We start from the raw sequence: 115,343 nt of genomic DNA, 5'->3' as shown, positions 1-115,343 counted from the left end.
GATGCTGGCCAGTTATGATACGGCAATTACCGATTACGTACTATCTTTTCGAAATCCTATGCTCACCAAGTACTTTGTTTTTGTCACCGATATTGGTGATGTCAATGGCTATCTTATAGTTTTGACACTTTTTGCCATTATTTCTTGGTTTGTTTTAAAACGATGGAAATATGTCCTGCAAGCCACTATTGTTTTAGCCTTGGCTACCGTTTCCAATATGGCCTTAAAGCGATTTATAGACCGTGCGAGACCGGGTATAGAACACTTGGTTTCGGTAAAGACCTTAAGCTACCCGAGCGGGCATGCTATGAGTGCCATGGCGTTCTTTGGCTTTTTAATTTATTTGATTTCCAAACTCGATATTCACAGGGCATTAAAATACTTTTTGATTTTAATTTTCGGCCTTTTAATTCTAAGTATTGGAATTAGTAGAATTTATTTAGGCGTACACTTTCCTTCCGATATTGCCGGTGGATTTATAGCAGGTTTTATCTGGGTGGTATTTTGCGTACTCGTTTTTGATTTGATCGAATTGTTTAGGAAGGATCCTAATGTGAGCTAAGGCTTTCTTGAATTATAATTCAACCTTTAATAAAGTTAAACATTATCAACTCATGATTGCAAAGGTCAAGGAATTGAGAAAGGAACTTCATCAACACCCAGAATGTTCCGGTGCGGAAATTGAAACTGCAAGTCGCATAAAATCCTTTATTTCCAAATATCACCCTACCAAAATTTTGGACAACCTTGGAGGTAATGGACTGGCTGCTATTTATGAGTATTCCGATCAAGGACCTACCATTGCAATTCGTTGTGAATTGGACGCGTTGCCCATTGTAGAGAAGAATCGGTTTGCACATCGATCTAGAAATAATGGAGTGTCCCACAAATGTGGACATGACGGACATATGGCCATTGTTGCGGGTCTTATATTTTGGATCAAAGAACAGAATTTCATATCCGGAAAAATTGTGTTACTGTTTCAACCCGCGGAAGAAACGGGCAAGGGAGCTGCAAAAGTACTTGCAGATAGTAGATTCAGTGAATTAAAAATTGACTATATATTCGCCTTGCACAATATTCCAGGTGTTCCATTGCATACCATAATCTACACAAAACAGGGGTTTTCTGCCGAAGTGCAAAGCCTAGCCGTATATTTAAAAGGGAAGGAGTCACATGCTTCGGAACCTGAAAATGGTATAAATCCTTCCACCGCAATTGCAGAAATCACTACCAAGTTGAAAGAATTAGGCTTGGACGACCCCAACGAAGATAATTTTGCTATTCTCACACCGATTCATATTCTTATGGGACAAAAATCCTATGGGATTTCACCAGCCAATGGGGAAATACATTATACGATTAGAACATGGAGTCCGGAACGGATGCAGAAATTAAAATTGGAAATAGAGAATGTTTGTAAGCAGATATGCCATTCCAATTCCCTAGAATATAAAATTGATTGGTTTGAATATTTCCCTGCTTCTATTAATAATGATCACTGCAATACTCTTGTTCAAAGTGCCATTAAAAATAATAAACTAAAGGCCATAGCACGAACATATCCCTTTAGATTTGGTGAGGACTTTGGATGGTATTCCCGATCCTATAAAGTTGCCATGTTTGGTTTAGGGGCGGGAATGCATACACCCGCTTTGCATCATTCAGATTATGATTTCCCGGATGAGCTTTTAACCACCGGAATGGATATGTTCAAGGCGATTATTGCTGAGACACTAAATTCTTCAAACTAGTTACTCGGTTTTTTGTTCTTCTCTTCAATCCATTTGGACATAAACTTGGTACTTTGTAGGGTGTGGTGTTCCAAAAGTCGCCCCATAAAATTTTGGGTGCGATGTGGTTCCAAATCCTCTATAAGTTCTATTATTCGAGCCATTAGAAGCTTTTCCAATTGAGGTTTGTGGTACAGCTTATTGACAATATTCAAGCCGTTGTTTTGGGCCTTTTGCCATACCGTTTTATCGGTATAGAGTTGTATGGCCTTTTCTACAAAAACATGCTCATCATCGGTAACAAAACCATTCCATTCCATAGTCCCGTGCATTCCTTCCGCACCTATTTGTGTAGTGACACTGGGAGTTCCGTATCGCATGGCATCCACAAGTTTACCTTTTATTCCTGCTCCAAACCTCAATGGAGCCAAACATACCCGGGCAATACTAAGAACCTCGGACACTTTTCTGGCCTTACCTCGCACATAGAAACCATTTTTTGGCTGGTGCAGTTGTAATATGGATTCTGGAAGATAGGCTCCATAGATGTAGCATTTTGCATTAGATAAGCGTTCATGAATCTTTGGCCAAATATCCCGTTTTAGGTACTTTATGGCATCCACATTGGGATGGTGTTTCCCTCCGCCTATGAAAATAAAATCGCTTCTTGTGTCAAAGTCCGGCCAATCAACATCCTTGGGAATTTCATCGAACATAAAGGGAAGGTACCACAGTAATGAGGAATCTATTTTTAGTACTTGCTGTAACAACTCCATCTCATGAGTTGAAATAATCAGGGATACATCTGATCGAAGAATACTGGCGACCTCCCTCTTCGTTTTATCGCTTTGCATCCATAGTTCATTGGAAAATAAGACTTTATTCTTCTGGCACTGTTCTCGCATGTCTCGCAGGGAGTGCAAGTCTTCGGTATCCAGAATCCTTAAAGCCTTGGGACAGTGTTCCGCTACCCGCCAACCGAATTGTTCTTCCGTCAAAAAACGGTCGAACAGCACTACATTCGGGTCCAAATCTTTTATGAATTCATCAAATGACGAACTGTTCAATGAAACATGTTGACATGTAATTCCCAACGCTTCCAAATCTTCCGAAGCATCTGTTTTTGATGCCGAGGAAACGAAAATAGTCTCAAAATCATACTCTTGAAACATTTCAAGTAATTGCATCATGCGTACCCCCGCAGCCGTGGCGGTGGGTTCCGGCCACGTAAGTCCAATAACCAAAAGTTTTTTGGATTGCATGTTTACTTCAATTTAAGGGAAGACAAAGATTCATTCTGTTGGAACATATCCAATATCATCCATAACCACTACTCCTTTTGGGGTTTGGTCAAACACAAAGCGTATTTTAGAAACCGATTTTGGGTCAAATTCAGTTTGCTTCTGTTTGAACAAGGATATGGGAAAATGGAAGGTCTGCAGCTGTACTTCCCACTCGTCCCCTATCATTTCCTTGTCAAGGGACTTTAACTTGGTGAACCTGGTCTTTAAGGGCTTCATGATGCGTTTGGCATCGGATACCTTTAAATCGGCTACATGTCCCACACTATCTATCAATTCGATTCTGAAATCGGCAAAAAATTCATCCTCACTTTCTGTTTTATTTGTCTTTTCCGTTTCGGTTTTATCCTCTCCCCCACTTTCAAGCCATTTCATATCCCCACTGGCAATGGACATTTGAACACTACTGGCTCCTTGTGCCCATAAAGTGGAGTAAGCATTGATTTCGTACGTAGGGTCTTGGTCCACCGTAGTACTATCACCATTGTTCCATCCCAATACCACGGCATTATTATCCTGCTTGCCGTTATCCCGGGTCTTCAATACAATTTCCTTCCAAAGCGAGAGGTTTTTTCCCTTGACCTGAAGACTGTCGCCAGCCGTGGTTATATCGATATCCTCTTCAAAATCGACCAAGCCACTAAAGTTCGAGGTTTCAAAGTGGGTCAATAGGTATTCATCCGGCAACCATTCCTCTCCCAGAGCCACATTTTTAAATAGTGGGAGATAATCCGTATTCCCTTTGAGCGAGGCTTCGGCAAAAGCGCTAATAAAAACCTTGGCAATTTCTTGTTGTTCCTCTTCTGCTAGAAGCGGCTTTAGGTTCAATAACCATTTCATAGGAGCTCCAAAATCAGAATTGCCCCAAGTGGTGTTGAACTGACCATGGTTGGCATGGTGCACATAAACACCGGCCTTAAAGTGGCTAAGGGAGTCCGTAAATTGCAATCTGCGGTAAGGTCTTAATCCCCAGAAACTCACTTCATCGGAATCATAGGAGCCCTGAATACTGAGATAATCCAAATTTCTTAAAACGATTTTCCTATCATACCTGTAATCTGTAGGTGCTATGGACACAATCCCCTTAATATTGAAATTGAAATCGAAGGGCACTTTGGCATTATCCGGGAAATAGGGCAATCTATTATACCCCCCTGCAATGGTTACCGCCTCTCCCCCACGGGAATGACCCATGAGCATAATATTTTCCATATCTATCTTTCCTGAAAGCTCATGTTCTGGATTCTTGTTCCAATCCTGCCAAAGCTCAAGATGTTTCAAAAGTAGCCAAGCCCTAACGGGCATTTCCTTACCCCTAAAATCGCCTGACCAATGGGCGTTGACAAAATTTTCATCGACCGAAACCGTAATGATGCCCCTGCTCGCCAGAAGATTACCAAGATAGCCATAGCCATCATCCGAATAATCTATCATACTATGATTGCCATGTACGATAAGTGCCAAAGGAAAAGGTCCATCGCCTTCGGGCATATACACACGTCCGTTGAGCGGAAATTCAGAAACTCCGAACCCCCAGAATTTTTCTCTCCATTTTTTCTTTTTACCCTTCCACTCCGGTAACAAGAGGCTAGCATCTACCGTTGCCGTTTTAAAGCGTATGTCCTCTCTATATTCCTTTCTATTTTTATCCGTCCCACTTCCATAAGTAAATGTCAGGACCTGATATTTCCCTAATTGCGAAGGGTTATCCATACCCAATTCGTTCAATGGGACCTGTCCGGTGCCTAAAGTAAATCTAGGAACATCCGCCTTATATGGATCCGAACCCGGATCAAACAAAATATAAATACCGTATCCCAGGCCGATGAACCCAAATACCAGGACCAAAAATGAAAGCAAAGACCTTGTCTTAAAAAACCAAATAAGGAACAAAATACAGCAAAGCGCACCCAAAGCAATTGGATAGTAGACGTTTACCGGCCATCCAAAACCAAATAATTTTAATGAAACCAAGGTAGAAACACCGCTTACTGCGGCCAAAATATATATGGAATCAATCCCCTTAAAAAGGAACTGAATCAATTTAAAAAGCAATAAGAACAAGGTTTGGACCACTACACCTATGACCATGGCCAAAAGCATCATGAGTATGGGAGAAAGTCCCGTTAAAAAATGATAGCCATAAATCCCTGTGAGTAGTAGTGTGGGTATATAGGTTAGGGCCAGTGAGCGGTTTTTCATTTTCAGCAAGTTGGAGTTATTACAGCCCTTAAATTAACCATCTCTGACCAATTTTTACAGGATTGTCCTTATTTTTCGGAATACCATAAAATTCGGAGTGCTAAAGCTTAAAATGGTAAGTAAAGAATCGTAAAAAAGTGGGATTTGCAATAGCAGGAACCAATTCCGTGATATATTTACATTTTAGCGGCGAACATTTTGGATATCTTGGAACGAAGCTTTCGCTCATAATCCTCTTCCAGCCATTCCTTGTAATTTTTTGTATTGTTCATAATACAATAGGAATACTGTCGGACCCGATACTGTATTTCCTCCTTTAATTTTTTGGCCAAAATTCTGGCATCAAAAACATCCTCGGCATTTTCCACACAGATTTTGGCATGTTGTTCAATACTTTTTTCCAACACCAGTTTGGACTTTTCACCATTGGCAAAACTTTTCTTGTATTCAGCCTTGATATCAAACTCTATATTATCGGATTTTGAGAACTCGTCCCTCAATTCTTGAGGCATTTCATATACGAACTCCCTTTCAATATCTTCATCGTTCTTGATGTTTTCCAAAAAGAAATCTGGAAAATGAAATATTTCCTGCCAGTCTACCTTGGCATCCCACATCCCAAAACGCGCGATATTATTACCCATATCGATGACGTTGAATTCCTCCTTATGCGGCAAGTATCTTGATCCACGGCCTATCATTTGGAAATAAAGCGTCAACGAACGTGTGGCCCTATTCAAAATTATGGTTTCTACCGAAGGCTCATCAAAACCGGTCGTAAGAATACTTACCGAGGTCAATATAGCATCAGGGGTCTCTTTGAACCACTTTAGGATTTCCCTTCTTTCCGAAGCGTTGTTTTTATTATCCAAATGGCGAATGTTGTAGCCGGCCTTTTTAAAAATGTCGTAGACATAACGGGAGGTGTTTATCCCATTATTGAAAATGAGCGTTTTTGTCCCTTTTGCAATCTCGTTATATGCATTCATCAACTTGCCCAACATGCTGTGGTTGCCATAAAGTTCGTCCGAGGATTTTACGGTGTAATCCCCGTTGATTCCAAGCTTTAGACTTTGTAGACTTACATCGTAGTTGTACATATTGGCTCTTGCCAAAAACTTCTTCTCGATTAAGGACCCAATGGATTCCCCTATGATCAACTTTTTATAGTTGTCCTTCATGGGAAGCTTAATGTTAGAACTTAAAGGAGTTGCGGTGACCCCAAGAATTACAGCCTTTTCAAAATACTTAAAGAGTTTTCTAAAGGAATTGTAATGGGCCTCATCTATAATGACCAGGCCAATATTATTGATTTCTACCTTGTCCTCCTGAAGTCGATTGTTAAGGGTTTCCACCATGGCCACGAAACATTTGAACTCGTTCTGGTCCCTCAGTTCCTTGACATCACTATTTATAATTTTATTGTTTACCCCAAAACCGTCCAGCATTTTGGAGGTCTGTACACTAAGTTCAATACGATGGGTAAGTACTACTACCTTTTTCCCGGTTTTTTCTATATACCTTCTTGCTATTTCTGAAAAAACAACGGTCTTCCCCCCACCTGTTGGCAACTGGTACAGAAGATTGGAATTGTCCTTATTGTCCTCGAGATATTCAAAAATCTTCTTAAGGTCTTCTTCCTGATAACCGTACAATGTTTTTTCCGTAGTGTCTTTTGTGGATTCCAAAAAGGCAAGAAAATTTTAGTTAGGTAAAAATTTTGAAACCTTAAAATTAGCGGATTTTTATCGGTAATTAAAATATAAACACCACCACCCCTTAATTTAAGGGGAATAGTTATGAACCGACATTGTTAATAGCCCTTGGTTCGGTTTACCTTATTAAGGAGTTCTCTGTTATTTCCCAGTCTTTCGTAATTTTCTAAAATTTGGGGCACCACGGAATGGGTATCCGATACACTTGCGTAGTGCGGGGTCATAAATATTTTGGGGTGTTGCCAAAAGGGATGGTCCCCGGGCAATGGTTCCTCATGGTACACATCCAAACTGGCACCGGACAAATGACCACTGTCCAAAGCGTGTAACAAATCTTCGTCCACCATATGGCCTCCTCGGGCCACATTAATGATATAGGCATTCTTTGGAAGCTTTAAAAACAAGGACCTATTCAGAATACCTTCGGTCTGCGGTGTTAAGGGTAAAAGGCATACCAAAAATTCAGTGGAATTGAGAAATGGGTCCAGCTGTTCCTGGCCGGCGAATGCCTGTACACCTTCAATTTCCTTCTTACTTCGGGACCAACCTTGGACTTGAAAACCGTATTTGACAAGATTCTTAGCAGTTAGTGCTCCTAACTCACCCAGGCCCATTATACCGATTGTTACATCCTGGATACGCCGATACTCTTTGGGATTCCAATTATGGTCCACCTGCTGAAGTTTATACGTATTGAAATTTTTTAATTCAGCTAAAATAACAGCCAGAACATGTTCTGACATATCACTGGCCAAATACGGGTCAACGACCCGGGTAATGGGTGTATTTGTAGGTGCGGTGGAATCATCAAAAATATAATCCACACCCGCGCCGGCCGAGGCTATGCACTTTAAATTGGGATATTGGGCCAAGGTACCCTTTGGATGCTTCCATATCAAAGCCATGGTAATCGACTCTTTGGGATGCTCCTCTAAATAACTATACACTTCAATGGAAGGGTTCCTTTCCTTTAAAGCCTTTTTCCATGCATCGATTTTACCATCCTGTCTTATAATTACTATAGCCATTTTCCCTTTTTTATTCTAAAATATCCAATGATCTTGAGAATTCTTCCTTATAAAGCCAATCCTCATTTTGAACGTGTTCGTAAATCTTTACGATACGGTACTTAAATTCTTCCAAAATACCATGTTGAGAAATAAAAGTCGTCATTTCTGTGAAGGAATTCAACATACTCTTGTAAAAAGCATCGGGCACATTGCGTTCCAGTGCAAAGGTCTGGGCAATTTCCAAATTAAAACACATGACATCGGCTACCATGGTGCTTTCCACACCGAGCTTTATAAAGTGCTTGATATATTTTTGGGCTACGGACCTTCTCGCCTTGGGCCGTTTTCTTTTTAAAGGAAAGTATTCATTTGATATTTTGCTCTTTGCCTCTTGCACTAATTTGTCCTCTTTGGGATTAAAGGCAAAGTTGTAATAGGTCTTTACATCCGGGAACTTTTCATATAGTTCCATCACCTGTGCTTCCAGGGCTTTTTTATTTAATTCTGCCAAGTATGTTTTTAGGGCTCTTTTGCTCATGGAGATATGCTTGGCACAAAAATAAGCTTTGGTGGGGCAATCACCTAAATCCTTAATAATTTATGAAATAGCTTATAAATTTTGGAAAACATTATAGGTTTCCCTTTGGAAAAGACGTAATAAAAATGTATAATGAGAACTTGTAGTAACTTAACATAAAAAAATATATATGAGGCAACTAAAGATTATCAAGCAGGTAACCAATCGTGAATCAAAATCATTGGACAAATATCTGCAAGATATCAGTAAAATAGATTTAATCACAGCAAACGAGGAAGTAGAACTGGCGCAAAGGATAAGAGAGGGCGATCAAGTGGCCCTTGAAAAATTGACCACGGCCAATCTTAGGTTCGTGGTATCCGTAGCAAAACAGTACCAAAATCAAGGTTTGAAATTACCCGATTTAATCAACGAAGGTAATTTAGGTTTGGTAAAAGCTGCGAAACGGTTTGACGAGACCAGAGGATTTAAATTTATTTCCTACGCCGTTTGGTGGATCAGACAATCTATTTTACAGGCCTTGGCAGAACAATCCAGGGTAGTAAGATTGCCATTGAACAAAATAGGTTCTATCAATAAAATCAAAAAAACCTTTTCCTATTTGGAGCAGACTCATGAACGTCCGCCATCCGCAGAAGAAATTGCCAAGGAATTGGAAATGACGGTTACGGAGGTAAAGCAATCCTTAAAGAATTCCGGCAGGCATGTTTCCATGGATGCTCCCTTAAGGGAAGGCGAGGACTCCAATCTTTACGATGTACTAAGATCGGGAGAGTCCCCAAAACCGGACAACCATTTATTACAACAATCCTTGAATACGGAAATCAATCGCGCTTTGGAAACCCTTTCCCCTAGGGAAGCCGACGTAGTGAAATTATATTATGGTATAGGAGACCAACAGTCCATGACCTTGGCCGAAATAGGTCATACCTTTGATTTGACAAGGGAACGCGTAAGGCAAATAAGGGAAAAAGCAATTAGAAAGCTACGCCATAATTCCAGAAGTAAGTTGTTAAAGACATACTTGGGATAAAGATTGAACAGCCTCAAATAAAAAAGCGCCTTTAGATTCTAAAGGCGCTTTTTTGGTAGTACACACTAGACACTAAGAATAGGTTAGTTTGTTGATATTAATGTCAACAAGTATGTTGTTCAAGTCCTCAATAAAATTATGATAGGACGCATTGTCATTACTTTGATTTGCCATACTACTTTATTTTAGGTTAAGATGATTTCAATTACATATAGTCCAATTCCGCTAATTCGTTAAGGCTAAGAATTTCATTTAGTTCTTGAAGAAAAACCAAGTATTCTTCACCGTAGGTATCGTAAAGCATGTATTAGGGGTTTTAGGTTTATAATTCGATTTGGTTACTTATAAAGTATGCCCTAAAAGTATATTCTCATTATGCTTTTGACAACAAATTGTGGTAAACTCGTTCATTTATGTTGTAAAAAATACAGTTATTATAGGTATTGAATTCCAGGTTGAGGTATTCCTTTGTTTTATAAACGATTAGGTTTATACCTTTCATCGATTATTTATAATCTTTCAACGGAATTTCACTTGGTATGCAAGTCCCGCCGTAACCGAAAAAAAGAAATTACCAGTACTGAAAGCCAATTCCTGACGGTTTGCACCTATATTGACCTTATATTGATTATTCCCCTTTTTATTAGTAAACTGATATTCCAATCGAAGTCTTTGTGATTCTAGGTACAGGAGCGTTTCTGCCAATAGTTGTCCGTTTATGATGAATTGATTCAATTCGGTATCAAAGCCATACACTAGATTAACGCCCCAGAAATTGTTTCCGTCCCTTAAATACTTTCGTAGCAACATATTTCCGGAAAGACCTAGCCCTTTTTTTGCCGAGGGTATCACATAGGGCCTAAGAACGGCATAATAATTTCCGCGGTATAACCCAAAAGTCCCTGTAAGGATCGTGGCATCGTCCTGATCAAATATCAAATGTCTAAAACCCAATGAGGCTTCCATAGCCTTTGGCAGTTCCTTTACCAGCTCCCCTCCTATTCTGTGTTTTGGGAAAATTGGGGCTCCGGAATAACCATAATTAAAATAACCGCTTAGGGTTTTGGAAAATCTTGGATAAGCATCCACTTCTCCTTGTATACCATTGATATTAAAACGACGCTGATAGTTTAATCTGGATAGGAGCCCCCCCCATTTAGTCTTCTTTTGGTATTCCATCGCACCGTAATACATGGCATCCAATTCCTTGTCAAAGACCTCAGCTTGGGTATAAACGGTCATGGATTGATTCCGTTCTTCCTCAATTTTAGTTTTCTTTAGAACATTCTGTAAAAGTTGTTGGTCGGCAATCTGTTGAAGAATCTCTTCCTTAAGGTTGGATAATGACTCGTTTTCCGGTAGATAGCTTAGGGCCTTGTTGGTAAGTCCCAAGGCGATGAGGTAATTTTTGGCATATTGTTCATTCTTAATAGATCCTATCCAAGCCTCTAGATTTTCTCGTTCCTTACTTGTAATTCTATTAAATTCCAATCTGGCCGTATCGTATTCCTGGTCCCAGCTATAGGTTTTTGCCAAAAGACTTCTAACATCCGTATACTCTGGATATTCAATAAGTATTTTTTTTAAGGTATCTCTTGCGGTTTTCCTCTTTCCTGCAAATGCCAGTTCCCTAGCCGCAAAATAAGAAGCATCCGGATCACCCGAATAAGCGGTATCCTGACCAACCATCCGTACAGAAACCAATAGGAGAAAAGCGAAGACTATTTTTTGAATCATTTTAGTTTGGTACTTATTCCCGCGGTTTTTTGTTCAATTGCCTGTCCTCCATCCATTTTATCTTCAGGTAAAATCAAGTCAATGGACCTTTCGAATTTTTCCGTCAATATTTTATCGGTAACGCCATTCTTTCTGGCCAATCCTTGAATATCATAGGTCTTTTCGTTTTGCCCGGACCAATAAAAAGCATCCATTAAAGCACAATATCCATCCTCATACTTGGGGTACTTATGGATGACATCCATTAATATTTCAATGGCCTCGTCATATTCCCCCTGCCAAGAATGGATTCTTCCCATAAGAATTTCCGTATCAGCATGACGCGGAATAATGCTCAAAATATATTTACAAAGTAGTTGAGCCCTGCCATAGTCCTTGTCGAAGGCCATGTTCTTGGCCGTTGTATAGGCATTATCAATATCCTTTCCATTAAAGACACTTTCGATCCAAATCAATTCCTCCTTGGAAAATTTAGGCTTTTTATCCTCAATCAAGGATATGGAAGACGGAATGATTCTATTTTTTAATGTCACATAGCTATTGAAAGATTTGAATAGGTCAAACCTACGTTCAATGGTATTCTCTTTTTCCTCATCCTCCATTTCGGTAAGGTTTAGATTTTGGTCTAGCCGATACATTTTACCATCGGAATAATAGATATCGTTTAGGATATAATCCTGAATATTATAAGAACTTCTTAGCAGTGGTATTTCCCTAAATTCATTCAAGTTGGGGGCCTGTATTAAATCTCCTCCCAAGAATCCCAATTGTTCCGGTACTTGAAATGTTTGATTTTCGGATAACAACGCCAATAAACTCGGAACTATATCAAAATGTGAGGCCATTTTTTCAATTTCATCAGGCTTCTTTAATAAAGGACTAAAAATTAAAAGGGGCACCCGATATTTGGAAAGGGCATTGTTCTGCGAAATTTCTGAAAGTTGATGACTTCCCGTAATCAGATAAATGGTATTGGAAAAGTTTGGCCGATTTCTCTCGTTTTCCATGAATTCTGCCAAGGCATCATCAGTATAGGTGAAACTGGCAAATAATTCGTCGTTTCGCTTTACAAATCTTTTAGTGGATCCATCCAAATTGGATTTCTCCGCTATTCGTTCCACCTTATTCGAGTAATCGTCCGGATTAGGGATTTGAAACGGAGCTTTGGTGCTTAAGGTTAGGAATACATCGAATTTTGGACCATTGGTCGTCATGTTATTTTTATGGAAATTACTGAAGAGTGACTTATCGGGATATCCCAAACTAATGCCGGCTGCATCTTCCTCTTGTAAATTAAACTCCCTTCCAAAATTGTTTCGATCAAAAATTAGGTCCACTTTTTCTTCCTCCAAAAACCTGTCTAAATTGTAAAGTGCGGTATTTCCACCGTAGTTAAAGCTTGTAGTATACCCATTCTTATTTAAAATACTATATAGCGTATTTCTATAAGTGAAATTTGGAAGGTTGGTAAATCCTGCCTCTCCAAAAGGTAGAGATCCAATGATACTAGGAAAGGAGGCATGGCTTTCCCCTGTATTGCTCAAGAAATTCTTCCAGTTCAAAGATTGTTTTTTGAGTTTTTGGAGGTAGGGCATAAAATCATTGAATTGACCGTTCACAAAGTCATTTCCCAAGCCATCGATTACTATGATCTTAATATTTGGTAATGAATCCATTCCTTGAAAATATTTGGAAAGCCCTGTGGTGCTTTGAAATGGAGACAATAATGGGTATTCTTCCTTACCTTCATAACTATGTGATTGAAATAAGCTCCGGGTCACATGCTGTGCCAAGTGTTGGGTCTTGTTTTCATTTACCGGTTTTTTATCGGAATATAAGGTAGCCAGAAAGATGCTAAAGAATACGATTGTTAGAGGGTACATCCTACTGATAATCGTATATACAGGAGCAATATACTTATAGCTAAAAAAGCAAATGGTTAACGTCAATAACGATGCTACCAATACTTGGGATATGGAAAAGTGAATTTCCTTATTTCCGAATAACCCCAGGAAATCCGAACCCAAAGGTTCAAAATTCTGAACATAATAGGTAATAAGGCTGGCCTCGATTATCAACAAAAGAATTAAAATAATCTTAGATACCCTGAGTCCGAGCCCGTACCTTTTGTTTTCCAAAATATTGAAAATAAAGGCTAAAAAAAGTGAAATCACGGCCGTATACCCTAAATGATGCAATAAGTACAGCAAAAAACTGCTATTGAAAACGCTGTCCAACACACCCTTGGAATACAAAATGGTATTTTGATATATGGAAAGAAAGGTCAGTCCCACAAAGAAGGTAAGCACCATGGGGATAAAATCCCGCAGTGTCTTCTCTTTTGTTTCTATATGGTCTTCCTTGTATTCCAACATGGTTAACTAGCTTTTGCGAATCCTTTACGGACCTGTGAGCCCCACCCTGATTTAATTTTGAACAATTTTTTATAGTTTCCGCGGACCGCGGACCATACCACCAATGGATGGAAGGTAATGGGCTCTATAATGGCACACAGCATCAAAATGAGTATGTCCTTGGTTTTTTTGTATTCGTTATAAGAATAAACATCCCAAAGAATGGCGTAAAAGGAAAACATGATCGAAAACACATAAACCGTTGCTGTAATGGCCAAAAAGAAATCCCAATTCAAAATTCCCAACCAATAAAATAGAATAATTGTAAAAAAGCCGAAAAACTCCAACAGGGGAGCCAACCATTCGTAAAAGAACCAATAGGGATAACTTAACATCCCCAACCTACCAAACTTGGGGTTAAAGAACATATCCTTATGTTTAAACAATGTTTCCAGATTACCCCTGGCCCAACGATCTCTTTGATTCACCAGAATCTTTCGATCTTCGGGGACTTCGGTCCAGCATAAGGGATCGGGGATATATTCAACGGTATATGGTAGTTTACGTTCATGCATATAGCGCCTCATCTTAAACACTATTTCCATATCCTCTCCAACCGTATTGGTATCATATCCCCCTACTTCCAGAGCGATTTCACGATCGAAGAAACCAAAGGCACCGGAGATAATCAACAGGCTATCGATCCTTCCCCAGGCCATTCTTCCCAAAATAAACGATCGGGTGTATTCCAATAATTGGAAACGGGCCAACCAATTGGTCGGAAGGCGAATTTCCTCCAATTGGCCACCCTGAATAATACAGGAATTAGCCACCCGAATTACCCCTCCTACGGCGATAACCTTTTTTTCAGAGCGTTGAAAAAATGATTTTACAACATGCAACAAAGCGTCCGGAAGCAAAAGACAATCCACATCTATGCACCCAACATACTGATTGGTTGACAGGGCCATACCCGTATTCAATGCATCGGATTTTCCACCATTTTCCTTATCAATTACCGTTAATTTGGAAAATGCTTTATGAGGAGACTTATAGATACCACGGATGGGCTTGTTCCTCCAATCCGGATCTATTTCCTGATCTATTTTCACTAGGTCGTAGGCATCGATCATTTTCTGTAAGGTATCATCCTTACTTCCATCGTTGACCACCATGACCTCATAATTCACATATCGTAGCGACATGAGCGATCGTATATTTTCAACAATGGTAAGCCCTTCATTATATGCTGGAGCGATAATAGTAATACTAGGAGCCAATGGGGAGGCCATGAGCTTGGACATATCCCCAAAACTATTTTTATTCCGATAGTGAATGGAGTTCCTTGTGGACAAGTATCCCATTAAGGTAAACATAGTAAATAGCACCACCGTAAATACAAAGAAGACGATGTTTATATACTCCATTAGTATGTCCAGGAAACCGTTAGCCATTCTTCTTGTTGTAAAATTTGGTGGACATATTGCACAGGTGGTCAAACAAGGTTCCTTTTTCCGAAGAATTCATACGAGCAGGAACTTCTTTTTTTTCTGGAAACTCAGAATTTCCACTGGGTTCAAAATTCAACGTAAAGAAATCCGGATAATCCTTTTTTATCAATTCTTCAATGGAAACGGAGGAGTCAATATTTTGGTCCACTAATTCCATGGCATCATCCTCCAATCGTTTTTTCAACACCTTAAGGACTTGCGCTGCAGTTTCACTAATAGTCTTATTCTCGTCGGAAACCAATACATTCAACAAATAAAGTTCCTTGGTATCACCTAGTTCCGCGATTTGGTTCAACAAAAATAGTTTGGACTCCAAATCCCCCTTAATGATCAATTCCTCGAAAACACTGTATCCCTTTTCTGTTTCACCCTTTTTCGGAGCCTCCTTGGAACTATATTTTGAAATAAAATGATCAAGAATATCTTTAATTTTTTCCAAAATATCGGGCGAGGTTTCGGTCTCCATCATGGAGCGCAGAAAAGGAATCTCCCTTTCATCCCCCAATTCTTCAATATTTTCTAACAAAGCCATAGTATCCAAATCTTCATGAAATTTTGGCTTAGGAATTATGAGGTCCGAGGATATGTCCGGATGGGAAAGCTGCTCTTCAAAGTTCTTTTCTTGATGATTTTCATCATCTGAAAATTTAACCTCAAAATCGATTGGCCACTGCATGTAGTCGCCTTCATCAGCTTGCATATTTGTATCCCCCTTCCCTATTACTTCCGAAGGATTGATTTCTGAAAAATCAAGCAAATCAAAATCGATATCTTTATTTAGATCCGTTGATTGGACAGGTATTATCTCTTCATAGAATACCTCTAGATCCCCTATATTCAATGAGTCTTCCTTTTGGATGGCAATGACCTCTTCATAGATTACAGGAAATTCCAGTACATCTTTTTTTCTTTCGTTTTGACCTTCAATGACCAATGGAAGAAAGTTAAAATCCAATAAAGGGGTAATTTTTTCGGCTTTTACCACCTCAAAATCAACAATAATTTCATTAAGCGATTTTTCTATAACCCCTGAATCATCAAGCCTTTCTGTTTCAGAGTCGACTATGTATGGTAAAAATGCAATTTCAGTCTCAGTCAACACTACAGAGCTATCCTTTTCAATGCCTTCTACTTCATCTATTTCAAGGTCTTTTACAGATTCAGTTTCCAAAGGACTATGATAGTCATCTGATATGTCTTCAAAATTTTCATCCGAAGAATTCCTTTCTACCGAGCTTAATTCCTTGATATGACTATCATGGGTCAATTCCCCCTGATTGTTACTTTCGACATCTTTCGCAACAAATCCATTTTCTAGGTTTTCAGAATTATTTAACCCAGACAAGGGTTCAATATCTTTAGTGGGAAGTATGGATTCTGGACTAATGGTATTTATGGCCCTAACCGCTTTATTTTTGACCATAAAGGTATCGTTGCTTTCAGAAATGGATTGCAAAAAAGGAATATCCTCATCACTTCCAATTTCCGCTATCGTATCCAGAATATGCATTTTAATGTCCGTGTTATTGCTCCCAAAAGTCTGTTTTAAAACAGGTAGGGCTTCCGTAACATAAAATTCCTTAATACAATGTATGGCTTCACGCTTTATCTGATTACTCTTATGTTTAATCAAGGTAATGAGGGAAATATTGGCGTCATTTTGATTGTAATGTTTTATGAGCCTAAGGGCAAAAAGGACCACATAGTTATTCTTGGAGGTCAACCATAACCTAAAAGGCGGTGCCAAATAATCCTCCTTGTTTCTTACTACATCTAAAAGTTTCAATTGTTGCCACTCGGAGATTCTGTAAGTGGTATGGTCCAAAAAGTAGATTATCCCTTCCCTATTAAGGGTGACCACGGCAATTTCAGCTTGTTTTCGAACCGTTGGGCGTTTATCGTTTATAAAACGAGTAATAGGCTTGTAGGCTTCTTCTACGTGCATCTGCGTAAGCTCGAATATTCCTTTGGAAATAACTTCCCAACGCCAACTTTTTAGTTTTTTGAAGGCATCCTCGTGTAGCCCTAAATCCTGATAAATATGAAAAAGTTCATTTCTTGTAGTGCCGGAAACATCCTTTCGTAAATCCATCAAAATTTCGGTTAGTACCTTGCGGTCGAACGGACTTTTTATCAATTCCCTTACCTCAATTTTGAGCCCTATATAATTTATTTTTTCAATCTTGTCCCCATTTTCATCATAGAAAAGAAATTCACTGACTATGGGAGATAGCTCCTTTTTCTTTTCCTTGATTTTTTGGGCCTCCTTCGTAATCCTGTTTCTAAAATAAAAGACAGATACAAAGTATACCATAGCCAGGCCTACAAAAAAAGCGGACAAACCCCATAGAAAATCCGTTGGGATTTTGGGGCTTGTAATAAGCGTCGTTATGTTATACGTCTGGGGGACTATTGACAAATTTTTTAAGTTTTCTTAAGTTCACGTTCCAATCGCACCAAGAGTTCCGTGGGACTGAAAGGTTTCGTTATAAAATCGTTCGCACCCATTTCAAAGGCGCTTAATACGTTTTCTTCGTTCCCTGCGGAGGAAATAATGATAATTGGTGTATTTAACGAAAGGTCATTTCTAACATAATTGATCAATTCTATTCCTGAAAAATAGGGCATCATGATATCGCTTACGATGAAATCCGGTTCATGTGTTTCTAGATACTCTATCACTTCCTTTCCATTGCAAGTATGGCGCACCTTATACCCTCCCTTTTTAAGCCGAAAACTCAATAGGGAAGCCAATAAATCATCATCATCTGCCAATAGTACCTCCATAGTTATTTTCCTTTTTCATTCTTTATCTTGGCAAAAGCCTTGTCTATTTCCCTTTCATATTTCGGGTATTGGGTTAGAAAATCCTGAAACATAGAGCGCAACTTAAGTTCCTCCCCTGCTTCACCAGATTGTTGCATATTCACCATTAAACTTGCTAGCTTCTCCAGTTTTAACATTTTAAGACCTGCCTTGAGCTTATGTGCAGCAAAACCTATTTCATGAAAAGTGCCCTGCTTGAGATTTATTTTTACTGAACCAATAAACTCGTATACATTTTGCTTGAATAATCGTATTAGTTCCTCCAAAACGTCCACTTCACCGCAACAATCTTCCAACACGCTTTCCAAATCCAAAATTGCGTTCGGTTTTCCTGTAATTATTTCCGTACCTAACAAAACTTTGCTATCCATAGAAAGAGGTGTTTGCTTCTTGGCCTTCAGGAGTTTTTTTAATAATTCATCCAAAGTGTAGGGTTTCAACAAAAAATCATTGATTCCAGAGGCAATACAATTTTCTTCATCTTGTGCTGTAAAATCGGCACTCACGGCTATTATTGGTATTTCTCCAATTTGCCTGTCTTCTCGAATCAATCGGGAGATTTGAAAACCATTTAAACCTGGCATCCTCAAGTCCATTAAGATCAAATCAACGGTCTGGGTTTTTAAGATGCCCATACCTTTGTCCGCATCAGAGGTTACATATATTTTACAACCCCATTTTTGCAATTGCTCTTTGATCAAGTGCTGATTCATATGATTATCCTCAAATACCAAAATCTTGGTACCATTCAATAATTCCTTTCCTTTTAGAATATTTATGGTACCTAGGGTTTGTTTGGGAATATTCCTTGAAACTCCTTTCTTATAGGGAATGGTGAAGGTAAATGTAGACCCTGAACCCAATTCACTTTCCGCGGAAATTTCGCCACCTTGTTTTTCAACCAGTTTCTTTACGATGCATAGGCCAAGCCCCGTTCCTCCATATTTTGAGGATGTGTATGGGTCAACTTGTTTAAAGCATTGAAAAATTCCCTTCAATTGTTCTTCTGAAATACCTATACCGGAGTCCTTTACAATAAATTCAATAATATGTTGGTCCTGACTAACATCTTTTAAAAATATTTCGAGTCGAATAAACCCTTTTTCCACAAATTTTATCGAGTTCCCAAGAAGGTTCAACAGAATTTGGGATAATTTTGAAGGATCACCTATTAAGGTTGCGGGTATTCTTTTGTCAATTTTTAATTGTAGGTCTATTTTACGGTCTACCAACAATGTTTGACATAAAAAAACAACATCATTGATCAGGCCGGATAAATTGAAGTCAATCTCTATAAAATCCTCTATCCCAGAGGATAATTTGGAGTATTCCAATACTTCGTTGATAATCTCCAACAAATTTTGGGAGGCTATATGGATAGCATTAACTTTTTTGGTTTGACTCTCGTTCAGATTATCCTCCCTCAAAAGATTGGTGAAACCTATAATACCATTTAGGGGTGTACGTATTTCATGACTGATGTGGGCAATAAAACTTGTTTCTTTGGATAAGACATTCCCCTCCTCTTTTACTTCATTGGAAACTTTATGTGTTGCATCCATATCCAATGGCATTTCAGGATTGTATATTTTGGCCTCCATAAGGCCTTTAAATGCCTTAAATGAACTTTTAAGCGTAATTGCCTCAGTTGCATTTAGGGATTCAAATGAAAAGCTGGATAATGTTGATTCCAAATGCTTTAACTGATTCTGTAAATTTTCTGTTTTTACTCCGTTCATGAACTGGTTGGTATTTTTTAGGCTTAGTTATTATTATCAGGCACTAAAATGCCCCATTAGAGTTCTACCCACAATTAAATGTTCCCTAGGCTTCTTTTTTTGTTGTGAATAGCCTTTATTTGTAGGTATTAATTTCTACAGAATGAAGCGATACACCTATATTTTAAGCATTTTGGCAATTGTTGCCTGTAAAGAAAAGGAGTCACAAGTCACGGAATCCATTGAACAAAAAGCCTTAAGAATCCATGAAAAGGTCATTACCCTGGATACCCATGACGACATTAATGTGGCCAATTTTACAGATAGCATCAACTACACTCAAAAGTTGGAAACACAAGTAAACCTGCCCAATATGGAAGAGGGTGGTCTGGATGTGGCTTGGTTAATCGTATATACGGGCCAAGATACCCTAACCCCGGAAGGGTATGCAAAAGGAAAGGAAAATGCCATGGCCAAATTTGATGCCATCCATAGACTTTGCGAGGAAATAGCCCCGGATAAAATTAACCTTGCCCTTACTCCAGATGATGTAAGAAGAATTCATTCAGAAGGAAAAAAAGTGGCCATGATCGGGGTTGAGAACGCCTATCCCATGGGCGAAGATTTGTCGGAGTTTGAACGTTACCATGATTTAGGCGCCAGATATATTTCCTTAGCGCACAATGGGCATAGCCAATTTAGCGATTCCAATACGGGGGAAAGGGATTCCGTGTGGTTACATAATGGTTTAAGTGATTTGGGTAAACAGGCTGTAAAAGAGATGAATAGACTTGGAATAATGATAGATGTCTCGCATCCGTCCAAAGAAGCTATGAAACAAATGATATCGCTTTCAAAAGCACCGATAATCGCCTCTCATTCATCCGCTAGGGCATTATGTGACCATAGCCGGAATCTGGACGATGAGCAGTTGCTTTTGATGAAAGACAATGGGGGCGTGGTACAGACCGTAGCCTTTAGTTCTTACCTCAATACGGAAAAGCATAACGCCAGGGCCGAGTACATGAAAAACATATACCAACAGGTGGCCGATTCCTTGGGGATTGAATGGTTTGAACGTTCCCAATTCCGAAGTCTGACAGATGCCCAAAAAGAAGCATTTATGGAAAATTACCCTAAAGTTACCAAACTGGGACAAACCGTGGCCGAAGGAAGAAAGGATGCCCCTGAGCCTGTGAACGTATCCGATTTTGTGGATCACATAGACTATATGGTCAAATTAATCGGAATCGATCATGTAGGTATTAGCTCCGATTTTGATGGCGGTGGCGGCATAGAAGGTTGGTCAGATGCTTCGGAGACCTTTAATGTTACCTTGGAACTTGTTAAGCGTGGGTATACGGAAGAGGAAATTGCAAAATTATGGAGCGGAAACCTTCTTCGTGTGTTGGACGAGGTTCAGGACATCGCCAAAAGTATGTCCTAAAGGATTAAGACATTTCCGAAGCCGCTAATCTGTCCTTTACGAATTCCACTTTGGTTTTACCATGTGGGGCAGGTTTGCCATTTTCTCCCAGGTTTACCATAATGATGTTGTCCACAGTAACAATAGTTTCGTGGTTCATTTTATTACGGACTTCACAATTAAGTGTTAAGGAGGTTTTACCAAATTTTACGACCTGAATTCCTATTTCTACAACGTCTCCCTGTTTGGCAGCGCTCATGAAATTGATTTCCGACATGTATTTGGTGACTATCTTGCTATTCTCCAATTGTATGATACTATATAGGGCGGCTTCCTCATCGATCCAAGCCAATACCTTTCCACCAAATAAAGTTCCGTTAGAATTCAAATCCTCCGGCTTCACTAATTTTCTAGTATGGAATCTCATTGTATTTTGATTTTATTGCACAAAATTAAAACGAAAAAAAAAGGTTTCAATTATCCTTTTTTTATTTAACAATCGGATTTATGAACATCTAAAAAGAGGGTTAGGCAGACTTCATTATTCTCAAAATAGCAGGGTAAAATTTAGCTTTACATTAGTTTACCCAGAAGGTATTTCCCGTTTTTTAACGCTTTGTTATGACAAAGGTGGCGTCGTTGTTTTAAAATAGTGAAGGTGGATCAATCAAAGTATTGGGAATCTTTAGGTTACATCCTAATTTTGAGTTGATTTGCTTAATGAAATAGGCGGATAACAAAGGAGATTCCAATTCCATATTTTGATGTACAAAGAAATTTATTTTCTTTAGCCCCATGGACTTCCACGTATCCAATCGTTCAATCCAGTCGTCCAATCTTGAATAATCACTCTTATGATTTGCCCCTACAAAGCGAATGAAAGCTTCATCATTGGTAAGCCTCATATGCATTATATCCCTTCTTCCGGCGGTATCCACCAGAGTATTGGCAATATTGTTCTCCTCCAACAAATGATAAAGTTCTTGTGCCACACTTTCCTCATTGAACCAATCCGTATGTCTAAATTCCATGGCAAGCCTAAATTCCTTGGGCCAATTTTCTACAAAGTATACCACCCTGTTCCAGTCCTTTGGGCTAAAATTATTGTGCATTTGTAAAAAGATGGTGCCTAATTTTTCTTCAAGGAGAGATGTAACTTCTAAATAAGACTCCAAAACTGGGTAAGCTTGGTCGTTCAACCGCCTTAAATGACTTACGTTCTGTATTACCTTAGGAAAAAATATAAAGTTTTCAGGGGTCTTTTCTTTCCATTTCTGATACGTTTCTGCAGGGAAAATTCGATAGAAAGTGGCATTCAACTCAATACAATTAAACTGTCTGGAATAATAGGCCAATTCATCCTTCGTACCCTTGGGATAAAAGTTTTTCAAATCCTGTTTATTCCATTTGGCGCAGCCTATATGAACGGTAAAAGTGTCTGGGTCATCTATCTTTTTTAATAGCACTTCCGTATCCCTATGGTCCTTGGGCAAGCTAAAGTCTATCAGTTCTGGGTGGTCTGTTTTTCCGAATTTCATGGTTCAAATTATCCTTAAAAATAATAAATAATGGTGAGGGCATATCCAAAGGTTCATTGTTTATAACCCCGTTAAAAACTAATAAATTCCGTTCCCAAGCCTTTGGTGTTTATATCTATCTTTATAAAAACCGCACAAAATGAACGACAGGTCCCAAAAGTTGCTTCAGATTCGTCCAGAAATTCCTTCAGCAAAAATTCTTCCGAACATGAGTGATGAAGAGCGCTTTCAGAATGAGACATTGCGCCCGATCATTAAACTTCAGAACGATTTACTGCTGGCATCCTTTCAAAATTATATCGTAAAGGGGAAAAACTCATTTTATAGTCTAACCATAGAAAATCGGTTAAACTATATTACCAACGCTATTCAAAAGGACATTAAATTCAGAAATTCCCTAAAGGGGATGATCATTGGCCAATTTACCTTTGAGGAATATACGGAGTACATAAAGAACTCATCGGCCCTGAATAAAAGGATGATGAATATGGTCATCAAAAGACTTCAGGACCAGATTCAATATTTTGAGGAAGGCGTTTTAGTCTAGTAAGGACTCTCCATTGAGATTCGTGGTCAATATGTTGCTCATTAAATCAAAGTAAGGGCGGATTGCCATAAAGGAATCGTTTATGGTGTCCAAAAAATTCGGGTCCACAACCTCCTTATCCGAAAATCTTCTAATGAAGATAAATTGTTTTTTTCTGATCAAATCAATGTTTGGGTCCTCTTTATCGAATCCTTTGGGGGCTGTTTTCAATTCTTCACCTTCCATTTGGCCCCATATTTTTTGAAAATCATAGTTTTCCATTATTCGCCTGACTTCGGTGGCATCTATCTCCCACTCCTTCCGGATCCGTAATAAATCTTCCTTTTCTGGATTCCAAAAACCAGTGGCGATAAAACTGCCCTCGGGCTGAATATGTACATAGTAACCACCCCTTCTTTCGGCACCCATTCTGGTGAAAGATGCGGAGAAATTATATTTATACGGTGTCTTGTCCTTGGAAAACCGAATGTCCCTATAGATTCTAAACACTTTTAGTTTCTCTATTTTATCATGTGTGTTTAGTTTTTCCATCACGGCTTGAAAAAACTCTTTCGCTTCTTTTTTATGGGTTGTAAATCTACTTTTGTGATCACCAAACCAATCCCTGTTATTGTTATTCTTCAATTCAGTTAAAAATTCTAGGGTCTTCTCGGTAATTATAGGGTGAGACATGCGACTTATGCTTTGTGATTTTAAGCTAAAGTTAACCATTTGCAAGAAAGACCTTTTAAATTAATGGTTAATTTTGAAATATAAACCAAACCGATGAGCCACCTATCCATTGTTGAGAAGATCAACCTTCATAAAAAACAGCCCAACTTACGTTTCCGTCTTAAAAAAGACACGGAAACTTTTACGGATTTGTTGTTCTACACCCTATTTGATATTGAAACACCGGTAGCGGACAATTTGAAAAAACTAGAGTCCCAATTTGATAATTTGGTAAATCTGGCCTGTTGGGAGTGCCAAAAACCATGTAAAAAAGTTTGGGCCAATTATGTAGAAAAATTACCGGGCATTTTGGAAAAATTAAATCTGGATGCCGAAGCCACGGTCAATTGTGACCCGGCCTCACTGTCCATTGAGGAAGTTTATATGGCCTATCCCGGTTTTTATGCAATTGCGATTTACCGGCTCGCCCATGAACTCTATACCATTGGTTTTCCCCTAGTACCTAGATTAATGACAGAGTATGCCCACCGTCAGACAGGTGTGGATATCAATCCTGGAGCGCAGATTGGGGATTCATTTCATATTGATCATGGAACGGGGATTGTGATCGGTGAGACCGCTATCATAAAAAACCATGTGAAAATTTATCAAGGAGTTACCCTAGGAGGCCTTTACGTGGCCAAGCATTTACAAAAGACCAAAAGACACCCTACCATTGAGAACAACGTTACGATCTATGCCAATGCCACCATTTTGGGTGGGGATACGGTAATCGGCGCCAATAGTGTTATTGGGGGAAATGCTTGGTTAACAGCATCGGTTCCTGCCAATAGTACCGTATACCATTCACCTGAAATAAAAATTAAAACCCAGACAGATGTCTAAATCGATTATCGACCTTATAGGTAATACCCCTTTGGTAGAATCCCGAGTCTTAAATACAAATCCCAATGTGAAATTGTTTTTTAAGATGGAGGGTCATAACCCTGGCGGAAGTGTCAAGGATCGTGCTGCCTTTAATATGATCAAAAGCGGCTTGGAGCGCGGCAGCTTAAAGCCTTCTGACAAACTTATAGAAGCGACTAGCGGTAATACCGGGATTGCCTTGGCCATGATTGCGGGCGTATTTGGGTTGGATATTGAGTTGGTCATGCCAGAGAATTCTACCAAGGAACGAGTACAGACCATGAGGGCCTATGGCGCAAAAGTAACCCTGACACCATCCGATGTGGGTATAGAAGGTGCCCGGGATTATGCGGAAAATAAGGTAAAGGAAGAAGGTTTTGTAATGGTCAATCAATTTGCCAACGATGATAATTGGAAGGCGCATTATAAGACAACAGGACCAGAAATTTGGAAGGATACCGAAGGAAAAGTTACACATTTTGTTTCTGCTATGGGAACCACAGGGACCATCATGGGTACCTCTACCTATTTAAAGGAAAAAAATAAAGAGGTACAGATTGTAGGCGTACAACCTTCGGACAATGCTAAAATCCCGGGAATTCGCAAATGGCCCAAGGAATATTTGCCTAAAATATTCGATGCTTCCAAGGTAGATAGGGTTATGGAAGTGAATGAGAAAGAGGCAATAGAAATGGCCAAACGTTTGGCCAAGGAAGAAGGGATTTTTTCGGGTATGAGCTCTGGGGGAGCAGCTACCGCGGCTTTAAGACTAGCAGAACAGTTGGATAACGGTGTCATTGTTTCCATAGTCTGCGACCGGGGAGACCGATATCTCTCTTCGGATTTATTTGATTAGTCCAACAACCTTCACAGAAATAATAAAGGAGCCATTAATTTGGCTCCTTTATCTTTTTCAAGCAATTTATTTAGTCTGCTTATTTGGAATCGTTCATGTCCCAAGCCTTGTTGTATTCTTCTACGTAAAACTCAATTTCCTTACCTCTTTCATCAGTGAAAACATAAGTCGCCTTCGTTCCCATAGTTTCTTTGGATTTCAAGTTCATACTCTCCAGTATTTCAAGGCTGCTTCCTTCATCTATAGCAACAACGAGTTCATCGGCATTGCTTACCAAAACAAAGTCTTCCGAATCATCCGATTCATAACTGAAAACTATTTTTTCGTCAAAAGCGTCATCTTCATCATTGTCTATTTTTACTGTTTTGGTAATAGTAGCAACACTGTCCATGATTCTAGTCTGATCCACCTTGTCGGCATCCTTTTCATCATGCATAATGGCGTTTTCTCTTTCTGTGGTAATTTCAACCGATCTCTTTACCATTTTGTCTCCCATGTTTACATTATAGGTTTTGGAAGTCGTGGTTTGTAAAACTTCGGAATTATTTTCCTGTGCCAACACAACCCCGCTTACAAAAAGTAAACCGACCATTATTATCTTTATCTTATTCATTATACTAAAATTTTAAGATTCATAAATAGTATGTAATGTATCTCTTATCATTACATCTTTCCTAATTTTAATATACATTGAATTTACCCAAATGACTGACGCAAAAGCGATTAACTTTTGTTGGTTCAATAAAAATAACAACCAAAACCAATTCTGACCATAAGTTGAGGGATGTTCAACAAATGTTTAAAGCCAGTCCTTTCTTTTAAAATAAATTAGCATCCCTACAAAGAGAAGAATCATAACCACCCATACTACATAGTAACCGTATTCGTAATGCAATTCGGGCATATTTTCAAAGTTCATTCCGTAAACTCCGGCAATAAAGGTTAACGGAATAAAAATCGATGCCATTATAGTAAGCACCTTCATGACCTCGTTCATTTTGTTGCTCATATTGCTCATATACATTTCCATAAGGCTCATACTCATTTCCCTGTATATTTGAAGGCTTTCGTTGATTTCTAAGGAGTGATCCAAGGCATCCCGAAGAAATAATTTGGTATCATGCTTAATTAACGGACTTTCAGAATCTATCAATCTGCTTACCAACTCCTTGACCGGGTAAATCCAACGACGTATTTTAAGGACTTCTTTCTTCAATTGTTGGATATGCTGGGCCACTATGGGTTTTGGATTGGCATAGACTTCGTCCTCCAAAAGTTCAATACGGTGGTTTATTTGCTCTAAAACCAAAAAATAATTATCGATTATCGCATCCAAAAGGGCAAAGAACAGGTAATCCGCTCCCCTAGTTCGTATACGTCCGGATTTTGCCTCAATCCTATTTCTTACCCCATGGAAAACGTCTTCCTTTACTTCTTGAAAGACCAGCACGGTGTTCTCCATAAGGACCATGGCCATATGTTCTGGGACAATTTCATCATTTTCGTTGAGGTACAGCATTTTGAATACTCCAAAAATATATCCTTCATATTCATCTATTTTTGGTCTTTGGTCCGTATTTACGGCATCCTCCAAAATCAAATTGTTCAGTTCGAATCCTTTTCCCAATTCTTCGATAAAAACCTCGTCCGTAATTCCGATGACATTAATCCAAGCAGTCTTTGGGCCTTTCCTATAATTTAGGATTTCATCGACTTTAAGATGTGTTTTGGTAGTTGACTCCTCCTCATCATAGGAAATCACAAAGACCTCACTGTCGGATTTTTCCTTGTTCCCCAAATAACTAACCGTTCCAGGGGCCGAACCTAATTTGCCTTGGACTCGGGATGCTTTTTTCTTTCGCTTGGGTAGTCCTAATTTTCTTCTTGCCATGTAAAAACTTTACTTAAAGATAACCAAAAGCCTGTTGCCGATTCAATCAAAAACTACTTCATTCAAAAGAAGTCCCGACCCTGGGGCCACTGAGGTAAGCGTTATTTTCTTTTCAGGATTCAAAGAGTCCAAAATATCCTGCTTTCCTAGTTCTCCCTTGCCCACTTGTATCAACGCGCCCATCATCATCCGTATTTGATATCGCATAAAACCCTTGCCCCTAACCACCATGGCATAACTTTTTTCAGGCAAAAAATTGGCCGTAATGAATGTATTTTCTCGAATTTCACAATAATCAATGGCCCGAACGACTTGGGTATTGGGTTTTAAACGAGCGGTATAAGAAGAAAAGTCGTAGGTCCCCACAAATAGTTGGGCTACTTCCTGCATAAGTTCAATATCCAAAGGCTCAATAACATTATAAAGAAATGGTGCACAATAAGGGTGGTTTTTTTCGCCATAGGAAAACAAATAGACATACTCCTTGGATTTGCTGTTCTTTATAATATTGAAATCCTCCGTGGTAGGTTTAATTTCAGTAACCCGAATGTCCGGAGGAAGATTCCTATTGAAAACACCTAGAAAGGCATCCAAATCCGACAAAGGTGTATTTTCCAAGAACAGTTCAAAAACCCCATCCAATGCGGAAACCTTGGCGTCTGTCCGGCCAGAGCCTAAGATTTTGAACTTGGTATCGGGAAGAACATGCTTAAATGTTTTGGACAACATGCCCTCCACGGTCTTATGCCCGGGTTGCTTTTGCCAACCGCTGTATCTAAATCCCAGGTATTGGATTCTTATCAGATAATAATATCGGGTTCTTTGCATGCTGCACTTACTTTAAAAAGTTTATGTTTTGGTCTAGGCGTTTAACTTTTTTGTAATTTAATCACAACTAATCAAAACCAACAATTATGATAACAGAAACTAAAGTTAAACCACCTGTGTGGTTTTGGATCGTAAGCGTTTTGGCCCTTTTGTGGAATTTGGCCGGTGTAATGGCCTATATTGGACAGGCCTATATATCCGATGAAGTACTCGCCGCAATGAGCGAAGCGGAACGAAGTCTCTACGAAAACCAACCAGCTTGGGTTACGGGTGCTTTTGCGATTGCCGTTTGGGGTGGCGCATTAGGATGCATTTTTCTTTTATTACGAAAACGTTGGGCCAAACCCGTATTCGTTATTTCCTTAGTTGGTCTTTTGGGCCAATTGAGTTATAATTATTTTTTAAGTGAGGCATTTGAAACATTCGAAATGATCGACATGGTTATGTCCGTTATGATACTTGTTATTTCCATTGCCCTGATTCTATTCTCCAACAAGGCAATTGCAAAACAATGGCTAATATAAACCGTTGAAATTGCTATGGTTGGGATTTTAAAGTTGTTTTTTCCCTATTTTGTAAGACCGTTTATCGAATTTTTAGAATAAAAGAAAGTTGGGCCCGTTTTAGAAAGGAGTCAATATATTTATAACCGCAATCCAAACATGCTAAAATCCATAAAAAGAATTTTGACATGGAAGCGTACGCTTTTATTATCCCTGATCAGCATTCTTATGTTAAATGTGTTCAGTTTTTACGGACTGTATACCAATAAGTTCTACTTTTTTAAGGTAGACAATTACATTTTCCCCATCCTTTCGTTGGTACATCTCGTGTTTCTATATGTGATGTGGTTTAAAATAAAGGAACGGGAGCTCAGCGATGTTCCCATGCGTAATTTGGAATACGGACTCTATGTGGTAAGCTTGGTCTACCTCTTTAAAATTATTGACACCTTAATTACGCTTTTGTCCTATGGGGACTACGAGAACCATTTGATTCCGGGCACATTTTTACCTATAGGAATATTAATGATGACACTGTATACGTTGTTGCTAGGACTTACATTTCTGGCCTTTAGTTATCGAAGGGAAATTGTGGGGACCTATGTTTTTGACGATATGAACCAACATGTAGATAATTGGAATTCTTAGTATAGAGATAATACCCAACCAAACAAAAAATCCCTTCCGTTACGGAAGGGATTTTTTTATATATCCTTTAGAAAACTACTGTAAAGATCCTTGAATTGGTACCCTTCTGCAAAGCGTTGCTTGTTCAGTTTTTTATGGGAAACCAGACCCCATAGCAACAGTTCCTTTAGAAAATAGACATCCTCTTCTGGATAGTCGGGCTGATAGGTTTTTATCAAAGCATTTAGTGCAGGAATGCCATCCAAGGCACGCTTATATTCCTCATCCGTAAAATCGTCCAATAATTCAAAACCTTCGCCCTGAAAAAACCAATGTAACAGTTCATCATAAGGAGTTTCCTCATCCTTGCGTTGCAGCTTGTTAATTTTGGGGAAATACTCCGAGAATAGGGATTTTACCGCTTCGTCTATCAAGATTTCCGCAACCACATCGGCACCTTCCTGTTCGCCTTCATAGACCAATTCAATTTTACCGGTAATTGCCGGAATCACCCCTAAAAAATCACTTAACCGTACCGCTGTTTTGTCCGCACCGGTCAATAGGGCCCTTCGTTCCGCCGTACTCAACAAATTCTCGAAAGCGGTAATGCTCGTACGGGCACTAACCCCACTCTTGGCATCTACATACTCACTGTTCCTAGCCTCAAAACTGATCTGCTCCAATAAGTCCTTGGCCAAATCCGGTACATACACCGCATCGGACTGTCGTTCATCCAAATTGGCCTCTTGCTCGGTAATCTTTCTGGCCGTTTCAATATCATCCGGATAATGGGTCAAAATTTGTGAACCAATCCTATCCTTCAATGGCGTAACGATACTCCCTCTATTGGTGTAATCCTCTGGATTGGCCGTAAATACAAATTGTATATCCAAGGGAAGACGAAGTTTAAAACCTCTAATCTGAATGTCTCCCTCTTCCAAAATATTGAAAAGTGAAACTTGAATTCGTGCCTGTAAATCGGGTAATTCATTGATGACGAAAATACAGCGATTGGCCCTGGGTATCATTCCAAAATGAATTACTCGATCATCCGCATAGGACAATTTCAAATTTGCAGCTTTGATTGGGTCCACGTCCCCGATTAAATCGGCCACGGTAACGTCCGGTGTGGCCAGTTTCTCATAGAACCTTTCAGTCTTGGGCAACCAATCAATAGGCGTATCATCTCCTTTTTCGGCTATTAATTCCTTGGCGTAGCGGGACATAGGTGACATGGGATCATCATTGATTTCCGAACCTTCCACGATGGGAATGTAATCGTCCAACAAATTCACCATCAATCGCGCCAGTCGTGTTTTCGCCTGTCCCCTTAATCCCAATAGGTTGATATTATGTCTCGAGAGAATCGCCCGTTCCAGTTCCGGGATTACGGAATCCTCATAGCCCCAAACCCCGGTAAAGTTCTCTCCTCCTGTTTTTATCCTTTCACGAAGATTGTCCCTGAGTTCGTCCTTGATACTTTTAGATTGATATCCTGCCTTTTTTAAGGCTCCTAAAGTTGTAATTTCTTTATAGTTCAATTGCATATTTTTTTAATCAAATGGTAGTAATTCTGGTTCTAGAAAAACGTGTTTTGCCGTTTCGGAATTAAAGATGTCGGTGGTGTAATGACACCCCAATACTTCCTTGAATTGATATTTTAACCTTGGGAATTCGGCAATGAATTCCAAAAAGGTATGGGATTTAGACTTTAATATAAAATGATGTACCGCACGGATGGATGCAATGGTCAATGTTGTATTATACTTATCCGAAGCTCCCCAATAGTCCACATACTTTTTCAAATCATCTTGTAGACGCACAAGGGTAATGTCCAAGCCAAATTCCCCAAGGTAGAGCCATGCCAAGCGCAAATGCGCCTCGTGACAGAATTGGCCTGGGAGTAACGTACACTGCCGAAAAGCCGCTACAAAGTCAAAGTCCGAATACTCCTTGTGGTCTGTCATATTGTTTTAAGTATGCTTTACTAGTTTCGATTACGTTCAGCTACGTACCTATTTTAATCTTTTTCTCCTGTTTGCTTCATAATCCTCGAAAATCATTTCTCCCAATCCCTTTAATCCGGTAAAGAAGGCCTTCCCTTTATTGGCTTCCGTAAAATGACGGATAAACTGCATTAAATACGGGTCTTGGGCTATCATAAACGTGGTAATGGGAATATGTAGTTTTCGGGCCTGACGGGCCATATTGTAACACTTTTCCACAATATAGTCGTCCAAGCCTACGCTGTTTTTATAATAGGTACCATCCGGCAGCCGCAGGCAACTGGGCTTTCCATCGGTAATCATAAAAATCTGTTTGTTCGTGTTCCGCTTTCGCCGAAGCATATCCATGGCCAATTGCAATCCGGCCACCGTGTTCGTATGATAGGGACCGACTTTCAAATACGGCAAATCCTTTATGGGAATGGGCCAAGCATCGTTCCCAAAGACCAAAATATCCAAGGTATCCTTCGGATATCGGGTGGTAATGAGTTCCGATAAGGCCATGGCCACCTTTTTCGCCGGGGTTATCCTGTCTTCCCCATAGAGAATCATACTGTGACTGATGTCGATCATCAGAATGGTACTCATTTGTGCCTTGTATTGGGTATCCTCCACGACGAGGTCTTCCTCGCTTAAATTAAAACTACCTATGCCATGGTTCACCTGGGCATTTTTAAGGCTTTCGGTCATGGAAATGTGTTCCAGTCCGTCTCCATATCGGTATTCCCTGAAATCGCCGGTATGTTCATCTCCCTGTCCAGATTTTCCCGTTTTGTGATTCCCAGCCCCGCTGCGTTTTAGTTTTCCGAAGATTTGGTCCAAAGCGCGCTGACGAATTATACGTTCCATTTTTGCCGTGATGGAGATATTTCCACCGCCAGAGCCTTCTCCATTCTCACCTTCTTCCCCCATTTCACCGCCGCCGTCCTCAAATTCTTCCTGAATGTACCCTTTGGCCTTCAAATCTTCTATAAAGTCATCAATGGTATAGTTCTCATCGGTGAGCTCATACTCCTTATCTAATTCGCGTAGCCAATCTATGGCCTCGTCAAAATCGCCCGAAGTATGGGTGATGAGTTCCTGAAAAATATCAAATAGTTTTTCAAAAGGAGATTGTTCCGGTGCTTCATAAGGCACAAACCGAAATCCTTTTCTTGTATTCATAGCCATATTATAAAATTAACATATTTGAACGTGATGTGAATGCTTTTTAGGAAATGTTAACGTTGATTGGCTGTTGGCGATTAGCTATTGGCTTTTGGGATTTGGGATTTTGGTTTTCTAGTAATTGTCTATTGTAAATTGTAAACCAACTATTAACTAGAAACTTTTAACTCTGAACTATTATAGCGATTGCTTTTGGTTGGTTATACTCGTTAAAAGATCTTCCTCGATTTTAAGATTGGATAAACAAAGGGAGTAATACAGTTTTAAAATAGCCTGAATTTTCAAAAACATTCCAGAAAAAGCAATACTTTTCCTACAAATAACGTTAGATGGATTCAACTTACCCAAAATTCAAAAATGATTACTTTGAAAGCATCAATACGTTGCGGGAACACTTTTCAGTCAGCTGTGGCCCTAGTACTAGTGTGTATACTATATGCCTGTAATTCCCATGGAAAGAAGGATTCATCCATGGATAATTTTGCCGAGGAAGCGCAATTGATTTCCAATATAGCTACAGGGGAGCATGAGATTATCACTGATACAAATACTTTGCGGGAAATTCAGAATCATTTTATACAAATCTGCGGACGCTATTCCGAATTGGACCATAAAAACTTTCTTTACCAGCGCTACGCGGAGTCAGGGGATATCTACGGGGATGTCTATTTTCATAATGCCAAGGTATCTTTGGTCTCTTGGCACGATGAAGCTTTGGGTCTAAATGGGTCGTATCAGTGCTATTTCGATGAAAATTCAGAAGTTGTATTGATAGAGGGTTTTAACCATGACGGCCAAACCTGTATGGCCACCTACTATATACCCTGGAATTCAAACATTGTTCCTTTTACCTACATGGGCGAGTTTCCCAAAAATGGCAAACAAACCTTTTCGGGAGCATCTTATGACAAGCGGATTGCAGCTTCGGGGACTTTGGGAACGGACGATTACAATACCATCGTGGCAACTGCCAAGAAGCTTCTGAATGCGGCCCTAGAAAAGAACGAGGCCACTTTTGGAAGTCGGTATTATGTCGGCACGATTGCGGAAAAATACGCGATTCAGGCAAATCTAAGACTCTACGATAGTTCCATCCATGGACAATATCATTATGAAAATACGAATAGGTCCTTATCCATTTATGGTGAGGTTTCTGATGGGTCAGTTCAGTTGCGGGAAACCAATCCCGAGACCAATGAAGTTACTGGCCATTTTACGGGCACCTTTTCGGCGGACGGTAGTATTTCAGGTTCGTGGTTCAATGCGGATAAGACCAAGGAATTACCCTTTGAACTCAGGCCATCAGAATCCTATAAGGCCATAGATGGAACCATTTTGCAAGGTCTACCACAGCGGATACCGGAAATTTATCACCAAAAAATCAAAACGAACTATTTTGACTTTCCCAAAACGCATATGAATTCGGTCGAAGAAGTTCTGGGCAGCAACCAAATTGACCCTATTCCCTGGGGCAGTGGGGCTGAAATGAAGATTATGGATTTCCTCCAGTATTATTTTGTTCGGCAAAAGGAACACTATTTCAATAATTATATCGATTCTGATTATGGCGATATTGTGACCAAATATTTTAACGATATCTATTTGGCCTTGCCGGATTTTGTTTCTGCTAAGGAAAGACATGATGGGTATTACAGGGACCTACTTGCAGACCAATCATTGGAAAGTAAATTGATACCATACCTCGTTTACCGCGTGGATAGGTCGTCGGAGAACATTTTCGCTATTTGGAATTTATATAAGGCTCATTTTTTTGATATGGTGGACATGGACACCTACAAAAATTTAAAGTTGGACCGGACCGTAAACGATTTACTACATAGCTATGACCACCTTAAGAAAAATCCGGATCACGAACTTTTATTGGTAAAGGCCTACCAATTAACGGATAGTCTAAACCAACAAAAAATAGCGTCGGATTATGAGCCAGGCGCCTATGGAACTTCCGCACAGGACCAACATCCCTTTTTACAGGAAATTATGCAGGACGACACGGCCTCTTACCACCGAAAGTTATGGTCCTATTCCTTTTGGATGCGCAGAAACCATGAAGGCAATACCGCAGTAGTCGCTTCCCTTCTTAAAGAAATCAAGGAAAATTATAATTAAATAGTAATTCCTTTCTGGGCAATTTGGGTGCACTCGGTTGGCTATTGGGGGTTGGTTGTTAGTTGGCGGTTGGTGGTTGGCAGTTGCTTTTAGAATTTGTAATTTGAGATAGGAAAATTGAGATTTTGGAATTTGGTTTATTGCTAATTGATACTTTTCATTTTTCATTTTCAGTTTTTCACTTATAACGAGTAACTTAAAACTTTTAACTAACCTCCGTGTCCTCCCACCTAGCCAGACAATTCACCGGATTTCTAAACACTCCGCCCCTATGGACCAAAACGCAATTCGGTATTCGCCAATTTGAGTTTCCACAGGTAGATTTGTCCGACTTTACCCCTACTCCCATTCCCCAAAACCTACGTCTGGGCCATCAAATGGAACAGGTGTGCAAACAATTGCTCGATCATTCTTTGGACTACGAGATTTTATTGTTCAATTTACCTGTACGCAAGGGAAAACAGACCCTTGGGGAAATCGATTATATCTTTAAGAACAAAACTACAGGTCAACTTATTCATGTAGAACTAACCTATAAGTTCTATATCATCGACCCAAAGATTTCAGAACCCATACATCAACTCATGGGTCCCAACCGGCGGGACATGTTCTTTACTAAAATGGAAAAAATAAAAAACGAGCAGTTTACCCTGCTCCACTCCCAAGTTGGGCGGCAAATACTGGCCGAACAGGGCATTTCCACTCAAGAAATTGGCCACCAGGCCTGTTATAAGGCCCAATTATTTGAACCTTATAATAGCAACCCCATAAACATACGGCCCCTCAACCCGCAATGTATCTCGGGGTATTGGCTTAGATTGGCCGATTTACAAGCTGATATTTTTAAAGCCTTTGAATTCTATATTCCCTATAAAACGGAATGGGTGGTGGCACCCCATGAAGACGTTCCTTGGGCCTCCCATTTCGAAACCCTCTTGGAGGTAAACCTGCGCCTGCTCAAACAAAATGCGCCCATGCTCTGGATCAAAAAAGGGACTGACACGTTTGAAAAATGTTTTGTGGTATGGTGGTGATCTTGGGTACTAAATATTTAGTACTGCCTTATACTTTCTAAAATCTATCAAAAAAACCAGCTTACTGGTTACAAACTGTAGGCAAGCAACTGGTTTTGGCTATTCCGAATAGGTGAGTTTTGAATCCTCTGACGCCTATTTTCAAAATATTCAATGTTTAGTCGTTTTAATTAACAGGAAGTTTTCTTACATTTATTGTAATAGGTCAAAATTTAAGAAGCTTATTATTATCGGGTCTGAAAGCTTATTATCAAGAACTTCAAACGGATTCTTGTAAGGGACGTAGTTATTAAATGAAATATGCATGGAGAAAGAGAAAAAAACGATGGCCCCTACACCAAGTGTGGACAATCCTCTAAATGACTTTAAACAGCTTTACAGCCACGGGGATATTTATCAACAAATATTCAAATACGCTGTAATTCCCATCCTCGTGCACGATATTGAAATGAACATTCTAAACGCAAATGATAGTGCCGTTGAAATGTTCGGATATTCCCATAAAGAACTCTTGGAAAAAAGTGTTCTTGATTTGCATACCGAAGATGAAATCGACCATTCTGGAGAGGTTTTGGAGAAAATAAAACACGTGACCAAACTAAGTGTTGAAACCAGTTTTAAGAGAAAGGATGGTTCGGTTTTTAAGGCGGAAGCGACACCCTGTAAATACATTTTGGATGGACAACCTCTGGTGCATGTCTTTATAAAGGATATTACACCGCGTAAACTGGCGGAACGTAAACTAAAGGAAACCAATCAAGCCTTGTTGACACAGATGGCCCAAGTAAAACGGTATACCAAAGAAATTGAATCCAAGAATAAGGAACTGGCCGATTTTTCCTATGTGTCCGCCCATGATTTAAAGGCACCTGTGACCAATATCGTTACTTTATCAAACATGATAAGTGTGGATGCTATAACTGACGAATACGATAGAGAAGTGTTTGGCAAGTTGCGAAAGAATGTAGAAATTCTGTCAAAAAAGGTAAACGCCTTAAATGATATCATTAATTTTAAGGCAACCCTCGCTTATAAGAACGAACGTTTAAATTTTGCTCAAATTTTTGTTGAACTTAAGGAAAGTATAGCACAACAGCTGGATGAAGCCAATGCCACGATATCCGAGGATTTTTCAGAAGCTCCTGAAATTGACTATCCAAGCTTGCATTTAAAAAGTATTATGCAAAACCTGCTAACCAATGCCGTCAAGTACAAAGACCCCAACAAACCCTTGATTCTCGAAGTGAAAACTACCAAAGAGAAAGGTAATGTAATATTAAGTGTAAAGGATAATGGCATCGGGTTTGATTCTGCCAAGTACAAAGAAAAAATATTTGGACTCTTTAGGCGATTGCACACCGGTATAAATGGTATGGGTGTGGGAATGTATATCGTTAAATCCATCGTAGATTCACATGATGGTAAGATTGAAGTAGAGAGCAAGCCGGGTCTAGGGGCCTTATTCCGTATCCATTTTAAAACCAACATACATGAATAGTAAAGTACTATTAATTGAAGATGATGAGACCACTAACTTCATACATAAAATAGCATTGAGGAAAGAAGGACTGGAAGAGGTACATGAAGTACTGAATGGCCTGGATGCCTTCCATTTTCTTGAAAAGGATTGCCCAGATCTGATTTTTCTAGACATAAATATGCCCATTATGGACGGGTGGGAATTCTTACAAGAAAAAGAATCCAGGTCACTTTGCCAGGGCGCAAAAATTGCAATGCTCACGTCTTCCAACCGTAATGAAGATAGGGAAAGAGCTGAAAGTTACCCCTCTGTCATAGCTTATTTGGAAAAACCCCTAACTTCTGAAAAAATAAAAGTTATACAACAAAAGTTGGCCAGTTAACAGGGACCTCTCCAAATAAATGTGTATGGGAATTCCCATTTTTTAAAGCCGCATTACTATAAATTTGCACCACCTTAAGCAAAATGCGCCCATGCTTTGGGTCAAAAAAGGGACTGACACTTTTGAAAAGTGTTTTGTGGTTTGGTGGTAAAAAATGCCAGGCTCTAGAAACCCGGCATTTCCAGCATCAACCAAATTAATCTTCCGTAAAGGTATAGGTAGCACGGTTAACTTCCGTCAACCGAAAATAACCATAGGCATAGTCCTCTGGGTTGGTTTCATTGATACAATTACCACGTACAGGTACGGGAGTTGAAGAAAATAAACCTGCCCCATCCATTTGATCAATAAGAATCTTAATGTAATCGTAGTAAGCCCTGGATATGCCATACATTTCAATAGATACAACATCACCCGGCTGAAAGGGTTCCAACCCGTCCACTTCATCTTCTTCAATTTCAAACCACCAATCTATTTCGTTACCGTTTACAAATTCATCCTCGGCATTTTCAAAAAGGGGTAACAGGTCGCCCTGTTTTTGAAACTTAAAAAGATAATTGTTCCCTTCTTCAATAGGATCGGTGAAGCTTATGTGCACTTCCAAATCGGTATCACTAAAACCGTCGTCACGTGTCTGGAAAATATCCGTAATCTCCGCCACGGAAGTCATGGTTTCTGAGGCCGAATAAACCTGTCCACCATATTCAATCCGCAAGGCATAGGAATTACCAATAATGGGTTGAAAATTCGTGGTAACGTAATTACCATTATTCTGGTCCACAAAATTGAAGGAATCGCCTGTATTTGTGTTGGTTACGGTAACCATCGCTCCTTGGACCTCTTCAACGGAATTGGTCTTAAAATAGGTGGAAGACTTTGTCAAACGAATGGTCTGCCGGTTTCCCGTAGTTCCTTTCTCCCAGTCCAAAGAAGCTTCCACGACCAATCGTTCGGGACCGCTCTGTAACTCGACGTCAATTACATCTTGGCACGACACCAATAAGAATAGTATTAGTGGTATATATAGTTTTATCAATGTTTTCATGATCAAAATTTAAAATTGTACGTAATTGAGGGTAAAATGCCAAAAATGGCAGTTCGGGTTGCTTCGTTCGCCCCGGTTTCAAAGTTTTGGGCAAAGGATATGGAAGCCGCATTCTTACGGTGATATAGGTTATACACGCTCAGGACCCATTCCCCCTTAAAGCGTTTGGTTTCATATTTTTTTGGTCTGTAGGTCAGGGATGCATCCATGCGATGGTACGCGGGCAAGCGGTCCGAATTTCTTGCCGAGTAGCTGGCAATGGACATCCCCTCATATTCGTATTGTCCATTGGGATAGGTCACCGGTCTTCCCGTTTGAAAGACCATATTACCCCCTACGCTCCATTGATCGTTGAAGGCATAGGTACCTGTAATCGAAATATCGTGTGTGCGGTCAAAAAAAGTATTGTACCAATCCCCATTGTTTATTCCCGGCCCACCGGCAGAACCTCCCGGCGTTCGTTGTTCCGATTTGGAAAGGGTATAGGCGACCCAACCTGTCAATTTCCCTTCGTTCTTGCGAAACAGCAATTCCAAACCGTAGGCCCGCATTTCACCATTTAATATTTCGGTCTCAATGGTGTTTTGTCCGATAAGCTCGGACCCATCGATGTAATCGATCCTATTATCCACGGTCTTGTAATACCCCTCCACTTCCAAGGAGTACTTTTTATCCTTAAAATCCTGAAAATAGCCCAAGGCATATTGATTGGATAATTGTGGTTTGATAAAAGGTCCGCTAGGCGTCCAAACATCCAACGGGGTCACGGAAGAGGTGTTGGACAATAAATGGATATACTGCGCGGCACGGGAAAACCCGGCCTTTACGGATGTATTTTCATTAAGTAAATAGGCCAAGGAAACCCTAGGTTCCAAATTGTTGAAACTTTTAATGGACTCACTTTTTGAATATTGGGTCTCCCCCATGACCCTTCCCCGCTCATAGATTCCCAAACGGGAGTTGTAAACCACGGGTAGGTCGTTTTCATAATTGGATATAGGTTGGCCTCCCAATCGGCTAAAGGCACTGTATCGCAGACCATATTGGGCCGTAAGCCTATCGGTCAATTTATGTTCGGCGTTTATGTACAGGCCACTTTCAAAGGCCCTTTTTTGATCTAAGGACAGTGGGTTAATTGAAGAGGTTTCCGAAGTTGGTCGGATTTGTCCGGGGTCAAACTCATAAAAGAGACCGCTTGCCCCAAAATCAAGGGTGAAGACATCGTTCAAATAATATTTAAAATCATATTTGAGGTTGTAGTTGTTGATGGACGAAATCCATTCAAACTTTTCAAAATCGAGATTCAGGTCATAATCATACCGACTCACGATGGCGGAAAGATTGGAGAAGAGTCGGTCATTAAAAATATGGTTCCACCGTAGATTGCCTGATGCATTCCCATAACTGCTGGTAAAAGATTGTCCCAGTTCAAAACTATCCCGACCAAAATACCCGCTTAAAAAGAGTCGGTTGTTGGCATTGATGCTATAGTTGGTCTTTAGGTTAAGGTCGTAGAACATGGCACTATTCTCCTCTCCTGCAGCCTTTAAAAATAAGTCGATATACGAACGCCTGCCCGCGACCAAAAAAGAACCCTTGTTGCCAAACATGGGGCCTTCTGCAGTGAGCCTACTGGAAATGGCACCTATGCCGCCCGTAAGCGCAAATTTCTTGCTGTTGCCATCTTTTTGGCGAATATCCAACACGGAGGAAACCCTGCCCCCAAATCGTGCTGGAATGCCTCCTTTGTAAAGTTTTAAATCTTTTATGGCATCGGCATTGAACACGGAAAAGAAACCGAACATATGTGAGGTATTGTAGATAATGGCCTCGTCCAATAAGACCAAATTCTGGTCCTGGGCCCCGCCACGCACATGGAAGCCTCCAGAGCCTTCGCCGTTATTGGTCACCCCAGGCAACATCTGAAGTGACTTTAGCACATCCACTTCGCCGAGGACCACGGGAATTTGTTTCACTGTGCCCACGTTCATTTTAAGAACGCTCATTTCCGGTTTTCTGAGAAGGGCCTTTTCGGGTTCCTCTGCAATAACATCCACTTCGTTAAGCTCGGTGGCAAACTCGGAAATTTCAATATCCTGCTTAAGGTCTTGATTCAAATGGATGTTTAGATTGATATCGGTATAACCCATGTAGGAAATATGAAGTACATAGTCGCCCTCGGGAGCCGTAATGGAATAAAATCCATATTCATTCGTAATGCCGCCTATGCTGGTGCCTGATAAAAACACCGAAGCCCCAAAAAGGGTTTCGCCGTTGGCATGGTCGGTAATGGTACCGCTTATGGTATGGGATGTCTGTCCCATCGTTAGGAAGGAACCCATGAGGAGTATCCAGAACACCCCCATTTTCCTCCAGACGGCCGAGATTCCATTTAATTGTCTGTTCATTTTTTGATTTTGTTTTTGATGGTTGAACTACATTTTACACCACCAATAGACAGTATGAAAACAAATGGGTTGCACCCTTTACCTTTTTTTTAATTTTTTTTGTCCCAAGTGCAACCCTTTCTTTTTTCCTTTGTCTTTTAATTCAACCATACGGCATCAACCTAATTACGTGGAAACCGATATTCGATTTACACATCAATCCCTAGTGGAACGTTCCAAAGCGGGGCATAGCAGTTCTCAGTACGAACTCTATAGCCTTTACGTGGATGCCATGTATAATGTGGGGCTTCGGTTTTTGGGAAATAAGGAAGATGCCGAGGATATTGTGCAGGACAGTTTTGTGGATGCCTTTAGAAATTTAGAACGCTTTAAATATGAAAGCAGTTTTGGTGCCTGGTTAAAGCGCATCGTAATCAATAAAAGCATCAACCATCTAAAGGCAAAGCGGATTGACCTAGTACCGATGGAACAACACGCCTTTCACTTATCACAGGAAGAAGAAACGATGGAGAACGAAGCGGTGGACATTAAAAAGGTAAAACAGGGCATTGCACAATTGCCCGACGGATATAAGCAAATTATCAACCTGTATCTAGTTGAAGGATATGACCATGTGGAGATTGCAGAAATACTGGACATTACCACCAGTACCTCAAAATCACAATACCACAGAGCCAAAAGAAAATTATTGGAAATCGTAAAGGAATTGTAATGGACAATTTTGAAAAACATATTAGGGAAAATGCCGGTGCCTTCGATGAACACACTGCGGACAAGGCCAAGTTATGGGCACACATATCGGCAGAACTGGAAAAAGATACCCCAAAGGTCATTCCCCTTTGGAAACGCCCTATGTTTCATGTTGCGGCAAGTGTGACATTGATTATAGGACTGGCCACCATTTTTGGTTTGGCATATTTCAACACGAATAACCCGCAGGAACAATATGTGTCCAAGGAATTGCTTGAAATAGATATGCACTATCAGGATTTGGTTGCCTACCAAGTGGAATTGGTCCGTAAGAACCAATATTTAAGCGAAGCCGATAAAACGGAATTTTTATCCTTTATGGACGAACTGGACGCAGAATATGAGGTACTGCGCAAGGAAATGCACAACAACCTGGACAATGAGCAAGTGCTAGCGGCCATCGTGGCCAACTATAAAACACGTATTGAGCTCATTGAGAACTTATTACATCAGATTAACGAATCTAAAAAAACGAACCATGAATACGGATACACATTATAAAAGCTTCCTATGGACGGCCCTAATGCTGCTCACTATGGTGGGCATGGCACAGGAGAGGGTATCCAAGACCGTTGAAAAAAGTTTTTCGTTATCGGAGAACGGCGAACTCCAATTGGAGAACAAATACGGTAATATTACCTTGACCGGTTGGGACCAGAACAAGGTAAAAGTGGTCATGGACGTAAAGGTGAACCACAGAAAGCGGGAAGACGCGAAAGAGTTGTTGGACCGTATTCGCCCCGAAATAAAGTCCAACAGTAGTTTTATATCTGTGGTTTCCGTCATCGCCAACCGAAATTCTGGCTGGTTCGCAGATTTCTTTAACAAGGCCAATCCCATTGATACGGACCGAAGCCGTGTGCAAATAGACTATGAAGTGTTTTTGCCCAATAAAGCCAAACTGGATATCACCAACAGGTTCGGGGACATTTTTATCGAGGATTGGATCGGGCCGCTCCACGTGGTTTTGGAGCATGGTGACCTATGGTTGAACGATGGCCTGAACAAGGCGGATATTAAACTGACCTTTGGAAAAATCAGGGCCAAAAACCTGGACTATGCGACTATTATGTTGGAGAATGGGGAATTGACCATGGACGAAGCCAAAAATTTACGCCTGACCACCGAAGGAAGCGAAATAAAAATCGGTAAGGCCAATGCTTTGGAATTGGACTCGAATAAGGACGAGATTGCCATTAACGAGGTCGGTTCCGTTTTTGGGAGTTTAAAATTTTCCACCTTTAAGTTGCAAAAACTTATGGACGATGTGGGGCTCGACTTAAAAATTGCCGATTTTGTGATCTACGGTATTGGGCAACCCGATGCCCAAATTATCATTGAACAGGAATCATCGGACATTACCCTGAATGTCGGTGAGTTTTCTCATCGGTTCGATGCCACCCTGGAGCAGGGCGTGGTAAGGCTTCCCAAAAGTTTTGAAAACGTGCGATCTGATATGCTCGATAATGGAAAAAAACTCAGAAAAATCGAAGCCACCTACGGAGACTCCAAAACCGGACACATTTCCATTAGCGGTAGTAAGGGAATTGTAACAATTAACGATTAAAAAAGTCTTGTTCCATGCAACCCTTTTAATTAACAATTGTCTTTAAACATAAATCATTCAATCAATCAAAAAATGAACAATCAAAAAACAACAGCACTCCTACTCTTTCTTTTATTCGGTATCCTTGGATTTTCCCAGAATCAGGACGAGGAATACATCACCTTTAATGATCGAAAAAACGTGGTACATGGCGTATATCTAGGCCTTTCCACCTATTTTGGCGAAATTGACGACAAGGACACCTACATAGGCGGACTAAAGGTCGCCTACGTCGCCAACAGACAGTTTGAGGTGGGTTTTATGGCCAACGTCCTTTACTCTGAACAGGATGTATTCAACCCCAGAAACAGCAGTAATGATGATATCATTGCCGTTTATGGCGGCCTACATTTAGAGCCCATTCTTTTTGGAAAATCCAAGGTAAGCCTTTCTTTTCCCGTACTTATTGGCGGCGGGGCCGTAGGTTATGTAAACCATGACGACATTGTACATGAGGAGGATGTGGATTTGAACGAAGACGATTTGGATGCCGTCTTTATACTGGAACCGGGGATGAACGTTCTCTTTAATATTTCCAGATATGTACAGTTGGAAGCCGGGGTACGATATAGATTCTCCAGTGAAATCGAATTGGCGGACAGTCCCCTGGACAGGATCAATGGTTTCTCCGGAGGAATTGGCGTAAAACTGGGCGTTTTTAATATGGGGCGCAACCGGTACAAGAAAAAACTGGACTAATGGAAAAGGAACATCCGTCAACGCCTGAAACCATTGCCACGGTACGGGTGTTTACGCAGAACAACCAAGTCTATACGTTGAACAAAGACCAAGAATGGTCACCCGTTCCGTTCCGTTGGTTGCCCGTACAATCGGCATAGTAAACTCCCTAGGGGCAAGCCGATGAGGCATTAAAAGAAAAGACATTTTTATTTCGAGACAAGTCTCGGAGAATTTAAATCATGATTATCGCATAAATCATAATCAATTCATCAATCAGCAATACAATGAAAACAAAAATTATCATGGGCCTTTGTATGGCCGCAAGCATCCTGTTTAGTTCCTGTGACCATCAGGTCATTACCGCATTGGACGAAGTAACCACGGTAGAATATGCCTTTTCCGATTACCAAAGATTGGAAATATCGGGCGATTTTGAGGTGTACGTTCGCTTTTCCGAAACCGAGGAAAACATAGCCATAACGGCCAACGATAACCTACATAGAAAAATTGACGTGTTCAAGAGCGGCAATACCTTGAAGATCGGTCTGGAAAATAAGGTTATCCTACGGGGAAATCCTACCCTAAGGGCGTATATTACCACAAGGAACATTACCGATTTTGAAGTTTATGGGGACTCCTCTGTGGATGTGGAAGATCTTATCCTAGCCGATAATGCTTCCATTACGGTTTATGGGGATAGCCATTTTACCGGTGAAATGGATGTTGACCGACTACGGGTGGACCTTCGCGGCGATTCCACAGCAGATCTGTTTGGGTATGCCGAAAACGTCAATGCCCGTTTAAGCGGTGATAGTACGTTTAGGGACTATGACCTGCAGGTGGCAGACCTTATCATTGACCTTACCGGGGATAGCCAAGCGTCCCTTTCCGTAAGCGGAACGATCGATGTGGAAGCCAGTGGCGACAGCGTTCTAAACTACCAGGGCAATGCGACTGTGGTACACCAACACCTTACCGGGGATTCCAAGGTACGGCAACGCAACTAACCAGAATGCCCTAAAAAAATAGCTATGCAAAACGACTCCCCACAGCCCAACGGTTTGGGGAGTCGTTTTTTAAGGGTTAGCCCATCCCCTCACCTCAGAGAACAAAATATCCTCGTGCTTTGGGGCAAAAGAGGTACACACACTTTTAAAAAATGTTTTGGTATTATTAGTAGCCTTTTTCTGATGTAATTGTTGATAACACATTATAAACTAGTGTTATGCAGTATTAGTTCACTATTTGAAAAGAAGTATCTTGTTACACACAAAATAGAAATAAACGTACCTAGGTAAGTTTATACAATTGTTGTGCTTAATGTAAAAAGACATTGGATAAATTAAGAGAACATATAGAAAGAATGATGAAGCCTTATCGGGAAATTGCCAAGATTACAGAACCGATGAGAAAATTTCAAGAGCAGTTAGCTGAGCAATCTAAAGCGATACAAAAGGCAATTGAACCAACTTTGGAACTTCAAAAAAAACTTGCTGAGCCATTAATGAATTTTCAAAAGTCTTTTGAGAATATAAATAAGATTTATACCTCCATACCCAAATTTGAAAATCCATTTTTAGAGCATTTAGAAGCTTTTAAAAAAATTGGAGAAAGGCTAAAAGAATACGCAAAAGAAACACCTGAGTATTTTTTACTTATTGCTCAACACGGTTGGTTTATTGACTTAGAAAGTGAATTGAATTTGCCATCAAAAGTTGCTTACAACATAAAAGACAAGCGAGTAGATTTAGCAGATGAAATGTTAGTAGATTACTATAAAACCAACATTGACGATATTTTTGAAAAATTGATTAAAAGACACTACAATAGAAAAGAAATCTTAAAAAGTATAAAAAACTCGTTCGAAGATGGTAATTACTCTCTTTTAATTCCTTCTGTTTTAACACAAGTCGATGGTATTTGCTTTGATTTCACAAAAAAGAAGTTCTTCATTAAGGAGAAAAAGAATAAGAAATATAAATTTTTACCAGAAGTAATAGCAGAATTAGAAAAATCGGCTGAAAATTTCTTGAGTTTGTATTTATCACCACTTCAAAATCAGACACCTATAATGGCAAGAGAACAAGATATTGGTAAGTTTCCTTGTAAATTAAATAGACATGAAATTTTACACGGAATAAGTACTGATTATGGAACAGAAATTAATAGTTTGAAGGTGATTTCACTTCTTAAATATGTTTCAGATTTACTTACTGACCTTGATGATAAAACACTAAGCACAACAAAAAATATAGAGCATTTGGCAGATGGTGCTAGTATTAAGGATGATAGCTTTTAAGAAACATATAAGTAAACAGAAAGTGTGGAGCGTTAAAATGCCAAACGCACCATATTCAAACCGTTGGGACGGATTTTGAAAGCCTCCGGCCTCAACCAAGTCGCTACATTGCTGCGCAATTCCCGCACCAAAAGCTAGTCGACTAATTTTATTCCAAACACCTTAAAATCCAACAAGGGTACCTCCGCTAACGCGGAGTCCTTGAAGAACAATGCCGTGTGATCAATAGGAAGTCAGATTCACACAGCATTGTTGATCGGATTTTGCTATATTTCCTTAAAATTCGCCACCAGCACTTCAACTCGCCCACTGCCTCCGCAGATGGCGTACATAGCGCGGCGTTGTAGCACATTATCCGACATCTAGCTTATCATACTTCCAAATAAAATACATATAAGGTACAAAAGAAAAAGCCAAAAATACAATAGCTATTCGCTGAAATAAAGGGTCTATTAAGTTCCCTATTAATACAAATAACCAGTTAATTAATAAAATAATACTGATTTTCTTCGGCATATTTTTCTTCCAAAATAAAGTACACGTTAATAAAAATAAAGCTAAAAAAACCATGTTAGGTAATTTATAAAACAAAGTGTCTATTAAAAGAGTATTGTAAAGCATACCATAGACTTGTCTAGCTTCTCCTCCGGCATCTGCTAGCAATGGCATAACAAAATCAATAGCGTATTGTCCAGCTAATAAAATACTTGTTAGAGCAATTATAACAACTAAACTTGTGGCTATTTTTCCAACTATCTTATGATGTAAACTAAGGCGGATGCTTATAGCTGTAGGCAACAAGAAAACTGTACTTAATAATAAAATAACATGCGCTCCCAGCCAATCATTTCGATGACTTATTAGTTTATCAAAAAAATGCCCCGATGCATTATCTACGTTAAGCAACCAAATCATTCCAATACCGGCAAATATAAAGGTTAAGGGAATCGATATTAATCCTATTTTTCGAAATGTTTCCATTGTTTTTTTTTAATGACAATGAAAACATCGATTTGTTACAGCTATTTAATACAGATTGGATAAAACAATAAGAATAACTACGTTACTAATTATAAAAAAATTAATTCTCTCTTTTGTTCTTTCTGATTTACACTAACAATTAAAAGAGAATCAAACTTAAGCGGTGTATCATTAATTGTGGTCGGACTCCTTAAAAGGAATCCTTTGCACTGAAAAAACTAAAACCGTGTTTAAACAATACGCTAGAAAGATAGGGTAAGTAGATTGTATAAACCGATTTGGACTAGGTGTCTCGTTATAGAAACCTCAAGAGACATGGTAATATCAAAATAATACAATGATATACCAGTTGCCCCATGCTTCATATGGTGGTGAAATAGTCAACCACTGTTACGCGTATCCCTATGCTTAGCTCCAGTTAATTAAGCAGATTTTTATCCTCTACAAAAGTAAGTATAGAGAATATGTTTAACTTTATTAGGGCATGGGTGAGGCAAATTTTTTAAAGCGCGTTGAGGCTATACTGGATAAACTAGCTTCAAATGAAAATTTCAGTGTTACGGAATTGGCAGACGAACTATGTCTGAGCAGGTCACAATTGCATCGAAAAATACATGCGCAGACTGGCAAATCGGCTAGTCAGCTTATTAAAGAGCACCGCTTATCCCATGCACAAAAACTGCTTGTTTCCACTGAATTAACCATTGCTGAAATTGCGTACCAGGTAGGCTTTAAGAGCCCTGCCTATTTTAATTCCTGTTATAAAGATCGTTTTGGCTGCACTCCAGGTGAAGCCCGCGCTTCCGCTCAGGATGATACTCCTATTATTAAACTAGAACCAAAGCGATACAGTAAATCGATCCTGCTGGGCATCGCTACCTTTTTAGTATTGGTGCTTGTTTCGGCCTTCTACTTTAGCGGGTCCACTTATAGACAATTGGAAGATGAAAATCCTAAAACAGAGGCAGAAGTAGCCTATGTTAAGGGGCAACATCTAATGTACCAGTTTACGCCTGAAAGCTTTCAGAAAGCAGCGGACTATTATTACAAAAGCCTGGCTGCCGACACTAACTACACGCCCAGTTATATTGGCCTGGCTGAAATAAACTATTACAGCTGCTACCCTAGAATCTCAAAAGAGAATTCTTTAAAAGCAGAAAAGCATGCCCGTCAGGCACTTGCCATCGACTCCGACTATTCAGAGGCTCACCGCATTTTGGGCATGATCTATTACCAATGTGACTGGCACTGGGAAACTGCTAGCGAACAGTTTCAATTGTCCTTAAAGAATGATCCCAACAATTGCATGACCCAGTTTTATTTCGGCCATTTTCAAACATTCGTGACAGGAAATCTTCAGGCCGCAAGATCGCTGATAGAGAATGCGAAAGCTGAATGTCCGATATTCATCTATCATTATCTCTTATCCGCAGAGCAATACATAGTACTTGGTGAGTATGAAAAAGCACTTTCTGAATTAGCCTCCGCTAAGGAAATCGACAAGAATGAAGCCAATAGCTATTGGTATGAATCTGTAGTTTTTTATAAACAGAACAAGATAGATAGCGCTTTGAAAGCATTGGCCAGTTATAGCGAAAAAGTGGGACTGGCTATTGAATTTAAGCTAATGTCAACAAATCAGACTGAAAGACTTAAGCGTAGCTATCAGTTGATCATAGACGAAATAGTCAGCAAGCAGGACGAGTGGGCAGATGCTTATTTTATTGCGAAAGCCTATGCGCTTTTAGAGGATGAGGGTCAAACAATGACATGGCTGAACAAAGCTTACGACCAGAAGCTTTTGGATTTGAGTAAAATCAAGTACGATTTCCATTTCGAATTTCTTCACGACAACCCAGAATTTCTTCAACTCCTAGGAAGGATGAATCTGGGAAATTACGAGTCCGTTTTGTGATACAACATAATTCATACTGATTGCAACATTATAAGACGAGATTGCAATGGAATGCAACGTCATCAATATGTAATAGGATGTGTGCAGGAGTATTTTTGAGTTACTACATGATTCAAAAAACTTATGAAACATCAATCTTTATTTGTCAAAATTTTCCTTTTCATTGCTTTTTTAATGGGTATTGTAATACGTGCCATTCAGTTCTTCGCGGAACCCAGTATGTGGAAGGATGAACTCTTCTCCGTTGTCAATATTGAAAATATGTCCTTTTGGGAATTAATGACACAGCAACCAGCATACAATCAGGTAGCACCTGTAGGCTTTTATATGATCCAGAAGTTTTTCTATACACTTATAGGTAGCACGGAAATGGCTTTTCGCTTCTATCCCTTTATTGCCTCTCTCATGGCTTTATGGCTGTTCTATTTGATTGCCAGAAAGTTTGTTAATTCAACAAAGTTAGTCCTTGCCGTGTTTTTCATGGCTACTGTATTGGGTTCCTGGTGGCAGTCATTCAATGCCAAACCCTATACTGGAGACATTTTGTTCTTAATGTTCTTTGTTTGGACCAGTCTCACAATGCTGGAACGAACGCTCTCTAAGAAAGAGAGGTTAATTTTTGGATTAATTGGTTTCCTTGGGGCCTCTGCTTCTTTTCCGGCGAGTGTCTTTGTGTTGGCTATCACATCCATCTTGTTTCTAAAAAGAAAAGATATCCCACTGAGGTCCTATATGCCAATGTTTATTTTATGGCTATTAGGTGGAGTTTGGAATATTATTTACGCCAAATTTATAATTTCACCTGAAGTAGCCATAGCTATGTCTGAGCATCATAGCAATATGTTTCCACCCTCCAAAGTGATGGAATATGTCTTGTTCTTTCCCAAACAAATCATACTAGGCCTTGGTGACTTCCTCACCGTAATTGGAAGTAATAATCCAATGATTGTATTATTATGTATTATTATTTTGCTACTGTCTTCAATCTCCTTTTATCCCATCATAAAGCATAAAAGAATCGATCTTTTTATACTTGTACTTCCTTTTATTATGATGATAGGGCTAGTGAGTTTTTACATTTTACCCATGGTTGGAAGAACAGCCTATTATGGTTTATGGCCCTTCTTATTGCTTCCGATGATCAGCTTATCGATTTTAGAAAAGAATTTTAGTTGGGCAAAGCCATGGTTGACAAATGCCATAGGCGTAATCATTGTATTACCTTCGGTCTTGGTCATTATTTTGGGTGTAAGCAGTCTACCGATCGAGTCGGAACCCGTTAAGAAAATGCTCACTTATTACAATGAGCACAAGCAAGCCGGGGATGTGCTTTATGTTCAAGGTTCAGGTGATTTGTACATGCACTATTATGGCCCAAAGTATGGTGTCCAAGATTACATTTTGGGGCAATACGATTATAATATTTCTACTGGAGCATATTTAAAAGATTTGGAGCAGTTAAAAGGAAATAAACGAGTGTGGTTCCTGTTTACTGGTTTTAGACCGGAAATGAACCCAACCTTATCACCTAAGGACATACAGGGTATTTTCAGTGAGGAGGCTGAGTTGATTGAAGAAAAACACTTCGAAAGTGCAGGCTACCCCAACTTTCTTAATTTATATGACTTCTCTGAAAGATAGTCACAGGTCCAGTATTCAAGAACATCTATTTAGAAAAGGATTGGTATGGAGAGCGCTATAACCCAGATACAGTCTTCCCCTACCCCAATCAGCTTTCAGCCGTTCACTTAAGTTGTCAAACTACCATAATTCAATGCTCAAATCAATTCGGTAAGGCAAGTTATACTTCAATACGGCAAAATCGAAAACAGATGCGGCGCTGCGCACCGCGGTCGAAATACTATGGAAGTAATAAATATGGTAGTCCGTTATCACATTCATAGTTGAAGGGTTGTGCTATTTTTCCATAAAAATCACCAAACTGCGTTCAACAGGTCGCTGTAGTTAATTTTGAAAATCCCTGAATAAAGGCTATATAATTTCAAACATTATTTATAAGAATGACAAATTCACCATACGTATGCAGAATTGGTCAGACTCAAAATTCTGGACAAACTTATCAACGGAAAAAAGAAACAACATCGCGATCAGTTTGACAGAGGATAACCATTGCTACGAGAACGCCCCGGCAGAACTTGTGAACGGCATCCTAAAGGACGAGTTCTACCTTGACCAGACTTTTGATGGCCTGGGCCAAGCCAAGCGTACGGCCAAAAATGCAATCAAATTATACAATGAGGTAAGATTACATTTATCTTTAGAATATAAAACCCCGAATATGGTATATTTAAAAACAGCTTAAACTTAATTATTAACCTGTAGCCATATTTCAGGACAGGACATTATTTGAATTCACCAATTTGATAAATATCATATCTTTAGAGAAACCAACCTCTAATGATCAAATTCTTTCGTCGAATCCGGCAGCGACTTCTTTCGGAAAACAAATTCAGTAAATATCTGATTTATGCTATTGGAGAAATAATTCTTGTAGTAATTGGGATTCTTATTGCTTTGAGCATCAATAATTGGAATGAGAAACAGAAAGAATTAGCCAAGGAGCAATTAATTCTAAAACAATTAAAAAGTGAATATCAAAGTAATCTGAATCAATTAGATGAAAAAATACTAATGAGAAACGAGGCACTTGAAGCCTGCAACAATTTGCTAAGTCAAATAGATAATCCTAATTCAATTAATGAAGATAGGGTCTATCAATCATTGTGGATATTATTCAGAGACCCGACTTTTGACCCCATTAAAAATGATATCGTTGGTTCAGAAAATCTTCGCTTAATAAATAATGATGCCCTGGTGAGATTTTTATCTAATTGGTCCTCTGAAGTATTTCAAGTGCAAGAACTTGAATTAGAGTATCAAAAATTTAGGACAGAAATTTTATTGCCTTGTTATCTCAGATTGGGAGTTTCAAGGAACGTAAATAATAACTTATGGAAAGATGGATATTCCCCAACTGAGGCATTAGACAAAGAATCAAAAAATAAATTCACCATAAAGCCAACAAAAAAAAGCTTGAATTTGACCAAGGCTCTTGAAGATGTTGAATTGGAAGGTATCGTAAGCCAAGTAATTACACATCATCAAATTACAAACATGCAATCACAGACTTTGCGTATGAGGATAATAAATATGCTCGAAATAATTGAAGGGGAAATTAAAATTGATAACAGATATCCAATTGAAAAACAGACTTATTGAGTACAATACTTTTTTGGAGAATATATTGGATTTACTTCAAGAAAATCGTAACGAAATCAATAAAAGGATGATTAATTATGAGTCAGCAACGGAAGTTGGAATGCAAGAATTTGACTATTTAAAGAAAGAGCTTGGAAAAGAGATTGTTCAATTATTGCCAAGTAACAATTGGAAAAACTATAAAAACCACAAAACATTTTTAAAGTCACAGGATAATCTTGTATTTCTAGTTGCAATGTATATTAGACAAAAACAATATTTATTCTAATCTTAGATAATAAAATGAAAGAACCTATAAAACTTTTAAGAAATAAAAAATGTAACTAACGAAAGTACAACTCGGAGTATAGTGCATACCCCACGGGATACGCACCGTACACAATCCGTGGTTCATATGAAAACGGAAATGATATTACGTCAAGAAACTAGAAACGACTACCAAGATGTCTTCAACGTAATTGAAAGTGCTTTTAAAGACGCTGAATTTGCAGACAACACTGAACAGTTTTTAGTCGAAGGATTAAGAAAATCAGACGCTTTCATTCCTGAACTATCAATAGTAGCGGAAATTGACGGAAATGTAATTGGACATATTCTATTGACGAAACTTAAAATCAAGAATGAGTCGGCTGAATTCGATTCATTGGCGTTGGCACCTGTTTCTGTATTACCTGAATTTCAAGGAAAAGGAATTGGTGAAAAACTAATACTTGAATCGCACAAAAAAGCAAAAGAATTAGGGTATAAATCAATCGTTCTTTTAGGACACGAAAAATACTATCCTAGATTCGGATATGAACAAGCGGATAAGTACGGAATAGAATTGCCATTTGAAGTTCCGAAAGAAAATTGTATGGTAATTGAATTGGTTGAAAACGGACTGAAAGGAGTAAATGGAATGGTTGAATATCCGAAAGAGTTTAATGTATAAAAATACGACACCAAAACAAAGGCTATAAATGATGTCGACTACGCTCAGCTTTCATGAAATGTCTGCAACTAATCAAATACCCACAGTTAGCTATAATGTATTACCACATTCTAGAAAACAAAGAAAATGAACCAATCTGAGCTCTTAATTTTAAATTTCACAGAAATACGGAGAAGAAGTATAAAGCTTTGGAACGGACTGCCTGTAGACTATTATAATTGGAAACCTGACGCAAAAGCAATGAGTGCGTCAGAAATGATAAGACACGTTTTGGAGGCTGATTATGGCTGGAATATTATTATTAATCAAGGAGATATGACAAATTATACAACACCTTGGAAAAACCGTCCATTCATAAACCTAAAAAATGAACTTGAATTTGCCGAGCCTTTTAGAATAACATTTTTGGAAAGTGTTAGACAATTTTCAGATAAGCAATTAAACGAAACCGAAATCGTTCACCCAGGAAATGGAGACAATAAAATTCTTGCAAAATATTTATTACGGATTGGATATCACGAATCTGTTCATGCAGGACAATTCTTGTCGTATTTAAGAGCAATGAAAATTGATAGACCAAAAATATGGGATTAAAAGAACTCTCAAGCCAACAATAAATAACCGCAACGTATTTACTGATATTGATTTTTTAAGTAGTTCATCAGTCCCTTCGCTCTAGTTTGCGGATGGACTACTCTTCGACTTCGCCCAGAGCGAAAATCCACTAGGAATTGCCAACATCTCTGCGTAACGGAAAATAATCACTAACTTAATCCGTGACAGACGGTTATACAAACCGTTGTGCTTCATTATGACCAACCAATAACCAATGATCAAATTCTTTAGACGGATCCGGCAAAAACTGCTCTCTGAAAATAAATTCAGTAAACATCTGATTTACGCCTTTGGTGAAATAATCCTTGTTGTCATCGGAATTTTGATTGCGTTGCAAATCAATACATGGAACCAGGAACGAATAAATTCCCTGGAAGAGCAGCGTATATTTCAAGATCTTTCAGAGGAATTGGAATTCAATAAATTTCTTCTACAGTATGGAAGTAACACGATGTTGGAAGTACTTGCTGCCACTGAACGAATATTGTCCAGAATCAACGATATTGAATACAATTATAGCGAGAAAATTTTTAATCAAGATTTAGATAAACTTACGTGGGTTTGGGTTTCGGGAAGACCTACCACGCTGTATGATGTACTTAGTGCTTCGGGCGATTTCAAGCTTATTTCTTCTCCCGTACTCCGTAAAAAACTGGCTGACTTGAAACGCAATCAGGAGTCCTTGATAAAGTTTGAGGAAATTCAAAACCGCTTTGTGGACGAACAAGTACGACCATTTTTAAATCGGAATACAGATAGGACCAAAGTGAGATCTGTATTTAACAATGGGGCAAAAAGAGTAACTATTCACCATAACTCCGTTTTCCCTTCCAACTCCGAGAAGTTATTTCAAAACAGGGAATTTGCAAATCTCTTGACCGATCTTAATTTTTTTACTTCAAGAATCGAGGTTAACTATAAACGGCTACATATGGACATTGCTCAAATAGATTCAATAGTCCATGCCAAATACCCTGACTTGGAGCCAAAAAAATTCAATCCATATTAAATGGAATTCTTCAAATTTAAAATGATGAATTAATTAAAACGAAAGGTGACAATTTGTATATGTAATGACTTTTTCTCTCCTCCTTATAGCCGAGAATCTTTTGCTACGTTAACAGAAACCTCAAACCAATGATAAAATTCTTTAGACATATCCGGCAACAACTGCTCTCTGAAAGCAAATTCAGTAAATACCTTCTCTATGCAATTGGTGAAATTATTTTGGTGGTCATTGGAATCCTGATTGCGCTTCAAATTAATAATTGGAATGAAACCAATAAAATGAATACAAGGGAACTTACTTTATTGAATGAATTAAAAACGAATCTTAAAATAAATATTGCAAATCTTGAAAACGATATTGATAAGCAGGTTAAGAGTGTTAGAAGCTTTAGTTACATATTAAATCTTCCCAATAGTAATCTACCGTATAGTGATTCCATTCCAAGCTATTTGTCCGATATAGATTATGCACCAGACGTTATTTTGGTTTCTTCGGCATTTCAAACCTTAAAATCTTCCGGACTAGAATTAATCCAATCAGATAGTTTAAGAATAGAAATCGTAAATTTATTTGAAGTGGATTACCCAAAACTCATGCAAGAAACTAGAAGGATTGAAGACCAACTTTGGTCAGCTGTGGTAATCCCACTTTTCCAAAAGCATTTGAGTAACAATAATAGCGGTTGGATTCCCAATGATTATGATAGTTGGTTAAAGGATAAAGAGTTTTTTAACATGGTAAGTTTTAGAGATAATCTAAGGAAAAGTTCAACCAATTATAAGGAAGTAGCAGTGGAGCAAACAAAAAATGTGATTTATCTTATTGAAAAAGAGCTGACAAGGAGAGAATAAAGAAAGTGCCACAATATGTGTCATGTTCATTTGGAGCATAAGCTTACAAAGCCATATACACGCACGGTTGTGCGTCAGTATTTCCCGCTCTATGGGTCAAATATTTATCCTACCTTTCTAGAAACCAATAACCAATGATAAAATTCTTTAGACGTATTCGGCAACAATTACTCTCAGAAAATAAATTCAGTAAATATCTGATTTACGCCTTTGGTGAAATAATCCTTGTTGTTATTGGAATTTTGATTGCGTTGCAGATCAATAATTTAAATGAATCTAGGAAGCAAAGTGAACTAGAGCAAGACTATCTATTTGCATTAAAAAAGGAATTTGAGAACAACCTGGTCGAAGTAAATCGTGTAATAGACCTAAATACCGACCTAATAAAATATGCTAAGGAATTATCAAGGTATACTGGGCCGAATACTCCCGAAATAACGGAAAAGGAATTTGGAAAACTATTTTTTGGCGCAGTGAATTCAGAAGTTCAATATCGTCCTGGCTCTGGAGTAACCAATGAAATAATAAGTTCCGGTAAACTGAATATTTTTCAAAACAAGGAACTAAAAAATGCACTGGCCACGCTCGATGGCCTAATGCTAAGAATACGATTTCAAGAAAATAATGAGTTGTCCAAACATAGGGATGCCTTATTGGATTTTGGACAGGATAAAGTGAGTATGCGTAGAATGGTTTTTGATGCTTACGGTGAAACGTTTGGCATAGACAGGGGCAAGTTTTTAGACAGTAACTTACATCTATTGCGTTCAATAGAATTCGATAATCGACTTGTGGGATTCATTGCTACTTCTGGCTTTTTAGAAGGGAGATACGTCGAACTCAAACAACAAATAGAGCAAATAATAGCCATTATTGACAATCAAATTAAATAACGAAGGTTGAACTATATATATGATGTTCATTGTGAACATAAGCTCACAACACCATGTGGACCCACCGTTGAAGCAAAATAAATAGTTTATGATTAGTAATTTTATCATACATCAGCAAGCCCAAAAATACCAATGGTCCGGTGATTGCTTCTTGTCCGTAAAATCTTTCTATGGAGACAAGGCTGATTATCAAGTGAAACAGCGTGAATATCAAGTTGACCAAACCAATTTTCTTGTATTAAACGAATGCACCAAATATCGCTTGAATATAGATAGTGCTAAAGAAACCGAATCTTTTTGTGTGTTCTTCTCCCCTGAATTTGTTTCGGACGTAGTTTCAGGTTTAAATGCTACAGACGAACAATTGCTTGATTTAAATGTGAAACAGCACCAGGGCATCAAGCTATTTGAAAGAAACTACCACCATAGTGGAAAGGTCTCCGAATTACTAAAAATAGGCCGGAAGAAATCCAATCTTGGAATGGATGAGCTTGAAAAGGATGAATTTTATTATCAGCTACTAAATGCCATATTACTACAAAACAATACTACTTTACTTGACACCCATCGATTGACTTCAAAAAAGAAAGCTACTCGGGAAGAGCTTTATCAACGGGTTCTGTTCGTCAAGGATTTTATAGACTGCAATTATCATAAAAATTTAAGATTACAAGAATTGGCAAACATCGCTCTGCTATCAGAAAATCATTTATTACGGAATTTTAATCAAATTTTTGGCGTCACACCATTCCAATACATTTCAAATAAAAGAATTCAAGAGGCCAAACGTCAACTATTGGAAACTGACAAAACCATAAAAGAGATTACTTTTGATATTGGCTATTCAAGCCTTGGCAACTTTAGTAATTATTTTAAGAATATTGTTGGTCAATCACCAAGTGAATTACGAAAAGGTGATATGTAGTAATTCAGGCAAGGGTTTTATCCTTTCTTTTGGAGAAAAGATAGTATTTTGAAAACGTTAATATCCTTATTTTTATTCACCCTAATCGGTCTAACACTTAAAACAAATGAGATGCTTGAATTACTCAAAACGCATATAAAAAATAAAGAAGAAGACAAAGCCATATCCCTTATCAAAGAAAATTCTGATGTCTTAAGTCTTAAAGATGAAAATGGTAGTTCAGGTCTGATGATGATTGCCTACAGTGGACTTGAAAAAGCTTTTGAGCAAGCCATAGAGTTAAGGAAATCATTTTCATTTTACGAAGCTATTGTTTGTGGCAAGACTGATATTGTAAATGATTATTTGAATAAACCTGGCTTTGACTTGTTAAATACGCATTCCAATGATGGTTTCACACCGTTGTCCTTAGCTGCTTTTTTCAATCAGACCAAAATCGCAAAATCATTGGTTGAATTAGGGGCCGACCCAAATTTATCGGCTACAAATCCATCAAAGGTCAATGCATTGCATGCTGCTATGGCAAAAGAGAACTATGAACTTTGTAAGCTATTCATTGAAAACGGAGCGGATGTAAATGCAGTTCAAATGCAAAATGTGACCCCTTTACATTCCGCAGTGCATAGAGGAAATTTGGACTTGGTAAAACTTCTTATTGAAAATAATGCATCAATTACAATGAAAATGGACAATGGCGATACTGCCTTGATCATTGCCGAACGTGAGGGACATGAGAACATAACGAAGTACCTTTTGAATAAATAGAACCGAACAGGTAACGTTCTAACAAATTATAAAATTTAGGTTACTACAAAATAAGGAATGAAACCAAATCCACAACTCAAAAAAATTCTCGGAACGTTGATTGACTATCCTTTAACTTTGCTCAAGGCACACTGAATCCAACAGTAATTGTTCAAACCTGTACCTGTCCTAAAATTATCCCGTAAACGACAGTTAAACAATACACCTCAATTACCAAATACCTTTCTTAATTTTTCTTTGGATTATAGATGATAATTATCTGAACCAGTACGGCAAGAAAGATCAGTACATAGATTTCAAGTTGGGTGAACAATTCTACAGTGTCCACGGCCTTTTTACTAATATTCATTTGACGGCTACCTTCTCTCAACTGAATTTGTGAAAGGTCGTAAAGATTTTCTTTGACATCATCAATACTTGATTGGAGTGGTTCTTTTTGTGTCTTACCGGATTCAACAAATTTAGCTTCTTGAGCTTCCAATTCCACTAGATTTTCTTTGAGATCATCAAAGACCTTTGCCTCTTCTTTGGTCAATTTGGTTTCTTGATAGCGAAGAATCAAATTTTGAATCTTGTCATCTATCCCCGTAGCTCTACCAGAATAATAAGTGGAATCTTTCCGTACCATGGCAAGTTCCTTTTCCTGTATATATCGAGCAATTTCAAAAATAATATCCTTGACTACCAGGCGATCCTCATAAATGGTGGTAACGGAATCCCTAACCCTTAAGAAATTATTTCGGTCGATGAGATTTGTAGCAATGATCAATACAAAAATCATTAGTATTCCCAAAACCCACTTAATCTTGCCAAGTACTGTCATATTAAATTATTTGAAAGTTGTTATTTAAAAATACGAAAAGGATTTTCAATTACATAGGCCTATACTAAACCTATGGATTAATTAAATATCACTAGATCAATTTGAGTACAGGTAACATTTATCTTCTTCAAATAGAAACAGATAGTAAATTAAGGTGATATGGACTCAAAGTATTTTCATAGTATAGTAGTGAAAGCAGGCGAATACTTCTTATAGAAAAGTAGTTTATGTCTAAAATCAAAGAACAATTAAATTAGTAAATTTCCAGTCGTTAAGAAATTAGAAAATCCATATGGGGAAAAAGTTACCAGGAATAGGTTCCGAACAAAGGTCGTTTATTGAAAATCAGCATATATTCTTCGTTGGGACGGCCGCTTCTGATGGCCGAGTGAATATATCCCCAAAAGGAACCGATAGTTTTAGGGTTATCAATGAAAATAAAGTAGTTTGGTTAAACTTGACCGGGAGCGGTAACGAAACGGCGGCACATCTTATCAAAAACAATAGAATGACCATTATGTTCTGTGCCTTTGAGGGAAAACCCATGATATTAAGACTTTACGGAAACGCAAAAATTTTTCACAAGCGTGATGAAGGATTTAAAAAATACGCCCATTTATTTCCCCCGAATGCGGGAGCCAGACAAATTATAGAAATGCAAGTGGATTTAGTTCAAACATCTTGTGGCTTTGCCGTACCTTTTATGGATTACAAAGAGGAACGCACCACCTTAAACCTTTGGGCTGAAAAACAGGGCGAGGAAAAAATTAGGGAATATTGGAAAAACAAGAACACCCAAAGCATTGACGGATTCGAAACGAAGATTTTAAAAGAATAAATAATAAGATTTGTAACACCAAAACAACCAACAAAAAAATGAAAAAACTATTAAGCATTGTCCTAATTTTCGGCCTAGTATGTTCTTGTGATTCCAACAAAAAGAAATCCGTGCCCAAAGCTGAGCCCCAAGCCCAGAATGATTGGATCGTCCTTTTCGATGGAATATCGACCAATGCCCTAAGAGGGTACGGAATGGACGAATTTCCTCAAGAAATCTGGTATGTCGAAAATGAGGCTTTAATTGCCAATCCGTATACGACCAATAGGGATTTGATTACAAAAGAGCGTTTTAAGGATTTTGAATTGGAGTATGAGTGGGCCGTGGATACTGCCGCCAATTCCGGAGTTTTCTTTCATATGCAAGAAGACTTGACCATGGAATCTGGAAACGGAAACAGTCCCAATTGGTTGGACAATTATGAACTACAGATCTTGGATGACGAGAATTTTTATGACACCCTCGCTGTGCGGTCCGCTGGTTCCCTGTATGATTTAATCAAACCCGTAAACAAAGAATTGAAACCCATTGGAGACTTTAATACAGCCAAACTTATTCATAATAATGGCCATGTTGAGCATTGGTTAAATGGAAAAAAAGTGATTGATTTTACTATGGACAGTCCGGAAATGAAGGAATTACTGGGGCAAAGCAAGTTCAAGGAAAATCCAGAGTTTCATTCGGATAAGGAAGGGCACATCATGTTTCAACATCATGGACAGCGGGTATATTTTAAGAATATTAGAGTAAGGCGACTTGAACCTTAAAATACTCTAAATTGCTTATTTCTTGCGCTTCATCAATTCGGCTTCAATATCCTTCAAGGTAAATCCTTTCGCCTGTAATAGAATCAAATAGTGAAAAAGTAAATCGGCACTTTCGTAAAGAAACAGGTCATCCTTATTGTCCATGGCCTCTATAACGGTTTCAACTGCCTCCTCCCCTACTTTTTGTGCAATTTTGTTGATGCCCTTTTCAAAAAGGGACGCCACATAAGAGGTATCTCCTTTGGCCGCTTTCCTGCGTTGCGCAATCGTATTTTCCAATTCTGAAAAGAAACCGAAACTAGAAGTGTTTTCCTCGTTCCAACAGGTATCGCTTCCGGTATGGCAGGTAGGTCCAACCGGATCGACAGAAATCAAAAGCGTGTCGTTATCACAATCATTCTTGATGCTCACCACGTGTAGAAAATTTCCGCTTTCCTCGCCTTTGGTCCATAGACGCTCCTTAGTTCGGCTATAAAACGTAACCTTTCCACTTTCTTGAGTCTTTTGCAAGGCTTCTTCGTTCATATAGCCCAACATGAGCACATTTTTTGTTCTGGCATCTTGGATGATGGCAGGAACAAGTCCGTTCGTATTCTTTTTAAAATCAACTTTCATGTGATAGTTCTATTTGGCCAGTGCAAATTTCACGGCCGCATTTGCATGTATTTGTGTAGTATCAAAGGTAGGAATATTGCTATGTTCCTGCTGTATCAATAGCGGGATTTCCGTACAGCCTAAAATTACCCCTTGTGCCCCCAGTTCTTCCGCTTTACCTATAATGGCTTGGTACTCCTTTCTGGAATTGGGCATGATAATTCCTTTTGCAAGTTCCGTATAAATAATGCTGTGAACCAACTCTTGGTCCGCTTCACTGGGAACCATAGTCGTTATTCCAAATTGATTCTTTAGAATATCCTTATAAAAATCAAGCCCCATAGTGTATTTGGTGCCCAACAAGAGAACTTTGTCCAATCCTTGGTCAATAATGGCCTCCCCTGTGGCTTCGGCAATATGTAACAGGGGTATTCCCGTATTTTCTTTTATGCTATCCGCACAAAGATGCATGGTATTGGCACCGATTAGAATAACCTCCGCTCCAGCATTTTCCAATCTCTTTCCAATTTCGGCAAAATCGGTATTTAGAGATTCCCAATCTCCATTACTTTGCTTCTCTGAAATTTCTTGAAAATCCACCGACTCCAGTATTAACTTACAGGAATGTGACTCGCCAAGAGCTTTATTCGCAGCTTCATTTAAATACTGATAATATAATTGTGTCGATTGCCACGTGATACCACCAATAAGTCCAATTTTTTTCATCGATTCCTTTTTGCTTGATTCTAAATTCTAACGGGGATTCCTTCTTTTTTTAATTCCTCCTTTAAATCCCTGATTTTAATTTCCTTAAAATGAAAAACACTGGCGGCCAAGGCTGCATCGGCCAGTCCCAGGTTAAAAGTATCGGTAAAATGCTGAATATTTCCCGCACCTCCGGAGGCTATAATTGGGATGTTCAATTCCCTAGATAATTTTGAAAGGGCTTCATCGGCAAATCCATTCTTGGTCCCATCGTGATCCATGGAGGTAAACAAAATTTCACCGGCGCCACGTTCTTCCACTTCCTTTGCCCATTCAAACAACTTACGTTCCGTGGGCACTTTTCCACCCACCAGGTGCACAATCCACTCTCCATTTATCTGTTTAGCATCGATTGCCACAACAATGCATTGCGAACCGAATTTGGCGACCAAATCGTTGATCAATTGGGGATTCTTAACTGCAGAGGAATTTATGGACACCTTGTCCGCTCCATTCTGAAGTAAAATATCCACATCTTCAACCGAGGATATACCACCACCTACCGTAAATGGAATACTCACCTTTTCAGCTACGTGATACACCAAATCCGCCAAGGTTTTCCTTTTTTGTTCCGTTGCCGAAATATCCAAAAAAACCAACTCATCGGCACCTTCCCGACTATAGATTTCTGCTAATTCCACGGGATCACCCGCATCTCTTAAATCTACAAAATTGACGCCCTTTACAGTTCTGCCATCCTTGATGTCCAAACAGGGTATTATTCTTTTTGCAAGCATTCTTATCGATTGTTCAGCGTGACGTTATTTATTTTTAGTATTCAAATCCAATCCATCATAAAAACCAAGATCCTTATCCCTTAAAAGTTTTACCCAAAAAGCGATTTGGCCTGTGTGGTAGGAAAAATGTTCCACTGCATGCATAATGACCCCTACCCCGGAAAAGGAAAAGCCTTGGACGGAACGAATCTTAACCAGTTGCTCCGGCTTTGCGTCAAAAATGACTCTTTTGGCATCATCCACTGTATTCTCAAGTTTTTTAATCGATTCATCCTTGGTAAGCCCATCTTTGGTTTGAAACTCGGCATCTCTATTTCGCTTATCTTCCATTTCGCCCAAAGAAGAAATAATGTATTGGGTCATATTTCCACATAGGTGAAGGATAAGGTTCCCGATACTGTTGAGGGAATCATTTGGTTTTTGCCAAATCTCGTTATCGGTTAAGTTTTCAAGACTTTTTTTGATCATCCGTGTACTTTCGTCCATCCGGTACAGGGCATTTTTGACCAACTCCTCTATTAGTTGTGATTCCTTATCCATGTTTCAGTATAAAATCTTCCAATTGTTTTAACGTAATTCGGTTTTCATAAATAGCTTTGCCAATTATGGCACCCTCACAACCTAGTTCCGCCAGTTTTGGAAGCTCGTCAAAAGTTGAGATTCCACCTGAAGCGATTAGCTTTATGGGGTTTTCAGATGATGTTTCCTTAAGTATTTTTTCATACAATTGAAACGAGGGTCCTTGTAGCATTCCATCCTTGGAAATATCGGTACAGATTACATAGCGAATACCTTTTTTTTGATATTCCTGAATAAAAGGAATGAGGTCTTCGGTCGATTCTTCCTGCCATCCGGAAACGGCCACTTTTTCTTCCATCGCATCGGCCCCAAGAATTATCCTTTCCGCCCCATGTTCATCTAACCAGCCTAGAAAAATCTCTCTATTCTTTACCGCAATGCTTCCACCGGTAATCTGGTTTGCGCCACTTTCAAAGGCGATTTGCAAATCCTTATCGGTTTTTAAACCGCCTCCAAAATCAATTTTTAATGTCGTCCGTGATGCAATTTGTTCCAAAACTTTATGGTTTACGATATGCTTGGATTTTGCACCATCCAAATCTACCAAATGCAAGTATTGTATACCATGGGCCTCAAACTCCTTTGCGACCTCAAGCGGATTTTCATTATAGATTTTCTTGGTATCATAATCTCCTTTGGAAAGCCGTACACACTTCCCTTCAATGATATCAATAGCCGGAATAATTCTCATTTTTAAAGTAATTTTTGCCTATCGATTGACATCCACAATTTAGAATTCCCAATCTTGTTAAAACCAAATTTTTCATATAAAGAGTGGGCATCCTTTGTTTTAAGTGCAACTGTCTTTAAGTTTTTGATTAATGGATGTTCAAGCATATGTCCGATTAAAACTTTACCATACCCCCGTCCTTGATATTCTTCAAGAATTATTACATCCATAAAGTATCCAAAATAAATATAGTCTGTCACCACCCTGGCAAAACCTATCTGCTTTTTTTCGTGTGTATACATTCCAAAACAAAATGAATTTTCTACGGTTTTTCTCACGTCCATCAAGGTTCTACCATCGCCCCAATATGTTTTGGCAATGAACTCTTGGATTGCTTCAATATCCAGTAATGTTTTATCCTCTGAAATAAAATAATCTGCCATGACTACATGTTTAAGAAATTCCGTAAAATCTGTTCCCCTACATCGCTGCTCTTCTCTGGGTGAAATTGCGTACCATAAAAATTGTTGCTCTGCAAAGCGGCACTGTAATCCATATCGTATGAAGAAGTGGCTATGGTCTGTTTACAAACGGGAGCATAATAACTGTGTACCAAATAAATATGGCTATTTTCCTTTACCCCTTTAAACAATGGTGATTTGAGGTCTGAAATCTGATTCCATCCTATCTGAGGCACCTTAAATTTTTTGGAAAATCGTACAACATCAACATCAAAAATACCTAGGCCATTTGTATTACCCTCTTCTGAACCGTTGCACATCAACTGCATTCCCAAACAGATACCCAAAACCGGCTGGGTAAGATTCGGAATCAATTGGTCCAATTGGCTTTCCCTCAGTTTTTTCATGGCGCTGCTGGCCTCGCCTACCCCAGGAAAAATAACTTTGTCGGCTTGGCATATTTCGTCGGCATCATTGCTTAGAACAGCATCGTACCCCAACCTTTTTATGGCAAACTTGATGCTTTGAATATTACCAGCTCCATAATTTATTATAACAATTTTCATAACACGCCCTTCGTAGATGGTAGCACCATTTTTTCTACATCCCGTTTTACCGCCATTTTAATGCTTTTGGCAAAGGCCTTGAAAATTGCTTCAATCTTATGATGCTCGTTTGTACCCTCTGCTTTAATATTAAGATTGGCTTTGGCCCCATCCGAAAAGGATTTGAAAAAATGATGGAACATCTCCGTAGGCATATCCCCTATTTTTTCGCGTTTAAATTCGGCATCCCAAACTAACCAATTTCTACCTCCAAAGTCGATAGCTACCTGTGCCAAACAATCATCCATCGGTAAACAAAATCCGTATCGTTCGATACCCAATTTATTGCCCAAGGCGTTATAAAAGACTTCCCCTAAGGCAATACCGGTATCCTCAATGGTATGGTGTTCGTCTACTTCCAAGTCCCCGTCTACCTTAATTTTCAGGTCCATTTGTCCATGACGCGCCAATTGGTCCAGCATATGGTCGAAAAACGCTAACCCGGTTTTGATATCGCTTTTTCCTGTTCCATCTAAATTCAACTCGATAAGGATATCCGTTTCGTTGGTTTTTCGGTGGGTAGTCGCCGTTCTATCCTTCAGTTTTAAAAACTCATAGATTTTTTCCCAGTCGTTGCTTTCCAAGGCGATGATATCATCCAATGCTTCCCGTTTTACCGTAATCTCATTGGTCCCCAAATTCGTCTGGTCATTAATAAAAATACCTTTGGAACCTAAATTCTTTGCCAATTCAATGTCCGTTAGTCGGTCGCCAATAACAAAGGAATTTTCAAGGTCGTATTCGTTGGAGAAATATTCCGTAAGGAGTCCAGTACCGGGTTTTCTGGTATCTGCATTCTCATGTGGAAAGGTTCTATCCAAAAAGACCTTATCAAAAACAACACCTTCGTTTTCGAACGATTTTAAAATGAAATTATGAACCGGCCAAAAGGTATCTTCCGGGAAAGAGTCCGTCCCCAAGCCATCCTGATTGGTAATCATGACGAGTTCATAATCCAGTTCCTTGGCGATTTTACCCAAAAAAGTAAATGCCTTTGGATAGAAAATCATTTTTTCAAAAGCATCAATCTGCTCGTCCGCAGTTTCCTTAATGATGGTGCCGTCCCTATCTACAAATAGGACTTTTCGGCCCCCTCCGCCCCCAATGGGGGAACTATTTTTTGCATTTTCTATTTTCATGGTAATTCTTTTAAGGCCTTTATCAAAAATTCATTTTCCCTATGCGTCCCAACCGTAAATCTCAATTTGTTTTCACAAAGGGGCTGGGTAGTTCTATTTCTAATGACAATCCCTTTCTCCAACAATTGTTCATATCTGAGCGACGCATCATCCACTCTCGCAAGAATAAAATTGGCATCGGTTGGATATACTTGTTCAACAAATTGAATGGTTTTCAACGTTTGTTCTAATACCCTTCTTTCTTTAAGGATGTTTTCGACTTCTTTGTTAATTTCCTCCCGATTCAACACCCTTTCCATAGCGCGCTGTTGGGTAAGTTCGTTCACATTATAAGGTGGTTTAATTTTATTTAAGACAGCAATGATTTCTTCCGACGCAAGGCATATACCCAAGCGGATTCCCGCCATCCCATAGGCCTTGGACAAGGTTTGCGTTATCACCAAATTTGGGTATTCGGATAATTTGGCAACCCAACTTTCCTCGGAAGAAAAATCAATATAAGCCTCATCAATAACTACCAGACCATTGAAAGATGACAACAAATTTTCAATTTTGGAAACCTGAAAGCTATTTCCTGTTGGGTTGTTGGGAGAGCAAAGAAATACCAATTTGGTATGTGAATCTACGTTTTTCAAAATAGATTCAACATCTGGCTGAAAGTCATCCATTAATAATACTTCCCTATTTTCAACTACGTTGATATCCGCTAAAACCTTATACATACCATATGTTGGTGGTAAGGTAATGATATTGTCCACTTTTGGTTCACAAAAGGCCCTGTAAAGGATATCCAGTACTTCGTCGCTACCGTTTCCCAAGAGTATATTTTCCTGCCGAACACCTTTCTGTTGGGCCAAGACGGACTTTAAACCTCTTTGTTGCGGATCGGGATATCGATTGACACCATTCTGAAAGGGGTTTTCATTGGCGTCCAAAAAAATCATTTCCGAACCATCCGATACATACTCGTCCCGAGCAGAGGAATAGGGCTTTAGACCTTTTACGTTTTGACGAATCAAATTATTTAAATCGAACACCTTCATATTATGATTTCCCGACTTCGCTCGAAATGGCTTTAGTTATTTCATTCAATCGTAAGGTTACCGCATTTTTATGCGCCTGCAACCCTTCGGCTTCCGCCATTAATTCTATCGCTTTACCAATATTTTGGATACCATCTGGGGTTATTTTCTGAAACGTCATACTTTTCATAAAACTATCAAGATTCACCCCACTGTATTGTTTTGCGTATCCATTAGTGGGCAAGGTATGGTTGGTTCCGGAAGCATAGTCGCCAGCACTTTCCGGAGTGTAATTCCCAATAAATACCGACCCGGCATTCTCCACATTTTCGATAAAAAAGTCCTCATCTTCAGCACAAATAATATAATGTTCGGGTCCGTATTCATTGATCAAATCAACGGCATATTTTTTATCATTTACATAGATGAGTTTGCTATTTTCTATCGCTTTTTTCGCAATTTCCTTTCTTGGTAAATCCTCCAATTGAATTTCTACTTCAACTTCCACTTTATCCAATAGTTCCTTTGAAGTTGAGACTAAAATAACCTGGCTATCCACACCGTGTTCGGCTTGGCTCAATAAATCAGAGGCTACAAAAACCGGATTTGCGGAATCATCTGCAAAAACCAAAAGTTCACTAGGACCTGCTGGCATATCTATGGCCACGCCATATTTGGTCGCTATTTGCTTCGCAACCGTTACATATTGGTTGCCCGGACCAAAAATCTTATACACTTGTGGAACCGACTCCGTTCCAAAAGTCATTCCCGCAATGGCTTGGATGCCCCCTACTTTAAAAATTTTCGTAACCCCGCAAAGTGCTGCTGTATATAAGATAGCGGGATTCACTTTGCCTTCTTTGTTTGGTGGCGTGCATAGAACAATTTCCTTGCATCCGGCCAATTTGGCCGGGATGGCCAACATGAGAATCGTAGAAAACAAGGGCGCAGTACCTCCAGGGATGTAAAGACCCACCTTTTGAATAGGTCGTTTTTCTTGCCAACAATCTACCCCAGGTGCAGTAGTTACGAAAACTCTTTCTGTTTTTTGAGCCTTGTGGAATTCCTCAATATTCCTTTTGGCCAATTGAATGGCTTTTTTCAATTCTTCCAGAACATACAGGCTCGCCTGATTTACTTCTTCTTTGGTCACCCTAAGGGCGTCCAAAGAAACTCCATCAAACTTCTCCGTATACGTTTTCAAAATGGAATCCCCTCCTTTTTTTACTTCGGTAAAAACAGTATCAACAATATCCTCAATATCGGATACGGTCTGCGTAGGTCGTTTAAGTATAGTGGACCACGATTCTCTACTAGGGTTATAAATCTTGTTCATTTTTTTAAATAGCAATTAGCCCTTGGCATATAATTAGTAATAATTTAAAGCTCATAGCAAAATGCTAACAGCCAATAGCCTTTATAAAACCATTTTCTCAATAGGACAAACCAAAATACCTTCAGCACCAACCTTCTTCAATTCATCGATTACCTCCCAAAAGGTATCCTTATCTATTACCGTATGAACCGAGCTCCAGCCTTCCTCAGCTAGGGGCAATACCGTAGGACTGCGCATCCCGGGCAATAACTTTAGTATTTCCTGTAATTTCTCGTTAGGGGCATTCAAAAGCACATATTTTGATTTCCTGGCCCTTAATACGGATTGTATCCTAAACTGTAATCTTTTAAGTATAGCTTTGCGCTCCTCCGTTATTTTTGGGGAAACGGCCAATACCGCCTCACTGGTCAACATCACTTCTACCTCCTTTAAATTGTTCTTGAACAAGGTGCTGCCACTGGAAACAATATCACAAATGGCATCCGCCAATCCAATATTTGGTGCAATCTCTACAGAACCATTAATGATATGAAGCTCTGCATTTACCCCTTTCTCTTTCAAATAGTTGGTAACGGTATTGGGGTAGGACGTAGCAATGCGTTTTCCTTCAAAATCCTGAACGGATTTATACTTGACCGACTTAGGTACCGCCAAGGACACCTTGCATTTTGAAAAACCAAGTTTTTCCGCAATGGAAATGTCGGCTCCCTTTTCTATCAATACATTTTCACCAATGATGGCAACATCCACCACACCGTCCCTTAAATACTGGGGAATATCCCCGTTCCTCAGGTAAAACACCTCCATGGGGAAGTTCCGGCTAGAGGCTTTTAGCTGATCTTTTCCATTGTCAATGGAAATACCACAGTCCTTTAGAATCTGAAGAGAGTCTTCATTGAGTCTTCCCGATTTTTGAATAGCAATCCTAATCTTTGTCATTATTGATTTTTAATTTTAGTTGGCAAATACTATCAGAGCCAAAAACAAAACCCGTTTGATTGCTCAAACGGGTTTTAAAATATGTTTGTAATACTACAATACATTTTTACCTCGCTTGAGAGCAAGTATAAAAATGATGATGTGTATTATTGTTTTTTCTCATTACGACGTAAAAGTAAAATTTAATTTTCTTGTTTAAAAGAATATTTTTGAAAAATAACAATTTATATAAATTAGTTATTTCCTAGAATCAGAGGTAGACCGGATTCTCCCCCACCTATTACGATTACCTTGGCATTTGGGGATTCTGACATACGAAGCGTAGCATCTATACCCTTATCCCTTAAAATTTGATCGTTCAATGAGGCACTCAATATCCTATTCGCATCTGCCTTACCCTGTGCTTCAATCCTAACTTTTTCTGCTTCTTTTTCTGCGGTAATCAATCGAAACTCATATTCCAAGGACTCTTGTTCCTGCTTTAATTTACGTTCTATGGCGTCCTTTATAGTGGGAGGCAAGGTTACATCACGTACCAAGATTTCGTTTAATTGAATGTATTCATCATTTACGATTTTTTTGGTTTCTTCAAATATTTCCATTTGAATGGCATCCCTTTTACTTGAATAAAGCTGTTCTGGGGTATAACGGCCAACTACAGATCTTGCAGCAGATCGTATGGTAGGCAATAAAACACGTTGAACATAATCTTCTCCCTTTTCCTGATGTAATTTGCCCAAGTCGTCGTATTTGGGTTGAAACCAAGCGGATGCATCCAGCTTGATATCCAAACCATTGCTAGAGAGCACGTTCATTTTTTCGAACACCTCTTGTTGCCTTACTTCGTATACAAAAACCTTGTTCCATGGAGCAACTAGGTGAAATCCTTCACCCATGGGTGGTTGGTCCGTTACGACCCCGTTACCAAAAGTTTTGTAGAGTACTCCCGCTTCTCCCGAACCTATGGTCACGGCCGATTTGGATATTAAGATAACTAACACTATAAAGATAAATATTGCCGGTAAGGCAATTTTTGGCAATCTGTCCATTATTGTTCTGTTTAAATTAGTCCGTTATATTTTCTAAGGAACCACTCCAACGTGAAAGCTAAAACGATAATAGCCAAGAGTATCCTGTAGTCTACCAAAGATACGACATTTTCGACGCTTTTCTGCCTAGGAACAAAGGTATCCTTGGTAGCCAGTTCTTCTATTAACTGATTTATCTGTGAGGGAAAAAAAGAGGATCCTCCGGTGCTATTGGCAAGTGCCGCCATTTTCTTATAATCACTTGAAACAAATTGCTTCTCCAAGTCAAAGTCAGAAATTACAAACCTCCCATTTTTGGAAATATTCTCCCCTTCCACATTGATGCTGAATTCGTAATCCCCAGGGGAAAGGTCACTTAAATCCGCTTGATAATACCCGTTCATAATAGCCATTGATCTCTTGGATGAATTAGCATTATCCTTATTGGTTATGGTGATATTCAGTGTTGCATTTGGATCGAACAAATACGCTTGGTCAAAATAAGTAGCCGTTATTATTGCGGCATTACTACCTTCAAACAAATTGTTGTATTCCAGGTTAAGCCTGTCCCTTTTTGAATTTCCTGATAGGTATCTTACCAGTTTTCCCAAAAACGTATCAAAATTGGAAAAATCACCTGTATCTCGATAAGTTTGTGCTCTCCATCTCCATATATCCGTACCTAGCCAAATCCCTTTTCTCCAAGAATTTCCATCCATAATGCTCAGCATAGGAGAATTGATGTTTACCCCTTTAATTTCAGTATCCAACAAAACATCATATGCGGATTGAAACGTTATGGGACCGGCGTCACTGGTCAAAGGAGGAAAACCGCTTATTTCAAAATCGGAAATGTCGAAATTTGAAAAGCCTGGGTTCAATTGACCAAATACCTCTTGGGCCGGATAACCCTGTTCAATGTTAAAATTGTCCTGTGCCTTATTTAAAAAATTGAAGTCGGTATTTACCCCGGTTACAATCAAATGGCTGGATTTATTATTCTTAATATAATCAAATAGGGAACTGAAATTTCTTGTAGGCTCATACAGAATAAAAATATACGTATCATCCCACTTTTCCTTGGGTGAATTCGGTTTCAAAAAATAGACCTTTCGTTGTTCGTTACTTTCAATCGCCTTTTTAAAAGCTCCTAAATCAGGATGAAGAACCTCAGAAACAATCCCAACATTAGTCTTTTCATCAATAACTTCAACCGTAGTTTCCCTTGTGTTGTTAACGGTATTTTTTTCCGATGGAATTTGTTCAGCACTTACCACCAATTTTTTCAGCCCAACAGTATTAGCGTCTATTAATGTTTCTATACTTTTTAGATTATTGGATTCCGATAAACGTATTTGCTCTGAAAAGACGGTTTGATTCCCTACCCTTATAGTTACTTTAGTGGATATTTCACCACTTCCCTGATATCTTACATAGGTTTCCAAGGGAAACTTATTGTTTAGAAAGGCATAGGTATTCGTGTTTATTGGACCGATGCTCACATCTTCGTACGCCGTAGTATCCCCCACAGTTAAGGTATAAACCGGTTTGCTTGTGTCCGTGATATACGCATAATCCCTTCCTACATTTTGGTTTCCATCCGAAATGAGAAGCACGGTACTTTGCTTTCTGCGGTATGCTTCGTTTAAACTTGAAAGTGGTTTGTATATATTGGTGAGTTTGTCAGTAAAGGATAAACTATCCGTAGGTTCGAGGTCTTCACCGAAGGCATAGTGATTGATTATAAACCGATTTTTGAGTTCATCAGCATTATCCAAAGAGGACAGAACAGATTTAATGTCCTCTTCACTATTCTTTACGGAAGTAGAATTGTCCGTCAACAGGGTCAAAACCGATTTCTCAACAGTATAGGTAGTTTTTGAAAATTTGGGATTGATCAAGAGCAATAAAATACCAAAAACTCCTAAAAACCTAAGAAAGGCGAGTGTTATGTAAAGTTTACCCCGATTTTTATTCTTGAAAAAATAGTGAAACAGTGCTACAGATATGGCCACGATAGTAGCCAATAAAATAAGTAGTACTGTTTCAGTTTGCATGAATCTATCAAGGTATTTACAACGGTAATTCCAAGGGAAACCTTGGACGGAAAGTATGGGCTATGTTAACATGCCACCGTCCACATTAAGTACTTGCCCGGTAACATAAGCCGATAAATCCGAGGCGAAGAAAAGGCATGCATTTGCTATGTCCTCTGTGGTTCCTCCCCGCTTCAAGGGTATTCCATCCCTCCAACCTTGAACGGTTTTTTCATCCAGCTTCTCGGTCATTTCCGTTTCTATGAAACCCGGGGCAATAGCATTACAACGTATATTTCTCGAGCCCAATTCCAACGCTACTGATTTAGTAAACCCAATCATACCAGCCTTGGAAGCTGCATAGTTGGTCTGTCCTGCATTTCCTTTTACCCCTACCACACTGCTCATATTGATAATAGAGCCTTTCCGTTGTTTTAGGAATGTACGCTGTGTGGCTTTGGTCATATTAAAAACAGACTTCAAGTTGATGTCCATTACCGTGTCAAAATCGTCCTCGGACATGCGCATCAATAAATTGTCCTTGGTAATACCTGCGTTATTGATCAACACATCGATTACACCGTCAAAATCCTTCAACACCTCCGTTACGAGCGTTTCGGCCTCGGCATAGCTTGCCGCGTTGCTTTTATACGCCTTTGCCTTTACACCCAGGGCACTCAGCTCCTTTTCCAATTCCAAGGCAGGGCCCTCACTTGAACTATAGGTAAAGGCTACATTGGCCCCATTTTCTGCAAACACTTTAGCGATGCCCTTTCCTATACCTCGGCTAGCACCTGTAATGATAACATTTTTTCCCTCTAACAGTTTCATTTAATTCTTATTTGTAACGACGTTTATCAAATATAAGTTTTGTTTAATATATAGGCGAAAAAAAATCCCGTACTAACGGGATTTAATATAGATTTTAGGAATGTATTAAGACATTACCTCCTTTACTTTGACCCCGATTTCAGCTGGAGAATCAACTACATGGATTCCATGTTCCCTCATAATTTTCTTTTTGGCCTGAGCGGTATCATCGCTACCTCCAACAATGGCTCCTGCATGTCCCATAGTTCTACCTGCAGGGGCAGTTTCACCGGCTATAAAACCAACAATCGGCTTTTTGCTACCACTTTCCTTATACCATTTTGCGGCATCCGCCTCTAACTGACCACCAATTTCACCGATCATTACCACACATTCCGTTTCAGGGTCATTAATCAGAAGTTCTACAGCTTCCTTGGTCGTTGTTCCAATAATTGGGTCACCTCCAATACCTATGGCCGTTGTAATACCCAAACCTTGTCTTACCACTTGATCAGCAGCCTCATAGGTAAGCGTACCGGACTTAGAAACGATTCCAATATTACCTTTCTTAAATACGAAACCAGGCATGATACCCACTTTGGCCTCGCCTGGGGTAATAACACCAGGACAGTTAGGTCCTATTAGTCTACAATCCTTTCCTTTTATATAATTGGCCGCGATTACCATGTCGGCAACAGGGATGCCCTCTGTAATGGTAATGATGACTTTAATTCCTGCATTGGCAGCTTCCATAATAGCGTCGGCTGCAAATGCTGGCGGAACAAAAATAATCGTAGTATCGGCACCAACCTTTTCAACAGCTTCACTAACGGTGTTGAAAACAGGTTTTCCCAAATGTTCCTGACCTCCTTTTCCCGGGGTAACTCCTCCGACGATATTCGTGCCATATTCAATCATTTGTTGGGCATGAAAAGTACCCTCACTTCCTGTAAATCCTTGTACAATTATTTTGGAATCCTTATTTACTAAAACGCTCATACTGCTGTTTGGTTTTTATTTTTACAAAAATATATGTTTGTCCATGAATACTAAAGTATTCTGCTTCTTATTTGTTCTCTAGTTTTTTTATGATATCAGGAATTTTTTTGATGTAGGCCAACTGCTTTAACTTTTCCCTTGATTCTTCTATGGGAGTGCCAAAATAGCTCTTTTCTCCCTTGACCGATTTCGTAACGCCAGTCTGACCCATAATGACCGCCTTCTTACCAATGGTAATTCCACTATTGGTGCCCACTTGGCCCCACAAGGTTACTTCGTCCTCAATGATGACACAACCTGCTATTCCCGTTTGGGAAGCGATCAAACATTTTTTGCCGATTACAGTATCATGACCTACGTGTACTTGATTGTCCAACTTAGTTCCTTCACCTATTGTCGTATCACCCGTAACTCCCCTATCTATAGTACACAAGGCACCAAGGTCTACATTATCTTTCAACACTACCCTTCCTCCCGACAGCAATTTATCAAACCCTTCGGGCCTATTTTTATAGTAAAATGCATCTGCGCCCAATACGGACCCTGAGTGAATCGTAACCCCATTTCCAATGACACAGTTATCATATATACTCACATTGGCGTGAATAAGACAATTATCACCAATAGTGACATTATTTCCAATAAAAACGTTGGGCTGTATTATGGTGTTCCTTCCTATTTTGGCGGAATTGGAAATCATTCTTGCCGAGGCAACAAAAGGACTGAAATAATGCGTCAATGTATTGAAATCCCTAAATGGATCATCCGAAATTAACAAGGCCTTTCCCTCAGGACAATCAACCTTTTTGTTGATTAGAATTACCGTGGCTTTTGAATTTAGGGCCTTATCATAGTATTTTGGATGGTCCACAAACACAATATCGCCGTTCTCCACCACGTGAATTTCGTTCATACCCAGAACAGGAAAGTCCGAATCACCAACATAGTCAGTTTGGATGATTTCGGAAATCTGTTTAAGTGTGAATGTGGTAGGAAATTTCAAGGAATTGGTATTATTCTTTTACGCGTTCCATATAAGAACCGCTAGATGTGTCGATTTTTATTTTATCCCCCTCGTTGATGAACAAAGGAACATTTACCTCTGCCCCCGTTTCAACCTTGGCAGGCTTTGTGGCATTGGTTGCGGTATTTCCCTTGACACCTGGTTCTGTATAGGTTATTTCCAAAACCACACTGGCAGGCATATCAACGGATAACGGCATACTATCCTCCGTATTGAACATAATCTTTACAATCTCTCCTTCTTTCAAAAGACCGGGAGCATCCAAGGCACTTTCCTGTAGAGTAATTTGATTATAATCCTCCGTATTCATAAAATGATAGGTTTCCCCTTCCGCATATAAAAATTGGTATGATCTGGTTTCCACGCGAACATCCTCTATCTTATGTCCAGCGGAAAAAGTATTGTCCAAAACCTTTCCTGTAGAAACACTTTTCAGCTTTGTCCTCACAAAAGCAGGTCCTTTCCCTGGTTTTACGTGTAAAAACTCAATAATCTTATAGATATCGTTATTATATCTAATACATAATCCTTTTCTAATATCCGATGTAGATGCCATGCTATGATTTACTTAAAATGATGATTTTATGATGAACTACCATGAAAAATTCGATAGATGCGAAATTAAAGTAATTAATTATGACTGAAATATCCTTTCATGATTCCACGTTGTGAATCCCGTATAAATTGAAGGATTTCATCCCTTTCAGGGGTTGCTTCCATTTCGGCTTCCAAAATTTGAACCGCCTGGGTATTGTTGTAATTTTTCTGATATAGAATTCTATATATATTCTGAATCTCCCTAATTTTTTCCGACTGATATCCTCTTCGTCTAAGACCTACGGAATTTATACCTACATAAGAAAGTGGTTCCCTTGCCGCCTTTACATAAGGAGGAACATCTTTTCGTACCAAGGAACCTCCGGTTACAAAAGCATGCTGACCTACAGAAACAAATTGATGTACCGCCACCAAACCGGCCAAAATAACATTGTCACCAATGGTTACATGTCCGGCCAAAGTTGAATTATTTGAAAAAATACAATTGTTCCCTACCAGACAATCGTGGGCAACATGGCAATACGCCATAATAAGGCAGTTCTTGCCAATGACCGTTTTCATACGGTCTGAAGTTCCCTTGTGAATGGTAGCACACTCCCGTATCGTAGTTCCGTTTCCTATAATTACGGTAGTTTCCTCTCCTTTATATTTTAAATCCTGCGGTGGCGCAGAAATGACCGCACCTGGAAAAATATTGCAGTTTTTACCGATTCTTGCACCTTCCATAATCGTGACATTTGAACCGATCCAGGTTCCTTCACCAATTGTTACATTATTATGAATGGTGGTAAAAGGTTCAATGACCACGTTCTTTGCAATTTTGGCCCCTGGATGAACATAGGCGAGCGGTTGATTCATACTACTTTGATTATTTTGATTTTACGATTTGGGCCATCAATTCCGCTTCTGAAACTAATTTATCGTTGGCATAGGCGTAAGCCTGCATATGACAAATACCTCTTCTGATAGGTGAAATTAAATCACATTTAAATATCAAGGTATCCCCGGGAAGAACTTGACGCTTAAACTTTACATTGTCCATTTTCATAAAGAAAGTTAGGTAGTTTTCAGGATCAGGAACAGTACTCAACACCAGAATTCCACCTGTCTGAGCCATAGCCTCCACTTGTAAAACCCCTGGCATAACAGGTGCACCGGGGAAATGACCCACGAAGAATGGCTCGTTCATGGTAACATTCTTTACACCAACGACATGGGTATCTGATAATTCCAAAATTTTATCGACCAATAAAAATGGAGGCCTATGAGGCAACATCTTCATGATTTGAGTAACATCCATTAGAGGAGTTTGACTCAAATCGTATTTGGGCACATTATTTCTTTTCTCCAACTTTATGATTTTGGATAGCTTTTTTGCGAACTGGGTGTTTACGAAATGACCCGGTTTGTTGGCAATGACCTTACCACGAATCCGAGTACCGGCCAAAGCCAAGTCCCCTACAACGTCCAGCAATTTATGACGTGCAGCTTCATTGGGCTGATGTAAGGTAAGGTTGTCCAAAATACCATTGGGTTTTACGGAAAGTTTCTCTTTATTGAAGGCCTTTTCCAACTTCTTCATGGTAGCCTCAGAAATTTCCTTGTCCACATAAACGATGGCATTGTTAAGGTCACCTCCCTTAATGAGTCCGTTTTCCAATAGCATTTCCAGTTCATGTAAAAAACTGAATGTACGTGCCGCTGAAATTTCGTCCTTAAAATCCGATAATTTTTCGAGGGTGGCATTCTGGGTTCCCAAGACCTTGGTTCCAAAATCGACCATTGTGGTCACTTGATATTCATCGGCAGGAATAATGGTAATCTCACTTCCCGTAGCCTCATCCTTATAATTAAGGACATCCTTGACCACATATTCTTCCCGGAAAGATTTTTGCTCAACAATACCGGCGCCTTCAAGGGCTTCTACAAAAAACTTGGCCGAACCATCCATTATAGGTGGCTCCGGAGAATCCAACTCAATAAGTACGTTATCTATTTCCAAACCTACGAGAGCGGCCAAAACATGCTCCGAAGTATGAATCTTAACACCATTCTTTTCTAGATTGGTGCCTCGCTGCGTATTCACCACATAATTGGCATCGGCCTCAATGACCGGTTCACCTTCAAGGTCTACACGCTTAAATTTATAGCCGTGATCTTCGGGTGCAGGAACAAATTTTATGGTTACGTTCTCCCCAGTATGTAGACCAACACCTGTGAGGGATACTTCCTTCGCAATAGTGCGTTGTTTTTCAGTTGTATTCATCGTCAATCCTTATTTTCCAAGTTGTCGATTCTATTGATTATTTTAGGTAAGTTTTTAAAGTGTACATAGGACTTATTAAAGTCTCCATAATTTAAAGCTGGTGAACCCTGTAAAACCTCATTGTCTTTTACGTTTCTTCCAATTCCTGACTGTGCCTGTATGCGTACATTGTTGCCTATTACAATATGTCCTACGATACCGACCTGACCACCGATCATGCAGTGTTTCCCTATCTTGGTAGAACCTGCTACTCCGGTTTGGGCCGCAATCACGGTATGTTCACCAATCTCTACATTATGTGCAATCTGTATTTGATTATCAAGTTTAACGCCTTTTCTTAGTATAGTAGAACCTAAGGTTGCCCTGTCTATCGTAGTTCCAGCACCAACATCTACATTGTCTTCCAGAATGACATTTCCGGTTTGGGGCACTTTGGTGAATTCCCCTTCGGAATTAGGTGTAAAACCAAAACCATCAGCACCGATAATTACACCACTGTGAACAACACAATTGTTCCCAATGATACTTTCCGAATAAATTTTGGCACCTGCAAAAACGACCACATTGTCACCAATTTTTACATTATCACCAATATATACATTAGGATATATCTTAACATTGTGGCCTATGACCACATTACTGCCTATATAGGAAAAGGCTCCAAGGTATAAATCATTTCCAAAGGTGGCTGTTTCCGATTTAAACACTGGCTCCTCAATGCCAATCTTATTGTTTTTAACCTGATTATAATATTCCAATAATTTGGAAAAAGATTTATAGGCATCCTCTACTTTTATAAGTGTTGTCTCCAAATCTTGTTCAGGAACAAAATCCTTGTTTACAATGGTAATAGAAGCCTTTGTCTTGTATATAAATGAAGTATATTTTGGATTTGCCAAAAAGGTCAAAGACCCTTTTTCCCCTTCTTCAATTTTGGCCAATTTATGTACGGATATCTCTGGATTTCCATGGACTTCACCCTCTAATATACCCGCAATTTGACCTGCTGTAAACACCATGGGCACAAATGTAAGAAAAATTGTTATACGGCATCTTTAGGGTAACAGATATAATATTTGGTCACCGTATTAGAGAGTGCGCTTAAATTCAGATGGTCAGAAAGTTTGGCAACATCAACAATTTTACCATTCTTACGAAGAATGTTAATGTTCTGACTCGTTTGGTTATAGGCCCTGTTTTCAATTGCTCCAGTGAAAATAAAATAGGAGATTTCATCATCGGAATTCAGGTTCAGCAATTCCCCTACTTTTTTTCTTTTTTTTGCCAATTTTAACTCATTAACGGGTTCTTTCCTAACCTTAATATGCAAAAGCTTTCTGTCAACTAACATTCTACAAAGTGTGCAGAGTATCTTGTCATCTTCATCTTGCCAATCCTTGACCGCAGAAAGGATATCAACATCATCCAATTTGGAGAATTGATGAAGCACCTTGTTATCAAAATTAGTTTTGTTGATATCGTTCTTCAAAAAAAACAAAAGCGCCCTACTGGCCCTTAACATTGTCCCTTCATTCAATAAGTATCTGGCCCTTTTTAGAATACTGATTAAAATTTGTTCGGCAACGACCCCGGTTTTATGCAGGTACACCTGCCAGTACATAAACCTTCTGGCCATTAAGAATTTTTCAACGGAGTAAATCCCTTTTTCTTCCACAAGCAGATTTCCATCCACAACGTTCAGCATGGTAATAAGTCGATCCGCATTGGTATTCCCTTCAGAAACCCCAGTATAAAAACTATCCCGCTTGAGATAATCCAATCGGTCCATATCGAGCTGACTGGAAACCAACTGATTTAAGAATTTTTTTGGATGCTTGCCCGTAAATATGGCGATGGCTTCGTCTAATTCGCCATGAAAACTGTCGTTCAATACTTTCATGAACTGCAGGGAAATATGCTCATGACTGATACCGTTCACAATACTATGTTCCATGGCATGGGAAAAGGGGCCATGGCCAATGTCGTGCAAAAGAATGGCACCCAACAACCCTTTTTCATCTGTATCCGTTATCTCAATACCTTTGAACCGAAGTACCTGAATTGATTTTTGCATTAAATACATGCTGCCCAAGGCATGATGAAACCTTGTGTGGTGCGCACCTGGATATACCATGTAAGAAAGGCCCATTTGCGAAATTCTGCGCAAACGCTGAAAGTATGGGTGTGCAATCAGATCAAAAATCAAATCGCTGGGAATCCTAATAAATCCGTAAATTGGGTCATTAAATATGGTAAGCTTTTTGGGTTTCATTAAATCCTAGGAAGTTTGATATATTTTTCAAAGTTAGTTAAATGTAACAACACCGCCTTGTTTGAATTATCACTAGGAATCGGGGCAAATGTCAAATGACAAAATCGATTAAAACGATTGAATGAACAAAATAAAAATTCTATGGGTAGATGATGAAGTGGACCTTTTAAAACCACACATTCTCTTCCTTCAAAATAAAAACTACGAAGTTATCACCTGCCAAAGCGGACAGGAGGCTTTGGAAGAACTGGAAAAGACTAGGGTAGATATTGTGTTCCTGGACGAAAACATGCCTGGAATTTCCGGGTTGGAAACCTTGAGCGAAATAAAGGTAATAGACTCCTCTCTCCCGGTTGTGATGATTACCAAGAGTGAAGAGGAGTTTATTATGGAGGAAGCCATAGGTTCCAAGATTGCCGATTATTTGATAAAACCGGTAAATCCCAATCAGATTCTGTTATCCCTTAAAAAAAGTCTGGACCATTCCAGATTGGTTTCGGAAAAAACGACCAGTAGCTACCAACAGGAGTTTCGGAAAATTGCCATGAACATGTCCATGGTCAATTCCTATGAGGAATGGACAGAATTATACAAGAAGTTGATTTACTGGGAGCTTCAACTGGAGCAGATCGAGGATAGCGGTATGTTCGAAATATTAGAATCCCAAAAAGTGGAAGCCAACAACCAATTTGGCAAGTTTGTGGACAAAAATTATGAAGATTGGTTCAACGGTGGTGATGCCCCAATACTATCGCACACCCTTTTTAAAAACTGGATTACCCCTGAAATAAAAGAGGAAAAAACATTGTTGGTCGTTGTAGACAATTTAAGATATGACCAATGGTATTCCTTTGAGGACACGGTAAGCTCCTTTTACAAAAAGACCAAAGAAAAATCGTACTTCAGTATTTTGCCTACAGCCACACAATATGCCCGAAATGCCATTTTCTCTGGACTTACCCCTTTGGATATGGAAAAGAAATATCCAGAATGGTGGAAGAATGATACCGATGACGGAGGTAAAAATCTTTTTGAAGATAAGTTTTTAGGGGAACAGCTAAAAAGATTAGGGTTAGATTTAAAATGGGAATACCACAAAATAAGCAGCCTAAAACAAGGAAAGCATTTATCACAAAATTTTAAATCTCAAAAGGACAATGACCTTACAGTAATCGTTTACAATTTTGTGGATATGCTCTCCCACTCCAAAACGGAGATGGAGGTTATTAAGGAATTGGCTTCCAATGACAAGGCATACCGATCACTTACCCAAAGTTGGTTCAAGAATTCCCCTTTATTGGAAATTATTCAGCAAGCCCAACAATTGGGGATGAAACTGATAATTACCACCGATCATGGCACTATCAATGTTAAATCCCCATCAAAGGTTATTGGGGACCGGGACACCAGCTTAAATTTAAGGTATAAGACCGGGAGAAGTTTAAGTTATGAGGAAAAGGATGTTTTTGCTGCGAGGGATCCCAGTAAAATTTTTCTTCCCAACATCAATGTGAGCAGTTCTTATATTTTTGCCAAGAACGATCTGTTCTTTGCCTACCCCAATAATTACAACCATTACGTGGGCTATTACAGAAATACCTATCAACATGGAGGTGTTTCTTTGGAAGAAATGATTGTGCCTTTTGTAGTTTTGGAGGCAAAATAACTTTGCACTATGGAACTGGTTTATGCCGAAAATGACATTCAAAACGTTGCCAAAATAATACTTGAGAATTCCCATTCAAAATTTTTCGCTTTCTACGCCCCAATGGGGGCTGGAAAAACAACTTTAATCAAAACTTTGGTTAAAGAATTGGGGGGAGTCGACGAAGTTAGCAGTCCCACATTTGGATTGGTCAATGAATATGCCGATCGTGAGGGGAATCTTATCGCCTACCATTTTGATTTTTATCGATTAGAGGACGAGATGGAAGCCTTGGATTTCGGGTTGGAAGATTATTTTAACACCGATGCCTATATTTTTATGGAATGGCCGGAAAAAATCCCCTCTTTACTTCCGGAGAACTTAGTGACTTTAAAAATTGAAATTCTGGATAGTACAACCAGAAGAATTTCAACGATTTAGCAAATTTCACTTACAATTACCTCTGTTCTAAAATAGAATTCACATCGTTTCGTTATGCTTTTTATTGTAATTTTTCGATGAAATACACAGAAATCGATAAAATGCTATTTTTTTACGTTGAAATACACAATTTTAACGTTTAAAAACATTTTTTTTGTCCATTATTTCTTACGTTTGCACTAGAACAAGTGTAGTACTAACTAAAAACCCCTAGTGAAAATGAAAAACAAAAGAACTTTTTTGGCCTCTTTAGCTTTAGGTATTTTTTTATTCGCCATGGCCGCGCCAATTATAACGGTTGATAGCGACCAACAGTTGGGTATCGAGAAAAGAAAAATTAAACATAAAATTTAATTTATTTCTTAAGTTAACATTACAAAGGGTGGATTTTCCACCCTTTTTTTATCGTTTAAAGTTATACTATAAATCTCATTTTCTCGTTAGCACATTATAATATAGCGGAAAAATGGTATCGAGGACAAGAAAAAGGAAAGCTAAAAAGAAAATTTATTTAGAGACAATATTAGTTTTTTTTATAGCCCTTTCTCCCTTCTTATATAAAATTTATGAGTATGTGCCTCTTGATGAAAATGGTGTTGGGCACGTATTTGGTTTCGAAATTTCTACACGAGGATTCGAGGATGCTTCAACCTACTTGTGGTTTCTAACTAGCAAGGTTGTTCCTCTTTACTTACTTGTATTATGGTTTTTAACGGCAAAAAATTGGTGGTATCATATTATTTTGATTCCAATTGCCATGTATGCTTTTCAAATCTTTGAAGTAGCCTTTGTAAATGATGATACTGTTGATACTGCGAATTTATTATGGCTTCTCCCAATTTGTATGATTGTAATTCCCTTTGTTTATTTTATAAGAATCAAGCTATACGACAAATATGTCCATGGAATTGATTTAGAGGCTATGGAAGCTGAACTAGAAGAAATTAAGAAGGAAAATGAATCCCATGGCTTTTCCTCAACAACCTCAAACAAGAAAAGTGAATTGGATGAAGAACTTAAACCTAAATCTATTTCTGAAGAAATAGACCGTAAACTTTCCACTAACAATATTGAACAGGGGCTTAAATTATTTCAGGATAAGCTTCAAAACTGGTTTAACTTTAAGTTTTAAACAGGAACTATTCCAACTTAAAATTGAGGACTTCATTTATCTAAAAATTGTACATTTGGTTTAGGACTAAAAATACTTTTTTTAGAAAATCTTTGTATGAACCAACCAAGCTCACCCTTTAGTAAACAACAACTTATACCACAGGAAGAAACTCTTGAAGTCTTTAAACAAAAGGGAGAACTCTTTATTGGTATTCCCAAGGAAAACCAATATCAGGAAAAGAGAATTTGTCTTACCCCGGATGCAATCAACGCCATCACATCCAACGGACACAGGGTCCTTATCGAATCGGGTGCTGGTGAAGGGGCCAACTTTTCGGACAAGGATTACACCGATGCCGGAGGAGAAATTACAAGGGACACCAAAAAAGTGTTCTCTTGCCCCTTACTTTTAAAAGTGGAGCCCCCCACCCTTTCAGAAATTGCCATGATACACCCACAGACAACGGTAATTTCTGCTTTACAAATAAAAACCCAGGATAAAAGCTATTTTGAGGAATTGGCCAAAAAAAGAATTACGGCCATAGCTTTTGAATATATTCGTGATGAGGACGGTAAATACCCTGCAGTAAGGTCGTTAAGCGAGATTGCAGGAACGGCTTCCGTTTTAATCGCAGCTGAATTAATGGCCGCGACGAATAAAGGAAACGGTTTAATGTTCGGGAACATTAGCGGTGTTCCCCCTGCTGAAGTGGTCATTATTGGTGCCGGAACTGTGGGGGAATATGCGGCACGGTCGGCCATTGGTCTTGGGGCCAACGTTAAGATTTTTGACAATTCCATAACGAGGCTTCGAAATATTCAGACCAATCTTAAACAAACAGTTTATACTTCTACCATTCAACCCAAAAATCTTTTAAAAGCCTTAAAACGATGTGATGTGGCCATTGGTGCTACTCGTGGCAAAGGAAGGTCCCCCGTAATCGTATCAAGTACCATGGTGGAACATATGAAGAAGGGTGCCGTAATCATTGATGTAAGTATAGACACTGGTGGCTGTTTTGAAACCAGCGAAATTACCAACCATAATAAACCCACTATAGAGAAATCCGGTGTGCTTCATTACGGAGTACCCAATATTCCATCACGATACCCCAAAACAGCATCGGTTTCCATCAGTAATATTTTTACCCCTTATCTTTTAAAGATAGGTGAAGATGGAGGATTGGAAAATTCCTTGAGGTTTGACAAAGGCTTACGTAACGGTCTGTACATGTATCATGGTATCCTTACCAATAGGACAGTCGGTGATTGGTTCGACCTATCATATAGCGATATTAATTTTTTAATTTTCTAGAATTACTTGAGCCAACTTTCAGTATCCGTAAGAAACCTATAATTTAGCGGTTTCAATTTTTATCAATTACAATGAGTTTTTTCAAGCGTTTGGGCTTTTATTTGGGCGGATTTTCCATTGGTATCATTTTTTTGGCCTATTTCCTAAGAAAAAAATCGGACGAGACCGGAGTATCCTTTTGTTATTTTCCCAATTGTAGGACCTTAAAGGACATTCGATCCAAGCCCATGTATTATTCGGATAACGTACAACGACAATTGGCAAACAGTGAATTGGATTCCCTGGATATTGTTTTCGTTTTAAATGAAGGGATTGTAGATTTTTCAGAGAGCGATACCAAATCCAATCCCTGCAAAACCTATTTAATCCAAGGGAACCAGAAAGACCAAAAACTAGCGGCTTGGGTAAAAAACTGTCCCGATAAAGCCAGTATTGAATCGGTCACTATTCAATAATTATATTTTCCTACGTTTACGCTCCTTTTTCAGCAAGGAAAGCTCCCTGCTTGTCTGCCCGGCCACCGAGGTATTTTCTTCCGCCCTCCTTATCAAATAAGGCATTACATCCCTTACTGGTCCAAAAGGCAAATATTTGGCTACATTATACCCATGGGCAGCTAGATTAAATGAGATATGGTCGCTCATCCCATAAAGTTGCCCAAACCAAATATTTTCATGGTTATTTTCAACGCCTTTTTCCTTCATTAGTTGCATCAACTTGTAGCAACTGTTTTCATTATGCGTGCCGGAAAAAATGGCCATCGTTTCCAAATTTTCAACCATGTAAGCAATGGTGGTGTCAAAATTATCATCTGTAGCAGCCTTGGATTCACAAATAGGACTGGGATAGCCCTTTTCCTTGGCACGTTCATTCTCTTTTTCCATATATGCACCCCTGACTACTTTAATACCGATTTTAAAACCTTCGGCCAACGCACTTTCGTGCAATTTTTTAAGATATGGCAGCCTATCCCATCTATAGGTTTGTAACGTATTAAAGACTATAGCTTTCTTTTTATTGTACTTGCGCATCATGTCCTCCACCAAACAATCCGCAGCATCCTGCATCCAGCTTTCCTCTCCATCTACCAATAGGGAAACATCCAAGTCGTGTGCCTTTTTACATACTTTATCGAATCTATTGACAACCCTTTGCCATTCTGCCTCCTCTTTTTCGCTCAATTTTTTTCCTTCGCTTATTTTCTGATACAGGGCAAACCGCCCAAAACCGGATGGTTTAAAGACCGCAAAAGGAATAGCATCCTTCTCCTTCACAAAATCTAAAATTTTCAAAATCATCTCCGTCGCATTGTCCAAGGGATCTTCTTCGTCTTTGCCCTCTACAGAGTAATCCAAAACGGAACAAACTCCCTTTTCAAACATTTTATCCACGACCGGCATACAATCCTCCTCATTGACTCCGCCACAGAAATGATCAAAAACCGTTGCCCTTATTAGACCCTCTACGGGAAGGTGTGCCTTTATGGCGAAATTGGTCATTGCCGTTCCGATTTTTACCAAGGGTTCGTTGGCAATCATCTTAAAAAGAAAATAGGCTCTTTCCAGTTCTGAATCGGTTTTGAGAGAAAATGCGGTTGCCGTATTCTCAAAAATAGCATCCATATGCAATCATTTATTTGGGCTTCAAAGATAAACACAGGTTTTCTATTCTATTCATTAAAATAACCCTTATTTTGCGCTCTTAAATTAAAGTTTTTTGGTCTATTCATAATTCCGATTCCATGCAGTCCATTGTATCAGATTCATATGCCGTTCATTTTGAAAATAGAGCATTTGAGGCACTAAATTCCCACTTAAACTCCCAAAATTATTCCACGATTTTTATTTTGGTGGATGAAAACACCCATGAATTGTGCCTTCCTCAATTCATGTCTGAAATTGAAGGTGAGTATACTTTTGAAATCATTGAAATAGAATCGGGTGAAGTCAATAAGACTATAGAAACTTGTGTTGGGGTCTGGGAGGCCTTATCTGAACTTGGTGCCGACCGAAAAAGTCTTATGATCAACCTAGGCGGTGGGGTTCTTACCGACCTTGGTGGATTTGTAGCCTCTACCTTTAAAAGGGGGATTAACTTTATAAACGTTCCCACTACCCTATTGTCCATGGTAGACGCTTCCGTTGGAGGTAAGACCGGCGTGGACTTGGGCCCTTTAAAAAATCAGATTGGGGTAATCAATCAGCCAGAAATGGTTTTGATTGTTTCAGATTTTCTAGAAACGCTGAATGAGCGGCAAATAACAAGTGGTTTTGCTGAAATGCTCAAGCATGGCCTTATTAAAAATGCAGGGTATTGGGAGTCTTTAAAAAAAGTAAGTTCCCTCAACGAAATAAAACATCATATAAGGCCTTCCGTTGCCCTTAAGAACGAGGTGGTATTACAGGACCCCACTGAACAGAATATCAGAAAAATATTAAACTACGGACACACATTAGGGCACGCAATCGAATCCTATTTCTTGGAAAATGAAAGCAAAGAAACCCTATTGCACGGAGAAGCTATCGCCATTGGGATGATTACCGAAGGGTATCTGTCCTACAAACTAACGGGATTAGCCAAGGATGCATTAGTGAATATAAAATCAACCTTTTTGAAATATTACCCAAAAGTGGATTTTACGGATAAGGATATTTTGGATATCCTTGAACTTTTAAAATATGACAAAAAGAATTCCCATGGTAACATCAATTTTGTATTGTTAAAACAGATAGGTGAGACTCAAATAGATGTAACCATTTCATCAGATTTGTTCCATGAGGCCTTCGCATACTACATGGAATAAAAACTTTATATACTAAAACTTTCATTTCACAACTCTTTACAACTACAGAACGATTAAATAATTAGTTTAGGTTCAGGATTTTAAGAATAATCAACTAACCTATTCTATTATGACTAGACGACTCATCGATTACAAAAAATTGGACCATCATCTTGCTTCCTTATTGATTGAAAAATATCCTTATGGCTATGGCGATGAAGACATTATTATCTTTAAAAATGGTAACGGGGATTACGTGGAGGCCGTTGAGCTTAGAACGGAGGACGCACTATATCTTGTGAAAATCAGTAAAAGTCTCTCCAATTTCATTGCCAATTTTGAGGATACCATAGAAAAAGAACTGGAAGGTAAAACACCGGAAAATGTTATGGATAATGAGGAAGAAATCATTCCAGAAATGGAAATGAATTATGAATCCGAAGATCAAGAATATTCGGACCAAGATTAGGTTACTGATATTTATCCAGTAGGATATTGGTATGATGCTTTTGGTGGCCGCTTATAACAAAGCCTAAGCCTGCCACGCTCCAAGGAATACCGCTGGCGATACCCACCCTTTTCAATTGTTCATTGCCAAGATTTTTGAATAAGGTGATGGTAGAATTGCGAACGGCCAAATATTCTTCCAATATATCCTCTTTATTCCTATTAAGGCCATTACTTTCGTCAATATAGGCATCCTGATTAAAGCCAGGAAGTGCAGTTTCGTCCTTTCTGGAAAATCGGAATGCACGATATTGAAAAATACGCTCTGTGTCTATGATATGAATTAAAACTTCTGCAACGCTCCATTTGTTCTCTGCATAGGAGTATCCCATCTTCTCCAAGGGAAGCTCTTTTACATAATCCAAAAACCACTCTTTTCCTTCATGTAGGGCATCCATAAGGTTTACGTCTTCCAATGCATTCAGGTAGGTATTGTAAAAATTGGAATCCCCAAGATTTTGTATTTCTGATTTTCTCATAATTAGTTCACCTAACAAGATTAGTCAAAAAAGCCCAATCTATGATGGATTGGGCTTTCTAATATTATAAAATGAATATTACAACTCATTGAAAATGGTATGCATCAATCTTTTCTTGTCATTGAAACTTTCTTCCAAAGAAATCATGGTTTCGGTTCGACTGATACCATCAATATCATCTATCTTAAAAATAATGTTTTTGGCATGGGTCGTATCCTTTGCCCTAATTTTGCAGAAGATATTGAATTTTCCCGTAGTGATGTGTGCAATGGTTACGTTAGGTATTTGGTTCAAACGTTCCAATACAAATTTGGTCTGGTGCGTTTTTTCAAGAAATATTCCTACATATGCAATAAAGGCATATCCCAGTTTAACATAATCCAAAGTAAGGGAAGAACCCTTTATGATACCGGCTTCTTCCATTTTCTTAACCCTCACATGGACAGTTCCTGCGGAAATTAATAACTTTTTGGCAATATCGGTAAAAGGTGTTCTGGTGTTGTCTATCAACATATCCAGAATTTGATGATCTATTTCGTCTAATTTAACTTTACCCATGGTTGATTAATTTTATGCAAAAGTAAAAAATATTAAAAAGAATTATAAAAAATATTAAGTTTTTGTAACAAAATCGTAATATACTAAAATTTGATATTAGATAATTCGCTTAATACCCCCAGTCCTTAATTTCTTGCGAACGTAACCAATTTGCATCGGTATCAATTAAACAATTTAAGGTTTTATGTCCAAAATACTGACCAGGCTTAAAGCCTTTTTCTAGTAAAGTGGGAATAAAATTTATTTTATCCTTATCCAAAACTTCCTTGTAAAGTATAGAAACACAATCCTTTTCATTTAGAGAATTGTCCAAGACATGTGCATTTTCAACCAAGATGTCAACATATCGCTTATTGTTTTCCGGTATTTTATAATATTGATTCAAGCTAAAGTTGTTGATTTCATCATTGGCAATGGTACGGATAGCCGTGCAAAGCGCATACCATATAAATTCCCTTGTTTTTTCCCTCTGATAATCCTCTTGATAATGACCGGCCTCAAAAAGAATCGTTGGTACTTTCTGCATTTGAAACGTATCCCCAACACAGTTTGGATTAAATGAATCGTCAAATCGACCTACTTGACCGGGTATATAATCCTGTAATTTTTGATTCATTGCAGCGATTATACACATGGCCCTGGTCCTTGATTCTGAATTGTTTCTTTGTCTATCAAAAGCAGGAGCTAAAAAAGATACAGTTGCTGGGTAATTTAAATTACCGACATTAAAAATAGTCCTCTGGTCATGCAAGTTAAAGCAATAATGTGGCGCAAATTTATCAAACGCCTTCCTAAGGATTTTACTCTCAGGCTGTTTTCTTTTTTGGGCATCCCTATTTAGGTCCACTTCGTTAGCATTAAACCTTGTATAATTGAAGGCGCCATCTGGGTTGAGAATTGGAATAATTTTTAAGGTAACCTTGTTCAAGAGTTCTTCGGTACTTGGTGAACTATGCTTTATAAAATTCAGTAAATCCAGTACGGTTTTGGTAGTTGTTGACTCGTTCCCATGCATTTGGGACCACATGAATATACGCTTTGGTCCATGGCCAACGGTAATCCCGTAAATAGGTCTTTTTTTTACCGAGAGACCTAGTATATCCAAATGAAATGATTCATCCAACGTACTTAAAAACTCATAAATATGATCATTGGTAACATACCTTCCAGATACGGAGGTCAATTTAAAATTCAAGTAATCGCTGCTTTTGCCCATACATTTTTAATAACAATGCGAAAATAATACAATATGTGTTATGCTTATATTCTACAAATAGCATATTCGATGTTTAATCACAACTCTAAAAATTTAAATCTAGAGTTTTTCAAAAGACTATGATAAATACAATTTTACTTACTTTGCACCTATGCTAAAAAGGATGTTTTTTGTTTTTGTAACCCTATTGTTACTGGTTTCTTGTTATGAACCAAGTAGAAATTGTCAAGACTTTAAAACTGGGGAGTTTATCTTTAATTATAAAATTGGGGATTCCCTTAAACAAGGTCGTTTTGTTCGTGGTGAAAAATACAGCATAGATTATTACGATAATAAAATTGACAGTGCTTCCATACGATGGATCAACGATTGCGAGTTCGTTTTACAAGATTTAGAAAACAAGGTGGGCATACACTACAAAATCATCAAGACTACAGACAGCTCTTATACCTTTGAATATAAAAATGCGGTTAAAGACCCTAATAGAAAATTTATCGTTAAAACTGGAACTGCGTATCGTGTAAATTAGGGTTTTCATATTCTATGGTGGAATTATATTAACCTTTCAAACCATTTGAAAAACTCTCTTCTTTTTTGAGTTTTATGCTACACGTTCTTTTTCTGATTGAATAACTTATTTAAAAATTACTATTTATATAGTACTCTTGCCTCTGTTAAAATTCCAAATTGACCTTTCTATTTTACGTTAGTGAAAATTCTTGAATTTTAAGCATTATTATTAACCGTAACCACTTATGGTCTATTAACAACTAATTTAATTCCTATATTGAGGTATTCTTAATTTTTATTTAAAATAACCCATAAATAATAATGAAAAAGTCAAACAATAAAAAGCAATCGATAAGCCGTAGAAACTTCGTTAAGAAAAGTGCTATGGCCTCTTCAATCTTCATAGTGCCCAGAAATGTTTTAGGTGGTCCAGGTTTTATCTCGCCTAGTGATCAATTGAATCTTGCGGCTATTGGTTCTGGTGGTAAAGGGTTTAGCGATATCACAAACGCCTCGGTAAATGGTAGGGAACGTGTAGTGGCACTCTGTGATGTTGATTTTTCCGGTTCCGCTTCCAAGGCGGTTGAGTCCTTTCCAAAGGCAAAGCTTTTTGATGATTTCAGGGTTATGCTCGACAAGAAAAAAAATATCGACGCCGTAACGATTTCCACTCCAGATCATGTGCACGGTCCTGCAGCAAAATATGCCATGGAAAGGGGCATCCATGTATATGTCCAGAAACCGATGACCCATAATATTAAAGAGGCTAGAAAACTGACCCAAATGGCCAGGGACAATAAGATTGTAAGCCAGATGGGAAACCAAGGTGGGTCTAACCCTTTATTGGGAATGGTACAAAAATGGATTGATGATGATAAAATTGGAGCTATCAGTAAAGTCCAAATTTGGACGAACCGACCTGTCTGGCCCCAAGGAATACAAATGCCGAAGCCTGATGCTAGCCTAAAACCAAAAGACTTGAATTGGGACCTTTGGCTAGGACCTGCGGAGGATAGACCATATGTTCCCAATCTTCACCCATTTAATTGGCGTGGTTGGTGGGATTTTGGAACAGGTGCCCTTGGGGATGTTGGATGTCATTTGGTGGATATCCCATTTAGGACCTTAAACCTAAAATATCCTACCGCTGCAGAATGCAGTGTTGGTTCTGTATATACTCAAATGTGGACACCAGATTATTACCCAGAGGGATGTCCCCCATCTTCCTTCATCACCTTGAATTTTGATGCTACCGATAAAACTAAATCCCCTATTGAAATGACATGGAGTGATGGTGGTATTCGTCCAGCTCACCCGGATATTATTCCGGCCAATGACGATATAGGTGGGAAAAACAGTGCAAATGGGGTGTTGATCATTGGTGAAAAGGGAATTATTTCCACCAATATCAATGACAGTTCACCTTTAATGCCAAAACTATACTTGAATGACGGTACTACGGAATTTGGACCTGAAGTTGAAGAGAACCTAGAACCTGAATACGGCCATCAACGTAAATGGGTTGACGCCTGTAAGGCTGGTTTTGGTAGTGACGAGCATTTGGCGTTAACTTCTTCCTTTGATTATGCAGGCCCTATGACCGAAACTGTGCTTATGGGCAACTTGGCTATTAGAAGCTATATGCTGCGTAAGGAGAACGAGGAGGGCCAAATGGATTTCTTTGCACGTAAAAAGTTGCTTTGGGATGGTGAAAACATGAGAATCACCAATTTGGAAGAGGCCAATCAATTCGTTGGTAGAAAATATCGCCCGGGTTGGGAAGTTTAAAAAGTCTTATTAAAATAAATTAGTTGGGTCTGTTAAAGGCCACCTCTGGGTTGGCGTTTTTCTGTGCCTCGTACAAACGCTGTTGCTGTTTAACCGTCAAGGTGCTACCATCATGGCTCCAACCTGGAGGTCCAAAAACATACATGAATTTGTGGTAAAGCTTATCGGATTTCTTCATGTCATTCCAAATATCCTTGAATTCATGAGTTAAAATAACCAAAGGATTATAGGAATTAGGAGCATGTATAACCCCAAATTTTACTTCAACGTCATCATCCAACTCCTTCCAGGTACCGAACATTTTATCGAAAATGTTTAAAAAACCTCCATGGTTCTTGTCCAAGTATTCCACGTTCTGTGAATGGTGTACCTGGTGCATGGTGTGCGTGTTGAAAATTTTCTCTATCCATCCCATTTTCGGGACATACTTGCTATGAAGTTGAAATTGCCAAAAGGATTCAATGGCCAAACAAAATATGACCACTTCCACAGGAAAACCTATGGCGGGCATCCACATGTAGAAAAAAGGCTTATAAAGAAGCGTAAACCATCCATTTCGGATTGCAGTTCCTAAATTAAAGTGGTCCGAAGAATGATGAACTATATGGGCGGCCCATAATATCCGTATTTCATGATTAGCCCTATGGAACCAATAATAGGTAAAATCGTCCGCCAGTTGACAAAGTAAAAATATATACCATTCGTAGCCAAAAGACTTGTAACCCATAATGTTGGTCCTTACACCATCAACTAATGGATTAAAAAGCTCATAAGTGAAGTTAAAGACAACTATTAAAACGGTAACCTTTATCAATGGTCCCAAAATCGCCGACCCGATTCCCATAGCTCCACTGGCCATTAAGTCTTTCCATACATAAAGTTCCTTGTCACCATGAGTATGACTGTATGTAAGTTCCAAAAGAATAAAAGCAATGAAACAGGGTACTCCGTAAATCAGGGGGTTTGTAAGATCCATTAATAATTAAATTTCGCCAAATATAGTTATAATAGGTGTCTATGATACAATTAAGGAATAGTAACTGCTTATGAAGCCATAAGAATTTCAGGACTATGTTTTGTTCTGTTTTTTTAGAATCATATTCTGCTCTTTCATTAAACTTTCCAAATTTGATAAAAGCTCAATGTTCTTGGGTGTTTTCACTTCCTTATTTTTTGGATCATCTGACTTTTCCTTAAATCTATTGATGAACTTCAACATAATAAAAATAGTAAAGGCAATAATTCCAAAATCAATTATCACTTCTATAAATTCACCATAACCGATTGCGACTTCCTCCAAGTTTTCTGTCCCTTCCCGTAAAATCCATTTTTTGTTACTAAGATTCACATCATCGGTCATTAGGGATAAAGGTGGCATGACTACTTTTTTGACCAACGTATTTACTACATTGTTAAATGCAGTACCTATGATAATACCGATCGCCATATCGATCATATTGCCCTTGACGGCAAAATCTTTAAATTCCTTTAATAGACTTTTCATCACAACATCAATTAAAATAGGGTGGTCTGTCCTTCCCCGTCATCTTTTTCATTCTTATTATCCTTGGGGTCTTTCCTATCATCCCCATTCTCCATATCTTCAGAGGACATATCCTCTTCATCCACAACTTCAATATCCTCAGGTTGCCCCGGTTCAGTTTCTTCGTAAGGAAGTGGATCCAAAAGATTTATATTTTTCACCTTTTCGGAAGTCAATTGGTTCCCCATGGCCTTTATTCCCTTAACCGCTATAAAATCTTCCAATTCAACTACTAAACTTTCCTTGGGGTCTTTTCCTCTAGGTTTTGGGAATTCAACTTCAACGACAGGAAGCCAATCCGTTGAAACTATTTCCAAATATGATTTTGGATGTTCAGAAATGAATGTTTCTTCTTTGTTTTCGTTCTCTATCATAAATCGCTTTACGTAGAAACGCTCCTTTTCACCTTCCCAATAAACAGCGGAGATGGGTTTTTGGGGATTATATTTCTCAAGAACTATCATGTCATCATCAAAATGGGTAGTTAGAACAGGCAATATCGTTTTAACGATTCCCTTTTGGGTAATAATCAACAAAAGATCATCCCCCTTGAATTCACCGATGAGTTCTCCCCTACCGTCCACATTGAGCCTTCGCACAACATCATCGAACCAAATTTTTCTGGGTTTCAAGGTGGAAACACCTTTTTCCTTTAACTCTATTCTTTTTACGGTGTATTTGGTGACAATATTTCCTTTGGCCCCCCTACCCTTTATGAGAACATCTGCAAAATCAATATCCCATTTTAATTTTTTAATGCTACCGGCCTGTCTAAGGTTTACCGTTACAACCTCCGCCTCACCATTTGGATTGGCCGAGAAGTATAGTACTTGGGAGTTAGGCTTACCAGCTGTCAAGTCATATGATTTGTCCCTGGTCACGGAAGTCACATTAAACCTTTTTATATAGGAAGGTCCTCCTTTTCCATCCTTGTAGACCAGATTATAAATAGTGCGTTTATCCTTCTTCTTAAAAACGGCTACATGTATGATATTTTTTCCTATAAAGGTCTTGGCATCTACCCTGGTTACCTGCATTTTGCCATCCTGGGTGAAAACTATGATATCGTCTATGTCACTACAATCGGTAACATATTCATCCCTTTTAAGGGACGTTCCCACGAAACCTTCCTCCCTATTTACGTACAACTTGGTATTTCTTATAACAACTTTGGTAGCTTCTATATCGTCAAATATGCGTATTTCCGACTTTCTTTCCCTACCCTTCCCGTAGGTTTCCTTTAAGTTCTTGAAATAATCTATTGCAAATTCGACCAAGTGTTCCAAATGGTGTTTTACCTGGGCTATTTTTTCCTCAAGGGATTCCAAATGTTGCTGTGCCTTGTCCAAATCGAACTTTGATATTCGCTTGATTCTAATTTCGGTCAGTCGGACAATATCCTCTTCCGTGACAGCCCTTCTTAAATGTTTGGTATAAGGTTTTAGTCCCTTGTCAATAGCGGCTATGACCCCCTCCCAAGTTTCCTCTTCCTCGATATCCCGATAAATCCTATTTTCTATAAATATTCTCTCGAGGGATGCGAAATGCCATTGTTCCTCCAATTCGGAGAGTTGTATTTCCAGCTCCTGTTTCAGCAGTTCCACAGTGGCATCGGTTGAACGCTGTAACATTTCAGTTACCCCAATAAAAAGAGGTTTATTGTCCTCGATGATACATCCCAAAGGGGAAATGGAAGATTCACACGCTGTAAATGCATATAGGGCATCTATGGTTTTGTCTGGAGAAATACCCGATGGAAGATGGATTAAGATTTCCACTTCCGCAGCGGTATTATCCTCTATCTTTTTTATTTTGATTTTCCCCTTGTCATTGGCCTTAAGAATGGAGTCAATCAATGAGGAAGTATTGGTCCCATAGGGTATTTCATTGATGACCAAGGTCGTTTTATCCATTTGGGATATCTTGGCCCGTACCCTAACTTTTCCACCCCTTAAACCATCGTTATAATTGCTAATGTCTATAATACCGGCCGTAGGAAAATCTGGAAAAAGTTTAAAACGTTGTCCTTTCAAATGTTTAATGGACGCATCTATCAACTCATTGAAATTATGGGGCAAAATCTTGGTAGACAGTCCAACAGCAATACCTTCCGCCCCTTGTGCCAGTAAAAGAGGAAATTTTACTGGTAGATTAACCGGCTCCTTTTTTCTACCGTCATAACTTTGCTGCCATTCGGTAATCTTTGGACTATAAACGACCTCCAAGGCAAATTTGGATAATCTGGCCTCTATGTATCGGGAGGCAGCGGCACTGTCACCCGTTAATATATTCCCCCAGTTACCTTGCGTATCAATTAATAGGTCTTTTTGACCTATTTGAACCATGGCGTCCGCAATACTGGCATCTCCATGCGGATGGTACTGCATAGTATGTCCAACCACATTGGCCACCTTATTATAACGGCCATCGTCCAATTCCTTAAGGGAATGCATGATTCGTCGTTGAACAGGTTTAAAACCGTCCTCAATGGCTGGAACGGCCCGTTCCAAAATCACGTAGGAGGCATAGTCCAAAAACCAATCCTTGTACATACCGGTCACCTTGGTAAGGGCGTCCGTTGTATCGTCTTTGGCTGGTGGTTGGCCGTTGGATGGATTATCGTCCGTACCGTCGTTCAATTCTTCATTTTCTTCCATTCAGAAGCAATCGTATTTACTGGTTACTTTTGATTTTCCTCTACAAGGTCAATCTCTACTTTAAGGTTTTCTATAATAAATTCTTGTCTGTCTGGGGTATTTTTGCCCATATAAAAATTCAATAATTCCTCAATGGACATGGCCTTGTCCAACATTACCGGTTCCAACCGTATATCATCGCCTATAAAATGTTGGAATTCATCCGGTGAAATTTCCCCCAATCCCTTGAACCTCGTAATTTCTGGTTTACCGGATAATTTTCTGATAGCCATCTGTCGTTCTTCATCGCTATAGCAATAAATGGTTTCCTTTTTATTACGCACCCTGAACAAAGGGGTTTGTAAAATATACAGGTGGTTTTCTTTGATTAGTTCAGGAAAAAACTGCAGAAAAAAGGTGATGAGCAATAATCTGATATGCATTCCATCGACATCGGCATCTGTAGCGATTACTATATTATTATATCGTAGGTCTTCCATGGACTCCTCGATGTTCAAGGCAGCCTGCAACAAATTGAACTCCTCGTTTTCATACACGATTTTTTTGGACATTCCATAGGAATTCAACGGTTTCCCCCGAAGACTAAAAACCGCTTGCGTATTTACGTCCCTTGATTTGGTGATGGATCCGGAAGCCGAGTCACCCTCTGTAATAAACAGTGTACTTTCCAACCTTCTATCATTTTTCATATCGCCCAAATGTACCCTGCAATCCCTCAATTTCTTATTGTGTAAACTGGCTTTCTTTGCTCGGTCCCTTGCAAGCTTCCGTATACCCGAGAGTTCTTTACGCTCCTTCTCAGCCATAATGATTTTTCGCTGCAACTTATCGGCCGTTTCCGGATTCTTATGAAGGTAGTTGTCCAAATACTTCCCAACAAAATCATTTATATAGGTTCTTACAGTGGGAAAATCGCCACCCATATCCGTGGAACCTAACTTTGTTTTGGTCTGACTTTCAAACACAGGTTCCATCACCTTAATGGAAATAGCGGAGATAATTGATTTTCTGATATCCGATGCATCGTAATTTTTACCGTAAAAATCGCGAATGGTCTTAACTACGGCTTCCCTAAAAGCCGCTTGATGCGTTCCTCCTTGGGTAGTATGCTGCCCGTTTACGAATGAATGGTATTCCTCGCTGTACTGGGTCTTACTATGTGTAATGGCAACCTCTATATCCTCTCCTTTCAAATGGATTACCGGATAGAGCATATCGTCCATATTGTTGTTGTCCTCCAGTAAATCCTTCAGACCATTTTCCGAATGGAATTTTTCTCCATTAAAAACAATGGTGAGTCCGGGGTTTAGATAGACATAATTCTTAAGCATGCGCTCCACATACTCGTTTCGGTACTTGAAATTTTTAAAAATACTTTCATCAGGCACAAAGGTAACCTTGGTTCCCTTTCTTTTGGTCGTATCTTCCGGTCCTTCTTCAGTATCAAGGTTTCCAAAACTGAACTGGGCCGTTTTTATCTGATTATCCCTAGAAGATTGTACCTCAAAAAAACTAGAAAGTGCGTTGACCGCTTTAGTACCTACCCCGTTAAGACCTACTGATTTTTTAAATGCACGGCTATCGTATTTACCGCCGGTGTTCATTTTGGAAACGACGTCCACCACCTTTCCCAAAGGGATACCCCGGCCATAATCCCGAACCTTTACAGTCTTATCCTTAATACTGATCTCGATGGTTTTTCCGGCTCCCATAACAAACTCATCGATACAGTTATCAATGACTTCCTTAAGAAGAATATAGATACCATCATCTGCAGAAGAACCATCGCCCAATTTACCTATATACATACCAGGGCGCAACCGGATATGTTCTTTCCAATCGAGCGAGCGTATATTATCTTCGGTATATTGAGATTCTTGGGACATTTAACTAAAATTTATGAAAGTGCTGCTAAAGATAGCACGACTCCTATAAAGATAAAACCCCTACTCCTTAAAGTAATTAACAATAGAAAACCCTCTATTGTTGATATTTATGAGATTAAACGTTAAACCTAAAGTGCATGACATCGCCATCCTTAACGATGTACTCCTTTCCTTCCACCCGCATTTTACCTGCTTCCTTCACCTTTGTTTCGCTGCCATATTTAACATAGTCGTCATAAGCGATTACTTCGGCACGGATGAACCCTTTCTCAAAATCGGTATGGATTACACCGGCCGCTTGTGGTGCTGTGGCGCCCACGGGTATGGTCCAGGCCCTAACCTCCTTGACCCCTGCCGTAAAGTAGGTTTCCAGATTAAGAAGTCGGTATGCGCCACGGATAAGTTTTGCCGAACCTGGCTCTTCCAAACCAAGGTCTTCCAAAAACATCTGTCTTTCGTCATAGGTCTCCAATTCCGTAATATCGGCCTCAGTACCCACAGCAAGAAAAATAACTTCGGCATTCTCATTAGAGACGGCCTCTTTCACTTTTTCAACATAGGCATTACCAGATACGGCAGATTCTTCATCCACATTACAAACATACATGACCGGTTTGTCCGTAATGAACTGGAGTGGTTTAACAAACTCTGCTCTATCTTCTTTTGAAATATCTATGGCCCTTACGGACACTGCGGATTCCAGTCCTGTTTTTAAAGCCATAAGTACGGCTTCTTCTTTCTGAGCATCCTTATTTCCGGTTTTTGCGGCCCGCTTGACCTTCTCCAATTTCTTGTCAACGGTTTCCAAATCCTTCAACTGAAGTTCCATGTCAATGGTTTCCTTATCCCTGATGGGGTCCACACTACCATCCACATGCACAATGTTATCATTGTCAAAGCATCGCAGTACGTGCAAAATGGCATCGGTCTCACGTATATTTCCCAAAAATTGGTTACCCAGACCTTCCCCTTTACTGGCTCCTTTGACCAAACCTGCAATATCCACTATTTCCACGGTAGCAGGTAGCACCCTTTCCGGTTTTACAAGCTCCTCAAGCTTTTGTAATCTTGCATCCGGTACGTTCACAACACCAATATTGGGTTCAATCGTACAAAAAGGAAAATTGGCACTCTGTGCCTTTGCATTGGATAAGCAATTAAATAGGGTCGATTTACCAACATTGGGCAATCCTACGATTCCTGCTTTCATTCTTAAATGGATTTAAAAGAAACCGAAAATACCGGTCTGTAAAATTTGGGTGCAAAGATACAATGTACTTTCACAACTAAATATATTTTGAACATTCTTTAGGGCGTTCAAATAAAAAAAGCCCCAAATGTAGTATTAGGGGCTTTCCTTTTGAATGATTTCTTCTTAATCTTCTGGATGCATAAACGCCTGTTTTGCCAAAAGTGTCTCTTCAGATTCCACATGGTCTTCATCTGGGACACAGCAATCTACCGGGCATACGGCGGCACATTGGGGCTCTTCATGAAAGCCCATGCATTCCGTACATTTATCCGGTGCTATATAATAGACTTCATCACTGATAGGTTCCTGTACTTCTTCTGCATTTACCGCTTTTCCACTGGGTAGTACCACATCGCCTTTGAGGGAAGTGCCATCCCCATATCTCCACTCATCCGCGCCTTCGTAAATTGCAGTATTTGGACATTCCGGTTCGCAAGCCCCACAATTTATACATTCGTCCGTTATTATTATTGCCATAATCTTGAATTTATAAATATTACTTTAAAAATGAAGTCCTGAAGTGCAACATTATTCAACTCGTTTTTCAATTCAGAAGCTTATTTTTGCACAAAAGTAAACCCTAGTAAACTTGTATACAAATATAATGGCACAACAACTTGAAACATTAAAAGCTTTTGTTAAACTCGGAGAATTTTTGGGTAACTATTGCGATTTTCCCAATGGGAATACCTCTTTTGAACCTGATGACAAAGTCTGGTTTCAAAAATTGGACCAGATAGTGCAGACTGCAAAACATCATAACGGTTGGTTTACCAAGGAGAATATCCTGTACTCTTTTAATCAGTGGTCTAGGGAACTTACACATGAAAACATCCAGGAATGGTTGAATAAATATGACTTGGAAAAAAAGAATGAAAAGACCGTGGCCATCATAATGGCAGGTAATATCCCTTTGGTGGGCTTTCATGATTTCATGGCGGTTCTTATAACGGGCAATAGGGCTCTTGTCAAATTGTCCAGCAATGATAAATTGTTGTTACCGTTTCTTGCGGAATATCTAAAGTCCATTGAATCTGACTTGGGCAACCAGATGGTTTTTACGGACGAAGTGCTGACCGGTTTTGATGCTGTAATTGCCACGGGAAGTAATAATACGGCACGATACTTTGAATACTATTTTGGCAATAAACCCAACATTATTAGAAAGAACCGGAATTCGGTCGCAGTGCTACAGGGAAACGAAACCAATCAGCAACTTCAATTATTGGGCGATGATATTTTTAAATATTATGGCCTTGGATGCAGAAGTGTATCCAAGGTATTTGTGCCAAGAGACTATAATTTTGACATTTTGTATTCTGAGATGTATGCCTTTAAGGACATTATCGATGAACATAAATATGCCAACAATTACGACTATAATAAAGCGGTATATTTAATGAGCGAGTTCAAATTTTTGGATAATGGATTTTTATTGCTTAAGGAGGACGAAAAGTATGCTTCTCCCATTGCATCGGTATTTTATGAGCATTACGATTCAACTGCTTCCCTGTTGGAAAAAATTGAAGCCGATTCAGATAAAATTCAATGTGTTGTAAGCTCTGGTTTTATGGAAAGGGAAATTGAATTCGGAAACTCCCAAAAACCTTCTCTTTGGGACTACGCGGACGGCGTGGATACTGTTGAATTCCTGTTAAAAACATCCTAGAATAAATAACTTCCAATCCTTATTAATCCATAGAAATTTCTGACCTTTAAACCCTCCTAATCAATTAAAAAAATGAAGAAACATAATTTTAGTGCAGGCCCCTGTATTTTACCCAAAGACGTTTTATTAAAGGCCTCTGAGGCCGTTATGGACTTGAATGGTTCCGGGCTTTCACTAATAGAGATTTCCCATCGTAGCAAGGACTTTGTCGCTATTATGGAGCGTGCACGCACCCTAGTTTTGGAACTATTGCAGCTTGAAGGGAAAGGATATCAAGTGCTATTTCTGCAGGGAGGTGCCAGTATGCAATTTTTGATGGTAGCCTATAATCTTTTAGAAACCAAAGCTGGATATTTGAATACTGGAACTTGGAGCGATAAGGCTATTAAAGAGGCAAAACTCTTTGGTGAAGTGGTTGAAGTGGGTTCGTCCAAGGACGAGAATTTCAATTATATCCCAAAAGGATATGCCGTACCTTCAGGTTTAGACTTTTTGCACCTAACCTCCAACAATACCATTTACGGAACTCAGTTCAAAAAATTCCCTACAACTGATGCGCCATTGGTATGTGATATGAGTTCCGATATTTTCTCAAGGGTCCTAGACTTTTCCAAGTTTGATCTCATCTATGCCGGTGCCCAAAAAAATATGGGTCCCGCAGGTACCACACTAGTTGTAATCAAAGAAGAAATATTGGGCAAGGTTTCTAGAAAAATTCCTTCCATGCTGGATTATCAGGTGCACATAAACAAAGAGAGTATGTTCAATACCCCTCCGGTTTTTGCTGTCTATACATCCATGTTGACATTGGAGTGGCTAAAGAATCTGGGAGGCATTGCTGCGATTGAGGAATTGAACGAAAAAAAGGCACAGTTACTTTATTCCGAAATTGATTTGAACCCGGTGTTTGAGGGCTATGCCAATAAAAATGACCGATCCATCATGAATGCAACATTCAATCTGGCCGAGGAAGGTCTTAAGGAAACTTTTGATACCATGTTGAAGGAAGCCGGAATCAATGGTCTAAACGGTCATCGTTCCGTAGGTGGGTATAGGGCAAGTATGTACAACGCCTTGTCACTTGAGAGCGTTGGGGTATTGGTCGATGTCATGAGCGAAATGGAAAGGAAAGCATAAAAGAATGAAGATATTGGCAAATGATGGAATATCCGAAAAGGGTATTTCTCTTCTTGAAAAAAATGGATTTCAGGTTTTAACCACCACGGTTGCCCAGGAACAACTTGGTAATTTTATAAACCAGAATGACGTATCCGGACTATTGGTGCGTAGTGCCACCAAAGTCAACAAACAACTCATTGACGCCTGCCCGGGACTTAAACTCATAGGTAGGGGTGGTGTTGGTATGGACAACATTGATGTACAGTATGCCAAAAAGAAAGGTATCCACGTAATCAATACTCCTGCCGCCTCTTCCCTATCCGTAGCCGAATTGGTATTTGCCCATCTCTATGGGGGTGTTAGATTTTTATACGATGCCAATAGAAATATGCCTTTGGAAGGTGATAGTAGATTTAAACAGCTAAAGAAATCCTATGGCAAGGGGAAGGAATTGGCCGGTAAAACTCTGGGAATAATTGGCTTTGGTAGAATTGGTCAAGCTACTGCAAAATTAGCCCTAGGTGCCGGAATGAAGGTTTTGTTTTTCGACCCACTTTTAGAAGAGGTTTCGCTAACCTTATCTTTTTTTGACGGGCAATCCGTCACCTTCAATCTAACGAAAACGGACAAGGATATTTTGTTAAAGGAATCAGACTTTATAACCGTTCACGTACCTGCACAAAAAAACTATATCATAGGAAAAAAAGAGTTCGAAATGATGAAGAACGGTGTGGGTATTATCAATGCAGCGCGTGGAGGGGTCATAGATGAAGTAGCTTTGGTAGAGGCCCTGGAAAACGACAAAGTTTCCTTTGCCGGAATGGATGTTTACGAATCAGAACCAAATCCGGAAATCAGAATATTGATGCACCCTAAAATTTCTTTGACCCCGCATATTGGTGGGGCAACAAACGAGGCTCAGGATAGAATTGGCGTTGAACTTGCAGAGCAAATAATCTCACATTTAAAATAGTGCTCTATTGCTCATATTTTGAACTCTTTTCGTAAATTCGGGAAGAACATTAAATTAACTATAAAAATGGCAGGATTATTAGATTTATTGAATAGCCCGATAGGGAAACAAGTGATTAGCGGTGTTGCCGGACAGACCAATCAACCGGAAAGCAAAACTGCTGATGTATTAAGCATGGCTATGCCCTTACTTTTGGGAGCAATGAAGAAAAATGTAAAATCAGGTGGTGCGGACGGCTTGATGAGTGCTTTGAACAACAAGCATGACGGTAGTATTTTGGACAATCTGGGCGGCCTTTTCCAAGGTGGAGTAGATGATTCGGTCATGAATGACGGAGCAGGAATATTGGGACATGTATTTGGTGGAAAACAACCACAAGTAGAAAATGCCCTAAGTCAGAAATCAGGATTGGATGCCGGTGCGGTAAGCCAAATTCTTAAAATAGCTGCGCCCATTGTAATGGGCTATTTGGGAAGGGAAACTTCTCAAAACAAGGTAAACGATTCAAACGGCATGAACGCCCTTTTAGGAAGTATGCTTGGGGGACAGCCACAACAAAACCAAAGTTTGATTACCACTTTACTGGATGCAGACGGTGACGGAAGTATTCTCGATGATGTTGCAGGTATGGTTATAGGAAGTAATAAAAAGAAAGGTGGACTTGGTGGACTTTTAGGAGGCCTATTCGGAAAATAAAATAAGATTTAACCTAATTTAACTAAAGCCGTTTGAAATTTCAAACGGCTTTTTTGTATTTTAAGTTTATGGAAAAGAACATGTTAGTGTTATTGAAAAAAATTGGTGTTGTCGTGAGTTTATTCCTCATAGTCATTTCATTGAGCTATTGTGGAAGCACCAAGGAAACCTTATCTATTTCCGAACAGGAAAAGGAAACCTTTAACCAAGTAGAAGGAGATACCATACGTATAGCCAATGAAGAGACCGAGTATGAAATAATCATCATAGAACCCGGCTTCTATACTTGGTTGAATTCCATTGCAAGACCAGAGGGGTATTATTCACAATCCTTTATGGAAAACAGAAATTGGATAATGGTTACCGAATGGAACCAAAGAGTGCTTCAACCACAACGATATAGTCCCTTGCTCTATGAACTGCAAATCAATTATCAAAGAAATATAGATTATGGTTATGAAGTAAATTACAAACTATACAACTACTTCATTTATTTTCAACGCAAATACAACCAACGATTGGGCCCTTTCTTACCTAGGATTTAGATAGTATCTTTGCAACTGATTTTGTCTACATGCAAAGATTAAAAGAACGTTGGGGAGTACAGAATAATTTTCAGTTAGTGGTCATATTTTTCGTTTTTGCCATTACCGGGTCCTCTTCTGTCTATGTGGCAAAACCTTTTCTAAATCTTATTGGCCTACAAAAAGAATATTTTCCTGATGCTTGGTGGGGTTCACTAATCTACTGGACCCTTAGGATTTTGTTGATTTTCCCTTTCTACCAAATTCTCTTGGTTGCCTATGGTTGGCTTTTCGGTCAATTTAAATTCTTTTGGAATTTCGAGAAGAAAATGTTGAAGAGAGTTGGTCTCGGATTTTTCTTCAACAATTAATAGTTAAGTTTTATTTAACAAATAATGCTAATGCATTTGTTAGTTTTGCATCTATGAAAAGAAAGATATTCACATATCTCTCAGCTTTTATTCTATTTACCTTAATGCTTTTTAAGGTAAGTTCTTTTCATATCTATTCCCATCAAGATAACTCTGCGGATAAAATTGAAAATTGCATTACCTGCTATTTTTCATTTCAAGACCAAACAACAAGTTTTCAAATAGCTACCATAGTTGTTGTAGCCCTATTACTTTTAGCGGTACCATATAAAAAACTTAATTTGGAGACAACAACAAGTTTGTCCTCCATTCTTATCCCCTATAATTCATTCGGAAGACCTCCACCCTATTTACGCTAATTTTTGTTTTAAAAATCGGTATACTCAGTTTATCGATATTCTTTAGCGTAAAAATCATTCCATGAAGTATTGTTTAATACTGTTTTTTCTATTTACAGGCTTTAACCTATTTGCCCAAGATTGTAATTCAATTTTGATTGGGAGTGTTATTGATTTTCATGACAATACCCCGCTTAGTGGTGCCACGATATCTATTACAGGTTTGGACAAAACGACAATTTCCAAAGAAGATGGGAAATTTAGTTTTAGAAATTTATGTGATGGAGTCATTGAATTGGAGGTGTCGCATCCGGTATGTACAACCAAGTTTGTAGTGGTTACCATTAACGGAGATACATTTGAAAAGATTCTTTTAGAACATCATTTAGAGGAACTGGAAGAGGTAAAGGTTGTTAGCAATATTCCAAAGAACACCAACTCCGGACAGGAGGAATCCCTATCCCAAAAAGAATTAGAGCGAAGTAGTGGCGGTAGTTTGGGAGATGCCCTTAAAAAGATTGCTGGGGTATCCACTTTGAATACTGGTGGGAATATCGTTAAGCCTGTAATACAAGGGCTGAACGGTAGTAGAATTTTGATTCTCAATAACAACGTACGCATGCAAGACATGGAATGGGGGGATGAGCATGCACCCAATGTAGACATCAATGCAAACCAAAAAATAAGCGTCATAAAAGGTGCTGCCGCCTTGGAGTATGGAGGCGACGCCATAGGGGGAGTTATCGTTATGGAACCCTCTCCAATTATTAGAAAAGATACTCTTTTTGGGAAAACACAGCTAAATCTTTTTTCTAATGGACGTGGAGGTAATATTACCAGTTCACTAACCAAATCCTATGATTCAGGACTTTACATAACTGGACAAGGATCTTTTAAGCGTTTAGGTGATTTGGAAGCGCCAGATTATGTTTTATCCAATACGGGTATACGTGAAATGGGAGTTTCCTTAAATGTTGGAAAAAGAGACTTTATTCAAGGTTGGGAAGCGTATTACTCCTATTTCGATACTGAAATTGGAATCCTTAGAGCCTCGCACATTGGCAACGTAGATGATTTGATTCAATCCATAAACAGTGAACAGCCGAATGTCATCAATGATTTTACCTATACCATTAACAGGCCCAATCAGGAGGTTTCCCATCATCTTGGAAAGCTGAATTATTATCGAAGAATAGAAGGGTTTGGAAAGTGGGAGATTCAATATGATTTTCAGCAAAACCGAAGATTTGAATATGATATCCGTGTTGGTGATGACGCAGAAAAAGCATCTTTGGATTTGCAGCTGACTACGCATTCCGTTTTGACGAACCTAAAATTCGACGCCAAACAAGGATTTGATTTAAAAGTGGGATTGTTGGGCAGGTACCAAAACAATTTTGCAAATCCGGCCACAGGGGTAAGAAGGTTGATCCCTGATTACGATAAATATGATTTGGGAGCATATGGTGTGGCCGAGTATCGTTTAAATGATGCTTGGACCTTAGATGCTGGCTTACGCTATGACTTCAATAGAATAGACGCTAAAAAGTTCTATCTGGTCTCCAGATGGGAAGAGCGTGGTTACGACCAGGATTTTAATGATGTTGTTATAGAGGACCTAGGAACGCAACTTCTTACGAATCCTACATTCGATTTTCACAATTTTTCCGGTACGACGGGTGTAAATTATGAAATTGATAATGAGAATTTGTTGCGAGTAAACTTTGCGTACTCGCAAAGAGCCCCTAATCCTTCCGAACTATTTAGCGATGGACTTCACCATTCCGCAGCCCGAATTGAATTGGGTGATTTGCGTATCAATAGTGAAAAATCGTCCAAAGTATCCGTTTCCCTCGAGAAAAATTCTCTGGATTGGGGATATTCCTTCGCACCTTTTGTGAATAGCATAAACGATTTTATCCTACTGGAACCCACAGGTGTCGAATTTACTATAAGGGGTGCATTTCCTGTATGGTCCTATAGGCAAACCAATGCCACATTAATTGGTGTGGACGCCTCCATTTATAAAAATTGGAATACAATTATTCGTTCGGAACATAAATTTTCGTGGGTTCGTGGTACTGATGTCGATACAGACACCCCGTTAATTAATATTCCTGCGGCAAACTTGAACAATAGTATCGAATTTAAAATTCCTACGTGGAATAATTTTTTGGTAGGTTTAGAGAGTCAATATGTTTTTGAACAAAAAAGATTTCCTCCAAACATTACCGTATTCTCTCCAGAGCAGCAACAAGATATTCTTTTGGATATTAATACGCCACCTGGAGCATATCATTTACTTGCCCTGAATACAGAAGCTTCATTTTCCTTAAAAAACAAAAATGATTTCACTGTAGGTTTAAGCGTATCCAATCTTTTAAATACTTCTTACAGGGATTATTTGAACAGGTTGAGATATTTTGTTGACGATATGGGGAGAAATATTAACCTAAGACTTATATATAATTATTAATTAAAAAATTTCAATTACAAATGAATACAATTCTAGAAACTTTAAAAACAAAGAGTATAATCGGATTTTTAACATTGTGTGTAACTGCCATTAGTTTTACATCTTGTTCTAATGACGATGACAATCCCGATCCAGTTAACGAAGAGGAAATCATTACCACCATGAACGTAACTTTAAGTGCTACCGGAGGTACCATTACATTACAATCCCAGGATTTGGATGGTGAGGGACCCAATGCGCCGGTTATTTCAGTTTCCGGTAACTTAAGTGCGAATACTACCTATAATGGTAGTATTCAACTATTAAATGAAACCGAAACGCCCGCTGAGGATATAACCGAAGAGGTTGAAGAAGAGGATGAAGAGCATCAATTCTTTTTTACTGCTTCAGGTGCTTTGAGCGGTGTTGAATATGATGATGAGGATGGCAATGGCAATCCTGTAGGAATAAATTTTACATTGACCACAGGTGATGCAGGAAATGGCACGTTACAGGCCTAGTGACCTCATAGCTGCATAAAACGACAACTTAGCTCACAGGTACTGAAAACACTGGCACTTCTTATACAATGGTTACATCTCAAAAGTTGGCCAAAAGTCCAATTGGATTAACCAAACTACTATTCTGCAAATGCTTAAGAACATTCGTTTGTTTCGGGATTACACTACCATTTCATAGCTTTTGAATATAACTTGTGCCCAAACTGTTTTATGGACTATCTTTACGGAAATCAACCGATTATGTTTCTTTCCAAATTCCTAAAAGGCTCAATGTTTTAAGTATTCACTTAAAACATTGAAATCGTGAAATATACGAAACGATTTGAAAGGGCTTTTGGACTTACCCCTGAAGGACATATTGATTTTCCAAAGAAAATATCCAATGTTCGTTTATCAAGGATTGACAACTATCTTAAGATGGGTGGCTGTTGTTACTGTTTTCCCCACGGGATTGAAACGACCAACTCGAAGTATTCAAAACGTACCAGGAACTGGAAAAAACATAGGAGAAACCAATACAAGGGATAAATGGTGGTATCCATTTTTTGACGGCACCGCATATTATAATACCGGACTTTCTACTTGAAAAACCTCAAATAGCTTTCTGGACTTTGCAGGAACGACCTTGTAATAGTGTAATGTTCTGTCTCCTCCAAAGATACTTTGTTCATTCCTTTGTCGGTCACCTCATATATATTGGCTCCGGGATATGCCATAAGCATAGGTGAATGTGTAGCTATAATGAATTGGGACATATGGGATTTAAGATGTTCTTGGATAAAATAAAGCAAGGACAACTGTTTGGATGGTGACAAAGCGGCCTCCGGTTCATCCAATAGAAATATCCCGTTTCCATTTATAGTATCGTCCATTATCTTCAGGTAGGCCTCCCCATGAGAAAAACCTTGTAGATCCTGACCATAGTTCAATCGCATTCGATAAATCTGATAGTTTTGGTTGTCCTTCATTTCTTGGATGATATGGTCTGGAACTTCTCCATAAATATCCTTGAAGGATTCATGGAGCCTGGCATCCTCTCTGTCGATACTGTTCAAGAGGTCACCAAAGTCCTCTGCCCTGAAGAAAAATCCTCTGGGTTTTTCAATTTTCCAATCTAAATGCAGATATGGCGTCAACGAACGGGCTGCCTTGAAACAATTTTTACCATACCCAAATCCATCCATATGTGGTAATTGTAAACGAAGTGCCAATGTTTCGAGCAATGTGGACTTTCCGGTACCGTTATCACCTATAATAAAGGTAACAGGTGCGGATACATCAACGTCCTTTGCAAACTTTATTGCACTGACATCATAGGGAAACGGATGGGTTCTTTCTGTAGTTATGCTAAGTGATGTGAGGTAAGACATAGCCTTGTCTGAGATTAACTACTTGATTTTGACGAAAGTTCTTTTTCTACTCTATAAAAAGAGGTCTTACCGATTTTTGCCCGTTTGCAGGCCAAATCAATCGATACTCCTTGATTCCCGTACAGATGCTTGGCATAATGGTACTTTTCGATTGTTTCAATCTTCGACCCTTTGGGCCTGCCCAACAACTTGTTCCGCTTTCTTGCATTATCAAGCCCCACCTTTGTGCGTTCACTGATAAGGTTGCGTTCGAATTCCGCAACTGCCGCAAAAATCTGTAATAAAAATTTACCGTTGGCCGATGTGGTGTCGAATTCCGGTTCGCTCAAGCTTTTGAAATGTACCCCTGCCTCATTGAACCTATCAATAAGTTCAACCATATTTTTCAGCGAACGGAAAACCCTGTCGTTTTTATAGGTAAGGATAGTGTCCCCCTTTCGCATATATCTCAGCATTTCGTTCAATCCTTTTCTGTCGTCCCGGGTACCGCTTGCTATATCCTTATAAATTTTCTCACAACCAGCATTTTTTAACAGATCGATCTGTGCTTCAAGCTTTTGCTCGGGTGTCGATACCCTGGCATATCCTACTACCATTTTTAGTTCCGTAAAAGGTTATATAACGAAACTACTAAAAAGAACGATAAATGGAACTAGGATAAGATATTTTTTTAGGGCATTTCGGTTGTACCGAAAAACGGCCGATTAATAGGACCATAATTATGATTTATAACGGCCTAGGATTTTCACTTTAAAGAGCTAAATAATGAAATGTATATTTTGTAACAACGTAGAGCGAATTGAAAAGCGTATCAGAAACAATTTTGACAAGAAATTTCACTACATTGTTCTTTTGTAAATCGAATGATGAGCTTTCCTTTACTTGCCGGTATTGCAGCTTCAATATTACATGTGGTTTCAGGACCAGACCATTTGGCTGCGGTTACCCCTTTGGCGATTGAAACGAGACGAAAAGTCTGGAAAATAGGTTTGTTCTGGGGTTTTGGACATCTGACCGGAATGCTTTTGATAGGGTTGCTTTTTCTCCTATTTCGGCAATACATTCCAATAGAGAAAATATCGGAACATAGTGAACAGCTAGTTGGCGCCGTTTTAATTGTCGTGGGACTCTGGGCATTATACAGTATTTTCGGCAAAAGAAAAAACCACAAACATCCGCATGTGCACAATGCGGAAGAGCCCTATATTCATATACACGAACATGAGCATGACAAAAACATGCTAAACCATGGTCACGCTCATAGCAAAAAGGTTAAGCAAAATCAATGGACTTCTTTTGGGATTGGGGTTTTACATGGACTCGCAGGAATAGCACATTTTGTTTTACTCCTTCCGGTATTGGGATTTGAAAATAAATTTGATAGTATTCAATACATCATTGGCTTCGGATTAGGAACACTATTGGTTATGACGATTTATACATTCTTACTTGGACAATTAGCGAGGTACTCCAAAAAACAAAACAGTAAATCTCTTTTTAAAATGGTGCGCTTATCGGGAGGAGTTTTCGCAATTGCTATAGGTGTTTACTGGCTGTATCTTAGTCTTTAGAGCTTTAAATCCGTTATCACTACCCGATGATTTCCAGTATCGGCAATGATTAGTTTATTTTCTTTTGTAGTTATTGAAAAAGGCCAATACAAGGAGCTTGAAGTTCCCATCAAGGTTTCTTTATTTTCGCTTCCTGTTTTAAAATCTCGTTTCCCAATGACCGCTGTTGCTTCGGGATTGTTTTTCGTTGGGATTTTATCAAACCATAATACTCTACTATTCCCAGTATCATTTACTAGTATCCCGTCTTTATAGAAACAAGCATCATATATCCAGTTTAACGATTTTGAAGAGGGAAACAAGCCAAACTGATTTTGTCCACAAGCATCAAAATCGGCTTGTCCAATAATACTATCCGCTGGTTTTGAAAATGCTTTGTCAGCATCATTCCAAACTAATGAACGGTAGAATTGAGTGTCGGCTACGACCATTTGTCTTTTGGCATTTACCTTAACGGAATAGGGCCAAATGGGTTCATGATTTTCATAATCCCTGTTCGTGAAATCCGGTTTTCCTATGACTTCATCCGCCGGAGCAAAATTGGTCATTGGAATCCCGTCATAGAACAATATCCTCCGATTCCCTGTATCTGCTATCCAAAGGCTTTCTCCATCTGAGAAAACTCCGTACGGCCAGTTTAAGGTTTGTGCAGAAGGGTCGTTTCCAATACCCGAAACGTTGGGTTGATTTGATTCAAAATCGGGCTGCCCCAACACTACATCCGCTGGCTGCCCATTTTGAGTGGGTAACGAATGCCAAATAAGCACGCGATGGTTCCAAGCATCTGCAACGATAACGATAGTGCCATTGCTCCATATTCCCGATGGATAATGTAATGTACTTGCAGTTGCAATTCCACCCGCATTACGACCCGTTTCTGTGGCATCGACCTGACCCAAAACAATATCGGGTTCTTGATATTCTGTCTTGGGAATTTCATTCCAGATAAAAATGCGATTACGCCCCGTATCGGAAACAAAGAGTTTATTCTCCATAGTAAAAACTCCTCTTGGAGCCAAGAATGGCATTTCCTCGGAACCTTTAAAAACATAAGAATCGGTAACATGTTTGCCTAGCGTTTCAAAATTCATATTAACAAATTCTAGGCAATTGTTCTCCGGGAAGCATACTTATAACCCTCTTACCTCCTATTGCACTTTCCATAATGACTTGTTTGGGATGTTCCGCAACGACGCTTCCTATAATACGAGCATTTTGACCATTCTCATCTTCTTGCAAAGCAGTCAAAACGGCATCTGCTACAGACTCAGATACGAAAGCAATAAAGAGTCCTTCGTTTGCTACGTATAAAGGGTCCAAGCCTAATAATTCGCAGGCACTTGCCACCTGTTCATCCATAGGAAAATCTCTTTGAAACAAGTCGATACCTATTTCAGAAGATTGTGCAATTTCTTTCAATACTGTTGCAACACCACCCCGTGTCGGGTCAGTCAATAAATGAATACTTTCTCCAAACAGCTCAATCAATCGTAGTATGGTATGATTTAGATTGGTGGTATCACTCTTGATTTCAGAGCCGAATTCTAAACCTTCACGAACCGACATGATAGCCATTCCGTGAGATGCAACATTTCCACTAATAATTATTTTGTCTCCTACGGATATATTTTTTACGCGGATATTTGCTTTGGGATGAATAGGTCCGACACCTGAAGTGTTCACGAAAATTTTGTCGCCCTTACCCTTTTCAACCACTTTAGTATCGCCAGTAACGATTTGCACGCCTGCTTTTTCACAAGCGAATTTGATGGCTACCAGAATATCCCAAAATTCTTTTACTGGAAGTCCTTCCTCAATGATAAAACTTAACGAGAGATATTTGGGCGTAGCCCCGCACATTGCCAGATCATTGACCGTTCCGTTTACGGCCAACTCTCCAATATTTCCCCCGGGGAAAAATATGGGAGACACTAAAAAGCTATCTGTAGAAAAAGCCGTTTTGCCATGCAACTCTAAAAATGCACCATCATGGCGTTCGTCGAGGATATCGTTTTTCAGCAGATCAAAAACACCACTATCTAAAAGTCTGTTGGTTAGTACTCCGCCACTTCCATGCCCTAAAGTGATGACATCAAAGTCAAGTTTAGGCATGGGGCATTGCAGCTGCACGCGTATTTTGTTGTTCTCCGGCATTTGGTTTCGATTAAGCTTCAACTAGTCCGGAAAAGTGATAATAGGCAGCACAAGCCCCTTCACTACTGACCATGGGCGCACCAAGTGGATTTGTAGGTTTACACGCTTTACCAAATTGAGAGCACTCAAAAGGCTTTTTGATTCCCTTCATAACCTGACCTGAAATACAGTCTGGGTTTTCAGGTGCCTCTTCAATCGTGACACTAAATTTTTTTGTAGCATCAAACGCTGCATATTTCTCACGAACGGCATAGCCGCTATCAGGAATTTCCCCAATACCCCGCCACATCTGATGTCTAACTTCAAAAACTTCATCAATGACTTTTTGAGCATCACGATTACCTTCCTCCCGAACGATTCTAGCGTATTGATTTTCAACTTCAGACTTACTTTGCTCTAATTGACGGATAACCATCAAAATACCTTGCAGCACATCTAAAGGTTCAAAACCCGTAACCACGATCGGCACTTTATATTTGGCCGATATTGGATGATACTCCGTATTGCCCATTATGGTACATACATGACCAGCAGCCAAAAAGCCATCTATTTTACTTTCCTCATCATCGATTACCGCTTTTATTGCTGGTGGCACCAAGACATGCGATGCCAAAATAGAATAGTTTTTTACGCCTCTACGATGCGCGTGCACTACCGACAAGGCATTTGCCGGAGCCGTTGTTTCAAAGCCAACGGCAAAGAAAACAACTTCTTTATCCGGATTGTCTTCGGCAATTTTTACAGCCTCTAAGGGAGAATATAAAATCCGTACATCGGCTCCTTCTGCTTTTGCTTCAAGCAAACTTTTTTGAGAACCAGGCACTCTCAGCATATCTCCAAAGGAGCAAAGAATCACTCCTTTGTCTGAGGCGAGATACACCGCTTTATCGATTAAATTCAAAGGAGTCACACAAACGGGGCACCCGGGTCCATGAATCATAGTAACCGAATCCGGTAACATTTCAATGATACCATTTTTCACAAGGCTATGTGTTTGCCCACCACAAACTTCCATAATCGACCAAGGTCTAGAAACGGTG

114 protein-coding genes (2 of these 114 cut by a window edge) are annotated in these 115,343 nt (G+C 39.1%); 54 read left to right on the top strand and 60 right to left on the bottom strand.

Annotation, left to right across the window (positions count from 1 at the left end):
• Positions 1–562 carry the 3' portion of a phosphatase PAP2 family protein gene (locus tag CJ263_RS19320; RefSeq protein ID WP_094998775.1) on the top strand. Its footprint begins 170 nt before the window's first position, so only the last 562 of its 732 coding nucleotides appear in the window; the start codon falls outside the window, past its left edge; its stop codon occupies positions 560–562.
• A 52-nt stretch (positions 563–614) separates the two neighbouring features.
• Positions 615–1,754, top strand: a complete 1,140-nt coding sequence (locus tag CJ263_RS19315) for an amidohydrolase (protein ID WP_094998774.1) — start codon at positions 615–617, stop codon at positions 1,752–1,754.
• Here CJ263_RS19315 and CJ263_RS19310 read toward each other — a convergent pair.
• From CJ263_RS19310 to CJ263_RS19290, 5 genes are all read right to left on the bottom strand, one after another.
• Positions 1,751–2,995: a glycosyltransferase gene (locus CJ263_RS19310; RefSeq protein WP_094998773.1), complete on the bottom strand. Its 1,245-nt coding sequence runs from the start codon at positions 2,993–2,995 to the stop codon at positions 1,751–1,753. The genes CJ263_RS19315 and CJ263_RS19310 overlap by 4 nt on opposite strands.
• A 30-nt stretch (positions 2,996–3,025) precedes the next feature.
• Positions 3,026–5,236: a hypothetical protein gene (locus tag CJ263_RS19305; RefSeq protein ID WP_094998772.1), complete on the bottom strand. Its 2,211-nt coding sequence runs from the start codon at positions 5,234–5,236 to the stop codon at positions 3,026–3,028.
• A gap of 176 nt (positions 5,237–5,412) precedes the next feature.
• The gene (locus tag CJ263_RS19300; protein ID WP_094998771.1) at positions 5,413–6,924 is read right to left on the bottom strand and encodes a DEAD/DEAH box helicase; all 1,512 of its coding nucleotides are present in this window, start codon (positions 6,922–6,924) and stop codon (positions 5,413–5,415) included.
• A gap of 125 nt (positions 6,925–7,049) precedes the next feature.
• Complete coding sequence (locus CJ263_RS19295; protein WP_094998770.1) at positions 7,050–7,979, bottom strand: 2-hydroxyacid dehydrogenase; 930 nt, start codon at positions 7,977–7,979, stop codon at positions 7,050–7,052.
• A gap of 10 nt (positions 7,980–7,989) precedes the next feature.
• Positions 7,990–8,499 carry a DUF6155 family protein gene (locus tag CJ263_RS19290; RefSeq protein ID WP_094998769.1) on the bottom strand — a complete coding sequence of 170 codons (510 nt, stop codon included), beginning with the start codon at positions 8,497–8,499 and terminating at the stop codon, positions 7,990–7,992.
• A 169-nt stretch (positions 8,500–8,668) separates the two neighbouring features.
• Here CJ263_RS19290 and CJ263_RS19285 point away from each other — a divergent pair, with 169 nt between their 5' ends.
• The gene (locus tag CJ263_RS19285) at positions 8,669–9,532 is read left to right on the top strand and encodes a sigma-70 family RNA polymerase sigma factor (RefSeq protein ID WP_094998768.1); all 864 of its coding nucleotides are present in this window, start codon (positions 8,669–8,671) and stop codon (positions 9,530–9,532) included.
• A 519-nt stretch (positions 9,533–10,051) separates the two neighbouring features.
• Here the strand turns inward: CJ263_RS19285 and CJ263_RS19280 are convergent.
• The 6 genes from CJ263_RS19280 to CJ263_RS19255 are packed head-to-tail and all read right to left on the bottom strand — an operon-like array spanning position 10,052 to position 19,699.
• The gene (locus tag CJ263_RS19280; protein ID WP_094998767.1) at positions 10,052–11,269 is read right to left on the bottom strand and encodes a YaiO family outer membrane beta-barrel protein; all 1,218 of its coding nucleotides are present in this window, start codon (positions 11,267–11,269) and stop codon (positions 10,052–10,054) included.
• The gene (locus CJ263_RS19275; protein ID WP_094998766.1) at positions 11,266–13,644 is read right to left on the bottom strand and encodes a sulfatase-like hydrolase/transferase; all 2,379 of its coding nucleotides are present in this window, start codon (positions 13,642–13,644) and stop codon (positions 11,266–11,268) included. Before CJ263_RS19275 ends, CJ263_RS19280 begins: the two co-directional genes overlap by 4 nt.
• Positions 13,645–13,646: 2 nt before the next feature.
• Complete coding sequence (locus CJ263_RS19270) at positions 13,647–15,077, bottom strand: glycosyltransferase family 2 protein (protein WP_094998765.1); 1,431 nt, start codon at positions 15,075–15,077, stop codon at positions 13,647–13,649.
• Positions 15,070–17,553 carry a HEAT repeat domain-containing protein gene (locus tag CJ263_RS19265; RefSeq protein WP_158657205.1) on the bottom strand — a complete coding sequence of 828 codons (2,484 nt, stop codon included), beginning with the start codon at positions 17,551–17,553 and terminating at the stop codon, positions 15,070–15,072. Before CJ263_RS19265 ends, CJ263_RS19270 begins: the two co-directional genes overlap by 8 nt.
• Positions 17,554–17,558: 5 nt before the next feature.
• Positions 17,559–17,921: a response regulator gene (locus tag CJ263_RS19260; RefSeq protein ID WP_094998763.1), complete on the bottom strand. Its 363-nt coding sequence runs from the start codon at positions 17,919–17,921 to the stop codon at positions 17,559–17,561.
• A 2-nt stretch (positions 17,922–17,923) separates the two neighbouring features.
• On the bottom strand, positions 17,924–19,699 hold the full coding sequence (locus CJ263_RS19255) for an ATP-binding protein (RefSeq protein ID WP_094998762.1): 1,776 nt from the start codon (positions 19,697–19,699) through the stop codon (positions 17,924–17,926).
• Between the two features lie 142 nt (positions 19,700–19,841).
• Here CJ263_RS19255 and CJ263_RS19250 point away from each other — a divergent pair, with 142 nt between their 5' ends.
• On the top strand, positions 19,842–21,125 hold the full coding sequence (locus CJ263_RS19250) for a dipeptidase (RefSeq protein WP_094998761.1): 1,284 nt from the start codon (positions 19,842–19,844) through the stop codon (positions 21,123–21,125).
• A gap of 4 nt (positions 21,126–21,129) precedes the next feature.
• Here the strand turns inward: CJ263_RS19250 and CJ263_RS19245 are convergent, their stop codons facing one another.
• Both CJ263_RS19245 and CJ263_RS19240 read right to left on the bottom strand, forming a co-directional pair.
• Positions 21,130–21,531: an acyl-CoA thioesterase gene (locus CJ263_RS19245; RefSeq protein ID WP_094998760.1), complete on the bottom strand. Its 402-nt coding sequence runs from the start codon at positions 21,529–21,531 to the stop codon at positions 21,130–21,132.
• A 217-nt stretch (positions 21,532–21,748) separates the two neighbouring features.
• On the bottom strand, positions 21,749–22,642 hold the full coding sequence (locus CJ263_RS19240) for a DUF72 domain-containing protein (protein WP_094998759.1): 894 nt from the start codon (positions 22,640–22,642) through the stop codon (positions 21,749–21,751).
• Positions 22,643–22,781: 139 nt separating this feature from the next.
• Here CJ263_RS19240 and CJ263_RS19235 point away from each other — a divergent pair, with 139 nt between their 5' ends.
• The gene (locus CJ263_RS19235; protein ID WP_094998758.1) at positions 22,782–23,189 is read left to right on the top strand and encodes a glyoxalase; all 408 of its coding nucleotides are present in this window, start codon (positions 22,782–22,784) and stop codon (positions 23,187–23,189) included.
• Here the strand turns inward: CJ263_RS19235 and CJ263_RS19230 are convergent.
• Positions 23,181–23,861: a DUF2461 domain-containing protein gene (locus tag CJ263_RS19230; protein ID WP_094998757.1), complete on the bottom strand. Its 681-nt coding sequence runs from the start codon at positions 23,859–23,861 to the stop codon at positions 23,181–23,183. The genes CJ263_RS19235 and CJ263_RS19230 overlap by 9 nt on opposite strands.
• 93 nt (positions 23,862–23,954) lie before the next feature.
• Here CJ263_RS19230 and epsC point away from each other — a divergent pair, with 93 nt between their 5' ends.
• Together epsC and cysM are read left to right on the top strand one after the other, a co-directional pair.
• Positions 23,955–24,746 carry a serine O-acetyltransferase EpsC gene (epsC, locus tag CJ263_RS19225; protein ID WP_094998756.1) on the top strand — a complete coding sequence of 264 codons (792 nt, stop codon included), beginning with the start codon at positions 23,955–23,957 and terminating at the stop codon, positions 24,744–24,746.
• Positions 24,739–25,623 carry a cysteine synthase CysM gene (gene cysM / locus CJ263_RS19220; RefSeq protein ID WP_094998755.1) on the top strand — a complete coding sequence of 295 codons (885 nt, stop codon included), beginning with the start codon at positions 24,739–24,741 and terminating at the stop codon, positions 25,621–25,623. The genes epsC and cysM overlap by 8 nt, the downstream gene beginning before the upstream one ends.
• A 79-nt stretch (positions 25,624–25,702) precedes the next feature.
• Here the strand turns inward: cysM and CJ263_RS19215 are convergent, their stop codons facing one another.
• The 3 genes from CJ263_RS19215 to truA all read right to left on the bottom strand — a co-directional run bounded on the left by CJ263_RS19215 (position 25,703) and on the right by truA (position 28,342).
• Entirely contained in the window at positions 25,703–26,236 is a 534-nt protein-coding gene (locus tag CJ263_RS19215) for a hypothetical protein (RefSeq protein ID WP_094998754.1), read from the bottom strand.
• Between the two features lie 186 nt (positions 26,237–26,422).
• Entirely contained in the window at positions 26,423–27,514 is a 1,092-nt protein-coding gene (gene corA, locus CJ263_RS19210) for a magnesium/cobalt transporter CorA (protein ID WP_094998753.1), read from the bottom strand.
• Between the two features lie 42 nt (positions 27,515–27,556).
• Positions 27,557–28,342 (bottom strand): tRNA pseudouridine(38-40) synthase TruA, encoded by a 786-nt coding sequence (gene truA, locus CJ263_RS19205; protein WP_094998752.1) that lies wholly within the window; start codon positions 28,340–28,342, stop codon positions 27,557–27,559.
• 86 nt (positions 28,343–28,428) lie between these two features.
• Here truA and CJ263_RS19200 point away from each other — a divergent pair, with 86 nt between their 5' ends.
• Positions 28,429–28,866, top strand: a complete 438-nt coding sequence (locus CJ263_RS19200) for a hypothetical protein (RefSeq protein ID WP_094998751.1) — start codon at positions 28,429–28,431, stop codon at positions 28,864–28,866.
• A gap of 138 nt (positions 28,867–29,004) precedes the next feature.
• Positions 29,005–29,493 carry a hypothetical protein gene (locus CJ263_RS19195; RefSeq protein WP_094998750.1) on the top strand — a complete coding sequence of 163 codons (489 nt, stop codon included), beginning with the start codon at positions 29,005–29,007 and terminating at the stop codon, positions 29,491–29,493.
• 56 nt (positions 29,494–29,549) lie between these two features.
• On the opposite strand, the gene CJ263_RS19190 is transcribed toward CJ263_RS19195, so the two are convergent.
• Genes CJ263_RS19190 through CJ263_RS19180 form a run of 3 tightly spaced genes read right to left on the bottom strand, consistent with a single transcriptional unit; the run spans position 29,550 to position 32,648 of the window.
• Entirely contained in the window at positions 29,550–31,019 is a 1,470-nt protein-coding gene (locus tag CJ263_RS19190; RefSeq protein ID WP_094998749.1) for a MoxR family ATPase, read from the bottom strand.
• Positions 31,020–31,025: 6 nt separating this feature from the next.
• Entirely contained in the window at positions 31,026–31,439 is a 414-nt protein-coding gene (locus tag CJ263_RS19185; protein WP_094998748.1) for a hypothetical protein, read from the bottom strand.
• 48 nt (positions 31,440–31,487) lie between these two features.
• Positions 31,488–32,648, bottom strand: a complete 1,161-nt coding sequence (locus tag CJ263_RS19180; RefSeq protein ID WP_094998747.1) for a vWA domain-containing protein — start codon at positions 32,646–32,648, stop codon at positions 31,488–31,490.
• Between the two features lie 354 nt (positions 32,649–33,002).
• Here CJ263_RS19180 and CJ263_RS19175 point away from each other — a divergent pair, with 354 nt between their 5' ends.
• From CJ263_RS19175 to CJ263_RS19160, 4 genes are all read left to right on the top strand, one after another.
• Positions 33,003–34,772 (top strand): hypothetical protein, encoded by a 1,770-nt coding sequence (locus CJ263_RS19175; protein WP_188669472.1) that lies wholly within the window; start codon positions 33,003–33,005, stop codon positions 34,770–34,772.
• A gap of 218 nt (positions 34,773–34,990) precedes the next feature.
• Positions 34,991–35,806, top strand: a complete 816-nt coding sequence (locus CJ263_RS19170) for a DUF1853 family protein (protein ID WP_094998745.1) — start codon at positions 34,991–34,993, stop codon at positions 35,804–35,806.
• 304 nt (positions 35,807–36,110) lie between these two features.
• Positions 36,111–37,304, top strand: coding sequence for a sensor histidine kinase (locus tag CJ263_RS19165; protein WP_094998744.1), 1,194 nt, complete (start codon positions 36,111–36,113; stop codon positions 37,302–37,304).
• Complete coding sequence (locus CJ263_RS19160; protein WP_094998743.1) at positions 37,297–37,668, top strand: response regulator; 372 nt, start codon at positions 37,297–37,299, stop codon at positions 37,666–37,668. The genes CJ263_RS19165 and CJ263_RS19160 overlap by 8 nt, the downstream gene beginning before the upstream one ends.
• A gap of 196 nt (positions 37,669–37,864) precedes the next feature.
• On the opposite strand, the gene CJ263_RS19155 is transcribed toward CJ263_RS19160, so the two are convergent.
• A complete protein-coding gene (locus tag CJ263_RS19155; RefSeq protein ID WP_094998742.1) occupies positions 37,865–38,713 on the bottom strand; it encodes a DUF4249 domain-containing protein in 849 nt (282 codons plus the stop codon).
• Between the two features lie 2 nt (positions 38,714–38,715).
• On the bottom strand, positions 38,716–41,121 hold the full coding sequence (locus CJ263_RS19150) for a TonB-dependent receptor (RefSeq protein ID WP_094998741.1): 2,406 nt from the start codon (positions 41,119–41,121) through the stop codon (positions 38,716–38,718).
• A gap of 169 nt (positions 41,122–41,290) precedes the next feature.
• On the opposite strand from CJ263_RS19150, the gene CJ263_RS19145 reads away from it, so the two are divergent.
• From CJ263_RS19145 to CJ263_RS19120, 7 genes are all read left to right on the top strand, one after another.
• Positions 41,291–41,833 carry an RNA polymerase sigma factor gene (locus CJ263_RS19145; protein WP_229702453.1) on the top strand — a complete coding sequence of 181 codons (543 nt, stop codon included), beginning with the start codon at positions 41,291–41,293 and terminating at the stop codon, positions 41,831–41,833.
• The gene (locus tag CJ263_RS19140; RefSeq protein ID WP_094998739.1) at positions 41,833–42,372 is read left to right on the top strand and encodes a hypothetical protein; all 540 of its coding nucleotides are present in this window, start codon (positions 41,833–41,835) and stop codon (positions 42,370–42,372) included. The genes CJ263_RS19145 and CJ263_RS19140 overlap by 1 nt, the downstream gene beginning before the upstream one ends.
• On the top strand, positions 42,350–43,438 hold the full coding sequence (locus CJ263_RS19135; RefSeq protein ID WP_094998738.1) for a hypothetical protein: 1,089 nt from the start codon (positions 42,350–42,352) through the stop codon (positions 43,436–43,438). The genes CJ263_RS19140 and CJ263_RS19135 overlap by 23 nt, the downstream gene beginning before the upstream one ends.
• Before the next feature lie 72 nt (positions 43,439–43,510).
• Positions 43,511–44,176, top strand: a complete 666-nt coding sequence (locus tag CJ263_RS19130) for a hypothetical protein (RefSeq protein WP_094998737.1) — start codon at positions 43,511–43,513, stop codon at positions 44,174–44,176.
• The gene (locus tag CJ263_RS21035) at positions 44,176–44,316 is read left to right on the top strand and encodes a hypothetical protein (protein WP_158657203.1); all 141 of its coding nucleotides are present in this window, start codon (positions 44,176–44,178) and stop codon (positions 44,314–44,316) included. The genes CJ263_RS19130 and CJ263_RS21035 overlap by 1 nt, the downstream gene beginning before the upstream one ends.
• Positions 44,317–44,442: 126 nt before the next feature.
• Entirely contained in the window at positions 44,443–45,165 is a 723-nt protein-coding gene (locus CJ263_RS19125; protein ID WP_094998736.1) for a head GIN domain-containing protein, read from the top strand.
• 326 nt (positions 45,166–45,491) lie between these two features.
• Positions 45,492–46,457, top strand: coding sequence for a hypothetical protein (locus tag CJ263_RS19120; protein WP_158657202.1), 966 nt, complete (start codon positions 45,492–45,494; stop codon positions 46,455–46,457).
• Between the two features lie 351 nt (positions 46,458–46,808).
• On the opposite strand, the gene CJ263_RS19115 is transcribed toward CJ263_RS19120, so the two are convergent.
• Positions 46,809–47,438: a hypothetical protein gene (locus CJ263_RS19115; protein WP_094998734.1), complete on the bottom strand. Its 630-nt coding sequence runs from the start codon at positions 47,436–47,438 to the stop codon at positions 46,809–46,811.
• Between the two features lie 484 nt (positions 47,439–47,922).
• On the opposite strand from CJ263_RS19115, the gene CJ263_RS19110 reads away from it, so the two are divergent.
• The 12 genes from CJ263_RS19110 (at position 47,923) to CJ263_RS19055 (ending at position 58,582) form a co-directional block, all read left to right on the top strand.
• Positions 47,923–49,353: a helix-turn-helix transcriptional regulator gene (locus CJ263_RS19110; RefSeq protein ID WP_094998733.1), complete on the top strand. Its 1,431-nt coding sequence runs from the start codon at positions 47,923–47,925 to the stop codon at positions 49,351–49,353.
• Positions 49,354–49,476: 123 nt separating this feature from the next.
• Positions 49,477–50,994: an ArnT family glycosyltransferase gene (locus CJ263_RS19105; RefSeq protein WP_094998732.1), complete on the top strand. Its 1,518-nt coding sequence runs from the start codon at positions 49,477–49,479 to the stop codon at positions 50,992–50,994.
• A gap of 400 nt (positions 50,995–51,394) precedes the next feature.
• The gene (locus tag CJ263_RS19100) at positions 51,395–51,676 is read left to right on the top strand and encodes an integrase core domain-containing protein (protein ID WP_094998731.1); all 282 of its coding nucleotides are present in this window, start codon (positions 51,395–51,397) and stop codon (positions 51,674–51,676) included.
• A gap of 95 nt (positions 51,677–51,771) precedes the next feature.
• A complete protein-coding gene (locus CJ263_RS19095) occupies positions 51,772–52,593 on the top strand; it encodes a DUF6090 family protein (protein ID WP_094998730.1) in 822 nt (273 codons plus the stop codon).
• Positions 52,574–52,861: a hypothetical protein gene (locus tag CJ263_RS19090; protein WP_158657201.1), complete on the top strand. Its 288-nt coding sequence runs from the start codon at positions 52,574–52,576 to the stop codon at positions 52,859–52,861. The genes CJ263_RS19095 and CJ263_RS19090 overlap by 20 nt, the downstream gene beginning before the upstream one ends.
• Positions 52,862–52,987: 126 nt before the next feature.
• Positions 52,988–53,524: a GNAT family N-acetyltransferase gene (locus CJ263_RS19085; RefSeq protein ID WP_229702454.1), complete on the top strand. Its 537-nt coding sequence runs from the start codon at positions 52,988–52,990 to the stop codon at positions 53,522–53,524.
• A gap of 126 nt (positions 53,525–53,650) precedes the next feature.
• Positions 53,651–54,118 (top strand): DinB family protein, encoded by a 468-nt coding sequence (locus CJ263_RS19080; RefSeq protein ID WP_094998728.1) that lies wholly within the window; start codon positions 53,651–53,653, stop codon positions 54,116–54,118.
• 235 nt (positions 54,119–54,353) lie between these two features.
• Entirely contained in the window at positions 54,354–55,148 is a 795-nt protein-coding gene (locus tag CJ263_RS19075; RefSeq protein ID WP_158657200.1) for a hypothetical protein, read from the top strand.
• 128 nt (positions 55,149–55,276) lie between these two features.
• Positions 55,277–55,999 (top strand): DUF6090 family protein, encoded by a 723-nt coding sequence (locus tag CJ263_RS19070; RefSeq protein ID WP_094998726.1) that lies wholly within the window; start codon positions 55,277–55,279, stop codon positions 55,997–55,999.
• Between the two features lie 134 nt (positions 56,000–56,133).
• The gene (locus tag CJ263_RS19065) at positions 56,134–56,892 is read left to right on the top strand and encodes a DUF6090 family protein (RefSeq protein ID WP_094998725.1); all 759 of its coding nucleotides are present in this window, start codon (positions 56,134–56,136) and stop codon (positions 56,890–56,892) included.
• 88 nt (positions 56,893–56,980) lie between these two features.
• Positions 56,981–57,817 (top strand): helix-turn-helix domain-containing protein, encoded by an 837-nt coding sequence (locus CJ263_RS19060; protein ID WP_094998724.1) that lies wholly within the window; start codon positions 56,981–56,983, stop codon positions 57,815–57,817.
• Positions 57,818–57,928: 111 nt separating this feature from the next.
• Positions 57,929–58,582, top strand: coding sequence for an ankyrin repeat domain-containing protein (locus CJ263_RS19055; RefSeq protein WP_158657199.1), 654 nt, complete (start codon positions 57,929–57,931; stop codon positions 58,580–58,582).
• A gap of 226 nt (positions 58,583–58,808) precedes the next feature.
• Here the strand turns inward: CJ263_RS19055 and CJ263_RS19050 are convergent, their stop codons facing one another.
• Positions 58,809–59,405: an MCP four helix bundle domain-containing protein gene (locus CJ263_RS19050; protein WP_094998722.1), complete on the bottom strand. Its 597-nt coding sequence runs from the start codon at positions 59,403–59,405 to the stop codon at positions 58,809–58,811.
• A gap of 292 nt (positions 59,406–59,697) precedes the next feature.
• Here CJ263_RS19050 and CJ263_RS19045 point away from each other — a divergent pair, with 292 nt between their 5' ends.
• Both CJ263_RS19045 and CJ263_RS19040 read left to right on the top strand, forming a co-directional pair.
• Entirely contained in the window at positions 59,698–60,243 is a 546-nt protein-coding gene (locus CJ263_RS19045; RefSeq protein WP_094998721.1) for a pyridoxamine 5'-phosphate oxidase family protein, read from the top strand.
• A gap of 38 nt (positions 60,244–60,281) precedes the next feature.
• Positions 60,282–61,010, top strand: a complete 729-nt coding sequence (locus CJ263_RS19040) for a 3-keto-disaccharide hydrolase (RefSeq protein WP_094998720.1) — start codon at positions 60,282–60,284, stop codon at positions 61,008–61,010.
• Positions 61,011–61,025: 15 nt separating this feature from the next.
• On the opposite strand, the gene hisIE is transcribed toward CJ263_RS19040, so the two are convergent.
• The 21 genes from hisIE to CJ263_RS18935 all read right to left on the bottom strand — a co-directional run bounded on the left by hisIE (position 61,026) and on the right by CJ263_RS18935 (position 80,850).
• Positions 61,026–61,625 carry a bifunctional phosphoribosyl-AMP cyclohydrolase/phosphoribosyl-ATP diphosphatase HisIE gene (gene hisIE / locus CJ263_RS19035; RefSeq protein WP_094998719.1) on the bottom strand — a complete coding sequence of 200 codons (600 nt, stop codon included), beginning with the start codon at positions 61,623–61,625 and terminating at the stop codon, positions 61,026–61,028.
• Positions 61,626–61,634: 9 nt separating this feature from the next.
• Positions 61,635–62,330, bottom strand: a complete 696-nt coding sequence (locus tag CJ263_RS19030) for an aspartate/glutamate racemase family protein (RefSeq protein ID WP_094998718.1) — start codon at positions 62,328–62,330, stop codon at positions 61,635–61,637.
• A gap of 20 nt (positions 62,331–62,350) precedes the next feature.
• Positions 62,351–63,106: an imidazole glycerol phosphate synthase subunit HisF gene (gene hisF, locus CJ263_RS19025; RefSeq protein ID WP_094998717.1), complete on the bottom strand. Its 756-nt coding sequence runs from the start codon at positions 63,104–63,106 to the stop codon at positions 62,351–62,353.
• Between the two features lie 24 nt (positions 63,107–63,130).
• Complete coding sequence (locus CJ263_RS19020) at positions 63,131–63,646, bottom strand: DinB family protein (protein WP_094998716.1); 516 nt, start codon at positions 63,644–63,646, stop codon at positions 63,131–63,133.
• Positions 63,639–64,376, bottom strand: coding sequence for a 1-(5-phosphoribosyl)-5-[(5-phosphoribosylamino)methylideneamino]imidazole-4-carboxamide isomerase (gene hisA, locus CJ263_RS19015; protein ID WP_094998715.1), 738 nt, complete (start codon positions 64,374–64,376; stop codon positions 63,639–63,641). Before hisA ends, CJ263_RS19020 begins: the two co-directional genes overlap by 8 nt.
• 2 nt (positions 64,377–64,378) lie before the next feature.
• Positions 64,379–64,798 carry a GNAT family N-acetyltransferase gene (locus CJ263_RS19010; protein ID WP_094998714.1) on the bottom strand — a complete coding sequence of 140 codons (420 nt, stop codon included), beginning with the start codon at positions 64,796–64,798 and terminating at the stop codon, positions 64,379–64,381.
• Positions 64,799–64,800: 2 nt separating this feature from the next.
• Entirely contained in the window at positions 64,801–65,382 is a 582-nt protein-coding gene (hisH, locus tag CJ263_RS19005; RefSeq protein WP_094998713.1) for an imidazole glycerol phosphate synthase subunit HisH, read from the bottom strand.
• Complete coding sequence (gene hisB / locus CJ263_RS19000) at positions 65,379–66,560, bottom strand: bifunctional histidinol-phosphatase/imidazoleglycerol-phosphate dehydratase HisB (RefSeq protein ID WP_094998712.1); 1,182 nt, start codon at positions 66,558–66,560, stop codon at positions 65,379–65,381. The genes hisH and hisB overlap by 4 nt, the downstream gene beginning before the upstream one ends.
• A complete protein-coding gene (gene hisC / locus CJ263_RS18995) occupies positions 66,557–67,603 on the bottom strand; it encodes a histidinol-phosphate transaminase (protein WP_094998711.1) in 1,047 nt (348 codons plus the stop codon). Before hisC ends, hisB begins: the two co-directional genes overlap by 4 nt.
• A 1-nt stretch (position 67,604) precedes the next feature.
• Positions 67,605–68,918, bottom strand: a complete 1,314-nt coding sequence (hisD, locus tag CJ263_RS18990; protein ID WP_094998710.1) for a histidinol dehydrogenase — start codon at positions 68,916–68,918, stop codon at positions 67,605–67,607.
• Positions 68,919–68,999: 81 nt separating this feature from the next.
• Positions 69,000–69,857: an ATP phosphoribosyltransferase gene (gene hisG / locus CJ263_RS18985; protein ID WP_094998709.1), complete on the bottom strand. Its 858-nt coding sequence runs from the start codon at positions 69,855–69,857 to the stop codon at positions 69,000–69,002.
• 233 nt (positions 69,858–70,090) lie between these two features.
• On the bottom strand, positions 70,091–70,906 hold the full coding sequence (locus CJ263_RS18980; RefSeq protein WP_094998708.1) for a prohibitin family protein: 816 nt from the start codon (positions 70,904–70,906) through the stop codon (positions 70,091–70,093).
• 11 nt (positions 70,907–70,917) lie between these two features.
• Positions 70,918–72,942, bottom strand: coding sequence for a hypothetical protein (locus tag CJ263_RS18975; protein WP_094998707.1), 2,025 nt, complete (start codon positions 72,940–72,942; stop codon positions 70,918–70,920).
• Positions 72,943–73,002: 60 nt separating this feature from the next.
• Positions 73,003–73,752 carry a 3-oxoacyl-[acyl-carrier-protein] reductase gene (fabG, locus tag CJ263_RS18970; protein ID WP_094998706.1) on the bottom strand — a complete coding sequence of 250 codons (750 nt, stop codon included), beginning with the start codon at positions 73,750–73,752 and terminating at the stop codon, positions 73,003–73,005.
• Positions 73,753–73,857: 105 nt separating this feature from the next.
• The gene (gene sucD, locus CJ263_RS18965) at positions 73,858–74,730 is read right to left on the bottom strand and encodes a succinate--CoA ligase subunit alpha (protein ID WP_094998705.1); all 873 of its coding nucleotides are present in this window, start codon (positions 74,728–74,730) and stop codon (positions 73,858–73,860) included.
• A gap of 67 nt (positions 74,731–74,797) precedes the next feature.
• Positions 74,798–75,733 (bottom strand): UDP-3-O-(3-hydroxymyristoyl)glucosamine N-acyltransferase, encoded by a 936-nt coding sequence (locus CJ263_RS18960; RefSeq protein WP_094998704.1) that lies wholly within the window; start codon positions 75,731–75,733, stop codon positions 74,798–74,800.
• Positions 75,734–75,743: 10 nt separating this feature from the next.
• Positions 75,744–76,310 carry an elongation factor P gene (gene efp, locus CJ263_RS18955; RefSeq protein WP_094998703.1) on the bottom strand — a complete coding sequence of 189 codons (567 nt, stop codon included), beginning with the start codon at positions 76,308–76,310 and terminating at the stop codon, positions 75,744–75,746.
• Between the two features lie 74 nt (positions 76,311–76,384).
• Entirely contained in the window at positions 76,385–77,170 is a 786-nt protein-coding gene (gene lpxA, locus CJ263_RS18950) for an acyl-ACP--UDP-N-acetylglucosamine O-acyltransferase (RefSeq protein ID WP_094998702.1), read from the bottom strand.
• 10 nt (positions 77,171–77,180) lie between these two features.
• Positions 77,181–78,578 (bottom strand): bifunctional UDP-3-O-[3-hydroxymyristoyl] N-acetylglucosamine deacetylase/3-hydroxyacyl-ACP dehydratase, encoded by a 1,398-nt coding sequence (locus CJ263_RS18945; protein ID WP_094998701.1) that lies wholly within the window; start codon positions 78,576–78,578, stop codon positions 77,181–77,183.
• 2 nt (positions 78,579–78,580) lie between these two features.
• Positions 78,581–79,597 carry a UDP-3-O-(3-hydroxymyristoyl)glucosamine N-acyltransferase gene (gene lpxD, locus CJ263_RS18940; protein WP_094998700.1) on the bottom strand — a complete coding sequence of 339 codons (1,017 nt, stop codon included), beginning with the start codon at positions 79,595–79,597 and terminating at the stop codon, positions 78,581–78,583.
• 23 nt (positions 79,598–79,620) lie between these two features.
• Positions 79,621–80,850 carry an HD domain-containing protein gene (locus CJ263_RS18935; protein WP_094998699.1) on the bottom strand — a complete coding sequence of 410 codons (1,230 nt, stop codon included), beginning with the start codon at positions 80,848–80,850 and terminating at the stop codon, positions 79,621–79,623.
• A gap of 121 nt (positions 80,851–80,971) precedes the next feature.
• On the opposite strand from CJ263_RS18935, the gene porX reads away from it, so the two are divergent.
• The 6 genes from porX (at position 80,972) to CJ263_RS18910 (ending at position 85,819) form a co-directional block, all read left to right on the top strand.
• Complete coding sequence (porX, locus tag CJ263_RS18930; protein ID WP_094998698.1) at positions 80,972–82,516, top strand: T9SS response regulator signal transducer PorX; 1,545 nt, start codon at positions 80,972–80,974, stop codon at positions 82,514–82,516.
• Between the two features lie 9 nt (positions 82,517–82,525).
• The gene (gene tsaE / locus CJ263_RS18925) at positions 82,526–82,936 is read left to right on the top strand and encodes a tRNA (adenosine(37)-N6)-threonylcarbamoyltransferase complex ATPase subunit type 1 TsaE (protein ID WP_094998697.1); all 411 of its coding nucleotides are present in this window, start codon (positions 82,526–82,528) and stop codon (positions 82,934–82,936) included.
• Positions 82,937–83,155: 219 nt separating this feature from the next.
• Positions 83,156–83,290, top strand: coding sequence for a hypothetical protein (locus CJ263_RS21370; RefSeq protein WP_262494256.1), 135 nt, complete (start codon positions 83,156–83,158; stop codon positions 83,288–83,290).
• 112 nt (positions 83,291–83,402) lie between these two features.
• The gene (locus tag CJ263_RS18920) at positions 83,403–84,068 is read left to right on the top strand and encodes a hypothetical protein (RefSeq protein ID WP_094998696.1); all 666 of its coding nucleotides are present in this window, start codon (positions 83,403–83,405) and stop codon (positions 84,066–84,068) included.
• 96 nt (positions 84,069–84,164) lie between these two features.
• Complete coding sequence (locus tag CJ263_RS18915) at positions 84,165–85,364, top strand: alanine dehydrogenase (RefSeq protein ID WP_094998695.1); 1,200 nt, start codon at positions 84,165–84,167, stop codon at positions 85,362–85,364.
• A 71-nt stretch (positions 85,365–85,435) separates the two neighbouring features.
• Positions 85,436–85,819, top strand: coding sequence for a DUF4258 domain-containing protein (locus tag CJ263_RS18910; protein WP_094998694.1), 384 nt, complete (start codon positions 85,436–85,438; stop codon positions 85,817–85,819).
• On the opposite strand, the gene CJ263_RS18905 is transcribed toward CJ263_RS18910, so the two are convergent.
• Positions 85,820–86,986, bottom strand: a complete 1,167-nt coding sequence (locus tag CJ263_RS18905; RefSeq protein ID WP_094998693.1) for a proline dehydrogenase family protein — start codon at positions 86,984–86,986, stop codon at positions 85,820–85,822. It lies immediately after the preceding gene.
• A gap of 119 nt (positions 86,987–87,105) precedes the next feature.
• Between CJ263_RS18905 and aroB the strand changes: the two genes are divergently transcribed.
• Both aroB and CJ263_RS18895 read left to right on the top strand, forming a co-directional pair.
• Positions 87,106–88,167, top strand: a complete 1,062-nt coding sequence (gene aroB / locus CJ263_RS18900; RefSeq protein ID WP_094998692.1) for a 3-dehydroquinate synthase — start codon at positions 87,106–87,108, stop codon at positions 88,165–88,167.
• 109 nt (positions 88,168–88,276) lie between these two features.
• The gene (locus tag CJ263_RS18895; protein WP_094998691.1) at positions 88,277–88,615 is read left to right on the top strand and encodes a hypothetical protein; all 339 of its coding nucleotides are present in this window, start codon (positions 88,277–88,279) and stop codon (positions 88,613–88,615) included.
• Position 88,616: 1 nt separating this feature from the next.
• Here CJ263_RS18895 and CJ263_RS18890 read toward each other — a convergent pair whose 3' ends face one another.
• From CJ263_RS18890 to CJ263_RS18880, 3 genes are all read right to left on the bottom strand, one after another.
• Positions 88,617–89,132 (bottom strand): DinB family protein, encoded by a 516-nt coding sequence (locus CJ263_RS18890; protein ID WP_094998690.1) that lies wholly within the window; start codon positions 89,130–89,132, stop codon positions 88,617–88,619.
• A 78-nt stretch (positions 89,133–89,210) separates the two neighbouring features.
• Positions 89,211–89,690 (bottom strand): Lrp/AsnC family transcriptional regulator, encoded by a 480-nt coding sequence (locus tag CJ263_RS18885; protein WP_027066901.1) that lies wholly within the window; start codon positions 89,688–89,690, stop codon positions 89,211–89,213.
• Positions 89,691–89,799: 109 nt separating this feature from the next.
• Positions 89,800–90,906, bottom strand: coding sequence for a M14 family zinc carboxypeptidase (locus tag CJ263_RS18880; RefSeq protein ID WP_094998689.1), 1,107 nt, complete (start codon positions 90,904–90,906; stop codon positions 89,800–89,802).
• 151 nt (positions 90,907–91,057) lie between these two features.
• On the opposite strand from CJ263_RS18880, the gene CJ263_RS18875 reads away from it, so the two are divergent.
• Together CJ263_RS18875 and CJ263_RS18870 are read left to right on the top strand one after the other, a co-directional pair.
• Positions 91,058–91,435 carry a hypothetical protein gene (locus CJ263_RS18875; protein ID WP_094998688.1) on the top strand — a complete coding sequence of 126 codons (378 nt, stop codon included), beginning with the start codon at positions 91,058–91,060 and terminating at the stop codon, positions 91,433–91,435.
• A 302-nt stretch (positions 91,436–91,737) separates the two neighbouring features.
• Positions 91,738–93,204: a Gfo/Idh/MocA family protein gene (locus tag CJ263_RS18870; RefSeq protein WP_094998687.1), complete on the top strand. Its 1,467-nt coding sequence runs from the start codon at positions 91,738–91,740 to the stop codon at positions 93,202–93,204.
• A gap of 19 nt (positions 93,205–93,223) precedes the next feature.
• Here the strand turns inward: CJ263_RS18870 and CJ263_RS18865 are convergent, their stop codons facing one another.
• The 6 genes from CJ263_RS18865 to CJ263_RS18840 all read right to left on the bottom strand — a co-directional run bounded on the left by CJ263_RS18865 (position 93,224) and on the right by CJ263_RS18840 (position 101,019).
• Positions 93,224–94,180 carry a sterol desaturase family protein gene (locus tag CJ263_RS18865; RefSeq protein ID WP_094998686.1) on the bottom strand — a complete coding sequence of 319 codons (957 nt, stop codon included), beginning with the start codon at positions 94,178–94,180 and terminating at the stop codon, positions 93,224–93,226.
• A gap of 93 nt (positions 94,181–94,273) precedes the next feature.
• Entirely contained in the window at positions 94,274–94,708 is a 435-nt protein-coding gene (gene mscL / locus CJ263_RS18860) for a large-conductance mechanosensitive channel protein MscL (protein WP_094998685.1), read from the bottom strand.
• 11 nt (positions 94,709–94,719) lie between these two features.
• Positions 94,720–97,404, bottom strand: coding sequence for a DNA gyrase/topoisomerase IV subunit A (locus CJ263_RS18855; RefSeq protein WP_094998684.1), 2,685 nt, complete (start codon positions 97,402–97,404; stop codon positions 94,720–94,722).
• Between the two features lie 23 nt (positions 97,405–97,427).
• Positions 97,428–99,290, bottom strand: a complete 1,863-nt coding sequence (locus CJ263_RS18850) for a DNA topoisomerase IV subunit B (RefSeq protein ID WP_094998683.1) — start codon at positions 99,288–99,290, stop codon at positions 97,428–97,430.
• 115 nt (positions 99,291–99,405) lie between these two features.
• Positions 99,406–100,500, bottom strand: a complete 1,095-nt coding sequence (gene ychF / locus CJ263_RS18845; RefSeq protein ID WP_094998682.1) for a redox-regulated ATPase YchF — start codon at positions 100,498–100,500, stop codon at positions 99,406–99,408.
• Between the two features lie 165 nt (positions 100,501–100,665).
• Complete coding sequence (locus tag CJ263_RS18840) at positions 100,666–101,019, bottom strand: 4Fe-4S dicluster domain-containing protein (RefSeq protein ID WP_094998681.1); 354 nt, start codon at positions 101,017–101,019, stop codon at positions 100,666–100,668.
• A gap of 127 nt (positions 101,020–101,146) precedes the next feature.
• Between CJ263_RS18840 and CJ263_RS18835 the strand changes: the two genes are divergently transcribed.
• From CJ263_RS18835 to CJ263_RS18790, 9 genes are all read left to right on the top strand, one after another.
• Entirely contained in the window at positions 101,147–102,211 is a 1,065-nt protein-coding gene (locus CJ263_RS18835; RefSeq protein WP_094999318.1) for an acyl-CoA reductase, read from the top strand.
• Between the two features lie 72 nt (positions 102,212–102,283).
• Entirely contained in the window at positions 102,284–103,348 is a 1,065-nt protein-coding gene (gene serC, locus CJ263_RS18830) for a 3-phosphoserine/phosphohydroxythreonine transaminase (RefSeq protein WP_094998680.1), read from the top strand.
• Between the two features lie 4 nt (positions 103,349–103,352).
• Complete coding sequence (locus CJ263_RS18825; RefSeq protein WP_094998679.1) at positions 103,353–104,303, top strand: D-2-hydroxyacid dehydrogenase; 951 nt, start codon at positions 103,353–103,355, stop codon at positions 104,301–104,303.
• A gap of 66 nt (positions 104,304–104,369) precedes the next feature.
• Entirely contained in the window at positions 104,370–104,999 is a 630-nt protein-coding gene (locus CJ263_RS18820; protein WP_094998678.1) for a DUF937 domain-containing protein, read from the top strand.
• A gap of 80 nt (positions 105,000–105,079) precedes the next feature.
• Positions 105,080–105,544, top strand: coding sequence for a DUF6146 family protein (locus CJ263_RS18815; RefSeq protein WP_094999317.1), 465 nt, complete (start codon positions 105,080–105,082; stop codon positions 105,542–105,544).
• Between the two features lie 29 nt (positions 105,545–105,573).
• Positions 105,574–105,894, top strand: coding sequence for a DUF6787 family protein (locus CJ263_RS18810; RefSeq protein ID WP_094998677.1), 321 nt, complete (start codon positions 105,574–105,576; stop codon positions 105,892–105,894).
• Positions 105,895–106,314: 420 nt separating this feature from the next.
• Complete coding sequence (locus CJ263_RS18800; RefSeq protein WP_094998675.1) at positions 106,315–108,708, top strand: TonB-dependent receptor; 2,394 nt, start codon at positions 106,315–106,317, stop codon at positions 108,706–108,708.
• Positions 108,709–108,728: 20 nt separating this feature from the next.
• Positions 108,729–109,208 (top strand): type 1 periplasmic binding fold superfamily protein, encoded by a 480-nt coding sequence (locus CJ263_RS18795; protein ID WP_094998674.1) that lies wholly within the window; start codon positions 108,729–108,731, stop codon positions 109,206–109,208.
• 303 nt (positions 109,209–109,511) lie between these two features.
• Entirely contained in the window at positions 109,512–109,736 is a 225-nt protein-coding gene (locus CJ263_RS18790; protein ID WP_094998673.1) for a phosphate ABC transporter substrate-binding protein, read from the top strand.
• A 50-nt stretch (positions 109,737–109,786) separates the two neighbouring features.
• On the opposite strand, the gene CJ263_RS18785 is transcribed toward CJ263_RS18790, so the two are convergent.
• Positions 109,787–110,578: an AAA family ATPase gene (locus CJ263_RS18785; protein WP_094998672.1), complete on the bottom strand. Its 792-nt coding sequence runs from the start codon at positions 110,576–110,578 to the stop codon at positions 109,787–109,789.
• Between the two features lie 14 nt (positions 110,579–110,592).
• Positions 110,593–111,174: a recombinase family protein gene (locus CJ263_RS18780; protein ID WP_094998671.1), complete on the bottom strand. Its 582-nt coding sequence runs from the start codon at positions 111,172–111,174 to the stop codon at positions 110,593–110,595.
• 267 nt (positions 111,175–111,441) lie between these two features.
• Here CJ263_RS18780 and CJ263_RS18775 point away from each other — a divergent pair, with 267 nt between their 5' ends.
• The gene (locus tag CJ263_RS18775) at positions 111,442–112,149 is read left to right on the top strand and encodes an urease accessory protein UreH domain-containing protein (RefSeq protein ID WP_094998670.1); all 708 of its coding nucleotides are present in this window, start codon (positions 111,442–111,444) and stop codon (positions 112,147–112,149) included.
• On the opposite strand, the gene CJ263_RS18770 is transcribed toward CJ263_RS18775, so the two are convergent.
• The 3 genes in view from CJ263_RS18770 to hypD are tightly spaced (at most 10 nt apart) and all read right to left on the bottom strand, a layout consistent with a single transcriptional unit that may run on beyond the window.
• Positions 112,146–113,240: an NHL repeat-containing protein gene (locus CJ263_RS18770; RefSeq protein ID WP_036382160.1), complete on the bottom strand. Its 1,095-nt coding sequence runs from the start codon at positions 113,238–113,240 to the stop codon at positions 112,146–112,148. The genes CJ263_RS18775 and CJ263_RS18770 overlap by 4 nt on opposite strands.
• A gap of 1 nt (position 113,241) precedes the next feature.
• Positions 113,242–114,303, bottom strand: coding sequence for a hydrogenase expression/formation protein HypE (gene hypE / locus CJ263_RS18765; RefSeq protein WP_229702477.1), 1,062 nt, complete (start codon positions 114,301–114,303; stop codon positions 113,242–113,244).
• 10 nt (positions 114,304–114,313) lie between these two features.
• A protein-coding gene (gene hypD / locus CJ263_RS18760) for a hydrogenase formation protein HypD (RefSeq protein ID WP_036382157.1) crosses the window boundary here: on the bottom strand, positions 114,314–115,343 show its 3' portion. The gene runs 65 nt beyond the window's last position; 1,030 of the gene's 1,095 nt are visible here — the last part of the coding sequence; its start codon lies off the right edge, out of view; the stop codon is at positions 114,314–114,316.

Origin of the sequence: Maribacter cobaltidurans (assembly GCF_002269385.1) — a bacterium.
GTDB classification, from domain to species: domain Bacteria; phylum Bacteroidota; class Bacteroidia; order Flavobacteriales; family Flavobacteriaceae; genus Maribacter; species Maribacter cobaltidurans.
Note: the sequence above shows the minus strand (reverse complement) of the source record. Positions and strands in the feature narration are given on the sequence as shown.

Coding starts and splice junctions, on each gene's coding strand:
- efp (WP_094998703.1), bottom strand. CDS start 76,310: ATGGCATCTACATCGGATATTAGAAAAGGATTATGTATTAGATATAAT.
- CJ263_RS19270 (WP_094998765.1), bottom strand. CDS start 15,077: ATGGCTAACGGTTTCCTGGACATACTAATGGAGTATATAAACATCGTC.
- cysM (WP_094998755.1), top strand. CDS start 24,739: ATGTCTAAATCGATTATCGACCTTATAGGTAATACCCCTTTGGTAGAA.
- CJ263_RS19175 (WP_188669472.1), top strand. CDS start 33,003: ATGATTACTTTGAAAGCATCAATACGTTGCGGGAACACTTTTCAGTCA.
- CJ263_RS19080 (WP_094998728.1), top strand. CDS start 53,651: ATGAACCAATCTGAGCTCTTAATTTTAAATTTCACAGAAATACGGAGA.
- aroB (WP_094998692.1), top strand. CDS start 87,106: ATGCAGTCCATTGTATCAGATTCATATGCCGTTCATTTTGAAAATAGA.
- CJ263_RS19290 (WP_094998769.1), bottom strand. CDS start 8,499: ATGAGCAAAAGAGCCCTAAAAACATACTTGGCAGAATTAAATAAAAAA.
- CJ263_RS19215 (WP_094998754.1), bottom strand. CDS start 26,236: ATGAATAAGATAAAGATAATAATGGTCGGTTTACTTTTTGTAAGCGGG.
- CJ263_RS18935 (WP_094998699.1), bottom strand. CDS start 80,850: ATGAAACCCAAAAAGCTTACCATATTTAATGACCCAATTTACGGATTT.
- CJ263_RS18775 (WP_094998670.1), top strand. CDS start 111,442: ATGATGAGCTTTCCTTTACTTGCCGGTATTGCAGCTTCAATATTACAT.
- CJ263_RS19065 (WP_094998725.1), top strand. CDS start 56,134: ATGATAAAATTCTTTAGACGTATTCGGCAACAATTACTCTCAGAAAAT.
- CJ263_RS19095 (WP_094998730.1), top strand. CDS start 51,772: ATGATCAAATTCTTTCGTCGAATCCGGCAGCGACTTCTTTCGGAAAAC.
- CJ263_RS19235 (WP_094998758.1), top strand. CDS start 22,782: ATGAACGACAGGTCCCAAAAGTTGCTTCAGATTCGTCCAGAAATTCCT.
- CJ263_RS19245 (WP_094998760.1), bottom strand. CDS start 21,531: ATGAGATTCCATACTAGAAAATTAGTGAAGCCGGAGGATTTGAATTCT.
- hisH (WP_094998713.1), bottom strand. CDS start 65,382: ATGAAAATTGTTATAATAAATTATGGAGCTGGTAATATTCAAAGCATC.
- CJ263_RS18820 (WP_094998678.1), top strand. CDS start 104,370: ATGGCAGGATTATTAGATTTATTGAATAGCCCGATAGGGAAACAAGTG.
- CJ263_RS19110 (WP_094998733.1), top strand. CDS start 47,923: ATGGGTGAGGCAAATTTTTTAAAGCGCGTTGAGGCTATACTGGATAAA.
- CJ263_RS21035 (WP_158657203.1), top strand. CDS start 44,176: ATGGAAAAGGAACATCCGTCAACGCCTGAAACCATTGCCACGGTACGG.
- porX (WP_094998698.1), top strand. CDS start 80,972: ATGAACAAAATAAAAATTCTATGGGTAGATGATGAAGTGGACCTTTTA.
- CJ263_RS18780 (WP_094998671.1), bottom strand. CDS start 111,174: ATGGTAGTAGGATATGCCAGGGTATCGACACCCGAGCAAAAGCTTGAA.
- hisIE (WP_094998719.1), bottom strand. CDS start 61,625: ATGAAAGTTGATTTTAAAAAGAATACGAACGGACTTGTTCCTGCCATC.
- CJ263_RS19315 (WP_094998774.1), top strand. CDS start 615: ATGATTGCAAAGGTCAAGGAATTGAGAAAGGAACTTCATCAACACCCA.
- CJ263_RS19020 (WP_094998716.1), bottom strand. CDS start 63,646: ATGGATAAGGAATCACAACTAATAGAGGAGTTGGTCAAAAATGCCCTG.
- CJ263_RS18920 (WP_094998696.1), top strand. CDS start 83,403: ATGGTATCGAGGACAAGAAAAAGGAAAGCTAAAAAGAAAATTTATTTA.
- hisB (WP_094998712.1), bottom strand. CDS start 66,560: ATGAAAATAGAAAATGCAAAAAATAGTTCCCCCATTGGGGGCGGAGGG.
- CJ263_RS19130 (WP_094998737.1), top strand. CDS start 43,511: ATGAACAATCAAAAAACAACAGCACTCCTACTCTTTCTTTTATTCGGT.
- CJ263_RS19230 (WP_094998757.1), bottom strand. CDS start 23,861: ATGTCTCACCCTATAATTACCGAGAAGACCCTAGAATTTTTAACTGAA.
- CJ263_RS18815 (WP_094999317.1), top strand. CDS start 105,080: ATGTTAGTGTTATTGAAAAAAATTGGTGTTGTCGTGAGTTTATTCCTC.
- CJ263_RS19310 (WP_094998773.1), bottom strand. CDS start 2,995: ATGCAATCCAAAAAACTTTTGGTTATTGGACTTACGTGGCCGGAACCC.
- fabG (WP_094998706.1), bottom strand. CDS start 73,752: ATGAAACTGTTAGAGGGAAAAAATGTTATCATTACAGGTGCTAGCCGA.
- hisF (WP_094998717.1), bottom strand. CDS start 63,106: ATGCTTGCAAAAAGAATAATACCCTGTTTGGACATCAAGGATGGCAGA.
- CJ263_RS19045 (WP_094998721.1), top strand. CDS start 59,698: ATGGGGAAAAAGTTACCAGGAATAGGTTCCGAACAAAGGTCGTTTATT.
- CJ263_RS19280 (WP_094998767.1), bottom strand. CDS start 11,269: ATGATTCAAAAAATAGTCTTCGCTTTTCTCCTATTGGTTTCTGTACGG.
- CJ263_RS19055 (WP_158657199.1), top strand. CDS start 57,929: ATGCTTGAATTACTCAAAACGCATATAAAAAATAAAGAAGAAGACAAA.
- CJ263_RS18890 (WP_094998690.1), bottom strand. CDS start 89,132: ATGAGAAAATCAGAAATACAAAATCTTGGGGATTCCAATTTTTACAAT.
- CJ263_RS18840 (WP_094998681.1), bottom strand. CDS start 101,019: ATGGCAATAATAATAACGGACGAATGTATAAATTGTGGGGCTTGCGAA.
- hisA (WP_094998715.1), bottom strand. CDS start 64,376: ATGAGAATTATTCCGGCTATTGATATCATTGAAGGGAAGTGTGTACGG.
- mscL (WP_094998685.1), bottom strand. CDS start 94,708: ATGAAAAGTCTATTAAAGGAATTTAAAGATTTTGCCGTCAAGGGCAAT.
- CJ263_RS18895 (WP_094998691.1), top strand. CDS start 88,277: ATGACTAGACGACTCATCGATTACAAAAAATTGGACCATCATCTTGCT.
- CJ263_RS18785 (WP_094998672.1), bottom strand. CDS start 110,578: ATGTCTTACCTCACATCACTTAGCATAACTACAGAAAGAACCCATCCG.
- CJ263_RS18825 (WP_094998679.1), top strand. CDS start 103,353: ATGAAGATATTGGCAAATGATGGAATATCCGAAAAGGGTATTTCTCTT.
- CJ263_RS21370 (WP_262494256.1), top strand. CDS start 83,156: ATGAAAAACAAAAGAACTTTTTTGGCCTCTTTAGCTTTAGGTATTTTT.
- CJ263_RS18905 (WP_094998693.1), bottom strand. CDS start 86,986: ATGGATGCTATTTTTGAGAATACGGCAACCGCATTTTCTCTCAAAACC.
- CJ263_RS18885 (WP_027066901.1), bottom strand. CDS start 89,690: ATGGGTAAAGTTAAATTAGACGAAATAGATCATCAAATTCTGGATATG.
- CJ263_RS18850 (WP_094998683.1), bottom strand. CDS start 99,290: ATGTCCCAAGAATCTCAATATACCGAAGATAATATACGCTCGCTCGAT.
- serC (WP_094998680.1), top strand. CDS start 102,284: ATGAAGAAACATAATTTTAGTGCAGGCCCCTGTATTTTACCCAAAGAC.
- hypE (WP_229702477.1), bottom strand. CDS start 114,303: ATGCCGGAGAACAACAAAATACGCGTGCAGCTGCAATGCCCCATGCCT.
- CJ263_RS19305 (WP_094998772.1), bottom strand. CDS start 5,236: ATGAAAAACCGCTCACTGGCCCTAACCTATATACCCACACTACTACTC.
- CJ263_RS18980 (WP_094998708.1), bottom strand. CDS start 70,906: ATGGACAGATTGCCAAAAATTGCCTTACCGGCAATATTTATCTTTATA.
- CJ263_RS19085 (WP_229702454.1), top strand. CDS start 52,988: ATGAAAACGGAAATGATATTACGTCAAGAAACTAGAAACGACTACCAA.
- CJ263_RS19060 (WP_094998724.1), top strand. CDS start 56,981: ATGATTAGTAATTTTATCATACATCAGCAAGCCCAAAAATACCAATGG.
- CJ263_RS18870 (WP_094998687.1), top strand. CDS start 91,738: ATGAAAAAGTCAAACAATAAAAAGCAATCGATAAGCCGTAGAAACTTC.
- CJ263_RS19165 (WP_094998744.1), top strand. CDS start 36,111: ATGGAGAAAGAGAAAAAAACGATGGCCCCTACACCAAGTGTGGACAAT.
- CJ263_RS19135 (WP_094998738.1), top strand. CDS start 42,350: ATGAATACGGATACACATTATAAAAGCTTCCTATGGACGGCCCTAATG.
- CJ263_RS19190 (WP_094998749.1), bottom strand. CDS start 31,019: ATGCAATTGAACTATAAAGAAATTACAACTTTAGGAGCCTTAAAAAAG.
- CJ263_RS19275 (WP_094998766.1), bottom strand. CDS start 13,644: ATGTTGGAATACAAGGAAGACCATATAGAAACAAAAGAGAAGACACTG.
- CJ263_RS18770 (WP_036382160.1), bottom strand. CDS start 113,240: ATGAATTTTGAAACGCTAGGCAAACATGTTACCGATTCTTATGTTTTT.
- CJ263_RS18915 (WP_094998695.1), top strand. CDS start 84,165: ATGAACCAACCAAGCTCACCCTTTAGTAAACAACAACTTATACCACAG.
- CJ263_RS19185 (WP_094998748.1), bottom strand. CDS start 31,439: ATGACAGACCACAAGGAGTATTCGGACTTTGACTTTGTAGCGGCTTTT.
- CJ263_RS18910 (WP_094998694.1), top strand. CDS start 85,436: ATGAGTTTTTTCAAGCGTTTGGGCTTTTATTTGGGCGGATTTTCCATT.
- CJ263_RS18875 (WP_094998688.1), top strand. CDS start 91,058: ATGCTAAAAAGGATGTTTTTTGTTTTTGTAACCCTATTGTTACTGGTT.
- CJ263_RS19050 (WP_094998722.1), bottom strand. CDS start 59,405: ATGACAGTACTTGGCAAGATTAAGTGGGTTTTGGGAATACTAATGATT.
- CJ263_RS19195 (WP_094998750.1), top strand. CDS start 29,005: ATGCTAAAATCCATAAAAAGAATTTTGACATGGAAGCGTACGCTTTTA.
- CJ263_RS19150 (WP_094998741.1), bottom strand. CDS start 41,121: ATGAACAGACAATTAAATGGAATCTCGGCCGTCTGGAGGAAAATGGGG.
- tsaE (WP_094998697.1), top strand. CDS start 82,526: ATGGAACTGGTTTATGCCGAAAATGACATTCAAAACGTTGCCAAAATA.
- corA (WP_094998753.1), bottom strand. CDS start 27,514: ATGGCAAGAAGAAAATTAGGACTACCCAAGCGAAAGAAAAAAGCATCC.
- sucD (WP_094998705.1), bottom strand. CDS start 74,730: ATGAGCGTTTTAGTAAATAAGGATTCCAAAATAATTGTACAAGGATTT.
- CJ263_RS19070 (WP_094998726.1), top strand. CDS start 55,277: ATGATAAAATTCTTTAGACATATCCGGCAACAACTGCTCTCTGAAAGC.
- lpxD (WP_094998700.1), bottom strand. CDS start 79,597: ATGGTGTTTACAGCAGGTCAAATTGCGGGTATATTAGAGGGTGAAGTC.
- CJ263_RS19040 (WP_094998720.1), top strand. CDS start 60,282: ATGAAAAAACTATTAAGCATTGTCCTAATTTTCGGCCTAGTATGTTCT.
- lpxA (WP_094998702.1), bottom strand. CDS start 77,170: ATGAATCAACCGCTCGCCTATGTTCATCCAGGGGCCAAAATTGCAAAG.
- CJ263_RS19260 (WP_094998763.1), bottom strand. CDS start 17,921: ATGGAGGTACTATTGGCAGATGATGATGATTTATTGGCTTCCCTATTG.
- CJ263_RS18975 (WP_094998707.1), bottom strand. CDS start 72,942: ATGCAAACTGAAACAGTACTACTTATTTTATTGGCTACTATCGTGGCC.
- CJ263_RS18855 (WP_094998684.1), bottom strand. CDS start 97,404: ATGGAAGAAAATGAAGAATTGAACGACGGTACGGACGATAATCCATCC.
- CJ263_RS18880 (WP_094998689.1), bottom strand. CDS start 90,906: ATGGGCAAAAGCAGCGATTACTTGAATTTTAAATTGACCTCCGTATCT.
- ychF (WP_094998682.1), bottom strand. CDS start 100,500: ATGAAAGCAGGAATCGTAGGATTGCCCAATGTTGGTAAATCGACCCTA.
- CJ263_RS19255 (WP_094998762.1), bottom strand. CDS start 19,699: ATGAACGGAGTAAAAACAGAAAATTTACAGAATCAGTTAAAGCATTTG.
- CJ263_RS18810 (WP_094998677.1), top strand. CDS start 105,574: ATGCAAAGATTAAAAGAACGTTGGGGAGTACAGAATAATTTTCAGTTA.
- CJ263_RS19160 (WP_094998743.1), top strand. CDS start 37,297: ATGAATAGTAAAGTACTATTAATTGAAGATGATGAGACCACTAACTTC.
- CJ263_RS19030 (WP_094998718.1), bottom strand. CDS start 62,330: ATGAAAAAAATTGGACTTATTGGTGGTATCACGTGGCAATCGACACAA.
- CJ263_RS19115 (WP_094998734.1), bottom strand. CDS start 47,438: ATGGAAACATTTCGAAAAATAGGATTAATATCGATTCCCTTAACCTTT.
- CJ263_RS19250 (WP_094998761.1), top strand. CDS start 19,842: ATGAAGCGATACACCTATATTTTAAGCATTTTGGCAATTGTTGCCTGT.
- hisG (WP_094998709.1), bottom strand. CDS start 69,857: ATGACAAAGATTAGGATTGCTATTCAAAAATCGGGAAGACTCAATGAA.
- CJ263_RS19075 (WP_158657200.1), top strand. CDS start 54,354: ATGATCAAATTCTTTAGACGGATCCGGCAAAAACTGCTCTCTGAAAAT.
- hisC (WP_094998711.1), bottom strand. CDS start 67,603: ATGAAGGTGTTCGATTTAAATAATTTGATTCGTCAAAACGTAAAAGGT.
- CJ263_RS18800 (WP_094998675.1), top strand. CDS start 106,315: ATGAAGTATTGTTTAATACTGTTTTTTCTATTTACAGGCTTTAACCTA.
- CJ263_RS19125 (WP_094998736.1), top strand. CDS start 44,443: ATGAAAACAAAAATTATCATGGGCCTTTGTATGGCCGCAAGCATCCTG.
- epsC (WP_094998756.1), top strand. CDS start 23,955: ATGAGCCACCTATCCATTGTTGAGAAGATCAACCTTCATAAAAAACAG.
- CJ263_RS18795 (WP_094998674.1), top strand. CDS start 108,729: ATGAATACAATTCTAGAAACTTTAAAAACAAAGAGTATAATCGGATTT.
- CJ263_RS19285 (WP_094998768.1), top strand. CDS start 8,669: ATGAGGCAACTAAAGATTATCAAGCAGGTAACCAATCGTGAATCAAAA.
- CJ263_RS19295 (WP_094998770.1), bottom strand. CDS start 7,979: ATGGCTATAGTAATTATAAGACAGGATGGTAAAATCGATGCATGGAAA.
- CJ263_RS19240 (WP_094998759.1), bottom strand. CDS start 22,642: ATGAAATTCGGAAAAACAGACCACCCAGAACTGATAGACTTTAGCTTG.
- CJ263_RS18865 (WP_094998686.1), bottom strand. CDS start 94,180: ATGGATCTTACAAACCCCCTGATTTACGGAGTACCCTGTTTCATTGCT.
- CJ263_RS19180 (WP_094998747.1), bottom strand. CDS start 32,648: ATGGCTATGAATACAAGAAAAGGATTTCGGTTTGTGCCTTATGAAGCA.
- CJ263_RS19010 (WP_094998714.1), bottom strand. CDS start 64,798: ATGGCAGATTATTTTATTTCAGAGGATAAAACATTACTGGATATTGAA.
- CJ263_RS19155 (WP_094998742.1), bottom strand. CDS start 38,713: ATGAAAACATTGATAAAACTATATATACCACTAATACTATTCTTATTG.
- CJ263_RS19100 (WP_094998731.1), top strand. CDS start 51,395: ATGCAGAATTGGTCAGACTCAAAATTCTGGACAAACTTATCAACGGAA.
- hisD (WP_094998710.1), bottom strand. CDS start 68,918: ATGAACAAGATTTATAACCCTAGTAGAGAATCGTGGTCCACTATACTT.
- CJ263_RS18835 (WP_094999318.1), top strand. CDS start 101,147: ATGGCACAACAACTTGAAACATTAAAAGCTTTTGTTAAACTCGGAGAA.
- CJ263_RS18945 (WP_094998701.1), bottom strand. CDS start 78,578: ATGAATACAACTGAAAAACAACGCACTATTGCGAAGGAAGTATCCCTC.
- truA (WP_094998752.1), bottom strand. CDS start 28,342: ATGCAAAGAACCCGATATTATTATCTGATAAGAATCCAATACCTGGGA.
- CJ263_RS19140 (WP_094998739.1), top strand. CDS start 41,833: ATGGACAATTTTGAAAAACATATTAGGGAAAATGCCGGTGCCTTCGAT.
- CJ263_RS19105 (WP_094998732.1), top strand. CDS start 49,477: ATGAAACATCAATCTTTATTTGTCAAAATTTTCCTTTTCATTGCTTTT.
- CJ263_RS19200 (WP_094998751.1), top strand. CDS start 28,429: ATGATAACAGAAACTAAAGTTAAACCACCTGTGTGGTTTTGGATCGTA.